121 protein-coding genes, 2 pseudogenes and 3 other annotated features (1 of these 126 running past the window's edge) are annotated in these 115,343 nt (G+C 41.2%); of the genes and pseudogenes, 69 read left to right on the top strand and 54 right to left on the bottom strand.

Going from position 1 to position 115,343, the window contains the following annotated elements:
* Both panF and OMHG_RS15890 read left to right on the top strand, forming a co-directional pair.
* A protein-coding gene (panF, locus tag OMHG_RS15895) for a sodium/pantothenate symporter (RefSeq protein WP_010651885.1) crosses the window boundary here: on the top strand, positions 1-1,076 show its 3' portion. 364 nt of this gene lie to the left of the window's left edge; only the last 1,076 of its 1,440 coding nucleotides appear in the window; the start codon falls outside the window, past its left edge; the stop codon is at positions 1,074-1,076.
* 157 nt (positions 1,077-1,233) lie between these two features.
* Positions 1,234-2,106: a DUF4097 family beta strand repeat-containing protein gene (locus tag OMHG_RS15890; protein ID WP_010651884.1), complete on the top strand. Its 873-nt coding sequence runs from the start codon at positions 1,234-1,236 to the stop codon at positions 2,104-2,106.
* A gap of 62 nt (positions 2,107-2,168) precedes the next feature.
* Here the strand turns inward: OMHG_RS15890 and OMHG_RS15885 are convergent, their stop codons facing one another.
* From OMHG_RS15885 to OMHG_RS15850, 9 genes are all read right to left on the bottom strand, one after another.
* Entirely contained in the window at positions 2,169-4,151 is a 1,983-nt protein-coding gene (locus OMHG_RS15885; protein ID WP_010651883.1) for an acetoacetate--CoA ligase, read from the bottom strand.
* A 240-nt stretch (positions 4,152-4,391) separates the two neighbouring features.
* Positions 4,392-5,522: a conserved virulence factor C family protein gene (locus OMHG_RS15880; RefSeq protein WP_010651882.1), complete on the bottom strand. Its 1,131-nt coding sequence runs from the start codon at positions 5,520-5,522 to the stop codon at positions 4,392-4,394.
* 14 nt (positions 5,523-5,536) lie between these two features.
* A complete protein-coding gene (locus tag OMHG_RS15875) occupies positions 5,537-6,070 on the bottom strand; it encodes a type 1 glutamine amidotransferase domain-containing protein (RefSeq protein ID WP_010651881.1) in 534 nt (177 codons plus the stop codon).
* A gap of 113 nt (positions 6,071-6,183) precedes the next feature.
* Positions 6,184-6,429, bottom strand: a complete 246-nt coding sequence (locus tag OMHG_RS15870) for a hypothetical protein (RefSeq protein ID WP_010651880.1) — start codon at positions 6,427-6,429, stop codon at positions 6,184-6,186.
* Between the two features lie 102 nt (positions 6,430-6,531).
* Complete coding sequence (locus OMHG_RS15865; RefSeq protein ID WP_010651879.1) at positions 6,532-7,071, bottom strand: phosphoribosyltransferase family protein; 540 nt, start codon at positions 7,069-7,071, stop codon at positions 6,532-6,534.
* A 61-nt stretch (positions 7,072-7,132) separates the two neighbouring features.
* Positions 7,133-7,576 (bottom strand): YueI family protein, encoded by a 444-nt coding sequence (locus OMHG_RS15860; protein ID WP_010651878.1) that lies wholly within the window; start codon positions 7,574-7,576, stop codon positions 7,133-7,135.
* 160 nt (positions 7,577-7,736) lie between these two features.
* Positions 7,737-7,907: a YfhD family protein gene (locus OMHG_RS18075; RefSeq protein WP_010651877.1), complete on the bottom strand. Its 171-nt coding sequence runs from the start codon at positions 7,905-7,907 to the stop codon at positions 7,737-7,739.
* 72 nt (positions 7,908-7,979) lie between these two features.
* The gene (locus tag OMHG_RS15855) at positions 7,980-8,774 is read right to left on the bottom strand and encodes a TIGR00266 family protein (protein ID WP_010651876.1); all 795 of its coding nucleotides are present in this window, start codon (positions 8,772-8,774) and stop codon (positions 7,980-7,982) included.
* 149 nt (positions 8,775-8,923) lie between these two features.
* Positions 8,924-9,538, bottom strand: a complete 615-nt coding sequence (locus OMHG_RS15850) for a spore coat protein (RefSeq protein ID WP_010651875.1) — start codon at positions 9,536-9,538, stop codon at positions 8,924-8,926.
* Between the two features lie 159 nt (positions 9,539-9,697).
* On the opposite strand from OMHG_RS15850, the gene OMHG_RS15845 reads away from it, so the two are divergent.
* The 6 genes from OMHG_RS15845 to OMHG_RS15820 all read left to right on the top strand — a co-directional run bounded on the left by OMHG_RS15845 (position 9,698) and on the right by OMHG_RS15820 (position 15,831).
* Positions 9,698-9,958: a hypothetical protein gene (locus OMHG_RS15845; protein ID WP_010651874.1), complete on the top strand. Its 261-nt coding sequence runs from the start codon at positions 9,698-9,700 to the stop codon at positions 9,956-9,958.
* 1 nt (position 9,959) lies between these two features.
* A complete protein-coding gene (locus tag OMHG_RS15840) occupies positions 9,960-11,315 on the top strand; it encodes a tripartite tricarboxylate transporter permease (protein WP_010651873.1) in 1,356 nt (451 codons plus the stop codon).
* 74 nt (positions 11,316-11,389) lie between these two features.
* On the top strand, positions 11,390-12,337 hold the full coding sequence (locus OMHG_RS15835) for an MBL fold metallo-hydrolase (RefSeq protein ID WP_010651872.1): 948 nt from the start codon (positions 11,390-11,392) through the stop codon (positions 12,335-12,337).
* A gap of 278 nt (positions 12,338-12,615) precedes the next feature.
* Positions 12,616-13,899, top strand: coding sequence for an ABC transporter substrate-binding protein (locus OMHG_RS15830; RefSeq protein WP_010651871.1), 1,284 nt, complete (start codon positions 12,616-12,618; stop codon positions 13,897-13,899).
* A 79-nt stretch (positions 13,900-13,978) separates the two neighbouring features.
* A complete protein-coding gene (locus OMHG_RS15825; RefSeq protein WP_010651870.1) occupies positions 13,979-14,980 on the top strand; it encodes a carbohydrate ABC transporter permease in 1,002 nt (333 codons plus the stop codon).
* Positions 14,980-15,831: a carbohydrate ABC transporter permease gene (locus OMHG_RS15820; protein WP_010651869.1), complete on the top strand. Its 852-nt coding sequence runs from the start codon at positions 14,980-14,982 to the stop codon at positions 15,829-15,831. Before OMHG_RS15825 ends, OMHG_RS15820 begins: the two co-directional genes overlap by 1 nt.
* A gap of 40 nt (positions 15,832-15,871) precedes the next feature.
* Here OMHG_RS15820 and OMHG_RS15815 read toward each other — a convergent pair whose 3' ends face one another.
* Positions 15,872-16,270: a VOC family protein gene (locus OMHG_RS15815; protein WP_044477062.1), complete on the bottom strand. Its 399-nt coding sequence runs from the start codon at positions 16,268-16,270 to the stop codon at positions 15,872-15,874.
* A gap of 29 nt (positions 16,271-16,299) precedes the next feature.
* Positions 16,300-17,061 carry an exodeoxyribonuclease III gene (locus tag OMHG_RS15810; protein ID WP_010651867.1) on the bottom strand — a complete coding sequence of 254 codons (762 nt, stop codon included), beginning with the start codon at positions 17,059-17,061 and terminating at the stop codon, positions 16,300-16,302.
* Between the two features lie 310 nt (positions 17,062-17,371).
* On the opposite strand from OMHG_RS15810, the gene OMHG_RS15805 reads away from it, so the two are divergent.
* The 4 genes from OMHG_RS15805 to OMHG_RS15790 are packed head-to-tail and all read left to right on the top strand — an operon-like array spanning position 17,372 to position 20,518.
* The gene (locus OMHG_RS15805; protein ID WP_010651866.1) at positions 17,372-17,743 is read left to right on the top strand and encodes a GntR family transcriptional regulator; all 372 of its coding nucleotides are present in this window, start codon (positions 17,372-17,374) and stop codon (positions 17,741-17,743) included.
* 11 nt (positions 17,744-17,754) lie between these two features.
* The gene (locus OMHG_RS15800) at positions 17,755-18,444 is read left to right on the top strand and encodes an ATP-binding cassette domain-containing protein (RefSeq protein ID WP_010651865.1); all 690 of its coding nucleotides are present in this window, start codon (positions 17,755-17,757) and stop codon (positions 18,442-18,444) included.
* Entirely contained in the window at positions 18,441-19,274 is an 834-nt protein-coding gene (locus OMHG_RS15795) for a hypothetical protein (RefSeq protein WP_010651864.1), read from the top strand. The genes OMHG_RS15800 and OMHG_RS15795 overlap by 4 nt, the downstream gene beginning before the upstream one ends.
* 14 nt (positions 19,275-19,288) lie before the next feature.
* Positions 19,289-20,518, top strand: a complete 1,230-nt coding sequence (locus OMHG_RS15790) for a hypothetical protein (RefSeq protein WP_010651863.1) — start codon at positions 19,289-19,291, stop codon at positions 20,516-20,518.
* A 41-nt stretch (positions 20,519-20,559) separates the two neighbouring features.
* Here OMHG_RS15790 and OMHG_RS15785 read toward each other — a convergent pair whose 3' ends face one another.
* Complete coding sequence (locus tag OMHG_RS15785; RefSeq protein ID WP_010651862.1) at positions 20,560-20,895, bottom strand: thioredoxin family protein; 336 nt, start codon at positions 20,893-20,895, stop codon at positions 20,560-20,562.
* Between the two features lie 120 nt (positions 20,896-21,015).
* Here OMHG_RS15785 and OMHG_RS15780 point away from each other — a divergent pair, with 120 nt between their 5' ends.
* Entirely contained in the window at positions 21,016-21,225 is a 210-nt protein-coding gene (locus tag OMHG_RS15780) for a hypothetical protein (RefSeq protein WP_010651861.1), read from the top strand.
* Positions 21,226-21,948: 723 nt separating this feature from the next.
* Here OMHG_RS15780 and trpA read toward each other — a convergent pair.
* From trpA to trpE, 7 genes are read right to left on the bottom strand one after another with little or no spacing between them, the layout of a single operon-like run.
* Positions 21,949-22,779 carry a tryptophan synthase subunit alpha gene (gene trpA / locus OMHG_RS15775; protein WP_081498550.1) on the bottom strand — a complete coding sequence of 277 codons (831 nt, stop codon included), beginning with the start codon at positions 22,777-22,779 and terminating at the stop codon, positions 21,949-21,951.
* Positions 22,739-23,938, bottom strand: coding sequence for a tryptophan synthase subunit beta (gene trpB, locus OMHG_RS15770; RefSeq protein ID WP_010651859.1), 1,200 nt, complete (start codon positions 23,936-23,938; stop codon positions 22,739-22,741). The genes trpA and trpB overlap by 41 nt, the downstream gene beginning before the upstream one ends.
* Positions 23,935-24,555, bottom strand: coding sequence for a phosphoribosylanthranilate isomerase (locus tag OMHG_RS15765; RefSeq protein WP_010651858.1), 621 nt, complete (start codon positions 24,553-24,555; stop codon positions 23,935-23,937). Before OMHG_RS15765 ends, trpB begins: the two co-directional genes overlap by 4 nt.
* 2 nt (positions 24,556-24,557) lie before the next feature.
* Entirely contained in the window at positions 24,558-25,343 is a 786-nt protein-coding gene (gene trpC / locus OMHG_RS15760) for an indole-3-glycerol phosphate synthase TrpC (protein ID WP_010651857.1), read from the bottom strand.
* Position 25,344: 1 nt separating this feature from the next.
* Positions 25,345-26,370, bottom strand: a complete 1,026-nt coding sequence (gene trpD / locus OMHG_RS15755; RefSeq protein ID WP_010651856.1) for an anthranilate phosphoribosyltransferase — start codon at positions 26,368-26,370, stop codon at positions 25,345-25,347.
* Positions 26,354-26,965: an anthranilate synthase component II gene (locus OMHG_RS15750; RefSeq protein WP_010651855.1), complete on the bottom strand. Its 612-nt coding sequence runs from the start codon at positions 26,963-26,965 to the stop codon at positions 26,354-26,356. The genes trpD and OMHG_RS15750 overlap by 17 nt, the downstream gene beginning before the upstream one ends.
* Entirely contained in the window at positions 26,949-28,358 is a 1,410-nt protein-coding gene (gene trpE / locus OMHG_RS15745) for an anthranilate synthase component I (RefSeq protein WP_010651854.1), read from the bottom strand. Before trpE ends, OMHG_RS15750 begins: the two co-directional genes overlap by 17 nt.
* 69 nt (positions 28,359-28,427) lie before the next feature.
* Positions 28,428-28,735: a binding site (T-box leader), on the bottom strand.
* A gap of 64 nt (positions 28,736-28,799) precedes the next feature.
* Positions 28,800-29,047: a binding site (T-box leader), on the bottom strand.
* Positions 29,048-29,214: 167 nt separating this feature from the next.
* On the opposite strand from trpE, the gene OMHG_RS15740 reads away from it, so the two are divergent.
* Complete coding sequence (locus OMHG_RS15740) at positions 29,215-29,412, top strand: SHOCT domain-containing protein (protein WP_010651853.1); 198 nt, start codon at positions 29,215-29,217, stop codon at positions 29,410-29,412.
* 48 nt (positions 29,413-29,460) lie between these two features.
* Here OMHG_RS15740 and OMHG_RS15735 read toward each other — a convergent pair whose 3' ends face one another.
* On the bottom strand, positions 29,461-30,009 hold the full coding sequence (locus tag OMHG_RS15735) for a nitroreductase family protein (RefSeq protein ID WP_010651852.1): 549 nt from the start codon (positions 30,007-30,009) through the stop codon (positions 29,461-29,463).
* A 214-nt stretch (positions 30,010-30,223) separates the two neighbouring features.
* On the opposite strand from OMHG_RS15735, the gene OMHG_RS15730 reads away from it, so the two are divergent.
* Both OMHG_RS15730 and OMHG_RS15725 read left to right on the top strand, forming a co-directional pair.
* Positions 30,224-30,928, top strand: a complete 705-nt coding sequence (locus OMHG_RS15730) for a metallophosphoesterase (protein ID WP_010651851.1) — start codon at positions 30,224-30,226, stop codon at positions 30,926-30,928.
* A 228-nt stretch (positions 30,929-31,156) separates the two neighbouring features.
* Positions 31,157-31,696: an HD domain-containing protein gene (locus OMHG_RS15725; protein ID WP_010651850.1), complete on the top strand. Its 540-nt coding sequence runs from the start codon at positions 31,157-31,159 to the stop codon at positions 31,694-31,696.
* 71 nt (positions 31,697-31,767) lie between these two features.
* On the opposite strand, the gene OMHG_RS15720 is transcribed toward OMHG_RS15725, so the two are convergent.
* From OMHG_RS15720 to pepT, 3 genes are all read right to left on the bottom strand, one after another.
* The gene (locus OMHG_RS15720; RefSeq protein WP_010651849.1) at positions 31,768-32,427 is read right to left on the bottom strand and encodes a hypothetical protein; all 660 of its coding nucleotides are present in this window, start codon (positions 32,425-32,427) and stop codon (positions 31,768-31,770) included.
* A gap of 221 nt (positions 32,428-32,648) precedes the next feature.
* Positions 32,649-33,689 carry a D-alanyl-D-alanine carboxypeptidase family protein gene (locus OMHG_RS15715; protein WP_010651848.1) on the bottom strand — a complete coding sequence of 347 codons (1,041 nt, stop codon included), beginning with the start codon at positions 33,687-33,689 and terminating at the stop codon, positions 32,649-32,651.
* Between the two features lie 294 nt (positions 33,690-33,983).
* Positions 33,984-35,213 (bottom strand): peptidase T, encoded by a 1,230-nt coding sequence (gene pepT, locus OMHG_RS15710; RefSeq protein WP_010651847.1) that lies wholly within the window; start codon positions 35,211-35,213, stop codon positions 33,984-33,986.
* Positions 35,214-35,347: 134 nt separating this feature from the next.
* Between pepT and OMHG_RS15705 the strand changes: the two genes are divergently transcribed.
* The gene (locus OMHG_RS15705) at positions 35,348-35,848 is read left to right on the top strand and encodes a GNAT family N-acetyltransferase (RefSeq protein ID WP_010651846.1); all 501 of its coding nucleotides are present in this window, start codon (positions 35,348-35,350) and stop codon (positions 35,846-35,848) included.
* Between the two features lies 1 nt (position 35,849).
* Positions 35,850-36,692, top strand: coding sequence for a sulfurtransferase (locus tag OMHG_RS15700; RefSeq protein WP_010651845.1), 843 nt, complete (start codon positions 35,850-35,852; stop codon positions 36,690-36,692).
* On the opposite strand, the gene OMHG_RS18475 is transcribed toward OMHG_RS15700, so the two are convergent.
* A complete protein-coding gene (locus OMHG_RS18475) occupies positions 36,689-37,315 on the bottom strand; it encodes a hypothetical protein (protein ID WP_147629100.1) in 627 nt (208 codons plus the stop codon). The two genes, OMHG_RS15700 and OMHG_RS18475, sit on opposite strands and share 4 nt — an antisense overlap.
* A gap of 109 nt (positions 37,316-37,424) precedes the next feature.
* A complete protein-coding gene (locus OMHG_RS15695; RefSeq protein WP_010651844.1) occupies positions 37,425-39,236 on the bottom strand; it encodes a methyl-accepting chemotaxis protein in 1,812 nt (603 codons plus the stop codon).
* Between the two features lie 197 nt (positions 39,237-39,433).
* Between OMHG_RS15695 and OMHG_RS15690 the strand changes: the two genes are divergently transcribed.
* The 3 genes and pseudogenes from OMHG_RS15690 (at position 39,434) to rsgA (ending at position 41,854) form a co-directional block, all read left to right on the top strand.
* Positions 39,434-40,258, top strand: coding sequence for an aldo/keto reductase (locus tag OMHG_RS15690; protein ID WP_010651843.1), 825 nt, complete (start codon positions 39,434-39,436; stop codon positions 40,256-40,258).
* A 121-nt stretch (positions 40,259-40,379) separates the two neighbouring features.
* Positions 40,380-40,460 (top strand): annotated as a pseudogene (locus OMHG_RS18815) (cytidine deaminase); the annotation flags it as partial.
* Positions 40,461-40,795: 335 nt separating this feature from the next.
* Positions 40,796-41,854, top strand: coding sequence for a ribosome small subunit-dependent GTPase A (gene rsgA / locus OMHG_RS15685; RefSeq protein WP_010651842.1), 1,059 nt, complete (start codon positions 40,796-40,798; stop codon positions 41,852-41,854).
* 50 nt (positions 41,855-41,904) lie between these two features.
* Here rsgA and OMHG_RS15680 read toward each other — a convergent pair whose 3' ends face one another.
* A complete protein-coding gene (locus tag OMHG_RS15680) occupies positions 41,905-42,444 on the bottom strand; it encodes an HD domain-containing protein (RefSeq protein ID WP_010651841.1) in 540 nt (179 codons plus the stop codon).
* Between the two features lie 301 nt (positions 42,445-42,745).
* Here OMHG_RS15680 and fni point away from each other — a divergent pair, with 301 nt between their 5' ends.
* Entirely contained in the window at positions 42,746-43,795 is a 1,050-nt protein-coding gene (gene fni, locus OMHG_RS15675) for a type 2 isopentenyl-diphosphate Delta-isomerase (RefSeq protein WP_010651840.1), read from the top strand.
* Positions 43,796-43,911: 116 nt separating this feature from the next.
* Here the strand turns inward: fni and OMHG_RS15670 are convergent, their stop codons facing one another.
* On the bottom strand, positions 43,912-44,190 hold the full coding sequence (locus tag OMHG_RS15670) for a hypothetical protein (RefSeq protein WP_010651839.1): 279 nt from the start codon (positions 44,188-44,190) through the stop codon (positions 43,912-43,914).
* Between the two features lie 312 nt (positions 44,191-44,502).
* Here OMHG_RS15670 and OMHG_RS15665 point away from each other — a divergent pair, with 312 nt between their 5' ends.
* The 7 genes and pseudogenes from OMHG_RS15665 to OMHG_RS15635 all read left to right on the top strand — a co-directional run bounded on the left by OMHG_RS15665 (position 44,503) and on the right by OMHG_RS15635 (position 51,136).
* Complete coding sequence (locus tag OMHG_RS15665; protein ID WP_010651838.1) at positions 44,503-44,958, top strand: DUF2188 domain-containing protein; 456 nt, start codon at positions 44,503-44,505, stop codon at positions 44,956-44,958.
* A gap of 293 nt (positions 44,959-45,251) precedes the next feature.
* Positions 45,252-45,968, top strand: a complete 717-nt coding sequence (locus OMHG_RS15660) for a DsbA family oxidoreductase (protein ID WP_010651837.1) — start codon at positions 45,252-45,254, stop codon at positions 45,966-45,968.
* 286 nt (positions 45,969-46,254) lie between these two features.
* Positions 46,255-47,208 carry an ABC transporter permease gene (locus tag OMHG_RS15655; RefSeq protein WP_010651836.1) on the top strand — a complete coding sequence of 318 codons (954 nt, stop codon included), beginning with the start codon at positions 46,255-46,257 and terminating at the stop codon, positions 47,206-47,208.
* Positions 47,198-48,139, top strand: a pseudogene (locus tag OMHG_RS15650) (iron chelate uptake ABC transporter family permease subunit); the annotation flags it as partial. The gene OMHG_RS15655 and the pseudogene OMHG_RS15650, both read left to right, overlap by 11 nt.
* Positions 48,140-48,142: 3 nt before the next feature.
* Positions 48,143-48,898, top strand: a complete 756-nt coding sequence (locus OMHG_RS15645) for an iron ABC transporter ATP-binding protein (RefSeq protein WP_010651835.1) — start codon at positions 48,143-48,145, stop codon at positions 48,896-48,898.
* Positions 48,899-49,246: 348 nt separating this feature from the next.
* Complete coding sequence (locus tag OMHG_RS15640) at positions 49,247-50,212, top strand: siderophore ABC transporter substrate-binding protein (protein ID WP_010651834.1); 966 nt, start codon at positions 49,247-49,249, stop codon at positions 50,210-50,212.
* 213 nt (positions 50,213-50,425) lie between these two features.
* Complete coding sequence (locus OMHG_RS15635) at positions 50,426-51,136, top strand: SurA N-terminal domain-containing protein (RefSeq protein WP_010651833.1); 711 nt, start codon at positions 50,426-50,428, stop codon at positions 51,134-51,136.
* Positions 51,137-51,700: 564 nt separating this feature from the next.
* Here the strand turns inward: OMHG_RS15635 and hisC are convergent.
* The 9 genes from hisC to hisZ all read right to left on the bottom strand — a co-directional run bounded on the left by hisC (position 51,701) and on the right by hisZ (position 59,310).
* Positions 51,701-52,765: a histidinol-phosphate transaminase gene (gene hisC, locus OMHG_RS15630; protein ID WP_010651832.1), complete on the bottom strand. Its 1,065-nt coding sequence runs from the start codon at positions 52,763-52,765 to the stop codon at positions 51,701-51,703.
* Positions 52,758-53,399 (bottom strand): bifunctional phosphoribosyl-AMP cyclohydrolase/phosphoribosyl-ATP diphosphatase HisIE, encoded by a 642-nt coding sequence (gene hisIE, locus OMHG_RS15625; RefSeq protein ID WP_010651831.1) that lies wholly within the window; start codon positions 53,397-53,399, stop codon positions 52,758-52,760. Before hisIE ends, hisC begins: the two co-directional genes overlap by 8 nt.
* Positions 53,399-54,160 carry an imidazole glycerol phosphate synthase subunit HisF gene (gene hisF / locus OMHG_RS15620; RefSeq protein WP_010651830.1) on the bottom strand — a complete coding sequence of 254 codons (762 nt, stop codon included), beginning with the start codon at positions 54,158-54,160 and terminating at the stop codon, positions 53,399-53,401. Before hisF ends, hisIE begins: the two co-directional genes overlap by 1 nt.
* Positions 54,150-54,872, bottom strand: coding sequence for a 1-(5-phosphoribosyl)-5-[(5-phosphoribosylamino)methylideneamino]imidazole-4-carboxamide isomerase (gene hisA, locus OMHG_RS15615; RefSeq protein WP_010651829.1), 723 nt, complete (start codon positions 54,870-54,872; stop codon positions 54,150-54,152). Before hisA ends, hisF begins: the two co-directional genes overlap by 11 nt.
* Positions 54,869-55,474, bottom strand: coding sequence for an imidazole glycerol phosphate synthase subunit HisH (gene hisH, locus OMHG_RS15610; protein ID WP_010651828.1), 606 nt, complete (start codon positions 55,472-55,474; stop codon positions 54,869-54,871). The genes hisA and hisH overlap by 4 nt, the downstream gene beginning before the upstream one ends.
* An 82-nt stretch (positions 55,475-55,556) precedes the next feature.
* On the bottom strand, positions 55,557-56,141 hold the full coding sequence (gene hisB, locus OMHG_RS15605; RefSeq protein WP_010651827.1) for an imidazoleglycerol-phosphate dehydratase HisB: 585 nt from the start codon (positions 56,139-56,141) through the stop codon (positions 55,557-55,559).
* Positions 56,134-57,423 (bottom strand): histidinol dehydrogenase, encoded by a 1,290-nt coding sequence (gene hisD, locus OMHG_RS15600; protein ID WP_010651826.1) that lies wholly within the window; start codon positions 57,421-57,423, stop codon positions 56,134-56,136. The genes hisB and hisD overlap by 8 nt, the downstream gene beginning before the upstream one ends.
* A 6-nt stretch (positions 57,424-57,429) precedes the next feature.
* The gene (gene hisG, locus OMHG_RS15595) at positions 57,430-58,056 is read right to left on the bottom strand and encodes an ATP phosphoribosyltransferase (RefSeq protein ID WP_010651825.1); all 627 of its coding nucleotides are present in this window, start codon (positions 58,054-58,056) and stop codon (positions 57,430-57,432) included.
* Positions 58,057-59,310 (bottom strand): ATP phosphoribosyltransferase regulatory subunit, encoded by a 1,254-nt coding sequence (hisZ, locus tag OMHG_RS15590; RefSeq protein WP_010651824.1) that lies wholly within the window; start codon positions 59,308-59,310, stop codon positions 58,057-58,059. It lies immediately after the preceding gene.
* Between the two features lie 113 nt (positions 59,311-59,423).
* On the opposite strand from hisZ, the gene OMHG_RS15585 reads away from it, so the two are divergent.
* The 4 genes from OMHG_RS15585 to murB all read left to right on the top strand — a co-directional run bounded on the left by OMHG_RS15585 (position 59,424) and on the right by murB (position 62,559).
* Positions 59,424-60,230: a histidinol-phosphatase HisJ family protein gene (locus OMHG_RS15585; RefSeq protein WP_010651823.1), complete on the top strand. Its 807-nt coding sequence runs from the start codon at positions 59,424-59,426 to the stop codon at positions 60,228-60,230.
* Between the two features lie 197 nt (positions 60,231-60,427).
* On the top strand, positions 60,428-60,634 hold the full coding sequence (locus tag OMHG_RS18620; protein ID WP_010651822.1) for a hypothetical protein: 207 nt from the start codon (positions 60,428-60,430) through the stop codon (positions 60,632-60,634).
* Between the two features lie 149 nt (positions 60,635-60,783).
* Positions 60,784-61,596: an alpha/beta fold hydrolase gene (locus OMHG_RS15575; RefSeq protein ID WP_010651821.1), complete on the top strand. Its 813-nt coding sequence runs from the start codon at positions 60,784-60,786 to the stop codon at positions 61,594-61,596.
* A gap of 39 nt (positions 61,597-61,635) precedes the next feature.
* A complete protein-coding gene (gene murB, locus OMHG_RS15570; protein ID WP_010651820.1) occupies positions 61,636-62,559 on the top strand; it encodes a UDP-N-acetylmuramate dehydrogenase in 924 nt (307 codons plus the stop codon).
* A 136-nt stretch (positions 62,560-62,695) separates the two neighbouring features.
* Here murB and ehuA read toward each other — a convergent pair whose 3' ends face one another.
* The 4 genes from ehuA to ehuB form a co-directional block, all read right to left on the bottom strand.
* The gene (gene ehuA, locus OMHG_RS15565) at positions 62,696-63,466 is read right to left on the bottom strand and encodes an ectoine/hydroxyectoine ABC transporter ATP-binding protein EhuA (RefSeq protein ID WP_010651819.1); all 771 of its coding nucleotides are present in this window, start codon (positions 63,464-63,466) and stop codon (positions 62,696-62,698) included.
* Positions 63,466-64,185: an ectoine/hydroxyectoine ABC transporter permease subunit EhuD gene (ehuD, locus tag OMHG_RS15560; RefSeq protein WP_010651818.1), complete on the bottom strand. Its 720-nt coding sequence runs from the start codon at positions 64,183-64,185 to the stop codon at positions 63,466-63,468. Before ehuD ends, ehuA begins: the two co-directional genes overlap by 1 nt.
* Positions 64,185-64,844 (bottom strand): amino acid ABC transporter permease, encoded by a 660-nt coding sequence (locus tag OMHG_RS15555; protein ID WP_010651817.1) that lies wholly within the window; start codon positions 64,842-64,844, stop codon positions 64,185-64,187. The genes ehuD and OMHG_RS15555 overlap by 1 nt, the downstream gene beginning before the upstream one ends.
* A 283-nt stretch (positions 64,845-65,127) precedes the next feature.
* A complete protein-coding gene (ehuB, locus tag OMHG_RS15550; RefSeq protein ID WP_010651816.1) occupies positions 65,128-66,024 on the bottom strand; it encodes an ectoine/hydroxyectoine ABC transporter substrate-binding protein EhuB in 897 nt (298 codons plus the stop codon).
* A 396-nt stretch (positions 66,025-66,420) separates the two neighbouring features.
* On the opposite strand from ehuB, the gene ytzI reads away from it, so the two are divergent.
* Positions 66,421-66,588 carry a YtzI protein gene (gene ytzI / locus OMHG_RS18065; RefSeq protein WP_010651815.1) on the top strand — a complete coding sequence of 56 codons (168 nt, stop codon included), beginning with the start codon at positions 66,421-66,423 and terminating at the stop codon, positions 66,586-66,588.
* A gap of 135 nt (positions 66,589-66,723) precedes the next feature.
* Here ytzI and OMHG_RS15545 read toward each other — a convergent pair whose 3' ends face one another.
* On the bottom strand, positions 66,724-67,701 hold the full coding sequence (locus tag OMHG_RS15545; RefSeq protein ID WP_010651814.1) for a ring-cleaving dioxygenase: 978 nt from the start codon (positions 67,699-67,701) through the stop codon (positions 66,724-66,726).
* A gap of 72 nt (positions 67,702-67,773) precedes the next feature.
* Positions 67,774-68,343 carry a M15 family metallopeptidase gene (locus OMHG_RS15540; protein ID WP_010651813.1) on the bottom strand — a complete coding sequence of 190 codons (570 nt, stop codon included), beginning with the start codon at positions 68,341-68,343 and terminating at the stop codon, positions 67,774-67,776.
* 347 nt (positions 68,344-68,690) lie between these two features.
* On the opposite strand from OMHG_RS15540, the gene OMHG_RS15535 reads away from it, so the two are divergent.
* From OMHG_RS15535 to OMHG_RS15500, 8 genes are all read left to right on the top strand, one after another.
* Positions 68,691-69,314 (top strand): glycerol-3-phosphate acyltransferase, encoded by a 624-nt coding sequence (locus OMHG_RS15535; RefSeq protein ID WP_010651812.1) that lies wholly within the window; start codon positions 68,691-68,693, stop codon positions 69,312-69,314.
* 189 nt (positions 69,315-69,503) lie between these two features.
* Positions 69,504-69,989, top strand: a complete 486-nt coding sequence (locus tag OMHG_RS15530; RefSeq protein WP_010651811.1) for a DUF456 domain-containing protein — start codon at positions 69,504-69,506, stop codon at positions 69,987-69,989.
* A 156-nt stretch (positions 69,990-70,145) separates the two neighbouring features.
* Positions 70,146-70,697, top strand: coding sequence for a cysteine hydrolase family protein (locus tag OMHG_RS15525; RefSeq protein WP_010651810.1), 552 nt, complete (start codon positions 70,146-70,148; stop codon positions 70,695-70,697).
* Positions 70,698-70,854: 157 nt separating this feature from the next.
* Positions 70,855-71,076: a binding site (T-box leader), on the top strand.
* Positions 71,077-71,140: 64 nt separating this feature from the next.
* Positions 71,141-72,580, top strand: a complete 1,440-nt coding sequence (gene proS, locus OMHG_RS15520) for a proline--tRNA ligase (protein ID WP_010651809.1) — start codon at positions 71,141-71,143, stop codon at positions 72,578-72,580.
* A gap of 192 nt (positions 72,581-72,772) precedes the next feature.
* On the top strand, positions 72,773-73,939 hold the full coding sequence (locus OMHG_RS15515) for a M20 family metallopeptidase (protein ID WP_010651808.1): 1,167 nt from the start codon (positions 72,773-72,775) through the stop codon (positions 73,937-73,939).
* Positions 73,940-74,027: 88 nt separating this feature from the next.
* The gene (locus OMHG_RS15510) at positions 74,028-74,810 is read left to right on the top strand and encodes a transporter substrate-binding domain-containing protein (RefSeq protein ID WP_010651807.1); all 783 of its coding nucleotides are present in this window, start codon (positions 74,028-74,030) and stop codon (positions 74,808-74,810) included.
* Positions 74,811-74,844: 34 nt separating this feature from the next.
* Positions 74,845-75,504: an amino acid ABC transporter permease gene (locus OMHG_RS15505; RefSeq protein ID WP_010651806.1), complete on the top strand. Its 660-nt coding sequence runs from the start codon at positions 74,845-74,847 to the stop codon at positions 75,502-75,504.
* A complete protein-coding gene (locus OMHG_RS15500) occupies positions 75,497-76,219 on the top strand; it encodes an amino acid ABC transporter ATP-binding protein (RefSeq protein ID WP_010651805.1) in 723 nt (240 codons plus the stop codon). The genes OMHG_RS15505 and OMHG_RS15500 overlap by 8 nt, the downstream gene beginning before the upstream one ends.
* A 230-nt stretch (positions 76,220-76,449) precedes the next feature.
* Here the strand turns inward: OMHG_RS15500 and trhO are convergent, their stop codons facing one another.
* A complete protein-coding gene (gene trhO, locus OMHG_RS15495; RefSeq protein ID WP_010651804.1) occupies positions 76,450-77,421 on the bottom strand; it encodes an oxygen-dependent tRNA uridine(34) hydroxylase TrhO in 972 nt (323 codons plus the stop codon).
* 220 nt (positions 77,422-77,641) lie between these two features.
* Between trhO and OMHG_RS15490 the strand changes: the two genes are divergently transcribed.
* The 5 genes from OMHG_RS15490 (at position 77,642) to OMHG_RS15470 (ending at position 79,815) form a co-directional block, all read left to right on the top strand.
* The gene (locus OMHG_RS15490) at positions 77,642-77,842 is read left to right on the top strand and encodes a Rossmann-fold NAD(P)-binding domain-containing protein (protein ID WP_010651803.1); all 201 of its coding nucleotides are present in this window, start codon (positions 77,642-77,644) and stop codon (positions 77,840-77,842) included.
* A 122-nt stretch (positions 77,843-77,964) separates the two neighbouring features.
* Entirely contained in the window at positions 77,965-78,573 is a 609-nt protein-coding gene (locus OMHG_RS15485) for a spore coat protein (RefSeq protein ID WP_010651802.1), read from the top strand.
* 26 nt (positions 78,574-78,599) lie between these two features.
* Positions 78,600-79,034, top strand: coding sequence for a spore coat protein (locus OMHG_RS15480; protein ID WP_010651801.1), 435 nt, complete (start codon positions 78,600-78,602; stop codon positions 79,032-79,034).
* A gap of 180 nt (positions 79,035-79,214) precedes the next feature.
* A complete protein-coding gene (locus OMHG_RS15475) occupies positions 79,215-79,586 on the top strand; it encodes a DUF2642 domain-containing protein (protein ID WP_010651800.1) in 372 nt (123 codons plus the stop codon).
* A gap of 13 nt (positions 79,587-79,599) precedes the next feature.
* Positions 79,600-79,815, top strand: coding sequence for a hypothetical protein (locus OMHG_RS15470; RefSeq protein ID WP_010651799.1), 216 nt, complete (start codon positions 79,600-79,602; stop codon positions 79,813-79,815).
* Positions 79,816-80,114: 299 nt separating this feature from the next.
* On the opposite strand, the gene OMHG_RS15465 is transcribed toward OMHG_RS15470, so the two are convergent.
* Positions 80,115-81,074 (bottom strand): Gfo/Idh/MocA family protein, encoded by a 960-nt coding sequence (locus OMHG_RS15465; RefSeq protein WP_010651798.1) that lies wholly within the window; start codon positions 81,072-81,074, stop codon positions 80,115-80,117.
* A gap of 132 nt (positions 81,075-81,206) precedes the next feature.
* On the opposite strand from OMHG_RS15465, the gene OMHG_RS15460 reads away from it, so the two are divergent.
* From OMHG_RS15460 to OMHG_RS15450, 3 genes are all read left to right on the top strand, one after another.
* Positions 81,207-82,130, top strand: coding sequence for a glycosyltransferase (locus tag OMHG_RS15460; RefSeq protein ID WP_010651797.1), 924 nt, complete (start codon positions 81,207-81,209; stop codon positions 82,128-82,130).
* Between the two features lie 13 nt (positions 82,131-82,143).
* On the top strand, positions 82,144-82,821 hold the full coding sequence (locus OMHG_RS15455; protein ID WP_147629098.1) for an N-acetyltransferase: 678 nt from the start codon (positions 82,144-82,146) through the stop codon (positions 82,819-82,821).
* A gap of 107 nt (positions 82,822-82,928) precedes the next feature.
* Positions 82,929-84,140, top strand: a complete 1,212-nt coding sequence (locus OMHG_RS15450) for a glycosyltransferase family 4 protein (protein WP_010651795.1) — start codon at positions 82,929-82,931, stop codon at positions 84,138-84,140.
* A gap of 75 nt (positions 84,141-84,215) precedes the next feature.
* Here OMHG_RS15450 and OMHG_RS15445 read toward each other — a convergent pair whose 3' ends face one another.
* Positions 84,216-85,202: a dTDP-glucose 4,6-dehydratase gene (locus tag OMHG_RS15445; RefSeq protein ID WP_390621690.1), complete on the bottom strand. Its 987-nt coding sequence runs from the start codon at positions 85,200-85,202 to the stop codon at positions 84,216-84,218.
* A gap of 19 nt (positions 85,203-85,221) precedes the next feature.
* On the bottom strand, positions 85,222-85,977 hold the full coding sequence (locus tag OMHG_RS15440) for an SDR family NAD(P)-dependent oxidoreductase (RefSeq protein WP_010651793.1): 756 nt from the start codon (positions 85,975-85,977) through the stop codon (positions 85,222-85,224).
* Positions 85,978-86,244: 267 nt separating this feature from the next.
* Here OMHG_RS15440 and OMHG_RS15435 point away from each other — a divergent pair, with 267 nt between their 5' ends.
* The gene (locus OMHG_RS15435) at positions 86,245-87,246 is read left to right on the top strand and encodes a glycosyltransferase family 4 protein (RefSeq protein ID WP_010651792.1); all 1,002 of its coding nucleotides are present in this window, start codon (positions 86,245-86,247) and stop codon (positions 87,244-87,246) included.
* Positions 87,247-87,316: 70 nt separating this feature from the next.
* On the opposite strand, the gene wecB is transcribed toward OMHG_RS15435, so the two are convergent.
* Positions 87,317-88,408, bottom strand: a complete 1,092-nt coding sequence (wecB, locus tag OMHG_RS15430; RefSeq protein WP_010651791.1) for a non-hydrolyzing UDP-N-acetylglucosamine 2-epimerase — start codon at positions 88,406-88,408, stop codon at positions 87,317-87,319.
* A 156-nt stretch (positions 88,409-88,564) separates the two neighbouring features.
* On the opposite strand from wecB, the gene OMHG_RS15425 reads away from it, so the two are divergent.
* The 3 genes from OMHG_RS15425 to OMHG_RS15415 all read left to right on the top strand — a co-directional run bounded on the left by OMHG_RS15425 (position 88,565) and on the right by OMHG_RS15415 (position 92,332).
* The gene (locus OMHG_RS15425) at positions 88,565-89,782 is read left to right on the top strand and encodes a glycosyltransferase (RefSeq protein WP_010651790.1); all 1,218 of its coding nucleotides are present in this window, start codon (positions 88,565-88,567) and stop codon (positions 89,780-89,782) included.
* Positions 89,783-89,883: 101 nt separating this feature from the next.
* Positions 89,884-91,206: a nucleotide sugar dehydrogenase gene (locus OMHG_RS15420; RefSeq protein ID WP_010651789.1), complete on the top strand. Its 1,323-nt coding sequence runs from the start codon at positions 89,884-89,886 to the stop codon at positions 91,204-91,206.
* Positions 91,199-92,332, top strand: coding sequence for a DegT/DnrJ/EryC1/StrS family aminotransferase (locus tag OMHG_RS15415; protein WP_010651788.1), 1,134 nt, complete (start codon positions 91,199-91,201; stop codon positions 92,330-92,332). Before OMHG_RS15420 ends, OMHG_RS15415 begins: the two co-directional genes overlap by 8 nt.
* Positions 92,333-92,351: 19 nt before the next feature.
* On the opposite strand, the gene OMHG_RS15410 is transcribed toward OMHG_RS15415, so the two are convergent.
* Positions 92,352-93,662: a glycosyltransferase family 2 protein gene (locus OMHG_RS15410; protein ID WP_010651787.1), complete on the bottom strand. Its 1,311-nt coding sequence runs from the start codon at positions 93,660-93,662 to the stop codon at positions 92,352-92,354.
* A gap of 501 nt (positions 93,663-94,163) precedes the next feature.
* On the opposite strand from OMHG_RS15410, the gene cspD reads away from it, so the two are divergent.
* Both cspD and OMHG_RS15400 read left to right on the top strand, forming a co-directional pair.
* Positions 94,164-94,361 (top strand): cold-shock protein CspD, encoded by a 198-nt coding sequence (gene cspD / locus OMHG_RS15405; RefSeq protein WP_010651786.1) that lies wholly within the window; start codon positions 94,164-94,166, stop codon positions 94,359-94,361.
* A gap of 153 nt (positions 94,362-94,514) precedes the next feature.
* Positions 94,515-94,814: a hypothetical protein gene (locus OMHG_RS15400; RefSeq protein ID WP_010651785.1), complete on the top strand. Its 300-nt coding sequence runs from the start codon at positions 94,515-94,517 to the stop codon at positions 94,812-94,814.
* A 16-nt stretch (positions 94,815-94,830) separates the two neighbouring features.
* Here OMHG_RS15400 and OMHG_RS15395 read toward each other — a convergent pair whose 3' ends face one another.
* Positions 94,831-95,709 (bottom strand): NAD(P)-dependent oxidoreductase, encoded by an 879-nt coding sequence (locus tag OMHG_RS15395; protein ID WP_010651784.1) that lies wholly within the window; start codon positions 95,707-95,709, stop codon positions 94,831-94,833.
* A gap of 239 nt (positions 95,710-95,948) precedes the next feature.
* On the opposite strand from OMHG_RS15395, the gene OMHG_RS15390 reads away from it, so the two are divergent.
* A complete protein-coding gene (locus OMHG_RS15390; protein WP_010651783.1) occupies positions 95,949-96,392 on the top strand; it encodes a GNAT family N-acetyltransferase in 444 nt (147 codons plus the stop codon).
* A 95-nt stretch (positions 96,393-96,487) separates the two neighbouring features.
* Complete coding sequence (locus OMHG_RS15385) at positions 96,488-97,165, top strand: TraR/DksA C4-type zinc finger protein (RefSeq protein ID WP_010651782.1); 678 nt, start codon at positions 96,488-96,490, stop codon at positions 97,163-97,165.
* Positions 97,166-97,678: 513 nt separating this feature from the next.
* Here the strand turns inward: OMHG_RS15385 and OMHG_RS15380 are convergent.
* Complete coding sequence (locus OMHG_RS15380) at positions 97,679-99,004, bottom strand: S1C family serine protease (RefSeq protein ID WP_010651781.1); 1,326 nt, start codon at positions 99,002-99,004, stop codon at positions 97,679-97,681.
* A gap of 224 nt (positions 99,005-99,228) precedes the next feature.
* Between OMHG_RS15380 and OMHG_RS15375 the strand changes: the two genes are divergently transcribed.
* The 7 genes from OMHG_RS15375 to treR all read left to right on the top strand — a co-directional run bounded on the left by OMHG_RS15375 (position 99,229) and on the right by treR (position 108,879).
* Positions 99,229-99,915 carry a response regulator transcription factor gene (locus OMHG_RS15375; RefSeq protein WP_010651780.1) on the top strand — a complete coding sequence of 229 codons (687 nt, stop codon included), beginning with the start codon at positions 99,229-99,231 and terminating at the stop codon, positions 99,913-99,915.
* Between the two features lie 2 nt (positions 99,916-99,917).
* Positions 99,918-101,285 (top strand): sensor histidine kinase, encoded by a 1,368-nt coding sequence (locus OMHG_RS15370; RefSeq protein WP_010651779.1) that lies wholly within the window; start codon positions 99,918-99,920, stop codon positions 101,283-101,285.
* A gap of 114 nt (positions 101,286-101,399) precedes the next feature.
* Positions 101,400-103,223 carry a translational GTPase TypA gene (gene typA / locus OMHG_RS15365; protein WP_010651778.1) on the top strand — a complete coding sequence of 608 codons (1,824 nt, stop codon included), beginning with the start codon at positions 101,400-101,402 and terminating at the stop codon, positions 103,221-103,223.
* 81 nt (positions 103,224-103,304) lie between these two features.
* Positions 103,305-104,249, top strand: coding sequence for a PQQ-dependent sugar dehydrogenase (locus OMHG_RS15360; RefSeq protein WP_010651777.1), 945 nt, complete (start codon positions 103,305-103,307; stop codon positions 104,247-104,249).
* Positions 104,250-104,525: 276 nt separating this feature from the next.
* Entirely contained in the window at positions 104,526-106,469 is a 1,944-nt protein-coding gene (gene treP, locus OMHG_RS15355) for a PTS system trehalose-specific EIIBC component (protein ID WP_010651776.1), read from the top strand.
* Between the two features lie 19 nt (positions 106,470-106,488).
* The gene (gene treC / locus OMHG_RS15350; protein ID WP_010651775.1) at positions 106,489-108,150 is read left to right on the top strand and encodes an alpha,alpha-phosphotrehalase; all 1,662 of its coding nucleotides are present in this window, start codon (positions 106,489-106,491) and stop codon (positions 108,148-108,150) included.
* Between the two features lie 12 nt (positions 108,151-108,162).
* Complete coding sequence (treR, locus tag OMHG_RS15345; protein WP_010651774.1) at positions 108,163-108,879, top strand: trehalose operon repressor; 717 nt, start codon at positions 108,163-108,165, stop codon at positions 108,877-108,879.
* Positions 108,880-109,036: 157 nt separating this feature from the next.
* Here treR and OMHG_RS15340 read toward each other — a convergent pair whose 3' ends face one another.
* Positions 109,037-109,897, bottom strand: coding sequence for a dimethylarginine dimethylaminohydrolase family protein (locus tag OMHG_RS15340; RefSeq protein ID WP_010651773.1), 861 nt, complete (start codon positions 109,895-109,897; stop codon positions 109,037-109,039).
* Between the two features lie 135 nt (positions 109,898-110,032).
* Between OMHG_RS15340 and OMHG_RS15335 the strand changes: the two genes are divergently transcribed.
* Positions 110,033-110,767: a YqcI/YcgG family protein gene (locus OMHG_RS15335; protein ID WP_010651772.1), complete on the top strand. Its 735-nt coding sequence runs from the start codon at positions 110,033-110,035 to the stop codon at positions 110,765-110,767.
* Positions 110,768-110,800: 33 nt separating this feature from the next.
* On the opposite strand, the gene OMHG_RS15330 is transcribed toward OMHG_RS15335, so the two are convergent.
* Positions 110,801-110,983 carry a hypothetical protein gene (locus OMHG_RS15330; RefSeq protein ID WP_010651771.1) on the bottom strand — a complete coding sequence of 61 codons (183 nt, stop codon included), beginning with the start codon at positions 110,981-110,983 and terminating at the stop codon, positions 110,801-110,803.
* Positions 110,984-111,228: 245 nt separating this feature from the next.
* On the opposite strand from OMHG_RS15330, the gene OMHG_RS15325 reads away from it, so the two are divergent.
* A complete protein-coding gene (locus OMHG_RS15325) occupies positions 111,229-112,395 on the top strand; it encodes a CapA family protein (protein WP_010651770.1) in 1,167 nt (388 codons plus the stop codon).
* Between the two features lie 110 nt (positions 112,396-112,505).
* Here OMHG_RS15325 and OMHG_RS15320 read toward each other — a convergent pair whose 3' ends face one another.
* A complete protein-coding gene (locus tag OMHG_RS15320) occupies positions 112,506-113,204 on the bottom strand; it encodes a DUF1129 family protein (RefSeq protein WP_010651769.1) in 699 nt (232 codons plus the stop codon).
* Position 113,205: 1 nt separating this feature from the next.
* Entirely contained in the window at positions 113,206-113,535 is a 330-nt protein-coding gene (locus tag OMHG_RS15315; RefSeq protein ID WP_010651768.1) for a PadR family transcriptional regulator, read from the bottom strand.
* Between the two features lie 164 nt (positions 113,536-113,699).
* Here OMHG_RS15315 and OMHG_RS15310 point away from each other — a divergent pair, with 164 nt between their 5' ends.
* Complete coding sequence (locus tag OMHG_RS15310; protein WP_010651767.1) at positions 113,700-114,512, top strand: DUF368 domain-containing protein; 813 nt, start codon at positions 113,700-113,702, stop codon at positions 114,510-114,512.
* Between the two features lie 60 nt (positions 114,513-114,572).
* Positions 114,573-114,893, top strand: coding sequence for a thioredoxin family protein (locus tag OMHG_RS15305; RefSeq protein WP_010651766.1), 321 nt, complete (start codon positions 114,573-114,575; stop codon positions 114,891-114,893).
* The last annotated feature ends 450 nt before the right edge of the window (positions 114,894-115,343 follow it).

The raw sequence follows: 115,343 nt of genomic DNA, 5'->3' as shown, positions 1-115,343 counted from the left end.
AATGGGTTGTACTCTTATCAGCTATCAGTATATTAATCTTTCTCTTTTCAGCAATGTCGGCACAATGGATCGGTGGAGGCCGTTTGGTTCAATCACTGACAGGGATATCCTATATAGCTTCTTTATTTATTTTTTCTATTTCGGTTCTTGTATATGTCGTAATTGGCGGATTCAGGGCTGTTGCCTTAACGGACACACTTCAAGGTATCGTAATGGTATTAGGTACGCTAATATTATTGATTGCAGTGATTATTGCCGGCGGTGGGATTCCGGCGATTATGACGGATCTTGCAGCGGAGAATCCCAATCTGATTACCCCCTTTGGGGCAGCCGGAGATTTGTCCATATCGTATGTATCATCATCTTGGGTATTGGTTGGTGTTGGAGCAGTTGCACTGCCGCAAATCGCTGTACGGGCCATGTCCTATAAAAACTCCAAATCGATGCATCGAGGAATCATTGTAAGTACGGTTGTGGTCGGTTTTATTATGCTGAATATGCATTTAATCGGAGTCTTGGGCCGTCCGGTCCTGCCAGGTGTAGAAGTTGGAGATACTGTGATGCCGCTTCTTGCCCAGCATGTGCTGCCAAGCTGGCTTGCGGGGATCATACTGGCTGCACCAATGGCCGCTATCATGACAACGGTGAATTCTCTGCTATTGCTGGTGAGTTCAACAATTGTAAAGGATATTTATTTGAATTATATAGAGCCCCATGCTGCAGATGCAAAGGTAAAGGGGTTGAGTATGGGAATTACAGGAGTGCTGGGTGTTATTGTCATTGTCATGAGCCTAAATCCACCAGACTTGATTATCTGGCTGAACTTATTTTCCATGGGAGGACTTGAGGCAGCATTTATCTGGCCAATCGTTATGGGTCTCTATTGGAAACGGGGAAACAAGTATGGAGCAATTGCTTCCATGATTACAGGCGTGGTAAGCTATATCGTGTTTGAATCATTCTATCCGCAGCCGTTCGGATTCCATTCCGTTGTGACAGCAATTGTCTTGGCATTCATTGCCTATATATTCTTTAGTCTAATGAATCAAAAGAATAGCCTTGCTGAAGAGGTATAGTTATGTGAAGGAATCATTTCATTCGAGGTGATTCCTTTTTATTTATCCCTTATCCGACTTAAGGCCGATAGGAATTCATTCTGCAGGCAGTTCTCTCAATTTTGTCAATCGCGTAAAATTAAGATATAAAGAATTCAAAGAAATGGGGCATGTTACATTGAAAATTCTTAATCTCCAGCTTGGTCGGAAAAGGCAGAAACTTCTTCAAACAGAAAGCTTTCCTATTGAAGAAGTGGAAAACATTGATATCTTTTCCTCCAGTACAGATATTGAAATCCAAATTCATGATAAGCCAATGGTAAGTGTCGTTTTATACACCTATCAGGGTGGCCCTATATTAAAAACGGAATCTGGAAATGGTGTCCTTCAGCTGAAGGCAAAGCAACTGGAAACATCCGAACGCTCTATATTCTCCTATTCATCAGGTACAAAATTAGTTGTGACGGCTCCTGAAGCGGCTGTCAGGAACTGGGATATACGCACTGGGTCGGGTGATATCGATACAGCTGGTCTTCAGTTTGCATGTATCGCGATTAGAGTGCGGTCGGGGGATGTAACAGGAAGGGATTTGAAGGGTGAAACAATGAAGATCTTAACCGGTTCAGGAGATATTGAAATGAAACATGTTAACGCAGGTACTCTATCCTTTCATGCCTCATCAGGAGATATCGATCTTAATTATATCAAGGCTCTGTCGATCGAGGCCAAGACCTCATCGGGAGATATTGATCTGGATGAGTATACAGGAGATTTTAGTGCAATTTCTGGATCTGGCTCCATGAAAATTTCCAAAGCAATGAATGGATCAGTCGATCTAAAGACCGGAAGCGGCGATATGAAAATCGCAGTAGATCAACAATGGGGAAGCGCAGCAGTAATGATGAATACAAGGTCAGGGAAAATTGCAGCCAATTTGCCAATCGAGATAACACAGCAGGTCAAAAATAAAACGATAGGTACAATTGGTGCAGGAGAGGGGACCATTCATGCCCAATCCGGCTCTGGGGATATTATGCTATATAGTAAGTGAAACAAAAACTAGCTCCTTCTTTCTTGAGAAGAGAGGTAGTTTTTGTTTTACTATATGGAAAATTATCCATTCTGATTAGCCTTTGAGAATGCTACAAAGTAATCCAAGGCTCTTTTATTGCTGAGAGATCCTATGTTTACGACTTTTTCTGCGTCCATTCCCATCAGTATCTTTTTAATCGGTACTTCCAGCTTTTTCCCATTCAGTGTTTTTGGCAGTTCCTTAACCTCGTGAATGGCAGTCGGTACGTGACGGGGAGAACACTGGGTACGGATTTGTTTCTTGATGGACCCGGCAATTTCTTCTGTTAACGTCACGCCCTCTTTCATGACAACAAATAAAGGTGTGCGGGATTGGCCGCCTTCATCAGGGATATCAACAATCAAGCTGTCTTCCACTTCATTCACCCGATCGACTGCGCGATAGATTTCGCTTGTGCCGATGCGGATTCCGCCACGATTTATTGTTGCATCTGAACGTCCATAGATAACAGCTGTATTCCGTTCCGTTATTTTTAAGTAATCCCCGTGGCACCAAATACCAGGAAAAGTATCGAAATAGCTTTCCTGCAGGCGGGTGCCATCTTTATCATTCCAAAAAAAGATGGGCATTGTTGGGAAGGGTTCTGTCAGGACAAGCTCCCCAATCTCTCCTATTTCCGGCAGACCTTGATTATTAAAGCTCTCTATCTTTGCCCCAAGTCCCATGCATTGTAATTCACCTGCATAGACTGGCAATATTGGCGATCCAAGGATAAAGGCCGTACAGACATCCGTTCCGCCACTTGCAGATGCAATCCAGATATCTGTTTTTACATGGTTACAGCACCATTGGAATGCCTCTGGAGGAAGTGGCGATCCGGTAGAGCTAATGTTGGTTAAATGTTCCAGGTTGAACTCTCTCCCAGGCTCTATTTGATCCTTCATGCATGCAGTCAAGTAGCTTGCGCTTGTTCCAAAGGAAGTCATCTTCGTCTGTTCTGCAAATTGCCAAAGGAAATTTTTGTCTGGATAAGCAGGGTTTCCGTCATATAAAATAATCGTGCTTCCTGTCAATAAACCGCCTATGAGGAAATTCCACATCATCCATCCGGTCGTTGTATACCAGAAGAATCGGGTATTCTCTCCTAGATCCATATGGAAAGTCAGTGCCTTTAAATGCTCCAGTAAAATCCCGCCTTGGCTTTGGACGATTGGTTTCGGTTTGCCGGTTGTGCCTGATGAGTAAAGTACCCAAATTGGATCATTAAAAGGTACGTGTACATAGGTTAACGGTTTCGTATCATCCATTGTTAAGGCATCTGACCAGGATATTGCGTTTTTCAGCCTGCTAAAATCTGCGTGCTGGTTTAAATAAGGGATTGCAATCGTGGCTTTCAGTGTAGGCAGTGCCGATTGAATATCAGAGACAACCTCCAATCGGTCAAAGTTTCTGCCGCCGTAACGATAGCCATCGATCGTAATCATGACCTTTGGCTGAATCTGCTTGAATCGATCAATCACACTTTGTGTGCCGAAGTCCGGAGATGCACTGGACCAGATTGCCCCAAGACTTGCCGTTGCCAGAAAAGCAATGGTTGTTTCGTAGATATTTGGTAGATAGGCAACCACCCTGTCTCCTTTTTCTACCCCCATTTTCAGGAGCGTCTGCTGCATGGCGGATGTGTCTCTATACAATTGACCCCATGTTACCTCGGCTTTGCCCCGGATCTCAGACGCATGAATAATGGCTAATTTCCGCTTATCTCTATTTTTGAATATATGCTCCGTGTAATTGACCGTTGCCTCTGAAAACCATTGTGCTCCTGGCATTTCATGGGAGCTTAAGATAGTTTGATAGGGTTTAGCTGATTTGATTCCAAAGTATTCCCACTGTGATTCCCAGAAGGCTTCTATGTGATCGACAGACCACTGCCATAATGAATGATAGTCTTCAAAGTGAAGGCCTTTTGTATCCCTTAGCCAATCCATAAAAGCGAATATGTTGGTTTGCTTTTTTTGTATCTCATCAGGTTGCCATAATAACGTACCTTCTTTGACCTGCATGACAGTATCCTCCTAAACATATTTGAACTATTGCTACTATTATATGAAAACGGTTTCTTTGTGTAAAGAAAGGATTTTGCAAATACGTTAAAAGAACAGGGTTCGTTTGCTGCTGAAATGCCGACACTTTCTTCTTAAATAAGGATTAAAACAAGAAAGCTGATGGGAGCGACTACTCCAATCAGCTTATGTTCTGAAGCAAGAAAGTATTATAAAAAGCTGGACGGATTCCATTCCGGCTTAGTTCGTTGCCTGGGTCATCTGATGCCAAACGGAGCCTTTGGCTTCTTCGCCGCCTTTAATGCGTTCAAGAGCCAGTTTAATTTGCATGCGAACCTCAAATTCAGGATCATCGGCTGCCGCTTCCAATGCAGGAATGGCAGATTCATCTCCAAGTTCGTATAAAAACATGGCAGCACGCCAACGTACAATCCGGCTGGAATCAGTGAGCGATTTAATCATTTCAGGCATCGCCTCTTTAAAGCCAAGATCGGAAATGCAATCTCCTGCAGTTCTTCTGACATTGACGGCCTTGTCACCTAATGCCTTATAGAGAAGAGGGAGCACTTCAGGTTCTTCAATCATCCCTAGGTAAGCTGTTGCCAGTCTTCTGATGGATGCCTTATCATCATCTAAAGCCTTATCCAGTAATGGCAGGTCTTCGAAAGATGGATCTAATTGATCGAGCGCTGCGTAGCGTGTCTTCCAATCAGGTTGATCCAGTGTTGAAAGAGACATGCTTTTCTTTTCAGCTGGAGCAGACTCTGTCTGATTTTCTGTAAAGGCTTGCTTTACTAATTTACTCAGCCGATCTGAATCATAGCTTGCTGTCAGTTCCTCCACCACTTCAGAACCGATTTCTTCCATGGAACCATAGCGGGGGTGCTGCTCAACCCATTTCCTGTCCATAATGACATTAGGAGAGGAGGGGGAAGCTTCCACTACTGCTTGTGTAAACATTTCCGGGAGGCCGAAACGCTTTTCTTCGGTCCCATCTTCCAATTTGACCTGCATTGGTATTCCTTTAAACATCTGGATCAGTACGTTTACCTCGCCAAAATGTTCTTCCGGTTTCTGGTTAAGTTCAGCCGTGTGGTCTTCCGTTTCCTCTTCCGTTCCCAAAACGGCCCGTACCTTAGGCAAGAGTTCTTCCCAGGGAATCTTTGGGTTGCGTGCCAAGGCAATAAAATCGACGACCCTGTAAAGGTTTTTAACTCCTTCGATTGCAAACAGCCGTTTTACATACTCTGGTGCACTCTCGAGATTATCTTTCTCATTGTAATTATAATTCTCACCGGAAGGCAAAACCTCATTTACGTTGATTTTCATAGAATGGGGACTTGGCGTTGGTTCTATCGATACAATTTTCATCCTCTTAACCTCCCTTATTTGCTTTCCTGATTGGCTAGCCTGTCAGTGAAAGCCTTCATATAAGGAGGGAGGTCAGGTGGGCGACGGCTGGAGATGATATGGCCATCCGTTACAACAGCCTCATTCAGCCATTCTGCACCGGCATTTGCCATATCGTCTTTTATTCCAGGTGTGCTTGTCACCTTTTTCCCTTGCAGGATATCTGCAGATATTAGCACCCAGCCTGCATGGCAGATTTGTCCGATCGGTTTCTTAGCTTCATCCATTTCACGGACAAATTGCAATACTTCCGGGTATCTTCTTAATTTATCGGGTGCCCATCCGCCAGGGACAAGAATGGCATCATAATCTTTTGAGTTAATTTCAGAAAATGCATATGCCGATTCGGCAGGCACCCCGTATTTACCGATATAAGTCTTGTTTGCCTCATGGCCAACTAAATCAACTTGTGCGCCTTCTTCCTGAAGACGTAAGATTGGATACCATAGCTCCAGATCTTCGAAGTCATTTTCTACAAGTGCCATAACCTTTTTATCATTCAGTCTCATGAAGATCCCTCCATCATTTGTATTATCTACAGTGTAACAGAGGGACACAAGGAATTCGATTAAGACGAATGCCTGGTAAAAAGTTCCGGTCTTGTGTTGCTTGGTGGAGTCTTTTAACCATTGTATTCGGCGAATTTGATAAAGGTATTCTCATCTTCTACAAGACCACAGGAAGCACATTGAATCTTATATGACGGGCCTTTATAAGTTTGATGGAAGACTTCAACGTTCTCGCTAGTGTATTCGTTGATTACCTCGCCTGTCCGGGAATCCATCTTTACTGGTTTTGCAACTTGCTCAATGATATTGAATCTGGAACAGTTTGTCTTGCAATTGGGACAACAATAGGGTTGACTCATAGAAACACCTCCAAGCTTAGTATTCCATTAATATAGCCGATTATTAACGTTTTTATAGCCAAAAAAACCCTGCAGGCGCAGGAGCCATACAGGGTGAAATGATTAATATGTAAAAAGGGGAAGTTTCTCTAAAAAAATAATGTCTTCCCGGCTGGCAGCATTGCCTTCAGCAAGGATGGCTGCTTTGGCAACAACCTGACCGCCAGCTTTTTCCACTAACTCTTCCAATGCGTTTAAGGACTCTCCTGTACTGATTACATCATCAATCAATGCAACCCGCTTATCCTTAATAAAGTTTATATCTTTCCTATCTAAGCAAAGTGTCTGTTTCTGTTGGGTAGTAATGGATTGCACTTCATGAACGAGTGGATCCATCATATACGGCTTGATGCTCTTTCTTGCTACAATATAATTTTTCATATCCAATTGCCTGGAAACTTCATGAGCAAGGGGGATGCCTTTTGCTTCTGCTGTTACAATAATATCTACTGCAGGTAATTTGGCAGCAATTAATGGAGAGGCTGCGGTCACTAATTCTGTATCCCCTAAGACAACAAAGCTCGCTATTTTAAGGTTGTCGGCAATGGAGATAAGCGGCAGTTCCCGTGTTATGCCAGCCACATTCAGTTGATAGGTTTTCAAACGATACACACTCCCATTGATTAGAATAATGTTCCATTTCTGTATTTTTTAAGGAAGAAAGTTATGACCCGAACCATTTTTTAACCTTATCTATAAATGTTTTTTTCTCTATCGTTTCGTTTTCCTCGTTTAATTGTTCTTCATCGATATATATATTTTCTTTATCAATCGCATAGTCATAGGTGAGGACAGCACCAATGTCAGTATCTTTTTCGTTGTTGGTGATGGCTGTATACGGGATGTTATATTTTGCTGCTAACGATTTTTCCTCTTTAAGAAAACGATAGGGCACATGTCCGTTAATAAGCAGCTTCGCTTCAGGATTTTCTTTAATTGCTTGTTCCAGCTTTTTGATGCCGGAATCGGACATGACTTGCCCAACAGTAAGTGCAAGAACAATCCTCTCTCTTAGTGTGCCAAGAAATTGGATACGTTCGTTCTCCTTTGGCAGCCGTGTACCGTATAATCCCTCCGTTAGAAAATCATCAACATTTTTCTTGGTCATCTAGGATTCACCTCGCTTTAGGTTATCTTCAATGTACAACAATCTAAATGAATATACCAATAAAAATATGCCTGTAGCATCAAAGGTGCGTTCCGATAAAATGAGTTAACAAACAATAAAAACGATTCATCCGTATGAATGAATCGCTTTAATAATAGTGTTATTTTTCATGTGCCCGCTTATCTGCGGCCCTGCTTCTGGCCTGTGCCTCTTTGTCTTCAGCATCCGCAAATTCCTCTGAAAACTCGATATCAATTCCATCGCTCTTTTGGTTTTTTGGCGTTTGTGCCAGAAAATTGTTCTTCTTATGATGATGCTCATCTCTGCCCATGTTTTTCACCTCGTTTAAAAGTGTTACAAGGATTAGTATGTACAGATCGTAAGCATTATTGCATGTAAATTATTATTTCCGGTCTCCGCCCAGTAAATCGAATAATCCTCCAGCTACACTTCCTTCACCTTTGGAACCACCTCGCTCCGGCGCAGCAGCAAATATCCGGCTTGCCAGTCTGCTGAATGGGAGAGATTGGATCCATACTGTACCTGGTCCGCGCAAGGTTGCGAAGAAAAGCCCTTCTCCGCCAAATAGAGCCGTTTTGACTCCTCCAATATATTCGATATTGTAATCGACAGAAGCTGTCATTGCGACCAAACAACCCGTATCCACTTTTAGCACTTCACCTGGTTCCAAAACTTTTTTTTGCATGGTCCCACCTGCATGAATAAAGGCCATTCCATCTCCTTCCAGCTTTTGCATGATGAACCCTTCGCCGCCAAAAAATCCGGTTCCGATTTTTTTCTGGAATTCGATTCCGACAGCTACTCCTTTTGCAGCAGCAAGGAAAGCATCTTTCTGACAAATCAGCTTCCCGTTAATTTCGCTTAAATCCATCGGAATTATTTTGCCTGGATAGGGAGAGGCAAAAGAAACATGTTTTTTGCCTGATCCCTCATTCGTGAAGGTAGTCATAAACAGACTTTCCCCTGTTATGACTCGTTTTCCGGCGCCGATTAATTTCCCCATCAATCCGCTTTGATTGTCTGTGCCGTCCCCGAAGATTGTTTGCATACGAATTTGATCGTCCATCATCATCAGGCTTCCCGCTTCGGCAATAACGGTTTCCTGGGGATCGAGTTCTACCTCTACAAATTGCATGTCATCCCCATACAGTTTGAAATCAATTTCATGATTATTCATTCAACAACATCCCTTCCTGTTTCATAATCTTAATACGTTGGATATTTCCATAAGGTTTCATATACTGAGCTAGTCCAGCATGAAAAAGGACGCTTGAGTGACTTAAGCGAATATGAAAAAAGGGCTCTCATATGAGAGCCCTTCATTGACTAGTGGGGCATGGTATTTTGAACATGCGAAAAGCTGTTCATATAAATTTGCATATCCTCTTCCTTTAATTGTGGAACCTGATAATACTGGTGTTTATTTTGATATAGAAATACTTCATAGGCCATTTCAATGATGTTCGGGACACTATCTGCAAACACTCTTCTCATAACTGGGTTGGTCATTTCCAATGCAGACATCGTAAATATGGAGGCAGATGATTTTAAATTGCCCATCATAAACTTGGAAATACATTGATCATTCAGTTCAGAAGAAGATTGGACCGGTACCTTTGGCTGAGTTGGCTTCATGCCGTAAAGTACGTTATTGCTTTCCGGCATATTGTAGGTTTGTGTTTTAATGTTAGGCTCTTGACCTGTTTGTAACACCGAAACAATGGTGTTATAGGTTTGGGTCAGATATGTCTTCTGTTTCTGGAGTATTGCTTTTAATTCAGGATCCTGAATATGCTGCTCATAAAGTAATGACTGTTCCAGACAGCCTGCAAGACCTGAAATCGCTTCGTGAGCATCAAACATCTCATGACCGCCGTGACTTACGGAAGCGGGTATTTGTGAAGAACCTTGCAGATTATGGTTTTGCTGTTGGTTATGCAATGGGATAGCCTCCTTATAATGGGTCAACGATATTTTTTGCAAAAACCAATAAGTTATTCGTTAGAAAAGGACAACTTTGTTTCCGTTTTGCTCTTCATATTAAAAAACGTTATAATTTTACCGTTGTTTATTTGATGAATTATAGCGAGGAGTCATGTCATGACAGATAAAAAAACAGAGAAGAGACTTGTGAAACAAGCTAATAATATTGAAGTATGGGAAGACGTTATCAATATTAAGGATTTACTGCTTAGTTTGTTCATTTGCACAGCAACAACAATGGGAGGATATTTGATTGCTCCAGATGAACCGCAAAAACCGCTTTTATATGGCCTGGTTGGGGTTATCGTCGGTTTTATAATCAGCAGTATTATTATAAAACCGAAACGTACGCTTAGATTTGAGGATGAGGAGAAATAAGATGGATATTTCATTGATTTTGGAATTGATAACAGTTTCTGTATTTGGAGCGGTATTATATACCATTATTGGTATTGCACCCGGGACGGATGAAACAGCAGTATTAATGCCGGTCACACTGATTTTGGTATTATCCGGTATGCAGCCCATATCGGTACTGGCATTTTTTATATCGGCCATTGTTGCCAAAAAACTGACGGATTCGATACCGGTTGCAATAGCTGGTATACCGGGTGGTGTGCTATCTGCGCCGATGGTTGAACATGCCATGGTACTTAAGAATAAGGGCCTGCCTGATGTAAGTATTCGGAAAATGGCATCAGGGTCTGTAATAGGGACGATTGTTGCAGTGCCATTTAGTTTAATTCTTGCTAACTTACTTGCCCCTTTTGGAGATACCATAGCCCAATATTCCAGTCAGATATTTTTTGGCGGTGCCATTTTCCTGGCCCTGATGACAAAAAATAAGTGGCTTTCATTAATCTCAATTGTGCCGTTTGCCCTGCTTATTCAGGGATTGCGCCATTTATATTGGGGAATCGGGGCTGTTCCGGAAGATATTACTGTGTTTACGTCCTTTTTCCTTGGGATTACGATAGGGCCAATTATTTTGAAACTGCTCGAATTGCTGAATGGTGAAATCCGCAGCAATCTTCCGTCAAAAACAACCAATGATATTGTGTTGAAGCGGCAAAAACCAGTGAAAGGATTTCCAAATCCCTTTAAGATTCTGGATAAAAAGGAGGTTGGCTCATCTGCATTCGCATCTGGACTTGGAGTAATCACTTTCTTTATGAGTCCTGCCGGTATGACGATATTTCTCGGTGAAGTTCTATCCAGCAGAATAAAAGATCCTATTAAAAAGGCAACAAGGGCGATTTCCAGTATGGATGGTGTTACCAATGCCACCTATATTGCCGGCACGTTAATTCCTTTAATCGCTATCGGTGCACCATTGTCCCCAACAGCTTTAGGACCTGCAATGGCGTTATTCAATGCCCCGCCAGTATTCACAAAGGATCATAACCTGCATCATATTCTTTCGATGAGTGATTTTGTGATTGCAACTGTCATTGGAGCAATCATCGCGATTACGCTGACATTTTTTGTGACTGTCAAATACTCTCAGCAGATTTGTTCCTTTGTATTTAGGTATATCCCGCACGAAGCGTTGCTTGGAGTATTTCTGGCGCTAGTGATAATGCTTGCCTATATGGATGCTGGTTTAATTAATATTGGCGGCGTGCTGCTGATTGGCTTGGTTGCTGGTGTTTTACATAGATGGGGAGTCAATTATGGCGTGCAATTTATGGTTTTATATGCAGCGCCATGGATTATAAGTAAGCTTGTTATGTAGGTGGAACCATAATCAGAAATTTTAAAATATGATATAATTGAAAATAAGTGAAGTGATAATAAGGGGGTTAAGCAATGCGTGAGAAAGATCCTATTCGATTGGATAACCGTATTCATTTGATTGATGGGTTTGATCTTGATGTGTCTCATCGTACGGGAACATATGTGATTAATGAAGAGCAATTGACGCTTGTAGAGACGGGACCGAGTCCATCTGTGAAATATATTAAAAGTGGACTGGCTGCTCTGGGACATTCCTTGGATGAAGTAAGGTACATTATTGTAACGCATATTCATCTGGACCACAGTGGTGGAGCGGGATTATTACTGAAGGATTGTCCAAATGCGACAATTGTTGTTCATTCAAGAGGGAAAAGACATTTGGCTGACCCAAAAAAGCTTGCCTCTGGTGCGAGAGCCATTTATGGTGAAAGCTTCTCTGAGCTGTTTGACCCAATCATTCCGGTCCCGGAAGATCGGATTGTGGTTAAAGGGGAAGGGGATACACTGCAAATCGGCCCAGAATGCACGCTGGAATTCTGGGATACCCCGGGACATGCAAAGCATCATTTAAGTATCTTTGATCCGATTAGTAATGGATTGTTTACAGGAGATACGGTTGGTGTCCGTTATCAGCAGCTGCAGCAGAATGGTATCGATTTCTTTTTACCTTCTACATCACCGAATCACTTCAATCCGAACGAAATGGAAGCTTCTATCAAACGAATACGGGAAAAGGACCTTGATCGGATCTATTATGGACATTTTGGGATGACAGAGAACACGGAAGAAGCTTTGAATCAAGTGTCCAAGTGGCTTGATGTATATATGGATGTTGGGGAACAGGCTGTTCTTGAAGGACGCGGATATGACACAATTTCCCAGCGTTTGCTGGAAAGGATCAGACAGCACCTCCGCGAGAAGGGAATAGAAGATGAACATGAAGTATATATTCTCATCAACCTTGATTTGCAAGTAGGCTCACTAGGGATTATTGACTATTTTAAAAAATTAAAGCAGTAAGTTTGGTTATCTTCTTAAACAGAAGTCTTGAACATATGAGAGATTTGCCCGGTATATTTCTGGCAAATCTCTTTTTCTATGCCATTTTGCAAAGCTAGTCGTTTGGAAAGCTTACAGAAAAAAGCATGAACCATAAAAAATAATTATATTGCCCGAAGGAAAAATATCGGGTTTTTTTTACCATCTTCTCCTCTTTCGCGTTTTAAAAAAGAAGGAAGGGGTACTTATTCATTAGATAATGGAAAATTCTAATAAGGAATTAAGAAGGAGTGTGTAAAATGTACAAAAAGTGGACCCTTTATCTGTGTGCTCTTTTACTGATAGTGATGAGTGCCTGTTCCAACGAAAAACAGGCTAGCGAGGCAAATGGCAAAATTGAATTGGATTTTTGGACTTTTTGGGGATCTGAAACAAGAAGACCGATTGTTGAAAAGATGATTGATGATTTTAATAACTCCCAGGATGAAATCGTCGTGAAGCATACATATGTACCATGGGGAGATATTTGGACGAAGAATCTGGCAGCAGTCGCTGCAGGCAACCCGCCAGATGTTATCGTTAATGATATTCGTTCTGTCGCTCTCCGTGCAGATAATAATCAGGTGGAAGACTTGAGTGGACTGATGAGTAAAGGACTGGAAGATAAATTCGTTCCTAAGCTATGGGATACGGTAGAGCATGAGGACAAGCCCTATGCCGTACCATTCAATACAGATACCAGGCTGCTATTCTATAACAAGGATGCATTCCGAGAGGCCGGGCTTGATCCTGAACAGCCGCCAGCAACATGGGCTGAGCTTAAAGAATATGCAGAGAAGCTTAATGTAAAAAATGGAGATAACTATGAGCAAGTAGGATTTTATCCTGGCTGGGGGAATTATGGACCACCATCCTGGATGATTAATGCAGATGATAACGTCGATTTTATAGAAGATGGCGAAGTAAAAATAAATACCCCGGCCAAACAGGAAGCATTAGAGTGGATCACTGATTTCAAAAAGGAATTGGGTGAAGAAACCGTACAGAATATGTCAGCTGAATTCGGAAGTGAGCAGCAAAATCCGTTTATTAATGGCAAGGTTGCAATGTGGATAGAACCAGGCACTTTTTTCACCCAGTTAGATCAATTCGCAGGTGATATGGACTATGGAGCAGCATTGATTCCTTCGTATACAGAGGAAACTGGTAACTGGAGTTCAGGAGGAGGCTTTGTCCTGGAGATTCCTAAAGGTGCAAAGAATCCGGAAGCTTCGATGGAATTTATAGAATATATGACAGATGTAGAAGCCCAGACCTATTGGGCAGAGAATAACTTTGATAATGTAGCGAATATCGAAGCAAGTGAAAAGGCATTGGAAAATCTAGATGGAAAAGCGAAAGAAGTATATCAGAAAACCTTGGAAAGTATGGAGCAGACATCGTTCAGCACGGTTTCTCTATCCTATCCGGACTACGAAAGCCTTCTGAATCCATATATAGATGAGGTTATGGAAGGTAACATGACTGCAAAAGAAGCCTTGGAAAAAGCGCAGAAAGACGTAGAAGCTTCAAAACGAAAATAATGATTATCATGGGTTGAGCCCCCATTCGTTAGTTTGCAATGGGGGATCCTACATTTTAAGAGGTTGGGAGGGTGATAAAATGGAAAATTTACGGAAGGAAGAGAAGCTGAATCATCATCCTGCCCCATTGAGGAAAATCGAGACACCGAAAGTTCAGCAAGAACCTGTCAAAAAAAGGAAAATAAGCAGATTGGCAGTCAGGGAAAATATCTGGGGTTATATTTTCATTGCGCCCTGGATTATTGGATTGCTTGGACTCACCTTAGGTCCGTTATTGTTTTCTTTGATTACAAGCTTTACCGATTATAACATTACATCTCAAATGAATTTTATTGGACTGGATAACTACATAAAAATGTTTACAGCAGATCCGCTTTTTTGGACATCCCTGTATAATACTGCCTACTTTGTTCTATTTTCCGTTCCTCTAACGACTGTTGGCGGCATCCTTGTAGCTTTATTATTAAGCCAGAAGATCAGAGGCATCAAATATTTCAGAACGATTATTTACTTGCCGGCCATTTTATCAGGGGTGGCTATTTACTTTCTGTGGATGCAATTGCTGAGCCCATCCACTGGACTGGTGAATACGGCCCTGGCTATGTTCGGTGTGGATGGTCCTGCCTGGCTATTTGACCCGGAATGGACAAAACCTGCCTTGATCATGATGAAACTTTGGGGTCTTGGTGGAGGAATGCTTCTGTACTTAGCCATCATGCAAAATGTACCGGGAGAACTGTATGAGGCGGCAGAACTCGATGGTGCTGGTGGATTCCGGAAATTTATCCATATCACACTGCCAATGATCACGCCAATCATCTTTTTTGATGTGGTTACCTCTACAATAGGTGCATTCCAAATTTTCCAAGAGGCATATGTCATGACAGAAAATGGAGATGGTGGACCGTCGAGCTCGTTATTATTCTATAATCTGCATATGTGGAATAATGCCTTTGAGGTTTTTGATATGGGTTATGCATCAGCAATGGCATGGACTCTGTTTATAATTGTTATGGTGTTTACATTTATTCATTTCAGAATGAGTAAGCGATGGGTATATTACGAAAGTGGTGATGAGTAATGCAAACCTATGTTGGAAATAAAAAGAAATTGCGAATTAAAAATTTCTTTATTTATATGCTTTTGATTGGGGTAAGCATCGTCATATTGCTGCCAGTTTGGTGGATGATTTCAACCTCATTAAAAAGCCCAGAAGAAATTGCCCAATACCCACCGTCTTTTCTTCCGGAATCATTCCAGTTCAGCAACTATATCGCAGCATGGCAGACCGCTCCCTTTACGAGATGGACTATCAATACGCTATTTATAGCGGGAGTCGTGACGATTGGAAGCGTTCTGGCAAACTCCTTTATTGCCTATGGTTTCGCCATTATCCGTTTTAAGGGGAAGAAACTATTATTCAGTCTGGTGATGGCCACCATGCTGATTCCGGGCTTTGTCACATTGGTGCCCCAGTATATTATTTTTTCTAAAATTGGCTGGGTAAACACCTATTTGCCACTGATTGTCCCTGCATTTTTAGGAAGTGCGTTCTATATCTTTTTGCTGCGCCAGTTTATCCGCACCATACCGCGGGCAATGGTGGATGCCGCGAAAATGGATGGGGCCAACCATTTTCAGATTTGGTGGAAAATCATTCTCCCGCTTGTAAAACCAGCCTTGATTACTGTAGCAATCTTTTCGTTTAATGGATCCTGGAACGACCTATTAGGACCATTGCTGTATCTGACAGATGAAAATCTATATACATTGCAGATAGGATTGCAAACATTTAAAGGACAGGTTTCCACACAATGGCATTACTTAATGGCAATGTCAACAACGGTCTTATTGCCGATGATATTACTGTTCTTCTTCTTCCAGAAATACTTTATTGAAGGGAATAATCTATCAGGCGGACAGAAATTTTAATAGCAAAGAATAACAAGAGCCAGGAATATCCTGGCTCTTGTTATTTCTTTGTGTAATTAAGTTCCCATAAGATCCCGTTTTTATCCTTCACAACTGCATGCTTGGCACCCCAGAATGTGTCCTGCAACGTCATTTCTACTTTGCCATCTGCCGATAAGGACGAATAGATTCTATTTATTTCTGCTTCACTTTCAAGTTCTTGAAGCAATAGAATGTTATTCCCTATTATATGGTTCCCTCGAAATACATCAGAGAAATGCAGCACTGAATTTTCACTGATATGCAATTCTGCATGAATATATTTTCCTTCATGCCCTTTAAACATCTCTATTCCATCTGCGAGCTGTACATTTTTGATCTCTCCACCAAAGAGCTTTCGATAGTATTCCACTGCTTCTTTGCAATTTTCAATTGCAATATAGGGGAAAATTTTTTTCAACGAATATACCTCCATCCTTTTATAATCCATTAATCAAGGTCATCCATATCAAGGGCAACCGGACAATGATCGCTTCCCATGACAAGGGAATGGACATCAGAATTCTTTAAGTATGGCACCAATCTCTTGGACACGATAAAATAATCAATCCGCCAGCCGATATTTCTTTCACGAATGGTTTTCATGTAAGACCACCAGGAATAGATACCTTCCTTATCAGGATGAAAATGCCGGAGAGTATCGACAAATCCGGAATCCAATAGACGTGTCATCTTCCCGCGTTCTTGGGCGGTAAATCCGGAATTTCCATGATTTGTTTTATGGTTCTTTAAATCAATCTCCTGATGGGCGACATTTAAATCCCCGCAATAGATGACCGGTTTTTCCTCATCTAATTCTCTTAAGTAGCTGTATAATTCATCTTCCCATTCCAGGCGGTAATCAAGACGCGTTAAATCTCTTTTGGAGTTTGGTGTATAGACATTTACCAAAAAGAATTCATTAAATTCAAGGGTAATAATCCGACCTTCCTCCTGATTATCTTCCTTTCCCAGTCCATATCGAACATGGAGCGGTTTCTTTTTGGTAAAAACGGCAGTTCCGGAATATCCTTTCCTGATAGCATAATTCCAATATTGATGGTATCCGTCCAGTTCCAGGTTGATTTGTCCTTCCTGCAATTTTGACTCTTGAATACAGAAGATATCTGCATCAATCTCATTAAAATAATCCAGAAATCCTTTTTTGACACAAGCACGAATTCCGTTAACATTCCACGATACGAGTTTCATAGATAGTTTATTTCTCCTTCTTTATCTTTCTATTTCCCATTTTATCATAGGAATAACTCAAGGTCTTTGGTGAAATATGGAGTTTGTCGGAGTGTGTTATCTCAGATTTTGTTGAAAATTAATTTCCTGGGAAATATCTTGTCGAATTATATGTTAAAAATAAATATTGACTTTTCAAGTGTATTAACACTATAATACACATAGACCGTATTAAACGTTTAATACACCGGTTTTTGAGGTCGGTGTATTAACCTGTTGATACAGCATAAAAGATGAAGATGCATCTCAGAAAAATATAGGAGCGTGGGCCATGAATGTGAGTTTTAATAAGCGGGAGCCGGTTTATGTGCAGGTAGTTCGGCATTTTAAAGAACAGATTGCTACAGGCAATTTTGAGCCGGGACAGGAAATTCCATCACGCCGGGAACTAGCGAATCAGTTAAAGATAAATCCGAATACGGCACAGCGTGCGTACAAGGAAATGGAGGTAGAGGGCTTGATCTATACCGAAGGAAATAACCCGAGCAGAATTACAAAGGATGAAAAAATTATCGGAACGGTTAGGGAAGAACTTATTATTCAAGCCGTCGATTCTTTTATCGCATCCATTCGTCCAATTGATGTCCCAGTCGAAGAATTAGTAAGTCTAATCAAACGGAAGTATACAGAGAGTGGAAATTAGGGGGGATATATATGATAGAAGTTAAAGACCTAAGCAAAAAGTATGGCAGGAAAAAAGTATTAAACGAGGTCTCCTTCACGGCGGAAAAGGGACAGATAACATGCCTTATCGGTATTAATGGGGTAGGAAAAACCACTATCCTGAATGCAATAATGGCACTTACACCAATTAATGGGGGACAAATTTTAATAGACGGGAAAAAAATCCATAAAGAAACCTATGAAAATATCACTTATATTCCTGATGCCATAACGATGCTTCCGCAAATGAAAATCTCAGATGCAATGCAATTTATGAATGATTTTTATGAACACTGGAACCAGGAACGCGCCGAAGAGATCCTTGAATTCTTTAAATTGAAGGAAACAGAGCGTATATCGGAACTGTCGAAAGGAAATACAGCAAAAGTAAACCTCCTTCTCGGATTGGCGATGGATGCAGATTATATTTTAATGGATGAACCATTTTCCGGAATTGATATATTCAGCCGGGAGCAGATTGCAGATGTGTTTACGAGTCATTTAGTTGAAGACCGCGGAGTTATCATCACAACCCATGAAATTAATGATATCGAGTATCTGATTGATAAAGTCATCCTGCTGGACAATGGTGTGGTATTAAAAGAATTCCTGACAGAGGAAATTCGTGAAAATGAAGGGAAATCTGTAGTGGACGTGATGAGAGAGGTGTATCAAGGATGAGCAGATATCTAAAACTGGTTAATTTTGAGCTGAATCGTTTTATAAAAATCTACATGGTATTGATCGGGATAACCATTGTTTCGCAAATAACTGGAGTTTTCATTAGTGCGAGGAGATACTTGAGCATTGCAAGTGAGAAAACGCAGGGCGGCTCCATGTCCATCGATGAGTTTTTAAATCAGTACGGTTTCATGTCCTTTGCCGATGTCGCAAGATCTTTATGGTTTGAAGGGCCGATTTTTCTTTGTGTCATATCGTTGCTTATATATATGTTTTTTATTTGGTATCGGGACTGGTTCGGCAAGAACACGTTTATCTATCGTCTCTTAATGCTGCCGACCGCCCGAATCAATGTATTCCTAGCGAAAGCAACGACGATTTTCATGCTGGTGCTAGGATTGATCGCCTTGCAGCTGGTGTTGATTCCTATAGAAAACTATCTATACCAATGGATGGTACCTGTTGATTTCAGAACAGACATGCCAGTCCAAGACATTACATCATCACTTCGGAATTTTTATTTTATGTTTCCGCAAAGTTTTACTGAATTCATGATTATCTACGGTATTGGACTGATGGCTGTATGTGTTGTTTTTACCGCTATTTTAATTGAACGCAGCTACCGCTGGAAAGGGATTATAGTTGGAATATTGTATGGTGCTGCAGCACTGCTCCTATTTTTCTTGCCAGTCATTTTACAAGAGACAATACTTTATCAATTTTTCTATCCTATGGAATTGTTTGTATTGCAGCTGGTTACAGGAATCATTGTGTTGACGCTATCGATAGTGGTCAGCCATTTCCTTCTGACCAAGAAAATCAGGATTTGATGAGGAGGACAAGTATGAAGCGTTATTGGAAACTCGTTACAATTGCAGTCGTCATCGTTCTGGTAATCGGAACGTTTTATATTCAATCGAGTATGGCAGCAAGTGATGACCCGGAATTTATGTTTAAGACCGTTGATGGAAATGAAGAAGAGCTGGATTCGATAGCATTATTTGGCAATTATCAGATTGGCACCAGGTTCAGTGATTTAAAAATTACCAAGGAAGGAACAGAATATAAGAAGATAAATTCCTTTTTAGGACAATTTAATAGCCTGTATACAGATGAAGAAATAGAACGGCTAAAAACCGACTATCGGAATTTTATGCGCGGCAAAACGGAAAGCGAGAATTTATTTTTTGAGGATACGTCATTGATAGCATATGTGAATATGGACATGAAGACATCATTAAACAGCTATGAATCAACTGACTTTTCCCTCGATATTAGTGTCTTGGATAAAGATACAGAGAAGCATTATTCCTTTAATATAAAGCTGCCAGAGAGTGAAAGGTACCACAGCGTTTCGGTAGAAAAGGTCTATATTGACGATGGAGATATGAAGATATTAACAAACAACTTCTACTATGATGATCAAACAGATTATGCTGAACAAGTGGAATATCATGTCTATCAGGTAAATCTCGCAGATCAGAAGATAGTCAATGATGAGGTCATCGCAAAAACAGATGGTGAATCATCAGATCAGCAAATGGAATTAAGCCTCGTAGAACAGTCTGAGAATGCAGATCGAAATACAAAGATTGGAATAGTTAAGAAGACGCTGCAGGAAAAAGTTATTGACGAATGGCAATCTACTTATGAAACGATAGAAAGTGAACTAATTGTTTATGACATCGTAACGAGCAAGCAAGAGACCCTCGAGATACAGGAAGAGCTACTGGAGAATTTACTAGTTTACAATAGTGGAGATACTTTCTATCTCACACACGAAACAGACGAGGGTTTGGAAGTCGCTGCCTATAATCATGAAACGAAAGAGCTGGAGACGAAACAAACAATTCCGTTATCCGATAGCCTTCCTGATTATCAATCCCTGTATAAAATAGAGAATGACAAACTCTATATAATCAGTCCCTTTGCGGCAATGGGAACTGACGCAGTGATTTCCATTGCGGACTTGAAAACAGGAGAATCCTTATTTGAAGGTACGATTGAAATGAAAAATCCAGTACAGGAGAATATGGATTATGGATTATATTTTCATGATCTGGAGATTAATTGAGTTTCATAATTGAATGGAAGATTAAAAATGTGATTGGACTTTTATCCAATCACATTTTTATATATCTTGTTCAGTTTCTCTTTGAACAAATCCATATGAACAATACGGACCTCTCGTACGTACTCTTTTCCATTCACAAAGAGAAGAAGAACAGGAACAGTGAAAATGGAGAAGCGGCCAGCCACTTGCTCGACTGCCTCTGCATTAATATGCCCCAGTGCTATTTCCGGATATTCTCCCATCAATTGGCGTACTTGTGGAAGCAATCCATGGCACACACTGCAGTTTGGACGAGAAATATACAAGAAGGATAGCTGGTGGCTGCCTATAAAATCTTCTATATGATTTATGGTTGTTAATTCTTCAAATTCCCTCATTGCAATCCCTCCAAATTATTATTTAGTATATCATTGCTCCGTTATTCCACCATGAAATATGTTTACAATCTTATCAGAAAGGATATTAGAATAAAAATGATAAAATTGAGGTGAGAACAAATGCGCAATGACGATAAAAAATCACCGAAAAAAGAGAATACCAAATGGAATGAAGAAGAAAGAACGAAGCTGGACAGTTTCGATAATCAAAAATTTGCAGATGATATTCCTATGGAAGACTTGAAAATAGAAATGAAAGATGAAAAGAAAAAAACGAAAACGAAAGATGAATCGCAAAGCGAGCGGAAATATAAAGCGGACCCAGATTGAGATGAAAAGGAATAAAGCATCCTTAAGCAGATCTTGTCTAAAGGTTTTTACTGAAAATGTACGTATACATTGGTGTGTATGACGTGCCTTATGGAATCAAGCAGTCATATACATATAGTAAATCTAGACAAAACTTGTAATAGATTTTATCCACCCACCCATGATTTTAGAGAGGTCAGCAGTCACTGGCTTCTTTTTTTTCGCAGTTGAAGGTGGTCCACCACGCGGAAGCGCGGAAAAAACAGCGAACCCGCGTAATAATCAGCAGAAGCGCGGAAAAAGTGGCGGAAGCGCGGAATAATCGTCAGAAGCGCGGAAAAAGTGGCGGAAGCGCGGAATAATCGTCAGAAGCGCGGAAAAAACGTAGGAAGCGCGGAATAAACAGTAGAATCGCGGAATAAACAGCAGAAGCGCGGAAAAATCAGCGAAAGCGCGGAATAAACAGCAGAATCGCGGAAAGAGAGCTCCCCCTCGGTAATCGGCAGAATCGCAGAAGAGAGTTAATGGTATGGAAAAGCCGCTTTGCCTTCAACGGGCATGGGAATCGCTTACAGGCTAGCGCTGGGTCAAAAATAGCTATCATTTTCTTTCCGGGTAAGTAAAATGAGCCCCGATCCAATAAGGAGAATGGGGCTCACAACTATAATCAGCTCGGGATCTCAAGCTTTATGGACTCCTTGCCACTGCAGCAGGCGGAGCACTTGGCTTGGCTCACAACTATAATCAGCTCGGAATTTCAAGCTTTATGGACTCTTGAATAAATGCTTTTACTTCTTCATCTTTTCCTTCGTGCAGGAGTTCGACAATTTTACTCCCAACAATTACCCCATCGCAATGATTGCTCAATGCATGTGCCTGCCCGGAATTAGAGACACCAAACCCTGCCAATACCGGAACGTGACTATGTTCCTTTAAATTGCTTAGATATGCTTTTACCCTTTCATCATGTGATGTGCGTACACCGGTTGTACCATTTACCGCGACTGCATAAAGAAAGCCTTCCGATCGCTGGGCGAGCGCTGTTAAGCGATTAAGGGGACTTGTCATTGCTGCAAGCCGGATAAATGCGATTCCATGCTCACTCAGTGACTCTGCCAAAATGTTTTCTTCCTCCATTGGCATATCCGGGATGATGATGCCATCTACATCTGCTGCCGCACAGTCACTTATGAACCTATCTAGCCCGTATGCATAGACAGGATTAAGATAAGTCATCATGATAATCGGAATGCTGCGGCTATCCTTAAAGGATTGTAATGTTTCTATAACCCCTGACAATGTCGTGTCATTTTTTAATGCGCGAATGCCAGCATCCTGAATTACTGGACCATCCGCAACCGGGTCAGAAAAGGGGATACCGACTTCAATGGCTGATGCGCCGCACTCCTCTAAAAAGCTAATCCGTTCCTCCAGTATGCCGAGACCGCCGTCACCGGCCATGATATAAGGTATGAAAATATTTTCCTTTGATTCCATTCTGTCTTTTAAATTTTTTCTAACCTTGCTTTCCCCATTATACTTTTCCTCCAATCCGGTCCTTAACCTGTTCGACATCCTTATCACCACGACCTGAGAGGCAGATTACAATCTTCTCATTTGGTGACATTTCTGGTGCAAGCTTCATTGCATATGCAACTGCATGTGCACTTTCCAAAGCTGGAATGATACCTTCTGTTTTGGAAAGGTATTGAAAAGCATCCAGTGCTTCTTCATCGGTGATGGATGTATAGGTGACTCGTTTTGTTTCATGCAAGTGGCTGTGCTCTGGTCCGATCCCAGGATAGTCAAGACCAGCTGAGATAGAGAATGCTTCTTCAATCTGGCCGTGCTGATCCTGAAGCAGATATGTCAGGGTTCCGTGCAGTACTCCAATATTGCCGCCGGTTAGAGTTGCCGCATGTTTATTGGTGTCGATACCCGCACCACCTGCTTCAACGCCATATAATTTTACTTCTTTGTTTTCGATGAAAGGATAAAACATTCCCATTGCATTGCTGCCGCCGCCGACACAGGCAATGACTGCTTCCGGGAGACTGCCGGTCTGTTCGACAATTTGTTCCTTTGTTTCGTTGCCAATGACCGATTGGAAATCACGGACAATTTTAGGGAATGGATGTGGGCCAACAACGGATCCGATAATATAATGGGTATCTTCCACATGATTGACCCAATAGCGCAATGCCTCATTGACAGCATCCTTCAGAGTGCCGCTACCCTGGGAAACACTCTGGATTTTTGCGCCCAAGAGTTCCATGCGAAATACATTGAGTTTCTGCCGGCGGATATCTTCTTCACCCATAAAGACAATACACTCCAGACCGAGCAGTGCACAGACTGTAGCAGTAGCGACACCATGCTGGCCGGCTCCGGTCTCGGCAACCACCTTTTTCTTTCCCATCCGGACCGTTAAGAGAGCTTGCCCGATTGTATTGTTGATCTTATGGGCGCCGGTATGGTTTAGGTCCTCTCTTTTGAGGAATACTTGTGCGCCTCCTAATTTTTTGGTCAATTGTTCGGCGAAATACAAGGGTGTTTCCCTGCCGACATATTGCTTTAGATAATCATTTAGTTCATTGATGAATTCCGGATCTTTGATGGCCGTTTCATATGCTTCTTCCAGTTCAAGAACTGCGGGCATCAATAATTCTGGAATGAACCTTCCGCCAAAATCTCCATATTTTCCTGTCGTATCTGGCATAGTATATGCTGTCATTGCAACTCATCCTTTCGTGTCTGTTTAGCTCTGGTAATAAATTGCCTGATTTTCAGTGGATCTTTTTTACCATTTGTTTCAACTCCGCTTGAAACATCAACTGCTGCAGGTTTTACTGTATGAATGGCAATTCCGATATTTTCCGGGGTGAGTCCTCCTGCGAGAATGAATTTGCTTTGATCCAAACGAAGGTTTTCCAATATACTCCAATCAAATGGAACACCACTTCCTCCGCGGCTGGATGCACGTGGGGTATCCAATAGAAAGTAATCGCATGGATACTGATTGATTTCTTGCAATGTATCTATATTTGCAGGAAATGCTTTGATAATCGGATATGTCAGCTGTTCAGCCGTTTCTGCTGGTTCCTCGCCATGGAGCTGAATCATGTCCAGGCCCACCGTCTTAGCTGTTTCGTTCATATAGGCAGCTGTTTCGTTTACGAAAACGCCAATCTTCTGAACGGAAGCAGGGAGGGAATGGGCAATGGAGGCAGCCTTTTCAGGTGATATTTTCCGCTTGCTATTCGCGAATACAAAGCCAATGAAATCGGCTCCTGCATCTGCCGCTGTTGTGGCGGATTCCAGGGAAGTAATTCCGCATATTTTAACCAGCACGATTATCGGACTCCTTTCACCGGTAATGGGACTTGGAATTGCAAGAAGGCATCTTTCAAATTGTCTGCCTTCATCAGTGTTTCACCGACAAGAACGGCTTCCGCTCCTGCAGCTGCAGCCCGCTGCACGTCTTGTTTTGTCTTCATACCGCTCTCGCTAATAAGGGTTATATTATAATCCTGTACCAGAGAGGAAAGCTGCTCTGTGGTTCGGAGGTCAACATCAAATGTTTTTAAATTTCGGTTGTTGATTCCGATGATTTCTGGTTTTACATCAAGTGCCCGCGTCATTTCTTCCTTATTGTGCACTTCGCAAAGTACTTCCAAATCTAACTTCTTGGCATATTCATAAAGTCTTTTGAATTCCTCATCGGACAAGGCGGCCACGATAAGCAGAATGATGTTTGCCCCGGAAGCATGGGCATGATCAATTTGTATCGGATCAATGATAAAGTCTTTACAGAGAATCGGAATATCCACTACATCTCTGACTGCCCGAAGATCATCTAGAGAACCATTGAAAAACGGCCTATCGGTCAATACTGAGATAGCTGCAGCACCAGCCTGCTGGTATTGCCTTGCCTGTTCAATGGGGTCTACATCCATTTGAATAGCACCTTTGGAAGGGGATGAACGCTTGATTTCTGCAATAATGTTCATGGTGGAAGATGCTGCAATCCGTTCCTTAAAGGTAGGGACATTCTTATTGGGACGTTCATGTACCGGTTCTTGTTTTAAACTGGAAACTTCCTTTGCCTTTTCTGCTAAAATCTTTTCTAAAAATGTCATGTTAATGCACCCCGCTTGGAATTTTTTTGCTGAATTCTACCAGGCGCTGCAATCTATCTAAGGCAGCTCCTGTTTCAATGCTTTCCCTTGCTAGGCTGATGCCATCTTTGATGGTAGTAGCCTTGCCGTTTGTAAACAGGCCAATACCGGCATTCAATAAAACCGTATCGAGATAGGCTCCTTGCTTTCCTTTTAGAACAGAGAGGAGGATTTCGGCATTTTCCCTTGCATTTCCGCCATGTATCTTATCATTTGCATATACTGGAAGCCCAACTTCTTCTGGATGTAGCGTTGTCTGCGTTAACCCGCCTTTTTCCAAGATAATTAATTGGTTCTCCCCGGCAAGCGATGCCTCATCCATGGCACCGGCACCCATTAGGACAACAGCACGGCGCCTGCCTAGGTTATTCAATGACTCTGCTATTATCGGGAGCAGTTCACGGCGGTATACTCCGATTAATTGTGTATCGAGGTGAATTGGATTTGTCAGTGGACCGATAGCATTGAAAATCGTAGGCAAACCAAGGTTTTTGCGAACAATGGAAAATGGTTTTAGTGCCTTATGGACATGTGGTGCGAAGAGAAAAGCGATTTTATTTTCGAGCAGCATCTCCTCTATGTGATCCTTTGTAAAGGACAGGGAAACACCTAGGTGCTCCAGAACGTCGGCGCTTCCTGTTTTGCTCGAAATGCTGCGATTTCCGTGCTTTGCAACCGTTAAACCTGCACCAGCCATCACAAATGCAGATGTTGTACTGACATTGAAGCTGTTGGACTGATCGCCACCCGTCCCACAGTTATCGATGGCATCTGGAATGGGAGCTGTTTGGAAAGCTGATTTCTCCCGGATAACCTCGACAAGCCCTGTAATCTCATCTGCCGTTTCGCCCTTCGCCTGGAGAGCAGTTAACAGGCTGGCGATTTCTGCCTCGGTTACTTCATCGTTAAAACAGTAATTTGCCGCTTCCTTCATCTCTTCTACGGTGAGGCTTTCGCCGCCGATTACCTTTTTAAGATACTGTTTCATTTGTAGAACGCTCCCTTCGAATCTGTTTTACATCCTCTAAAAAGTTCTGAATCATTTGCTTTCCGTCCAATGTGCCGATGGATTCAGGATGGAACTGCAACCCGTAAAGCGGATAGGACTTATGTTTAACTGCCATTATTTCATGATCATCCAGGGCCTGTGCAATAACTTCTAACCCATCCGGCAATATGTCCTGATTAACAACATAAGAGTGATAACGCATGACCTCCACAGGATTCGGCAAATCGTTAAAAGCACCAGTTCCATTATGGGAGACAAGGGACGTCTTTCCATGCTTGATTTGCTTGGCTGGTCGTACCTTTCCGCCCAATGCTTCCCCGATTACCTGATGTCCAAGACAAATTCCAAGTATTGGGACGGTCTGATAAAATCGCTGAACGACCGCAATGCAAATTCCTGCCGATTCCGGTACACCAGGTCCAGGTGAGATAACAATCGCTTCGGGCTTGAGGTTCTCCATTTCAGCAAGCGATATCTTATCATTGCGGACAACTCTTACCTCCATATTTAATTCTGAAAAATATTGATAGAGATTAAATGTGAATGAATCATAGTTATCAATTAATAGAATCAAATTCCTGCACCTCCATAAGTGATCTTGCCTTGTTTAATGTTTCTTGGTATTCATTTTCAGGAATGGAATCAAACACAATTCCAGCACCGGCTTGTATATGTGCGCGCTGATTTTTGATGATAAGGGAGCGGATGGTTAACGCGATGTTCAAATCATGGTTGAAATTGATATAGCCAATTCCGCCGCCATAAGCACCTCGTTTCACTTCTTCCAGCGTATTGATTATTTGCATGGCGCTGATCTTTGGAGCACCCGAAACAGTTCCGGCGGGCAGGCATGAGATTAAAGCATCGAGACCTGATAAATGCTGCCTTAGTTTCCCTTTTACCTCTGATACAATGTGCATGACATGCTGGTATTTTTCTATTTTCATATAGGTGGGAATTGTAATGCTGCCGCTCTCACAGACTCGACCAAGGTCATTGCGGCTCAGATCAACCAGCATACGATGCTCAGCTACTTCCTTTTCATCATCGAGCAGTTCCTGCATAAGTGCTTCATCCTCTTCTGCCGTTCTACCGCGCGGGCGGGTACCTGCAATCGGATTGGTGACAATTTCTTTTCCTGTTGTCTGGACCAAACTCTCGGGTGAAGCGCCAAGTATCAAGTAATCCCCGAAGTCAATGTAAAACATATAAGGAGACGGATTTGCTTTGCGCAATTTCCGGTAAAATGAGAATGGAAATTCTGGGTGTCCTTCTATTGCTGCCGACATGCGTTGTGAAAGGACTACTTGAAAAATATCACCCTTCCGTATATGCTCTCTGGCGATCTCGACCTTCTCCTTGAAGATCTCCTCAGTCGTTTCAGGTTCAAAACGGATTCTCTCAAAATCGGTATCAAACGAATCTTCATTCTTGGCCAAAAAAGGCTGCATGGCTTTTACTCTTGCATCCAGTTGTTCTAATGACTGTTCATCAGTGTTTATGGCAATCAGATAAATGTCATCACTGGAATGATCGAAGACAATAATATCCTTATAGAGCATGAAATGAATATCAGGCATCTCCAGATTGTCTGGTAACGGATTCCCTATATCCTCAAATTGCCGGATAGAATCGTAGCCGATATATCCGATTGCCCCACCGTAAAAGGGAAGAGGAAGCATCGCATCGATCTTTGGGAGATGCTGTTGAAGATAATGAAGTGCATTTTTGTCTATTATGTCAATTCGTCCATCTATGGAATCGATTATTTCAGTTTTGTTATCATATCCGATGACCTCTTCATAAGGGTTCATACCCAAAAATGAGTATTTTCCCTTTTGGTCATGCTGAAAGGTGCTTTCCAGCAGAAACTTTTTGCTGCCTGGTAAATTCCTGAATACTTGAATGGGGGTTAAGCCATTGGCATTTACTTTCGAATAGTTAAATGATGGTTTGGCCTTGTGCATTTCTCTCACTCCGTTCAGCTTTTTTGGAAAATAAAAAAAGTCCTCAACAAACACAAATCATTTGTGTTTGTTGAGGACGTATGTGACCGCGGTGCCACCTCACTTGAAAAGAAACCTTTTCATCTTCTTCAGATACGGGATCTCACAGGTTTTGCTGCAAGCCTATGGGCGATGCGGTGCATTATCTGTAATATCCGATATCCTATCCATATAACGTTGGAGATCCGTGTTTTCCTACTCAAATCAGGTAGGTGCCCGATTCTTTGTGAAAACCTCTCGTAAGTCCATTCAATAACGACCCGCGTACTGGAATTCCACCATAACCAGCTCTCTATAACGCGCTGTCACTATCTACTACTCTTACTCGACGATTTGATTATTTTATTTTTTACAAGCGGATATTCAAGTTGCCCATAAAACAGACAAAAAGGTCCCTCATCCGAAAAGGACGAGGGACCGTGGTACCACCTTTATTAGCTGCAAACAGCTCACTTTAGCAATATCAAGCAATGCTTAATATTCGTCTCGTATAACGATGAGACATGTTCGCCAAAGCCTACTGCATAAATTTATTGGTTCGGTTTGGAAGCTCAGAAGTCCATTCATCTATTGGAATCACGCTGGTTCTCACCAACCACCAGCTCTCTAGAGTGTTCCGATAAATTACTACTCTTCATCATAGCTCAATTGATTAAGTTATTGAAATCAATACTAAAAGATTAAGAAATGAATGTCAAGGGTTTTAAATAAATAATTCCGATAATTAAGCAAAAATTGCTCAGGTATCGGAAAATTACAGCTTTCTGTGGATTAGTCTTCTGGAAAAAGGGGAAAATAATCAATGAGGTGATAAGGAATGCCTGTCGAATTAATCGTTAGAATTGTACTGTCCATTCTTCTGCTGATAGTACTCATTATCATATTAAGCAAGTTTCGCGCGACAAAATCTCATGCCAGGAATAAGGATTCCCTGACAATACTTGATGAAAGATTGAAACGCGGGGAGATAACAGAAGCGGATTATAAAGAGGCCAAAAAAAGGCAGGGAAAATAGTGAAAAGGCTGAAGGTGCTGCTTAGCGTCTTCAGCCAATTATATAAAATTAACCTTTAAATCGAGTGAATTTGTCTTTGATGGAAATTCTATCTTTCCTGACCGGTATCTCATCAAAATATCCAAGGTGGAGGAAGCCGATTATCTTCTCATTCTCACCAACATTAAGTATTTCTTTCACTTTCGGGTCATAAATATGGGGGTTGGTTTTCCAAACAACTCCAAGTCCTGCTTCCCACGCCAGTAACCAGAAGTTCTGTATCATGGATGCGGTTGCCCCATAGTTTTCTTCCCATTGTTTTGGAATATCCGATTCTTCCATAATAACAACAAGAATAGCGTTTGGTACATTCAGATAATCTTCCCTGTTCTTTTGTCTTTCTTCAGGATAGGTGGAGGCTACCTTTGCAGCAAAGCTGTTTCTTTGCCCATTTCCAACAAAAATAAATCTCCAGGGCTGTCTCATTCCATGATTCGGGGCCCAGATGGCGTCTTCCAAAAGTCTAACCACCATATCCTCAGTGACTTCTTTATCATTATAGCCGCTTTTGATGGCGCGTCTTTCCCGAATAATTCTTGCAAGTTCAGAATTTTGCATATAAAATACCCCTATATATAAATTTAATTGATAACTATTATCATTTAAATTGTATCGAATTGGGGGCTGAAAAGCAATCGGTTATTTTCGGGTTTCTGAATTTTCGAGTTTTCCTTTAACAACGAAAACATTTTCTCTCAAGAAAAATGAATCATTGGTTAAAGCGAAAAATTGGAATAAAGCGATTTGAATAGCAGAAAAAAGGAGCGACTATATGAGAACGTTCTATACTAGCGATATTCATGGGGATTTTAAATCATTTATGGAATTACTTCAATATGTTGAATATAACCCTGCTGGGGATAAATTAATTATTGGAGGAGATATGATCAACCGCGGTTCGCAAAGTGCACAGGTACTGCAATGGGCGAAACAGCATCATGAATCGTTTCCGGATATGGTTCATGTTTTAATTGGAAATCATGAAGAAATGATGATTTGGTTTATGAATGAATTATCACCAATGTGGATGGAATTTGGCGGCGATCAAACGATTTCCAGTTTTAAGAAGGTTTTTGGTTCCGATAGGGGATGGGATACTGCTGAAGAATATGCCATATGGCTTGAGACATTACCGCTTATCTATGAAGATGAGTATGGGATTTATACACATGCTGGTATCAATATTGGGGAATCTAAAGAGAACCAGCCAAGGGATATTGTTTGGATAAATCAAAAGGAACTGCTGGAATTGAATGAAGATATCCTTCAGAAATGGACTGAAGGTAAATATATATACCGGGGACATAATCCGGTTAGCACCGTCCATAAAAAAGGTCAGTTCGTCCAATGTGATCTTGGCAACGGAACGTTTCAAGCTGGCCAGGCGGCACTTGCACTGGTGGATGTGAAAAAGGGGTGCTATTACCGTTGTGAAAAGGATGGTCAGATAACTGAACGTGTAATAGAAGATTTTTAGAAGAATTTTGATGATAAGTGCAGATTTATGAATCTTGTGCTTTTTTAGTAATCGAGTACAATCAAATTTCAGAGAAATGTGTATGAATATATATAGTGTTGCAATACTGATACAAAGAAATCGATTGCTTACTGCTAAGTATCAGGTTTCAACAATTCAGGAAACAGGAAAGTAGATTATAGAAGGATTCTGGCTTTGTGATTCAATTTAGTGAAAGGAGTAAGTCTTATGAGAAAGGTTACACTTGAGCAGGTTTTCATTCATCCAATAACACAAAAATATTTAAAAAGATCTGGAATTGCCCATGCTGTTGCAGTGGCGGAATATGCCTTTATCTTTTCCAAGGAATTTAATGTAAACCCTGACCATGCAACCAAAGCTGCACTGCTGCATGACATTGGACATTATACATGGTATCGAGATGGAGAATGGGACTATGAGCTATACAAGGAAAATGACATCCATGCGATTAAGGGATCGAGCCGGGCACACAAACTGCTCATCCGTATTGGGGAGGAGCGTCATGCCGCCAAGGAAATAGCAGTCGCCATTTTACTCCATACCGATTCATACCTCCCAAAGGGGGAATTGAAATTAAACCCGTTGCAGCAGGTAGTGGCTATGGCTGATGAAGCCGATGAAGAATACGGAGGGAATCATCATTATAAAACGATTGATGACCAGGAGGCACTTGGACGTATCCGCGAACTGGATCGCCAAATTGAGCTGTCATTATCAGAGAAAACGGAGTCCCAGAACAAACTGTAAGGGAATCCGCCCCCCTCTGCCGTTTTCAGCCTTTTTCAATGGGCAGATTTCATTTGACACATTTATTCGGCCTATTTTTCATTCTCGTCATCGTCCACTTTTTCATCATCTTCTTTTATGGCATCCATTTGATAACCATTTCGTTTGAAATCACTTTTCTTCCCGTAACGAATCAAGTCATAGACAACTCTTCCGTTACTTGGCTGTCCATCCGGATAATACATTGGAATGGCATCAAAAAGCAAAAAGTAAAAGGCATAAAAAACATACTGATTCCAAAATGTTTCATTCTCCAATACCCCATCAGCCAACAATGAATTGATTACCAAAGCGACAATAAGATTGGAAATGATTGGAGATGAATAAATGATGATGTGAGCGAATCTGGAATCTCTTTTCAAAGATTCATAATGACACCAGCTATACATGAAATAAAATCTTCTAACTTCAAAAATCCAAAATTTGAAGAAATATGGCCCCGATCCAACGGTGATAGAGGGTTCCTTGGCTCCAAATATCTTTCCTGTTATGAAATATCCCATTTCTCTTATAAGCGATACAACAGGCAAAATGATAAATACGGAAATTGCTAATTTTAAAAAGTCTGTCACGCCAAACATGCCTAACACCAGCCTTTTCAGGAAGTCTATGTTTATTAATAAAAGGGGAACATTCCCTGAAATATTTTTTTCACATAGTGTTGAATTCCCCCATTTTAAAAATTTACTCATAAAAAAATCCTGCTCATCATGAACAGGATTGTTAAATCAACTGGCTATTTTTTGAAGGATTGCTGTTTTCCATTTGATGGCTAAATATAAAGTGTTACGTAGATATCAGCCTATTTTAGTGATATATCAGTGTTTTTTGGATAATATAAGCATTTCCCGGCCGTTTATCAGCATTTAATTTATTTTAACATCAGCTTTTATCCATGGTTTGGAGCAAGGTCTTAATTTAAATATTCTTCTAACGTAATTCCTTGTGACATTATTTCTTTTGCAGCCTTTTTGCCAACAAAGCGAAGATGCCATGGTTCGTATTGATACTTTGTAATTTCTTCTTTTCCTTCTGGGAATCGGATAATAAAGCCGAATTCTGCAGCATTTTCCTGAATCCATTTACCTTCTTCTGTCTCCCCGAATTCCGTGATTAAGTCAAAATTGACATTCGGACTGGTTATATCCATTGTCAGACCAGATTGGTGCTCGCTTTCACCCGGACGTGCACTGAAAGTATTGGCTTCTTCTTCCCCGTGCTTAAGTACATTGGAAGCAAAAATGGCATCCTGTCTCTCATAGGAGCGATAACCGGATTGCGCATATAATTCCAATCCTGCCTCATCAGCCTTATTGAAAAGCTGTTCCAGCGACTTAGCTGCCGCCTCACGCATCTGTTTTTTTGGAAGGTCTTCAGCAAATGGGAATGGGACATCTGGTATAACTAAATCTTCCGGGATATAATCTGCTGGAAGGGCATGTTCTTTATTGATCAAGGCAATCTGGTCATACGGATTTGCTATAACTTCAGTCCCTGCATCTGTAACAGCGGGTTCTGCTTGCTGCGGCAGTCCGGCGCCAGCAGTAATCGTTTCATTTGCCTCTATCGTTTTCTTCAGTGCCTTTTTTGTAGGTTCATCATATATGCCGGAAACTAACAGTGAATCCTGCTGTAATTGAAAATCCGTGATGGCCCAAGTAGTCGTTTCGTCAAATAGTCCATTTTCATGGACGCTATATCCGATTGTGTTTAATGCTGATTGCAGAAGTTTTACTTGATCTCCTTCATCTTTCTTTTGCAATGCTCCCTCTGGAACAGTTAGGTCCTTTTCGTCCGGATCGAGTTCCTTTTCTCCAGGTTGTTCCGTACTGGAAGGCGTACCCTCGGGCTTTTGGTCAGATTGATCAAACGTTTGATCAATACCTGAACAGGCAGCCAGAATGCCTGATATCGTCAGAATCAGTAAGGTAATCGTTAAAGTCTTTTTGTTCATTCTCTTTCTCTCCTTATAATCTGCTACATTCATGATGTTAGTTGGAGTGAATAGCAGAAGTGAAAAGCTTTATTTATTTTCTCACATTTAACAGAACAATGACAGTAAAAAATAATATACGATTCATTCAGAAAGGTTCAAAAAAACGGTTCAAAATACCGATTCAAAATGCAATTTATATACAGAAGGGCGGGAAGCTGAAAAAAGTGAACCTAAGGTGATACATCCAGTCCTTAACCATAAAAAAATAAAGCCAGTTCCTATAATTTATAGGTGCCGGCTTTATTTTGATCATCATTCAGCTGCGGATAATTTACAAATTTCTACGATTACATTTGTAGCCTTTTCCATATTATCCACGGAAATATATTCGAACTTGCCATGGAAATTCTCGCCACCAGTAAAAACATTTGGAGTCGGCAATCCCATGAAGGACAGTTGCGACCCATCTGTTCCACCGCGAATAGGTTCAATGATTGGTTCAATGTCCAAATTCCTCATTGCCTGGCTTGCAATATCGACTATTTCCTTAACGGGTTCGATTTTCTCACCCATATTATAATATTGATCAGCCATCTCCAGATCAACAGATGAATCACCATAGGCTTCTTTCATCTCTTGGACAAATCGTTCCAGTGTATTTTTCCTGTCCTCAAATTTCTGTCTATCATGATCGCGGATTATATAGTAAAGCTTTGTTTTTTCCACATCACCATTAATCGAAATTAGATGATAGAATCCTTCATAACCCTCTGTTTGCTCAGGTGTTTCATTCTCTGGGAATTTACGAATGAACTCCGCCGCTACGGTGCCTGAATTGACCATTTTGTTTTTGGCCGTACCGGGATGCACACTATTTCCTTTAAACGTCACCTTTGCTGCAGCGGCATTAAAACTTTCATATTGCAATTCACCGAGTGGTCCGCCATCAATTGTATAGGCATATGCAGCGTTAAATCTCTCCACATCAAATTTATGCGGTCCGCGGCCAATTTCTTCATCAGGGGTAAAGGCTACCCGTATTTTTCCATGTTTTATTTCAGGATGCTGTATTAAATAATTCATAGCAGTCATAATCTCTGCAATGCCTGCTTTGTTATCGGCACCCAGTAACGTTGTTCCATCTGTGGTAATTAGTGTATGTCCTTTATAGCCGGAAAGTTCAGGAAACTCTTTAGAAGAAAGGACAACATTAAGTTTCTCGTTTAGAATTAAATCATTGCCATCAAAGTTATCCACTATTTGTGGCTGAACGTTTTTCCCGGTAAAGTCGGTTGCAGTATCAACGTGCGCCAGGAATCCGATTGTTGGGATTTCTTTAGTGGTATTCGATGGAAGAGTGGCCATTAAATAGCCATTTTTATCGGTTTCCACTTCTTCCATACCAATTTTTGTCAATTCGTCTGCCAGGAGATTAATAAGATCCCACTGGCCGGGAGTGGAAGGAGTAGCATTAGAATCATCATTTGACTGGGTATCAATTTTTACATATGTAGTAAAGCGCTCCATAATTTCTTCTTTCATTATCTAATCGCCTCTTTTCATTTTAATACTATTTTACCATATTAGATTCGGAACTCGAAATATCAGCAAAGAGGATTCTGATTTTTTTCGTCGAACTTATTTATAGTAGATAGCGCGAGATGGGAGTGATAATGATGATTAGACAGGCAGTAACAGATGATGCGGAGGAACTTGCTTTGCTGATCAAGCAGGTTGAAATGGAGAGCCCGTATATGCTTTACGGGGCAGGGGAAAGAGAAATCTCGGCGCAAAAGCAATCTGACATAATTCAAGCTCTTTCCGAATCGGATAATTCAGCAATTTTTCTCGCAGTAAAGGATGGTCAACTCGCTGGTTATCTTTTTGCAATCGGAGGGAATACAAAGAAAAATGAGCATAGCGCCTACATAGTCATAGGACTGCGAAAGGAAAATCAGGGGAGAGGTATCGGAACAGCGCTGTTTGGGGAATTGGATAGCTGGGCTTTTAAACACAAGCTCCATCGATTAGAATTAACGGTAATAAAAGAAAACCTCTCTGCTGTAAAGCTTTATGAAAAGACAGGATTTTCATTGGAAGGGATTAAAAAAGATTCCCTGTATATGGATGGTAGATTTGTAGATGAATATTATATGAGTAAAATACTGGAGGGTTAGCATGACAAATTTAATCAGTGTAAGCCGCTTGAAGAGAAGACTGGAAAATAACCTGAATAATACAGTGCTGGTTGATGTTCGATTTAAACTGGATGATCCCGATGCAGGAAGAAAAATGTATTTGAGCAGCCATTTGCCGGGGGCGGTTTACATGGATCTGAATAAAGATTTATCTGGAAGAGCAGAGAAACACGGGGGAAGCCATCCTCTGCCGGATATGGATCTTTTCGCCTCGAAAATTGGCAATATAGGAATTGACAATGATACAACGGTCGTCATTTATGATCAGGGGGATGACATGTTTGCAGCCCGACTCTGGTGGCTCCTTGAAGCAATCGGCCATGATAAAGTCTATATACTCGAAGGTGGATACAAAGGCTGGGTGGAAGAAGGCAATCAAGTGACTGACGAACTTCCTACCCTGGAACCAAAAGAATTCCGCGCCGACATTCATACCGGCAATATTGCTGATATGCAAGAAGTAAAAGAAAAAATAAAAACAAATTCAGCTCTACTAATTGATTCACGCTCAAGAGAGCGATACCTAGGAGAAACTGAACCACTCTACAGCATGGCAGGACACATCCCGGGCGCTAAAAACTATTTCTGGAAAGATGTCTTTTCAAGCGATGGAACATGGAAAAAAGCAGATGCCCTTGAGGAGCATTTCTCTCAGCTGCCTAAGGATGGAGAAATCATTGTATCCTGCGGTTCCGGCGTCTCTGCATGCCCCAACATACTAGCACTTAAAGCAGCTGGATTCAGCAATGTAAAATTATACCCAGGCAGCTTTAGTGACTGGATCTCCTATGATGAAAATGAAGTGGAACTGGAAGAGAATTAAACTAGACGCGAGCGCAAGTCGTGCGGTGTATCGTGGGTAGCTGGATGGATAATGGGAAGCGCGGAATAAACGTGGAAAGCGCGGAAAAATCGAGAGAAGCGCTGAATAATCGCAAGGAGCGCGGAATAAACGTGGGAAGCGCGGAAAAACTGCCGGGAGCGCGGAATAAACGTTGAAAGCGCGGAAAAATCGTGAGAAGCGCGGAAATATCGCTGGGAGCGCGGAAAAAACGTGGAAAGCGCGGAAAAATCGCAAGGAGCGCGGAATAAACGTGAGAAGCGCGGAAAAATCGCAAGGAGCGCGGAATAAACGTGAGAAGCGCGGAAAAAACGTGGGAAGCGCGGAATAATCGCTGGAAGCGCGGAAAAAACGTGGGAATCGCGGAAAAAACGTGGGAAGCGCGGAAAAATCGCAAGAAGCGCGGAAAAAACGTGGGAAGCGCGGAAAAATCGTAAGAAGCGCGGAAAAATCGTAAGAACCGCGGAATAATCGCAAGGAGCGCGGAAAAATCGCAAGGAGCGCGGAATAATCGCGAGAACAGCGGAAAAATCCCAGGTAACCGCCTTGCGCACCACGCCGCCCGCTTTGCTCCCCGCACTTAACGTGTTGTAACACTCTACCAAACCGCCCGCTCTGCTCCTGCTTCGCGTCCCCGAGCCGCTCCGCACACCGAATAACAGTAAGCACAAAGAAAGGGCTCCCTGCACGAGGGAGCCCTTTCTTGTGAGAATTTTAAAGTTTGAATATTTTCAGCTGGGCGTTTAGGTCTTCTGCAAGTCCAGCGAGTTCGTCTGCGTTGTTTGAGACTTCTTCCATTGAACTTGCTGTTTGCTGGGCGGAGGCTGCTGCTTGTTCGACTCCTGCAGCAGATTCCTCTGATACCGATGCGATTTCTTCGATAAGAGTGTTCATCGAATTACTGCTTTCTGCAATCTCTTTCAGATTGGTTGATATCGTTGTGATTTTATCCGTCATTACAGTGACAGCATTATTAATGGTTTCGAAGCTTTGTCCGGTTTGTTGTATTTGGGTGGAACCTTCCTGAACCTCATTGTAGCCGGAGGTCAATGATCCAACAACATGTCCGGTTTCTGTTTGGATGTTGTTCACGATGGATGTAATCTCACCCACGGAGGAAGCAACCTGGTCAGAAAGCTTTCGAACTTCATCTGCTACAACCGCAAATCCTTTACCATGTTCACCAGCCCTTGCTGCCTCGATAGCAGCGTTTAATGATAAGAGATTCGTTTGGTCGGCAATATCTTTAATGACAGAGACTAGATTTGATATCTCACGGGATTGTTTGTCCAGACTTTTGACTTTATCAACAGAGTCGGAGACGATATTGTCAATTCGCTTCATCTGGTGAACGGATTTTTCCATCAAAGCCGTACCATCTGTTGTAAGCTTGAGAACGTCATTTGATGTAACGGCAATTTCCTGGCCGCTTTTCTCAGACTGCAAAACAATTTTTACGAATTCATTCATATTCTCTGCCAAGTCAGAAGCACCATTTGCCTGTGTTTCGGCACCAGAGGATAACTCCTCCATTGTAGAAGCAATCTGGGTATTTCCTTCCTTAACTTCATTAGCTGATTGTGTCAGATGTTCGCTCCTGCTTGTTACGGCATTGCTGGCGCTAGCCACATTTTTAATAACCCTTTGCATATTATCTTTCATTTGCGTGACGGAAGAAGATAATTGTCCGATTTCATCCTTTCCGTCATAATCCATTGACTGGACATTAAGGTTTCCATCTGCAACTTCAGTTGTTATATTAACTAAGCTTGTGAGTCCCGCTTTAATTCTGCGGCTAACCAATACGGTCAACAGGATGCCGATGATGACGGCCAATACATTGGATACAATCAATATGATTCTGCTTGTATCTAGGCTGTTTGTGGCTGATTCAATCATTTCCGCCTGCTTTGCTTTTGTAATTTCTATCAGCTGATTTACCAGGTCAATATTTTCATTCCGCAGATCAGAGGAAAAATTTCGTTGTGAAGCGGCATAGGTAACCAAGCCCTCTTCAACGGAAGGTATCATCTTATTGACAAAGGCCTCGTTGATACTTTCATCATTTGCCTGGATATTGCTGAATATCTCTTTTTGCTCCTCAGTCGCCATAGTTGGAGCCAGCTCTGCAGCAAGAGAATTCAGACTTTCTGTATATGTATTGAATGACTCAATATACTTCGGATTTTGTGACAATAAATAATCGGCTATTTGAACGTCCTTTTGTTGTATGGTCGATGTCAATTGCATCATGTCATTAGTCCAAGCGCTTTGCTCATCCAGAGCCTTTATATCATTGTCCGTTCGAAATAATTGCAGGAAGATAATACTGCTTCCAACAAGAAATAACGCCGCAATAACTGAAATGACCGTTAAATATTTATTGCTGATGCTCACGTTCTTCCAATTCAGTCTCATAACTTTGCTTTTTTTCTTATCCTTTTTAAAAAGAACCCTATCTTTTTTTACTTTATTCTTGTCTTTTTTTATATGAATCTTTTCTTTTCTAAATCTTTTCTTTATCATTATTTTCCCCCCAAAAAGTTAAAAAACAGAAAACACTATCTTTTATATCGGCACATTTGCTTGAGGATAAAGTACTATTTTAAATTTTATAATATTTATGTTTATTGGAAATTAAATGTTAGCAATGAGCATCTTATTTTTCTTCTTATTATACCTTGTGCTAAACTATTATCATTATTTGGAAAGGGAGTGCTGACATGCAATATGTAACATTAAATAATGGTATTAGCATGCCTCAATTGGGATATGGTGTATGGAAAGTTCCAAATGAGGAAGTAATTAGTCCTTTAAAAACGGCTATTGAAGTTGGCTATCGTTCAATCGATACTGCAAAGATCTATGGCAATGAAGTTGGTGTAGGGACCGCAATATCAGAAAGCAACGTCCCTCGCGAAGACCTCTTTATCACGACGAAGGTTTGGAATAGTGATCAGGGGTATGAGAATACGTTAAAAGCCTTCGATGAAAGCTTAGAGAAATTAGGACTGGATTATGTAGACCTATACTTAATACATTGGCCAACACCACAGTTTGACCAATATGTAGAGACATATAAGGCGCTTGAGAATCTGTATAATGACGGAAGGGTAAAGGCAATCGGTGTCTGCAACTTTGATATTGAACATCTGGAACGTATCCTTGATGAATGCGATGTTGTACCGGCGATCAATCAGGTTGAGTGCCATCCGTACTTGCAGCAAGTAGAGTTGAGAGAGTTCTGCAAAAAGCATAATATTCTAGTGGAGGCATACAGTCCATTAATGAATGGAACCGACGTTTTGGAAAATGAAGTCATTAAAGAACTCGCTGAGCAAAAGGGTAGAACACCTGCACAGGTCATCCTGCGCTGGCACTTAGAGTCTGACATGGTTGTGATTCCAAAATCGGTGACACCATCCAGAATTGAGTCAAACTTTAATTTGTTTGATTTTGAATTAAGTAAAGAAGACATGGACAAGATCGCGAAGCTTGACCGAAATATCCGTAATGGCAGTGTGCCAAGCGAAATGAATGTCCGATAGAGTGAACCGGGAGATAACCATATCTCCTGGTTTTTATTTCCTTTATTTTTCCCCCTTCCTCATTTGGTATAGTCCAGGATTTTTCGGAGAATAATATTTTAGGGTATTATTTCCTGTTTACATTGCTGCTTATAATAATCAATTAGTAAAGTGTAATGTAATGGAACTATTACCAGAAAAATATACGAGTAATATTGAATAATTTCTTCTGCGAACAACAGATTTAATAGTGGAAACCACCTTGATAAAAAACAATCCCGGTCCTTTATCTGTAGCTCGTATATTAATAACTCAACTGCTTATTCAACTTATTATGAATCACCATACATACAAAAGAATTTGGAAAAAATGTAGCAACTTATATAGAAAGTGTAGTAAAATAATTCAGAGTAATTCCACCATTTTGAAAGGAGTGATGCAGTATGACTGTATATAATCCGATTTTAAAAGACGCAAATAAAAAAATAGCCATCAAAATGGAGGAACAGTCGGTATGAATGTGACGTTTCCTTCATTAAATTAGGAGGAAATTATCTATTGAATAAGCTTAATAACCTTGGTTGGAAGAATTCCGACGAGGATGTAAACACAGAAACGATCGCCCGTGTGATTGCGGTGCAGAAAAACAGCTATCGCATATCGGATGGCAGTATGGAATTTATTGCACATGTAAGTGGAAAGTTTTTAAATGAAGCAGAAACAACAATCGATTTTCCCGCTGTCGGTGATTGGGTTGAAGCCGATAAACTCAATGATGAGCAGAAGGCGGTTATAAAGAGGGTCCTGCCTCGTAAAAGCCAGTTTGTCCGGCAGGCAGCGGGTCTGAAGACAGAGGCACAGCTCGTGGCAGCCAATATCGATAGCATTTTTATCGTGAATTCACTTAATCATGATCTGAATCTGCGGCGAATAGAGCGTTATATCTTATCTGCATATGAAAGTGGTGCATCCCCGGTTGTTGTATTGACTAAAAGAGATGAATGTACAGAAGAGCAAGTTACAGACGTCATCGCACAAGTGGAAGAGGTTGCAATTGGCGTACCTATTGTGGCAATCAGCAGTGTGACGAAAGAGGGTATTGAAGGATTATTCGATTATCTGGCTCCAGGTAGGACGGGTGCTTTGCTTGGCTCCTCCGGGGTGGGAAAGTCTACGCTCGTTAACACGCTGCTAGGTGAAGAGATCCAGGACACGAAAGGGGTCCGTGAATCTGACAGTAAAGGTCGACATACGACAACACATCGGGAAATGTTTATCCTGCCTAATAAAGCTTTGCTGATTGACACGCCGGGAATGCGGGAGCTGCAGCTGTGGGATGGCGAGTCGGCGATGAATGAAGCCTTCCAGGAAGTGGAAGCATTGGCTGCGGATTGCCGCTTTACCGATTGCAGGCATCAGACAGAACCAGGCTGCAAAGTTAAAGAAGCCTTAGAAAATGGGGAAATAACCGAGGACCGTTTCCAGAGCTATTTGAAACTGCAGCGCGAGCTCGCCTTTGAAAAGCGTAAGCAAGATCAGAAGGCACAACTTGAGGAAAAGAATAAATGGAAGCAGATTTCAAAACAACAGAAAAACAAATTTAAATATAGATCGTAATCGAGGGGCCCTTTTAGAGGGCTCCTTTACATTTTCCCACTATCCTCTGGTTACCCAAAGACCCGTTTGACAGCTTCTTCGTATGTTTTGAAAAAGTCTGGGATTTCATCCACAGCGAACCCCTCGTACATATGGTTAACGATCGATCTGTTATACCATGCTTGTTCGGCGGCTCCTGCATTGAAATTTTTCCATATAGCTTGTCCCAGCTGGGTAAGATCCTCTTCAAGTCCTAGCAGATTGTCCAGCTTATCAGCTATAATTAAGCATTTGATTTCTTTATCTGCATATTTAACAGTATCTATCGTATGTTGTTTACGTTCCTGCCAGGATTTTGATTTATCCTCTGTGTGGGCTGCAACGATTCGAGCGGTTTCCGGACCGAATTCTCTTTCAATCTCTTCAATCTCAATCGGCGTATCTTCAACCACATCGTGTAAATACCCGGCACAGACCAATGTTTCGCTGAAACCAGCCTGTTCGAGTCTCTCGGCAACACGGATTGGATGGGTGATATAGGCGCTGTCAGAATTTTTTCTTGTTTGTCCTTTATGAGCGAGTTCGGCAAACTCTCTGGCCTTTTCCTTCATTTTTCATATCCTCCTTTGCGGGATTACGAAGTTAATTTTCACTATACCATATCCTCTTATGTGGTAGCCTGCGAAATTCTATTCGCTTAATTACATTCCCGGAAGCATCTAATCATATCGATAAGAGCACAGCCTTAAATAGGCCAGGACTAATGACTTTGCTTTAGAAATTCGAATAGCTTCATCTGCACCGTTTTTCCGCAAAAACTCCTCCCATATCTTAAGTGCTCTTTCTTTCTTTTCTGGCTCTAAACAAGTAGACTGTAAGGTAACGATATTATATATAGCGGAGGTACCACGTATGGAAAAAGGAATCAATCAACGGAAGACAGAGCATATACGTCTTTGTCTAACTGGAAATGTGGAAGGTGTAAATAAATCAACCGGTCTTGAAGGAATTAATTTCTTACATAATGCCCTGCCTGAAATAAATTTTGCGGATATAACGCTGGAAACTAGCTTCCTGAATAAGAAACTGAAAGCGCCATTTTTGGTCAGTTCCATGACTGGCGGTACGGAACTTGCAACAAAAATCAATCAGAATCTGGCACTGGCAGCAGAAGAAAAGGGTTGGGCACTGGGAATTGGCTCAACACGTGCCTTTTTGGAAAGTGATCAGCATAAAGAATCCTTTCTAATTCGGAAACAGGCTCCTACCGCTCCTTTAATTGCAAATATTGGTGCAGTACAGTTCAATTATGGCTATGGGGCAGAAGATTGCCAAAGGATTATAGAAAAAACGGGAGCAGATTCAATCGTTCTGCATTTGAACAGCTTACAGGAAGCGGTGCAGGATGGGGGAGACTTAAACTTCGAAAACCTTCTTCCAAAAATAGAACAGGTCTGCAAAACGCTGGGCGCTCCAGTCGGTGTCAAAGAGGTTGGTTTTGGGATTGATGGAGAAGCGGCTGAGAGACTCTACAATGCAGGAATTTCCTATATCGATGTGGCAGGCGCTGGTGGAACATCATGGAGCCAAGTGGAAAAACTGCGGTCTCGTGATCCTCTTAAAAAGGCAGCTGCTGAGGCATTTAATAATTGGGGGAATCCCACGAAAGACTGTATTGTATCTGTTCGCAGCAAGCTCCCGGAAGCACCAATCGTTGCAAGTGGCGGAATGAAAACGGGTGTAGATGCAGCAAAAGCAATCACAATCGGTGCAGATATCATCGGTTTTGCCCGTCAGCTTTTAAAGGCAGCTACTGAATCAGCAGAAGATGTTATCCAAACAATGGAACAAATTGAACTGGAACTTAAAATGACAATGTTTGGCATTGGTGTTAAAAATCTGGACGAATTGAAAAACACAAAACGCGTTAGTATACTTGGACAATCATTATTAGACAGCTAAAGCCACAGAGGGCTTTAGCTGTTTTTTGCATTACTTAACACCGCAATTGATAGAACCCGCGGTATAGCAGCAACGGCCGATTTCCGCTCCGGACAGTCGCTTTCCGCGGCGGGCTCTCAGCTTCTTCGGAAGAAACCCACTTCCTGCGGCTGTTGCTTTTCCCGCTGTACCTCTTGGGATTTGACCAACCATCTCAAATTGTTTAAGGATTTATTATAATACAATCGAATAAGAATAAAACTCAAAAATACGATAACTGCTTCGGCCGATTTCCGCTCCGGACAGTCGCTTTCCGCGGGCAACGCTTCAGCTTCCTCAGAAGCAAAACCGGCTTCTTGCGGGATCTTCAGCTGTTGCTTTTCCCGCTGGAGTCGACTGCCCTGCGCTACAATCAATCAATTTAATAATTGAATAACATTAATTTGATTCAGAAAGCCAAATCATAGCGGAGGAAATACACGGAGACTCCAGCGGGAAAGCGAAGACGATGAGACCCCGCAGAGAGCGTTCTTTGCGAGTGAGGAGGCTCATCGCGAGCCCGCGGAAAGCGCAGTGTATTTCCAGAGCGGGGATAAAGCTCATCATCAAGTTACTTCACAGTTTATAGATTATGTGCAAAGATTATAATCCTTTTTAGTGGCAGCCATAAGTTTTACGATCTTAAGCAAGGGTAAACAGTATAGTAAATAAGGGAGGAGTGTTGTCAGATGCCATGGGATATGAATGATTATCCGGCCTCAATGAAAAATTTAAATGAAGTTACTAAAAAGAAAGCAATAGATATTGCCAACGCAATGCTGGACGAAGGCTATGAAGAAGGACGCGCCATTCCGATCGCAATTGACCAGGCGAAGGAATGGAAGGAAAATGCATCCAGTGATGAAATTGAGGATTATAGAAAACACGGGAAGCCAACACAGCGTTCAAAAGAAGGAAAAAAGTATAAAAGCAATCCGGAACGATTAGAAGAAGGGGAAGAAGTTGTCGGACATGAGGACGGATGGGCGGTAAAATCAAGTGGTTCTGACCGGGCCAGCGAGGTGTTCGATAATAAGCAAGACGCAATCAGCCGAGCCAAAGAGATTGCCAAAAATAAAGGCACTTCATTAACCATCTATAAAAAGGATGGTTCTGTACAGGATAAACAATCATTTGATGAATAGACTATTCCTAAAGAGGTTTAGTCTTTTTTTATGGCCTCATTCTTTTGATTCATCCCTGTTTTCCCTATAGCAGTTTCGTCAAGGCTGACAAAAACCATTTTTGTCCCAGTGCGGCCAGCGTCAGCTCGGGGCCGAAATGCCAGCTGCCGTTAGCAAAGAAGAGATTTCTCTGTATTACGATAGGATTTATCAAAACCAACATTCTTTGATATGGCAGTGTTTGCAATAAGCAATTCATTTTCCGTCGGGTTTTCACTGTGCTACAATATTGAAAGAAAAGCGAGGTGTTTTTGATGAAGATTGAAGTATGGTCTGATTTTGTATGTCCTTTCTGTTATATTGGAAAGCGAAGGCTAGAAAAGGCTATGGAGCAGTTTTCACACCGTGACCAGGTCACAGTGCAATTTAAAAGTTATCAGCTTGATCCAACAGCGAAACATATACCGGGAAAAGACTTTTACGAAACGTTTTCTGAATTGAAGGGAATGCCACTTGATCAGGTTAAAGCAATGAATCGCCAAGTCGCCCAACAAGCGGCAGGTGTTGGACTGAAATACAATTTTGATGATATGAAATATGCAAATACATTTGATGCCCACCGTGTTGCGAAATACGCTGATGAGCAGGGCAAAGGGAAAGAAGTAACGGAAAGATTCCTTCATGCCCACTTCACAGAGTCACAACTGCTCAGTGATCGCGAAACCTTGGTAAAGCTTGCTGAGGAAGTAGGCTTAAATCCAGCAGAGGTCGATAACGTCGTCAATTCAGATAAATACAGAAACAGAGTAAATGAAGATATCGATGTTGCCCATCAAATCGGAGTTCAAGGAGTACCATTCTTTGTATTTAATGAAAAATATGCTGTATCAGGTGCCCAGCCTGTTGAAGTATTTTCAGAAGTATTGGAGAAAGTTTGGGAAGAAGAGAAAGAAAAACCAGTGTTAAAGTCTCTCAATCCGAAGAAGTCAGAAACATCCTACTGTACGGATGAAGGCTGTGACGTCAATTAAGCTTAAGGCATACCATGGGGAACCTATTCATGGTATGCCTTTTTTATGCATGAAATAATATTAAAAATATTCGCCTTTATATTGACGCTATCTGTAATTCTGTTATACTAATAATAACCTAATTGATAATGAATATCATTCTTATTTAGATTTGTTTGAATGTAATAATTATTATTAATAACACGGTGTTGGACAGTATTCAACATCTGTGAAAACAGAGGGAATGCTGGTTCGTCCTATTTTTCAGGAAAGAGAATTGGCACTTATTTAAAGAGAAGGGCAGTCTATGAAGATAAGGTATTTAATTTTAGCATTGGTAGTTCTTTCAGGTTCATCGGTTTTCATAGGTGTTTCTGATCTTTCACCATTAGACATATTCAATTTGACCGAAGCTCAGCAGCAAGTATTGCTTGTCAGCAGAATTCCGCGTCTGTTTAGTATCATCATTGCCGGAATGAGTATGAGTATTGTTGGATTGATCATGCAGCAATTAAGCAGGAATAAATTTGTATCTCCTACAACAGCGGGTACGCTGGATTCTGCAAGACTTGGAATCTTGGTTTCCATGATGATCTTTACTGCAGCCAGTCCATTGCAAAAAATGTTTGTATCTTTTATTTTTGCCCTTTTAGGTACCTTCATTTTTATGAAGATACTTGAAAAGATTAAGTTTAAAGATGCGATATTTATCCCGTTAATTGGATTGATGTTCGGGAACATCATCAGTTCCATTTCCACCTTCTTCGCTTATCAGAATGATCTGATCCAGAATATGTCTTCCTGGATGCAAGGTGACTTCTCGATGATAATGAGCGGGAATTATGAATTGATGTTTGTAAGCGTGCCACTTCTATTCCTGGCGTATTTTTATGCAAATAAGTTCACGATTGCAGGCATGGGAGAGGACTTCTCGAAGAATCTCGGACTCAATTACCGTCAAGTAGTCAATCTCGGATTGGTAATCAGTGCGCTTGTTACAGCTTCCGTTGTACTATCGGTCGGTGTCATTCCATTTCTGGGTCTGATCATCCCGAATATTGTTACGATCTATCAAGGTGATCATTTGAAAAAGACACTATTACATACAGCATTGCTAGGTGCAGTATTCGTTATGTTTTGCGATGTTATCGGCAGAGTCATCATTTATCCTTATGAAATTCCAATCAGTTTGACCGTTGGGGTTATAGGTAGTGGAATATTCATCTATCTATTGCTGAGGAGAAAAAAATATGGGTTATAAGAAAAAGACTATTATACTTGCCGTTATCGCATTATTGCTAGCATTGCTTTATATCTTTTACGATTTAAGCGGAAACATCGGTTATATTTTGCCTAGAAGATCCATTAAAGTCCTGGCCATCATATTGACAGGTGGGGCTATCGCATTTGCTACAGTCGTCTTTATGACAATTACAAATAACAGAATCCTGACACCGAGTGTTCTTGGACTTGATTCCTTATATATGCTGATTCAAACATTTATCATCTTTATTTTCGGTGCTAACTCACTGGTAATGATGGATAGCAATCTGAATTATCTTGTATCCATTGGCATTATGGTCGTGTTTTCGTTACTGCTTTATCGCTTCCTCTTCAAAGGGGAAAAGAACAATATTTACTTCCTGCTGCTGATTGGAATGATCCTTGGAACCTTCTTTGGGAGCTTTACCGATTTCATGCAGGTACTAATCGATCCGAATGAATTTATGGTAGCGCAGGATCGCATGTTTGCAAGTATTAACAATGTGAACACGGATCTTGTATATCTGTCGGTAATTATTATTGCGATTGTCATGATTTACTTTGTTCGCTTCTATAAATACTTGGATGTCTTAGCACTTGGAAAAGACGAGGCAATTAACCTGGGAGTTCCATACGATTACGTTGTGAAACGACTGCTCGTTATAGTAGCCATCCTGATTTCTGTATCAACAGCGTTAATAGGACCAATTACATTTCTGGGTCTGCTTGTTGTAAACGTGGCTTATGAGCTCATGAAAACGTATCGGCATTTCTACATCATACTTAGCTCTGTTTTTATCAGTATGATTGCACTGCTTGGAGGGCAATTTATTGTAGAGAAGGTATTTACTTTCAATACTACAATCAGTGTCATTATTAACTTTATCGGTGGCGTCTATTTTATATATCTTTTGTTAAAGGAGAATAAAAAAATGGTAGATTTGAAAAATGTCTTTAAGTCGTATAATAAGAAGAATGTTATCGATGATGTTTCCCTTAAAATCGAGAAGGGAACGATCACTTCTTTTATTGGCCCCAATGGTGCCGGGAAGAGTACGTTAATCTCAATGATCAGCCGTTTGATTGCAAAAGATAATGGTGCCATCACAATTGATGGCAAGGACATACTGCAAACCAAGAATAATGAATTGGCCAAGAAGATTTCCATTCTAAAGCAATCGAATGCCATTAATTTGAAATTAACTGTTCGTGAACTGGTTTCATTCGGCCGGTTTCCATATTCCCAAGGAAAATTGAAAAAAGAAGACCATGAAAAAATTGATGAGGCAATTGATTATATGGAACTTAGAGACATTCAGGATAAATATCTGGATGAGCTAAGCGGCGGACAGCGCCAGCGTGCACATATTGCGATGGTTATTGCACAGGATACCGAGTATATTCTGCTGGATGAGCCACTGAATAATCTGGATATGCGCCATTCTGTACAAATCATGAAAACTTTGCGCAAGCTTGTAAATGAAATGGGTAAAACGATTTTACTAGTTATCCATGATATTAATTTTGCTTCCTGCTATTCCGACCATATCGTAGCCCTAAAAGATGGAAAAATTGTGAAACAGGGCCGTACATGTGATGTGATTGATAAATGTGTACTGAAAGATATCTATGATATGGATATCGACATCAAGGAAATTGATGAAAGACGTATTTGTGTTTATTTCTAATAACAATTTCGTATGACATGGCTGGAAGATAGCTCGCTATGAAATCAACAAATGAGGGCAAAAAAAAGCCCCTTATCATAATCGGATCTGACCAATCATGATAAAGGAGCAACACCTAACTTAAGTTTACCTTATCTGAAACGTTTGGTAAATAACTTTGATTTCAAAATATAAAATTCTGCATGCTTAGAGCGCTCGGCATGACAGGATATAAAGTAATTCGGCTCATTCGCTGAAAATATCGCCTTCTATTTGTTGAGGAAATAGTGAAATTGAAATTCATACATATGCATACTTTGGTTGTTATTTTTAATAATATATTTTTTAACAAAAAAGGAGTAAAATCAGATGAAAAAATTATGGTTAATGCTCATCATGAGTTTATTGGTTCTATTTATTGCTGCTTGCGGCTCAGACGATAATACGGATGAAGCAGCTAATGCAGGCGAAGATACAGAGGAAACAAAATCGGATGAAACGGTTACTGTATCCCATGAACTTGGCGAGACAGAGGTTCCGAAAAATCCAGAAAAGGTAGTTGTATTTGATTTTGGTATTTTAGATACATTGGATAAACTCGGTGTTGAAGTTGCAGGGGTTGCCCAAGCTGGTACAATTCCAGCATACTTGGAAAAATATGCCGGTGATGAATATGAGAATATCGGAAGTCTAAAAGAGCCTGACTTTGAAAAAATTGCAGAGATTGATCCGGATGTCATTATTATTTCCGGTCGTCAGGCGAGTGTATACGATCAACTGACAGAGATTGCCCCTACCATCCATCTTGGTGTGGATACAACAAGATATATGGATTCATTTAAAGAAAATATGGCAGTGGTTGGAGAAATTTTTGATGCACAAGACGAGATTGATGCAGAAATTGCAAAAATTGAAGAATCTATTACTGCCTTAAATGAAAAGGCAACAGCCTCAGAACTGAATTCACTTATTATTCTAGCGAATGATGATAAAATCAGTGCATATGGCCCGAATTCACGCTTTGGAATGATTCACGATGTGTTCGGTGTCCAGCCTGTTGATGACTCAATTGAAGCATCGACACATGGCATGAATGTTACATTTGAATATGTAATGGAACAGGATCCGGATCTATTATACGTAGTCGATAGAGGGGCGGTTGTAGGTGGCGAGTCTTCTGCACCTCAACTGGTTGAAAATGAATTGGTAAAAAACACAAAAGCATATCAAAATAAAAATATTGTTTATTTGGATCCTGATTTCTGGTATCTTTCCGGCGGTGGATTGACTTCCGTTTCAGAAATGATTAACGAGATCGATGCAAGTATAGAATAATTTGAAAAAGCAGTCTGCTATGCAGGCTGCTTTTGTATTAATAGGCAAAAGTAAGTAATTATTTTTCGAATTTGTTGTTTAACTGTAAATTAGTCCCGAGACAGTTGATATGACGGCATTCAATCAGAATTTCCCCTGTTTTTAATACTTGATATCGAATCTATATTTATGGTTGAATGGAGGAAGGTTAAAAGAAACGAGGGGGACAAACACATGAAAAGAATATTGATACTGTTAACAGCACTTACGATAGCGATCATACTTTCGGCCTGCAACAATGATAAGTCAGCAGAGGAAAGTAAAAATAAAGAAGCAAATACATCTGAGCAGAAACAGGAAGAACTGGAATTTACTGAAGAAGAAAAGGTAGAGGATGATACATCAGTTGCGGTTGTCAATGGGGAAGAGATAAAGGGTGAAGATTACAATCCGATATACACCCAGGTAAAAACAACGATGTATCAATATGGACAAGATGTGAGTGACCTGCCTTCCATCCAGAATCAAACGGTAGACATTCTTATTGAGCAGGCATTGATTAAGCAGGACGCTGAAAAAGCAGGCATCAAGGTTACAGAAGAAGATGCACAGAAGGAACTGGCCAAGATAAAAGAAGAAAGCAATGAAGAAGAATTTGCAGCACTGCTTGAGCAATATCAAATGACAGAAGAAGAATTTGAAAAACAGCTCATGGATGATCTTACTACAATCAAATATGTAGACGAACAATTTAAGGCAGAAGTTACTGACAAAGAAGTAAAAGAGTACTATGATCAGTTGAAGGAACAGAACCAGGAAGTCGGTAAATTGGAAGAAGTAGAGGATAAAATAAAAGAAGTACTCGTTAATGAAAAACAGAGTCAGCAGCTGCGGGCAAAGGTAGACGAACTGAAAGAGAATGCAGAAGTGGAAAAAACGTTATAAATAAAGACTCTTTTCGTAAGTATTGTTGTTATTTCTAACTCTGTATTTGATAAAAATTGCGACATAACAGCAACGGCCGATTTCCGCTTCGGGCAGTCGCTTTCCGCGGCGGGCGCTCTCAGCTTCCTCGGAAGAAACCCACTTCCTGCGGGATCTTCAGCTGTTGCTTTTCCCGCTGGAGTCGACTGCCCTGCGCTCCAATCAATCAGCTTAATAATTGAATAACAGTAATTCGATTCAGAAAGCCAAATCACAACGGAGGAAATACACGGAGACTCCTTGAAATTGCATTCGCAATTTCTGCGTGCGATGCCTTGCTGCCGCAGCCTTCCTTGTCCTGCGGGAAAGCGAAGACGCTAAGACCCCACAGAGAGCGAACTTTGCGAGCGAGGAGGCTTAGCGCGAGCCCGCGGAAAGCGCAGTGTATTTCCGGAGTGGAGATAAGCTCATCATCAAGGTACGTTGCATTTTATATATTTTATGTAAAAACAACAAACTTTGAGAAAACAGCCTAAATAGAAAAACATCGCTCCTTTTCATCTGGAGCGATGTTTTTTACTGGAATCATGATGATGCTGTAAGACTATCCAATGTACGTAAAAGCTTCTGCATTTGCTCATCTGTACCAATCGTGATGCGGATATAATTCTCAATCGGTTTAGATTTAAAATGCCTGACAAGGATGCCATTTTCCTTTAAATTAGCATATAAACGATCAGCACGCTGGTCAGGATGTGTGGCAAAGATGAAATTCGTTTGGGATGGCAGTACGGAATACCCGCGTTTTTTCATTTCAGAGACAGTCCATTCCCTTGTCATGATAATTTTATTTGTTGTATCTTTAAAATAATCTACATCTCTAATAGCGGCTTCGGCACCAGCTATAGCGAGCCTATCGAGTGTATAGGAGTTAAAGGAGTCTTTTATCCGAACCAGCCCCTCAATCAATTCTGGCTGTCCCATCGCAAATCCAACCCGCAAGCCGGCGAGAGAGCGCGACTTGGACATCGTCTGAATGACAAGCAAATTCTCATAGGTATTGATTAAAGAGGTCGCTGAAGCCTCAGCAAAGTCAATATAGGCCTCATCGACAATCACAATCTGATCTGGATTGCTCTCCAGGATTTCTTTTACTGAATCAAGACCCAAGTAAACACTTGTCGGCGCATTGGGATTTGGAAAGATGACACCGCCCTCTGCTTGGAAAAAATCTTTTACGGGAAGCGTGAAATCTTCATGCAGCGGAACCTCTTCTGCCGGAATGCCGAACAGATCGGCATATACCGGATAAAAGCTGTAGGAAATGGCCGGATAACGAATTTTCTTGTCTGTATCAAAAAATGCCACGAATGAAAAAGCTAGGATTTCATCAGACCCGTTTCCAACAAAAATATTTTCTTTGGATAATTGATAAAAGGATGCAATATCCTCTCTCAGCTTGTCTGCAGTAGGGGAGGGATAAAGGTTTAGCTTCCTGTCCGTTTCCCTTTGGATTTCCTGTATCACTTTAGGTGATGGGGGATACGGATTTTCATTCGTATTCAGTTTAATGATATCAGTCCGATTAATCTGTTCTCCAGGAACATACGGCTTACAGCGCCTTGCAGCCTCACTCCAAAATTTACTCACGATTTTGACCTTCCTTTTTGATATGTCTCTTCAGTAATTCAGCTTTTACATCTGTTATCGATATACCCATCAGCTCCATTAAAACCAATGTATGATACGTAAGATCAGAAATTTCGCTGGTTGTTTCTTTTCGATCATTATTTTTAGCGCCAATGACTACCTCTGTCGTCTCTTCTCCAACCTTTTTAAGGATTTTATCGATCCCTTTCTCAAACAGGTAAGATGTATATGCACCATCGATTGGATTCTCGCGGCGGTTTTTGATTTTTTCAATGACCTGGTAAACGATATCATGGGATGGAATTTCATTGGTGAACAGTTCATTATGGAAACAAGTTTCTTCTCCAGTGTGACATGCCGGTCCAATCGGGGTGACCTGGACTAATAGAGCGTCTGCATCACAATCAAAGGCTATTTTCTTAACCTGCTGTTTATTTCCGGATGTCTCACCCTTATTCCATAGTTCCTGGCGCTTTCTTGAAAAGAACCAAGTTTCCTTTGTTTCAATCGTTTTCAGCAAGGAGTCTCTGTTCATATAGGCTAGTGTCAATACGCCTCCTGTATTTGCATCCTGTACAATGGCAGGGATGAGCCCATTTTCATTAAATGAGAGTTGTTCGATGTTTATCTCCATTAGTTGTCCCTCCTGACAATGATGTCACTTTCTTGAAGAAAGTTTTTTAAATCGGGTATATTTATTTCTTCGTAGTGAAAGACAGAAGCTGCCAATGCTGCGTCAGCCCCTTCTTTTAATACGGTGCTGAAATGCTCTTTATTACCTGCTCCGCCACTTGCAACTACTGGGATATTGACGGTTTGTGCAATCTTTTTGGTGAGTGATAGATTATAGCCATCTTTTTCGCCATCTGAATCCATGGCATTGATCACAAGCTCACCCGCACCTAGCTGTTCGCCGCGTTTGGCCCACTCGATTGCATCGATGCCGGTGTCATGGCGTCCGCCTTTAGTAAAGACATTCCATCTATTTGGGGCTACTTCTTTTGCGTCAATCGATAAGACGATACACTGACTGCCGAATTTAAGTGCAGCGTCCGTAATCAATTGCGGATTATCGACAGCTGCGCTATTGATAGAGACTTTATCTGCTCCGGAACGCAAAACCTTATGAATATCTTCGACCGTTCGTATCCCTCCGCCGACAGTGAAAGGGATAGCAATCTCTTTTGCGACATTCTCAACTACATCAAGGAATATATTCCGTTCTTCATTTGAGGCGGTAATGTCATAGAATACGAGTTCATCAGCACCTGCTTTGTTGTATCTCTTGGCTAATTCGACTGGATCAGCCACATCACGGATATTTTGAAATCTTTTTCCTTTCACTACACGGCCTTTGTCTACATCGAGGCAGGGGACGATTCTTTTAGCCAGCATGTTGATCACCCTCTGTTAATTTTTCAAATTTCAATGAACCATCGTATAATGCTTTGCCGATAATAGCTCCGTACATGTTCAGCGATCTTAATCTTGAGATGTCTTCTTCCGTTGAAACTCCGCCGGAAGCAATTACATTGATGCTGGTTTCCTCATTAATTGCCTGCAGTTCTTCGAAATTAGGTCCCTGCAGCATACCATCCTTTAGAATGTCTGTATAGACGATTGTTTCTACGCCGATAGCTTCTAACTCCTTAACAAGGTCGGTTGCTCTGACCGTACTTGTCTCCGTCCATCCATCTGTAGCGACATAGCCATTGCGGGCATCAATGGAAACTGCGATTTTGGATCCGTACTTGTGTACGGCCTGTTTGAGGATTTCCTGATTGTTGATGGCGGCAGTACCCAGGATGACACGGGCAATTCCGGCAGCCAGGTAATCGTCGATCAAATCGATTGATCGGATTCCGCCGCCAACTTGAACAGGAATGCTTGTGCTTCTGGCAATTTCTTTAATGGATTCCCGGTTGGGCGAGTCCCCGGTCTTGGCCCCGTCAAGGTCCACGGTATGTAAATATACTGCACCTTTTTTCTCCCATTCGGAAGCCATGGCGGCAGGTGAGTCGCCATAGATAACTTCTTTATTATAGTCGCCCTGGGTTAGGCGTACACATTTTCCGCCACGGATATCAATTGCTGGAAAAAGAATCATGAAATCATCTCCTCATAATTTTGTAACAGCTTGATGCCAACATCCCCACTTTTTTCTGGGTGGAATTGCATGCCGGTTACATTCCCTTGCTGAACGATGGCTGGAACGACACCACCATACTGTGTGCTGCCGAATAAGGACGTTTCCTCAAGCGTATCCACTGCATAGGAATGGACGAAGTAAACATAAAAGTCTTCTGGCAAGTCTTTCAATAACCGGCTTTCCTGGTGTTTGGCGATAGTGTTCCATCCCATATGGGGGACTTTTACCGTATCCCTGATTTTACTTACATTTCCTTTTAGTAAACCAAGACCTTCCCAGTCGCCGTCTTCATAACTTCTTTCATAAAATAATTGCATTCCGAGACAGATGCCAAGAATCGGTTTGCCTGATGCAGCTTCCTTCTTGATGACTTCAGCTAATCCCATTTCATTGATAGCATCCATAGCATCTTTAAAGGCTCCTACACCAGGAAGGATGATAGATGCTGCATCCCTGATAACCTGAGGGTCTGTAGTTAGTACAGATTCTTTATTTAATTTATCCAGTGCAAATTGCAGGCTCTTGATATTCCCAGCACCATAATCAATGATTGCAATCATCAAAATCTCCCTTTCCGGTTTCCGGTATTTATTATTCGATATTGTGATAGAGCAGCATTTCGTTTCGATGTCCCACCGTTTTTTATAAACTTCCTTTAGTGGAAGGAATGCCTTTTATCCTTGGGTTCTTTTGTGTTGCCTGATCCAAGGCGCGGCCAAATCCTTTAAATATGGATTCAATCATGTGGTGGGTGTTACTTCCATATGCAAGATTGATATGAAGGGTCACCTTGGCATTGCTTGCAAAAGCCTGGAAAAATTCTTCTACCAGTTCTGTATCGAAGCTGCCAACCTTATCCTTTAATCCCTCTACATTATATACAAAGTATGGCCGGCCGCTTATATCGAGCGAAACGGTCGATAGTGCCTCATCCATTGGTGTTGTCACGGTTGAATATCGGCTAATCCCTTCTTTATTGCCTAAAGCTTCAAGAAAAGTTTGGCCTAGTGCAATTCCTATATCTTCTACGGTATGATGCTGATCGACCTCCAAATCTCCATCACATGTTACCGTTAAATCAAAGAGGCCGTGTTTAGTCATCAGTGTTAACATATGGTCGAGGAAGCCTACACCTGTATGGATAGAAGAAGTACCTGTTCCATCTATATTAAAGTCCAAAGCTATCGAAGTTTCATTCGTCTTTCTTTTGACGCTTGCATTACGCATTTGGCTCACCCTTTCTGATGCGAATGGAATTCGCGTGTGCGCTTAATCCTTCCACGTTTGCGATGGTAATAATAGAGTCAGCTGCCTGTTGAATTGCTTCTTTGGAATAGCTGATAATACTCGATTTTTTCATGAAATCATAGACACCAAGCGGTGAAGCAAATTTGGCGGTACCGTTTGTTGGTAAAGTATGGTTCGGACCCGCATAGTAATCTCCCAAAGGCTCAGGTGAATAATTCCCGAGGAAGATGGCACCGGCATTTTTGATATACTGCAGCTTCTCAGAGGCATTTTCAATCATCAGTTGTAAGTGCTCTGGTGCAATTTCATTAACGAGTGCAAAGGCTTCTGTTAAATCTGCAGCAACGATGATAGTGCCATTTTGTGTGATGGACCGTTCGATAATTTCTTTTCGTTCCAGACGTGCTGTTTGCTTTTCGATTTCTTTCTTAATCTGTTCTGCAGCATTCTTGCTGATCGTTATGCAGATCGCACTTGCAGATTCATCATGCTCTGCCTGAGAAAGTAAATCTGCTGCCACATAACTTGCTGGTGCTGTTTCATCTGCAACGACGCAGATTTCGCTTGGGCCTGCAATCATATCGATTGCTACATCGCCATAAACCCATTTTTTTGCACGGGCTACGAAGGCATTTCCAGGTCCGACGATTTTGGCAACTTTCTCAATTGTTTCTGTTCCGTATGCCAATGCAGCGATTGCCTGTGCCCCACCCACCTTATAAATGGTAGAGATTTCAGCAACCTGGGCAGCAGCCAGTACATATGGATTGATCTTGCCGTTTGGCTGTGGGGGTGTGGTCAAAACGATTCTATCGACACCGGCCAGCTTAGCGGGAATCACGTCCATCAGCACGGTTGAAGGATAGGCAGCCTTTCCGCCTGGGATATAAACGCCAACCTTCTCCAACGGGGTGACCTTTTGGCCAAGCATAATCCCCGGCTCCTTATTCATAAACCATGAATATTCCTTCTGTGCCATGTGGAAAGCTTCGATGTTTTCCTTTGCCTGCCTTAAGGCAGTAAGGAATTCTGGTTCAACGAGCTGCTGTGCCTCCGCAAATTCTTCTTCTGTAACAATAAGAGAATCCAATTTTGCCTGATCGAATTTTTCAGTATAACTGAATAATGCTTTATCGCCAATGTTCCGTACCTGTCTAATAATTTCCAGTACCGTTTGATCAAGCTCCTGTTCATTACTGGATATGGAATCTTGGCTAGCCTCCAAATCCTTCACAAATTGTTCTGCTGTTAATAGTTTCATTATGAATCACTCCAAAGTGGATTTTAATAGATTGATAAATTGCTGCACTTCTGCTGATTTTGTGGCAAAGCTTGCCTTATTTACGATTAATCTGGTACTGATCGTTTCAATGTCTTCGATAACGACCAGGCCGTTTTCTTTTAAAGTGCTGCCGGTTTCTACGATATCCACAATATAATCTGCCAGTCCGATAAGTGGGGCAAGTTCGACGGATCCATTCAGTTTTACCGTTTCAATCGATTGTCCCTTTTTTGCAAAATGGTTTTTGGCGATGTTAGGATATTTTGTTGCTATCGTCAGTTGCTGTCCTTGATCGGAAATATGGTCTTTTTTTCCTGCAACAGCGAATTTGCATTTCCCAATTTTTAAGTCTAGTAATTCATATACATCTGCCTGAGACTCCAGAATATTGTCTTTACCGACAATGCCAATGTCTGCGGCGCCTTTTTCTACGTAGGTTGGGACATCGAGAGCCTTTACGAAAATTAGTTTAATGGATTGATCATCATTATAGAAAACGAGCTTCCTGCTTTTTTCATGGAAATCATTAAACTGGATGCCTGCTTTCTTTAAAAGGTCGATTGTGCTTTTGGCTGGACGTCCTTTTGCCAGTGCGAGTGTTATGCTTTGCAATTAAAAATCCTCCCTATTGGCCAGAATTAGTGATGTGAGTTCCTTTGTATCAGAAAACATTCGTGCTGTATTATTCCTGCCGGCAAATAAATTCTGCTCTTTTTCAAACCTGGCGATACATGCGGCAGGAATAGGTTTCGGACTAATGGACGCTTCGGCAAAGGTGAGAACCTGATAATCATTATTTCGAAGTTTGTATGCCGCAATTAAGGCTTCTCTTTGTTTTTCCTTTGTATAATAAATGATAATGTCTACGGATTGGCTGGAAGGTTCAGAAAGACCTTGCTGGCGTATAGCCTGAAGCAGATAGTCCACTTCAAAGGCAAAGCCGATGGCCGGCATTGCATGATTGAACTGCTCTCCTAAATGGTCATAGCGGCCACCCATAAGTACAGGCTGGCCGACTTTGCCAACGAATCCTTGGAAGATAACCCCTGTGTAATAATCCATATTGTTTATTAAACCAAGATTAAAGATGACATCATCATTTACGCCGTAATCTTTTAATACCTCATATACGTCAATTAAATTATGGAGAACGTGCTGCATTTTACTGCTGCGGATTATTTTCTCTGCCTGCTGGATCACTGTTGCAGGCTCTCCATATAACATTGGTATTGTTTCGATTGCTGACTTCCATTCACTATCAATGGACAGGCCATCAAGGAAAATCTCAATTTCAGCCATATTTTTTGATTGAATGAGATTTTGCAGGAGCTCCAATTCCTGTTCCGTCAAGGAGGCTTGCTGAATCAAATCCTTAAAAAACCCGGCATGGCCAATCTCTATTTTGAAATTTTTAAATCCTAAGTCTTTTAATGTATGGATTGCCAGCATAATTACTTCAGAATCGATTTCAGGCGTATTTTCCCCGAAGAACTCGACCCCCGCCTGTGTGCTTTCTTTTTGATTAGGAGTCCCTCCTGTTTGGCGGAAGACATCAAGCACATAGAATAGGCGCTGGTTTAAGGCGTTGGAATTCTGATTGGCAGCTGTTATCCTAGTAATAGGAATTGTTACATCAGGACGTAAAACAAGGACTTTGCCGGATGTATCAATTACCTTAACCATTTCATCTTTATTTATAGTTCCGGTAATATCGGAATACATATCATAAAATTCAAGCGTGGAAGTGCGTACTTGTTTATATCCATAGGTGGTAAAGCGTTTTTTTAAAGTGGTGATTAAATCATCTCTCATTTGAAAGTCTTCTACATTTTTGTTCCTGCTCAATTCAGTCCTATTTCTTTTCAATTGAAAAACTCCCTTTTAAAGCTCTTTATCACTTTATCACTTTAACTAATTAAAGTTATATAGTATTATAATAATGATATAGAATAAAGTCAACCAATAGGGGAGCGGATAGTATGTTTGATTATCATATTCACAGTGATTTTTCTGCCGATTGCAACACTACCATGGAGACGACAATTGAAAAGGCAATAGCGATGGGGCTAGAGGAAATCTGTTTTACCGAACATATTGACTACGATTATCCGGATAAGAACTGGATCTTTGAATTTGATTTAAGTCAATATGATAAAAAGATAAAAGAAATGCAGCATACCTATATGAATCAAATCCGGATTAAAAAAGGTGTGGAAATTGGGCTGCAGCCGCATCTGCTGTCAAGATACGAATCATTGATGAAAACAGAAGACTTTGACTTCGTTATTTGTTCCATGCATTCAACAGACGGAAAGGACCTGCATTCAGGGGAATTTTTTGAGGGGCGGACTGTAGAAGAAGCGTATGGCACCTATTATCAGGAACTGTATGAATGCATAAAGGAATACAAAGGATTTAGTATCCTGGGGCATATTGATCTTGTTAAGCGATACTCAAAGGAAAAGAGCAAGGAGAGCTTCCATGGTATTATTGGGGATATATTTAAGGAAATCATACCAGCCGGAAAGGGTATTGAACTGAATACATCGGGCTTCAGATATGGCCTGGATAATGGTATGCCCAGCAAAGACATTCTGGAGCTTTATAAAAATTGCGGTGGAGAAATCATTACCCTTGGTTCGGATTCCCATGTGGAGACAACCCTTGGCTATCGGTTCAAAGATTCGCTGGATCTGTTACAGTCGGCTGGATTCCGTTATATTGCAACATATGAAAATGGAGAGCCGGCATTCCATAAAATAGACAGCCTTTTGCAGGGAAAATAACAGGCAGAGAAAATAATAGGCTGTTTTCTCAAAGTTTGTTGTTTTTACATAAAATATATAAAATGCGACGTAACTTGATGATGAGCTTATCTCCACTCCGGAAATACACTTCGCTTTCCCGCTGGAGTCTCCGTGTATTTCCTCCGTTGTGATTTGGCTTTCTGAATCAAATTACTGATATTCGATTATTAGGCTGATTGATTGGAGCGCAGGGCAGTCGACTCCAGCGGGAAAAGCAACAGCTGAAGATCCCGCAAGAAGCCGTTTTTGCTTCTGAGGAAGCTGAAGCGTTGCCCGCGGAAAGCGACTGTCCGGAGCGCAAATCGGCCGTTGCTGTTACGTCGCTGTTTTTATCAAATACAGAGTTAGAAATAACAACAATACTTACGAAAAGAGCCAAATAATAATAAGAAATTTATATGAATTTTTTTGTTATTCACCTTTAAGAAGAATCTTCCGATGGTATAATAGAGACATATCAAATAATTATTTTCACATCGTTTATCTATTATAGAAAACACCGCGGAAATATAACATAAATGAGGGAAGATTTTTGACGAATAAGCTGATGATAAAGATTTCTGCTGCTCTGCTGCTGGCTTTAGGAATTATTACGATACTCTCTGTTCCAAATAAGGCGAAATCAGAACACTATACCGCTGAACCGACTGTATTTATCCATGGATATAAGGGAACAGCGAATTCATTTCGCCATATGCTCGACAGGTTTGAAAATGAATATAAATGGGGAAAAAAAGGATTTGTTTACTTTGTTTCCAAAGAGGGACAAATTCGCGATTATAACTTGAGTAAAGGGAAGTACGCTCCTACGTTCATCCAAATTGTTCTGGAAGACAATCGTGCAAGCTTTGCAGATAGTTCCGAATGGATTTCATCTGTACTTCTTCATATGAAGGAAAAATACCATATTGATTCCGTCAACCTTGTGGGACATTCCATGGGGGGAATAATGGCGGTCAAATATGCTATGGAGAGTGAGAAAAACGGCTATCCAAAAGTAAATAAACTCATAACGATTGGAAGCCCATTTGATGGGATCTACAGTGAAGAATACTTTCAGATCCATAAAGATCCAGCTGCAGCGGACCTAAAACCCGATTCATTGGCGCTTCAGCTGCTCAGAAAAAGTCCGTTCCCCGATGACATTGAAGTGTTAAGCATCGGAAGTACAGGAGATATTGTTGCACTCCCAGAAAGCGTCCAGTCTTTACGAAACATTATACCGAATGATAACTATCATGAGATCATGATTGAGGATGACTCGCTTGGACATAGCGGTCTCCACGAAAATAAAGAAGTAGACAAAATGATACATTCTTTTTTGTGGCAAGATACTGGGCAATAACTTACAATGAATAGAGATAATTTTAAAGGAATGATATGCGTGACAGAAAATCATCATATGTACGAAAAATTAATTAAACTAACATCTGAGCGTAATGTGATGGTAAATGAACTCCTAAGGAATCATACGTATACCCGTTTAGGAGGGAAGGCGGATTTCTATGTGGTGCCAGAAACTTATGAACAGGTACAGGAAATCATAAAGCTTGCCAATCAGGAAGCAATTGCCTTTACGATGCTTGGCAACGGATCTAACTTAATCGTAAAAGATGGCGGCATCCGCGGCATTGTTTTGAATTTGCAAAAGCTCTCAGACATAAGTACAGACGGCAATAGGCTTATTGCTCAAAGCGGAGCGCGGATTATTGATGTTTCAAGAGAAGCTTTAAGCCAAGGTCTGACTGGACTGGAGTTTGCATGCGGAATCCCGGGGTCTGTCGGTGGAGCGCTATTTATGAATGCAGGTGCCTATGGCGGCGAGATTAAAGATGTCCTGACAAGTGCAGTAGTGGCAAACAGAGAAGGGGAGATACTGACACTTACTGCTGAACAGCTGGATTTGGATTATCGAACCAGCAATATTCCAGATAATGGCTATATTGTGCTTGAGGCAACATTTACCCTAAGGCAGGGAGAACATGAGGCCATTAAGGAAATCATGGATGATTTGACTAATCGCCGGGAAACAAAACAGCCACTGGAATATCCTTCATGTGGGAGTGTCTTCAAGCGACCACCAGGCTATTTTGCCGGTAAGCTGATTCAGGACAGCGACCTGCAGGGTAAACAGATAGGTGGAGCCCAGGTTTCTCTAAAACATGCAGGCTTTATCGTCAATAAGGATAACGCGACAGCGAAGGAATATATTGACCTGATTCATTTTGTACAGTCTACAGTAAAGCAGAAATTCGATGTGAAATTGGAACGGGAAGTTAAAATAATTGGTGAGGATTTAGTGAAATAGCTGATTAGCTGTGAACATCATATGTGTTCGCAGCTTTTTTATTGCCCTATTGGATACAGTGGAATTGTCGGGGAACTTGAATGAGCGCTTGAGAAGAGAAACAGGACTCCCACTCGGTGGGAGTCCTGCAATAAAGCTATCTTCTGAATCTGTGCAGGAATTCCTGCAGGCGTTCATCTGTCGAATGCTCGATAACCTGACTGGCTGTTCCCTGTTCTGCGATAACACCTTCATCAAGGAATAGAACTTTATCCGCTATATCCAGTGCAAAGTCCATTTCATGGGTAACAAGCACCATTGCCATGTCATCGTGTTTGGCAATATCGCGGATTACCTCAAGGACTTCTCCAACAAGCTCTGGGTCCAGTGCGGAGGTTACTTCATCAAACAGCATAATCTTTGGACGCATGACCAAGGCACGGGCCATCGCCACACGCTGCTTCTGTCCGCCCGAAAGCTGGCTTGGATAATTATCTAACTTATCACCAAGCCCGACTCGCTCAAGCATTTGAATGGAACGATCGCGGACATCAGCTTTGTTTTCCTTTTTAACATGGATAGGTGCAGTCATGCAGTTTTCCAGGATAGACATATGCGGAAAGAGATTGAAGTGCTGGAACACCATCCCGATATCTCCGCGGACCTGTCTTAAATGCTTCTCATTCGCCTTCACCATTTGGCCATTCTTATCCATCTTCCACAAGTTTGTCCCATCGACGATAATATCTCCGGAAGTCGGTTCCTCCAGCGTCATCAGCATCCTTATAATCGTTGTCTTCCCGGAACCACTCGGACCGATGACTGCTACTTTTTCGGCCGGATGAATATCTAAATCGATTCCTTTTAAAACATTCACATCTCCAAACGATTTATGTACATTCTGGAATTTTACAATTGGTTCAGACATTACATGATTGCTCCTTTTTTATCGCTTTTTACAATCGCATTTTTGTCAAAGCGAGTATTCATTTTTACTTCAAGCTTTTTAATCAGGATTGCGGATGGGTAGCTTAATAATAAGAAAATAATTCCGACAATGGTTAATGGCTCCAAATATGACCAATTTTGAGCGCCATAGCTGTTTGCCATAAACATTATACCAGCGACACTTATGGTAGAGGCAAGCGGAACTTCTTTAAACATAATAATAAAGTAGTTTCCCAGCATTGGAATGGTTGGGGGCACAGCCTGCGGTAAAATAATCTTCTTCCATTTGTCGACCGTCGTAAAGTTTAATGCCCTCGAGGCCTCCCATTGCCCTTTATCGACGCTTTCGATGCCTGATCGATAGATTTCTCCAATATATGTACTGAAATGCACACCAAGTCCAATCACCGCACTTGTGAATGGGCTTAAAGTAAGTCCAATGCCAGGTATCATTGGAAATGCATAGTAGATAAAGAATAATTGGACGAGTGGGGGAGTCGATCGGATAAATTCCATAACCCATGTAATGATCCAGTTAAAAGCTTTATTAGGCACTCTCCGTAGAAATGTCCAGACAAAGCCAAATAGAAGAGCAAACAAATAACAAGTTATAGTCAGGCCAACAGTAATGCCCAAGCCTTGAAGAACGATAGGGAGTGCTTCAAAAAACGTATCCCAGCTCCAGTAAGTAGTATTCATTAACTAGCCACTCCTTTCTTAGAAATGCTTTCACCTTTTCTTGTCAGCCAGATTAATGGAAGGGCAAGAATAAAGTAGAAAACAAGTACTAATAGGTATACGACAGGTGCTTGAGAAAGACTGGAACTCCTAATAATATCTCCATAATATAAAATATCGTTCAATCCAATCAGCGATACCAACGATGTCCCTTTTAACATTTGGATGGTATAATTTCCGAACTCAGGCAGCATCATGCGAATAGCCTGCGGGAAAATGATCAGCCGCATTCTTTGAAAACGGGACATATTTAGGGCTGTTGCGGCTTCGGTTTGACCTTTCGCAACAGAAAGGATTGATCCACGGACCACCTCTGACAGGTATGCTCCATAGTTCAGGCCAATTGCAATGACTCCAATCCACCAATTGGAGCCGAGGCGAATATCGAAAAGCATCGGGATTGCATAATAGAGCCAGAACAACTGAACAATTAGAGAGGTCCCGCGAAAAATTTCAACATAAAGACCTGTGAATTTACGTAAGAAAATATTTGAAGAAAGTCGGCTTAAACCTGCAATGAATGCCATCAGGTAAGCAAAGGCTGCTGATGCGAGCAGGACAGAAACAGTGATTACAAGCCCTCTGGCAAGTTGTGGGAAAATCTCCATTATCGCATTCATCGTAACCACTCCTTTATCGTTTTATTGCTTTCCATGCGTTGTTTACGGAAACATAGTGTTTTAGTATTGTGGATTAAACTCAGGATGCTTGCTGGCAGTAACCATTTTTTAGGGAGCAATCTTCCAGTAAAGCGGTTCGCATATAAGCAAACCAATTAAATTAAACTATAATAATATGTAAACAAGGTCTTCCCAGGAAAAAACATAGGGTCAGTCCCCTGGGTGAGGGAACCGACCCTATGGAGTTATTGCTTCCTATGATCCTGAGGCTGCAAATTTTCGGTTATAAAGCTTCCCCGCTGCAAAGTGCTTCAGTTGTTACTGCATCAACGGGAACAAAATTCGTTTCACCGTTAAAGCCATTTTCTTCTAGTAATTCGGATATTGTTCCATCTTCTTTTAACTCCGCTAATTTTTCATTATAAGCATCGCGTAATTCGGTATTTTCCAAGCTGAACGCTGCACCACCATAGCTTGGTACGCCTTCTATGTCAGGCTGCTCGAATGATTCAACAAATTCTAATGCATCTGTATCAGCTGACTCCAGTGCCATTTTAACGGTCATTTCAGTACCAGTTGTAACATTGGCACGTCCGGATTGTACAGCTGAGAATGTTGCAGGAATATCGGGTGCAGTCTGGATCTGATCTTCACTCACACCTTCTGATTTTAAAAATTCAATTTCGGTCGCACCTTCCATTACGACAACAGTAACGTCCGGATTATTGGCAATATCTTCATAGCTTTCAATCCCGAGTGGATTTCCGGCCTCGACTATCAGCCCTTCACCGTACTGCATCGTAGGTTCACTGAAGGCTGCATTTTCACAGCGATCCGGGTTTATTGCCATACCAGCAGTTATAACGTCAAACTGCCCTGCTTGGACACCGGGAATCAGTTGCCCCCATTCGGATAATTGTGAATCCATCTCATCAATTCCAAGTTCAGCAAACACGGCTTTGGCGATATCTACGGATGCTCCTTTCAGCTCCCCGTCTTCTTCATAAGCGTATGGTGCTTCATTGGCAAATCCAATTGTAACCGATCCATCTTCCTGTAATTGCTCCAATGTGCTTCCGCTGCCTTCATCTTCACCACTTGCAGTATCGTCTGATCCACCACAAGCTGTTAGCAACATCAAGAATGAAGCCAATAATAGTACGTACAATAATTTCTTCAAGTCTAAAAGACCTCCCTGTTTTTAGATAAGTAGTCGTGATTATTTTTTCTGTTTAGTGACTTTTTACTGGGTATATATCACTGTGTGCTGGCGAAAAAAAGAGAATGGCAGAAATGGGGGCAGCATTCATATTTATAATGGTATAGATATATAACCCCACATTCAAACATTGTATATTTTGATAATTTGTAATTTGCCTGCAAATCAAGCGTTTAGGAAGGAGGAGCTTGTGGATACTGAAACATCCTCTAGAATAATACTGAATACGCTATATTAATCAGATTTCAATGAAAAATATTGGGATTGAATCAGTATTATTAAACTATTGAAATGGATGCAGTTGTAGTTTAATCTGTAACTATCAGATTTGCTGCAGAACGAGGTGAAGTATAAAGAATGGCAACATATATAACTGTAGGTATTGCATCCATTATAGTCGTCGGGCTAGTTGTGCTGCTATCGCTTACCACATTATCAAAGGGATATAGTTATAAACATTCGGTTGATCCTTTGCCAGAGGATGATAAGGAAGATGATAAGGAAGAGGACAGGAAGAATCAATAGAATAATGTGTACGGCGTACAATCACAAATCCAGCTTTGCGTTTCCTGTGGCGTGAATCAGCTATTGAGCTAGTCAAGCAGTTTGCCAGCAACAATCATTCAGAAAATAGGATACAAAAAAGATCGCACATTAAAATTAGTGCGAACTTTTTGTATCCAGTGGCCTGAGTTTAGATTCAATCTTTGTTCGTTGACTTTCAATATATGGAGGCAATGCGAGTGATTCTCCCAGATGATCAAAATCTTCGTCTGTGGCAAATCCCGGTCCGTCAGTTGCAAGTTCAAATAAAATCCCATTCGGGTCTCTGAAATAGAGCGATTTAAAATAATACCGTTCAACCATACCTGAATTAGGCAGTTGAATATCTTCCAGTCTATTTTTCCACTTCGTCAATTCCTCTTTGTCTTCAACCCGAAATGCAACATGATGTACACTTCCCCGTCCTGGTCTTTCCTGAGGGAGATCCTTCCTTGCTTCCAGATGGATCTCTGCACCAGTTCCTCCTGCGCCTGTTGAAAATACAATTATATCCGGCTGGCCATCGATGTTGGAAGGATAACTGCCAACTTGTTTGAGTGTCAGAAGCTTCGTTAAAATTTCTACAGTGGGGTCTGGATTCCGTACCGTTAATCTAGAGGGACCAAGTCCAATAATACCTTTATCCGCGGGCACTGGGCTCTGGTCCCAGACTTTTCCGCCGGGTACACCGGTATTATTCTCATCAGAGATAAGGAGCAATCGCTGTTTTTCATGATCACGAAAATGAATCACTTTGCGTTCTCCCTGGATGGAAATTCCATCATGATCTACTTCATATTCTGTCAGCCGGGAATTCCAATATTCAAGCGCTGCATCATTTGGAACACGAAGTGAAGTAGCGGAAATACTGCCGGTCCCAGGATATGTATTCCCCGCATTTGGTATCTCGAAGAAAGTCAAGTCTGTTCCGGGATTCCCCTTTTCATCTGCATAGAATAGATGATAGACGGAAGTGTCATCCTGATTAACTGTTTTTTTGACGAGACGCATACCGAGAACTTCTGTATAAAACTGATAATTCTTTTTAGCATCTGCGGTAATGGCAGATACATGGTGAATTCCTTTAATCTCCACGAGCATTCCTCCTATAGGATCGAAATATCTTTTATTAAATATAGACTTATTTATCATACAAGTCCAAAATGGTTATTCCTTGGAAGCTTTATCTGCAGGCCGGTAGCCATGTTGAAGCTGATCGATGTGAAGACCGAAAGTCATCTGCAGATGAGGGTAATCTTTGAAACTGTTCCAGTCTCCCCCCCATTCAAAACCTAATTCCTTTCCTATTTCAGCAACTTCAAACCAGTCCGATTCGCCATTTTCATTCCCATCATAATGGATATCCCAGGTGATTTCTCCTGAACTCTTTTCGATAGCATAGTCAATTGCCAGTCCATAATTATGATAAGACTCTCCGGCTTCTGCATTTGTTACAATGTTTCCTTCAGTGGATCTTCCCTGTTTGTATAATTGATTCTGCCTTTCGAAGGACCGGGTCTCTGCCGTAATAATAACCGCAATATCCTTTTCGGCAGCTCTTTCCACTAATGCATGCTTACTCTCTTCCACCAATGGATGAACTTCTGTTGGTATTGGAGCATCTTCGCCTAAATATAAATAGCGCTCATCCTGCTGCCGGTTATAAACGAAAAATAGAATGGCCAGAAATAATATAATCACTATCCAAGTTGTTAAAATGCCAGTAAAACCTTTCATGGAAGCTTTTCTCCTAAAAATAGATATATTATTATAATAACAGATATGATTGCAGGATGTGCTTTAGGTATTTACAATGAAAAGTGACTTGCATGGCTTGAGAGGGATTTTAAGATGAAGCAGCAAAGAAAAAACAAACATATAGTAATTTTATATTACGTTACGCATTAATATTATTTTGACAAACTGTGCGAAAAGACCTGAGGATGCAGAAGGGATGCAATGGTACTGGCAATATGTCATAAACAGCAGCTTTTGAAAATGGATAAGCTGCCGGGCGGGTTAATCGAACAGTAATCATTGTTAACAGTTGTATAATATACTTTTATTAGGGAGGAGGGGGAGGCGTGTATTACCTTGTTTCAATTTTGATCGGGTATCTATTCGGTTGTATGCACGGATCACATCTGGTGGGGAAACTAAAGAACATAGACATTAAAAATTCCGGCGTTAAAAATGCAGGTGCTTCCAATGCGACCATTCTGCTTGGCTGGAAATATGGAATTTTGGTCGCGTTAATCGATATTTTTAAGGCAACATTAGCAATTTTACTGGTGTTATTCATAATTAGTGAAGCCGGTTTTAGCAGCAGTCAACAGAAGTTAATGGTATATATTACTGCATTATTTGTTATTATAGGTCATAACTATCCAGTAACGATGAAGTTCAGCGGCGGCAAAGGTACGGCATCACTTGTTGGCGTACTGCTTGCAATTGACTGGAAGGTTGCCGTCATAGGAATTGGAATCCTGCTGGTATTTTCCCTTGCAACGGATTATCTCGTTGTAGGTGTTTTATGCATGTATCTTTCGTTTCTGGTGACGACCTATATGTTTTTCGGAGTCGGCCCAGCATCAATTGTTGTTGTGCTGTCGCTACTAAGCATCATGAAGCATCTGGAAAACTATAAACGAATATGGAAGAAAGAGGAGACGAAGCTATCCAGCATGTTTTTCAATAAATCTGCTTAAACTTGGGCTGTTTCAACGATTGCCGTTTTGGAAACGATAAAGGAAGAGCGATGGCGATGCAGGCTGTATGTGCAGCAAGGCTCTGTGGCAGCTGCTTTCAAGAGTCAACGGGAAGTGTCGTATATTTCCATATTGGGTTTCTGCAAATAAAAAATACCGATATATTTAATGGATTGATTGGAGGACATTATGTTAGACGTTATTATTTGGATTGTGATTGTGGCCATGTTTATTTTGAGTTTCATAGGAATACTGTTCCCGATTGTTCCATCCGTTCTCGTATTGTGGGTAGGATTTTTGCTCTATCAATTTGTGCTGGATGGAAATGAACTCAATACATTATTCTGGATCATTATGGTTTTATTCACCATCCTTCTCATTGCGGCAGACCTTATCGCGAACAGTTATTTTGTTAAAAAATACGGCGGAAGCAAATGGGGCGAACGGGGAGCTGCAATAGCCGTTATCCTCGGCTCGTTTATTACACCGCCATTTGGAATTATCTACGTTCCTTTTATCGTAGTCTTTATTATAGAAATGATACAGAAAAGGACTGCCGGAGAAGCTCTGCGTGCATCATTCGGTTCACTGCTGGGATTTCTTGGGGGCACATTCGCAAAGATAGCTATTCAGGCCGTTATGATTATTTGGTTTTTTGTACTGATGTTATTTTAGGCACATTCATCCAGACAGTGAAAACGCTTTTGCCGTATTCATATCTCTTGTGGTGGACAGGGATATGCAATTGTTTCGGTATAGCAGCAGTAAGCTAAGAATGTTTATTCCGCGAATTGCGAACTGAACTATCACTATAAAAAGGGGGAACTGTATATGACAAATCGGGCATTGATCAATGTGGATTATACGTATGATTTTGTAGCAGATGAAGGGAAACTGACCACTGGAAAACCTGGACAGGCAATTGAAAAAAGGATTGTTGAGCTTACGAAGGAATTTTCAGCCGGCGGAGATTATGTGGTCTTTGCAATTGATGCGCATAACGAAGGGGATAAGCATCACCCGGAATCAAGGCTGTTCCCGCCCCATAATATTGTTGGAACTGCTGGACGCCAGCTGTACGGGGAATTAGCCGAATTGTATGCAACGATTAGCCAAAGTGAAAATGTCTATTATTTCGATAAAACAAGATATAGTGCCTTCGCTGGAACCGATTTGGAAATCAAGCTGCGTGAACGGGGAATAGGGGAAGTGCATCTAATTGGAGTGTGCACTGATATTTGTATCCTTCATACCGCAGTAGATGCCTATAATAAAGGATTTAAAATCGTGGTTCACCAAGATGCGGTTGCGAGCTTTAATCAGGCTGGCCATGAATGGGCATTAGGGCACTTTAAGAATTCTCTTGGAGCAAAAGTGGTTTGATGATAAAATCCAGGAGCGCAGGACCAAGGACAATGACTATGGGGGTCCAACTTCACCGATTATCCGATTTTCAAATGAAGATCTAAGCCGAGTGCCTAAAGAGATATAGGGGGAACTTGACTTTATAAATTAGAGCCTATATATTTAATATGAAATACACGAAACGTTGAAGAGGATTAGTACATTTAATTGTCTTTTTAAGAGAGGAAATGGCTGCTGAAAATTTCCAAAGACATGGATTGGAACCTGCCTCCTGAGTTCGCCGCTGGAAGGCTATGCGCTTTTAAGGTGTGCGCGGTTAATAACCGTTATCAAGCTAAGTGTGCAATGCCTTTCTTATTGCAAACAAGGGTGGTACCACCAGACCTCGGTCCCTTTTTCGGATGGAGGATTTTTTGTGTCTTTTAAGGCTTTCCTAATATAAATTGAATGAGGTGTTCATTTTGGGTAAGAAAAACAAACAATTTGTTGAAAAAATAACGGCTATGGAAGAGGACTTTGCACAATGGTATACAGACGTTGTAAAGCAGGCAGAGCTGGTTGATTATGGACAGGTCCGCGGAACGATGATTATCAAGCCTTATGGCTACGCAATTTGGGAAAATATCAAAGATCAGCTGGACCGTAAGATTAAGGAAACGGGACATTCCAATGTGGCATTTCCAATGTTTATTCCTGAAAGCCTTCTGCAAAAGGAGAAGGACCATGTCGTAGGCTTTGCGCCAGAAGTTGCATGGGTAACCCATGGCGGTGATGATGAGCTGACAGAGCGAATCGCTGTCCGCCCAACCTCTGAAGTGCTTTTCTGTGATTACTATTCTAAAAATATTCATTCGTACCGCGATTTGCCTAAGCTTTATAATCAATGGGCAAATGTTGTCCGCTGGGAAAAGACGACTCGTCCATTTTTACGTTCATCTGAATTCCACTGGCAGGAAGGCCATACAGCGCATGCGACAGATGAGGATGCATCACAGGAAACGGATAGAATGCTCGGTGTCTATGCAGACTTAGTGGAAAACTACCTTGCTGTACCGGTGCTGAAAGGCCGTAAGACAGACAAAGAAAAATTCGCAGGCGCAAAATATACACTGACGATTGAGAGCCTGATGCATGACGGAAAAGCATTGCAATCTGGTACGTCCCATCATTTTGGTTCAGGATTTGCAGAAGCATTTGATATTACGTATTTGGATGAAAATAGCGAGAGCCAATTTGTCCATCAAACATCATGGGGACTATCTACACGTATTATGGGTGCATTAATCATGGTACACGGGGATAACCGCGGCTTGGTCGTTCCACCGCGCATCGCGCCTACACAAGCAATGATTGTTCCGATTGCACAGCATAAAGAGGGCGTATTGGATAAAGCCTATGCATTGCGAGATCAGTTGAAGGACATAGTGCGGGTTGATATTGATGGCAGTGATAAGATGCCTGGCTGGAAATTCAATGAGTATGAAATGAAAGGGATCCCTGTACGAATTGAAATGGGACCAAAGGATATTGAAAAGGAACAGGTTGTCCTGGTTCGCCGTGATACAGGCGATAAAGAATTTGTTGCATTAAGCGAATTGAATGATCGCCTGCCCGTCTTATTGGAAGAAATTCAATCCAATTTATATGCAAAGGCATTGGAGCACCGGAATGAAATGACAACCGTGGCAACCAATATGGAAGAATTCAAACAAACGCTTGATCAAAAAGGCGGATTTATTAAAGCGATGTGGTGTGGAGACGCTGCTTGCGAAGAAAAGATTAAAGAAGAAACGACAGCAACCTCCCGCTGTATTCCATTTGAACAGGAAAAAGTTGCTGATAAATGTGTATGCTGCGGAAAAGAAGCAAAAGAAATGGTTTATTGGGCAAAAGCCTATTGATAATCTAGAATGATGAGCACTTGCGCTTTGCGGTGCTCTTTTTCTTTACCTTTTTTAATTTAGGTACTGTAATCCTTTTCCGATAATTAGTCAGAAAATACTATCTTATTTTTAGGTATTGCCTAAATTAGTAAATTCGTGCTATAAATATACATACAAACTAATAAATATACATAAATGATGGAGGAAATGATGAAAAATCTATTGGATAAAGAGATAGAAAAGATTATTCAAAGTCTCTGGGATATGAGTGATCATTTATATGAGAATCCTGAACTTGGGAATCAGGAATATCAGTCCATGCAGTTACTCGCTGATTTTCTTAAAGAGCATGATTTCGTGGTAGAGACGGGGACGGTTGATCTTCCGACAGCTTTTAAAGCTGAGTATAACAGCGGGAAGCCCGGTCCGAGAATTGCTTATTTAGCAGAATATGATGCATTGCCAGGAGTTGGTCATGGCTGTGGTCATAATTTAATAGGAACAATGAGTACAGGCGCTGGCGTGGCACTTAGTAAACTAGTAAATGAGACTGGAGGGAGTATCGTGGTACTCGGGACTCCTGCAGAAGAGACCAATGGTGCTAAGGTGGCAATGAGTGAACAGGGAACATTCTCTGACATTGATGCAGCCATGATTGTTCATCCAGGAGATGTTTCCTATGAAAGTGGTGAGTCCCTCGCGATGGATGCCATTCAGTTCAGCTACTCGGGAAAATCTGCACATGCTGCTGCGTCTCCGGAAAAAGGCATTAATGCACTGGATAGTGTTATTCAACTATTTAATGGCATTAATGCACTTAGACAGCATGTAACATCTGACGTTAGAATTCATGGAGTTATTCCAGAGGGCGGACAAGCCGCTAATGTAGTCCCCGACAAAGCTATTGCACAATTTTACGTTAGGGCAAAAAACCGGAGTTATCTGGATGAAGTGGTTCGTAAGGTGAAGCAAATTGCTGAAGGAGCGGCATTGATGACGGGTGCTTCACTGGAAATCTCCAATTATGAATTAAGCTATGACAATATGATTACCAACGAGGCATTATCGAAGAAATTTACCGAGAATCTAAAGAAAACGAGCTCTTATCCTGTGCTGCCTGCAAAGGATTCATACGGCTCGATTGATATGGGCAATGTTAGTCAGGTCGTTCCTGCCATTCACCCATACATCGGAATGAATAAGCCAGGTCTAATCCCTCATACAAAGGAATTTGCCGATCAGACCATTACCGGAGATGGCCACCAGGCACTTCGGGACGGAGCATTATCATTAGCCATGACAGGCTATGACATTTTAACAGACGCTGATTTATTGAGAACAATTCAAGAAGAATTCGAGATAAATAGAATGAAATAAAAAAATTATATATTAAACCGTCAAATAATGATAAAATAAACCATAATTAAAACAAATATTCTGATTAATGACAAAAGGGGAGAGAAAGATGAAAAATTTATTTGGTAAGCTAGCAGTAGGAATATTACTGATCACTTTTTTGGTGGCATGCGGGGAAAGCGGAACAGAAACAGACACGAATTCAGAAGGATCAGGAGAAAAAGAAGTATTAACTATGGGAACATCAGCAGATTTTCCACCGTTTGAATCACGTGATACGGAAGGTAATTTTGAAGGGTTTGACATTGAACTCGCTCAACTGATTGCTGATGAATTGGGTTATGAACTGCAAATTGAAGATATGAGTTTTGATGGGCTGATTGCAGCGCTGCAGGCTGAGCGTGTTGATATGGTAATGTCCGGGATGAGTGCTACGGAAGACCGCAAGAAAAACGTCGATTTCTCCACAGAATATAATCGCTCGGGAGAAATGTTTGTAACAAGGGCAGAAGAACCGATTGAAGCACTTGAAGATCTTGAAGGAAAGATTGTAGGTGTCCAGCTTGGAACAATCCAGGAAGAAGGGGCAGATACCTTAAGTGAAGAATATGGTTTCGAAGTGAAGAAAGTGGATGATGCAGGAATATTGGTACAGGAAATGAAATCCAACCGTATCGATGTCATGTATATGGATAAAGAAGTGGCCGCTGGATATATAGAATCCCAAGGTTTTGTAGGGTTTGATGATCCGACAACTGTATCGCCGGGAATGGCTGCTGCATTTCCTAAGGGAAGCGAAATGGTGGAAGATGTGAATGCGGCGCTTGAGGAGCTTGAATCAAACGGTAAATTAGACGAACTGAAAGAAAAATGGTTAACCGAGTCAGAATAAAAAAATTGCATCAGGAGAAACGGGGTGAAAGGGCATGAATTTGGATTTTAGCCAAATCGTGCCTTATATTCCTTTTATATTGGAAGGAATAGGGTCAACATTAAAATTTGTAATTGTATCGATTGTGATAGGTTTCATTCTAGGGACATTATTGGCATTGTGCAAAATTACCAAGGCGCCACTATTGAAGTGGCTAGCCGACGCATATACATCGATTTTCAGAGGTACACCGCTAATCCTGCAATTAATGATCATTTATTTTGCGGTACCACAGCTGACTGGATATGATATATCGCCATTCCTGTCTGCTGTGCTGGCATTTGGATTAAATTCTGCTGCCTATGTGTCTGAAATTATCCGTGCGGGTATTATGGCGGTGGACAGTGGGCAAACGGAAGCTGCAGAAGCGCTGGGAGTTCCATATCGTTCCATGATGCTGAATATCATCCTTCCGCAGGCATTTAAAAACATACTTCCTGCATTGATGAATGAGTTTATAACATTGACAAAGGAATCGGCAATCGTATCGACAATCGGTTATCTGGATCTGATGCGCCGTGCGCAGATTACGGGCGCTAATTTATACAGCAATTTCGAACCACTCCTATTTGCAGCACTGATTTATTGGGTGATGGTGTTCATACTCACTAAAATTGGTGCACTTGTCGAAAGGAGGATGAGACAGAGTGATTAAGGCATCGAATATAACCAAGGTGTTTGGAAAGAATGAGGTTCTTAAAAATATCTCCACAACCATCAATAAGGGAGAGGTTGTAACCGTGATTGGGCCATCCGGGTCCGGGAAATCCACTTTCCTGCGCTGCTTGAATCTTCTGGAGCAGCCAACCACAGGAGATATCTATATAGAAGATGTGAAAATTACGGACGGCAAAGTGAATAAATTGGAAATCAGGAAGAATATTGGGATGGTTTTTCAGCATTTCCACCTTTTTCCCCATATGACTGTATTGGAAAATGTTATATATGCTCCCCAAAAAGTAAAAAAGGAAGCAAAAGAGACAGCAGTGGAAAATGGCAAGCGGCTCCTTGCTAAGGTTGGATTGACTGATAAGGAAAATGCTTATCCAAATCGGTTGTCCGGTGGCCAAAAGCAGCGAGTTGCCATCGCCAGAGCGCTTGCAATGGAACCGGATATCATGCTCTTTGATGAGCCTACATCGGCCCTGGATCCTGAGATGGTAAAAGAAGTACTGGATGTGATGAAGGACCTGGTCGATACCGGAATGACAATGATCATTGTTACGCATGAAATGAACTTTGCCAAAGAGGTTGCCGATAAGGTGCTATTCTTAGATGATGGTGTTTTGCTGGAGGAAGGCAATCCTAAGGAATTCTTCACAGAACCGAAGACGGAAAGGGCAAAGGATTTCTTGAATAAAGTATTATAGATGAAAGCTGTTGTTTATATAAACTGCAAAAAATATATCAGGAAATTTAAGGATATATCAGTAATCAACCATTATTTTCTAAATATCCCGCCTTCTGTACGTGCAAAATTAATTTTTCTCTTACAGAAGGGGAAATTTCTCCATAAAAAAAAGCCCTAAATGATTAGGGCTTTTCATCTATTATGCATTTCGCCTAGGAATCGGCCTAATGCCTTGCCGTATGCCTGTCTTTATGCTTCCTGCTTCGCGCTTTCTCCAAGCACTTGCAATCTTGCTTCAACTTCTTCAGTGGTTAGATTATGCTCTTTTACATACAGATTACGTGGGCTGACACGGCATTTATGTGTACATCCGCGCATATATTTATGCTCATTTTCTTCAGAACAGAGAATTTGTTTATTGCATTCTGGGTTTGCGCAATTTACATATCGTTCACAAGGCTGTCCATCAAAATAGTCAACGCCGACTACAACGTGTTCTTTTTGATTGACCGGCACAGCGATGCGCTCGTCAAATACATATAATTGACCATCCCATAAATCACCTTGGACCTGTGGATCTTTTCCGTAGGTTACAATTCCGCCATGTAATTGCCCCACATCTTCAAATCCCTCTTTTAACAGCCATCCCGAAAATTTCTCACAGCGAATGCCGCCAGTACAATAGGTCAATACCTTTTTGCCTTCGAGGATATCTTTATTTTCACGGACCCATTCAGGCAGATCGCGGAATGTCTTAACATCAGGGCGAACAGCGCCTCGGAAATGTCCCAGATCATATTCATAATCATTACGGGCATCCAATACAATCGTGTTCTCATCCTGCATTGCTTTATAAAAGTCTTCTGGTTCCAAATATTTTCCTGTTGTTTCATGCGGATTAATATCATCTTCCAGGCGAAGTGTTACCAATTCATTGCGGGGACGCACGTGCATTTTCTTGAATGCGTGGCCATCATGAGCGTCTACCTTAAATACCATGTCCGCAAATAGTGGATCTTCATGCATTGCTTCCATATATTTATTCGTTTGTTCAATCGTTCCAGAAACAGTTCCATTGATTCCCTCATGTGCTACTAAAATCCGACCCTTTAACTCAAGATCTTTACAAAATTGGAGATGCTCCATTGCAAAGCTCTCCGGATCCTCGATATGCACATAATTGTAATACAGTAAAACCTGATAATTTTGCTTGCTTTCCATGTTAATACCACCTGTTCATTCATATTTGCAAGATATAAATGGTTGGTAGTCGTTATTCTTATTTTTTATCTTGCAAGAAATAATTCTATCATGCCATGAAATTTATTTCAATATCCTGTTAAGATGTGATAAATGCTCAGAATTATAGACAGCCGCATAGTCAATCCATGATGTCAAACCATAGTATAAATTATATTTAAAGGAAGAGGGTGAGAGGATAATGAGCGATTCATCTAATCAATTGCCCGGTAAGGTAGTTGAAGTTATGGTCGATAGTATATTTAGAAAGAATGGAATCAAAAAAGAAGAATTAAAAAAGAACTTATCCGAGGAACAGAAACAAATGCTGAAAGAAATGGTCGAGGATCTGAAAAAGCAGGTCGATCAATTTAACAATAAAAAAACAGAAGAAGAGGGTTAATTTTGATTAAAACACCTATTAATAGGTGTTTTCTTTATTTTTTATAATACTAGTGAAATTGTACAATCTTCTAGTTGAAAAATCCATAAATTATTTTATAACCACTAGAAAGGAGTGTTAGCATGTCAGTTTATAGAAGTTCCAAATCTGGAAATTCTCAAAGAAACAAGTACTTCTACTATGATAATGAACAGGATTGTCTGGAGCCTGTAGATAAGGGAATGAAACGATGCAGCTGCGGCAATGAATGTGCAGATGAATGCAGCTGTGATTGTCATCACAGCCACAGCCACAGCCACAGCCACAGCCACAATCACAGTCAGGAAGCAAACTACGATCATAATGACGACCCAAGCAATGCGACAGTTGTACAGGATGCAGACCAATACTCATTTATGGAACAAGAATCCGCTGAAATGATTTGGGTCAAAGAGTCTTGTAATATCCGTGTCAATACAACAGACACACAAGTAGGAATTTCTTTGCAAGCCGCTCTGCAATTAGCAATTGCCTTAGTAATACGCATAACAATTGGCGATTCAGATCGTGGTGAAGAAGTTTCACAAGAACTTGTACAGCATTTCAACCTGGATCAAACAAACAGACAGAAAATATATATCTGCAACACTAAAGATGCTACCGTTACAACAACAGATACCGATTTAGCTATCAATATCCAAATTCTGCTTCAGATCCTTGTTGCGATCATTATTATGATTGATATTCTATAAAACCGATTGAAAAGAGGTGTAAAAAGATGACTTATGCTAAAGAATGGCGAGCTTTGGATCATTGTGACGATAATAATGATGGAAACAATGCAGATGTACAGCAGGAAGCTGATCAGGTAGTAGACAACACGCAGTTTTCAGATGAATGGATTATCATCAAGGATTCGGAAGGTGTAAATGTCACAACGACAGACACACAGGCAGCAATTTCTTTACAGATTGGTATCCAGATCGCAATCGCAATTGTTTTAAGCATCACCATCGGAGATTCAGATCGATCAGATGATGTATTCCAAGACTTCAAACAAGTAATGGGCACAAGACAAAGCAATCGTCAAAAAACAATCATAGAAAAATCGAAAAACGTTGAAGTGACAACAGAAGATACAGATATCGCAATTAATATTCAGCTTCTCATTCAGATCCTGGTTGCAATCGTAATCAACCTGGATATCCTTTAGAGGTAAGAAGCTTTTGGCATAAAATAAACTAAAGAGATAGGGGGGAGATTTACTTGCGGAAAAAAGCAGTTAATTCTTCTCCTCCAAAACGTATGGGGTTTTCTTTGGGATCGTATTAATTATGGGGATATTCTTTTTTAATCTAGGAGTAACTATCAAAAATGAAAGGAATGAAGGCTGTTGCCAGAATTAACTGATCGCCAAAGAAGATTATTAAACTTGTTTAATCAACTGTCCCAAAACACTACAGAAGCTGCGACAAATTCAAATCTAACTATTCAATTTCCAGAAATAGGCGTGGACTTAGGAAGTATAAGTGTTGGAGGAAATCCGCTAGATCCAATTACACCTACACCTACTCCTGCCGGGCCTGCTACAATCCGTCAAGTATTGCAAAGTTTGGTAAATGAACAAGTGGAAGTTACTACTCCTTTTGGCCCTGTAAGCGGAACAATGTTAGCTGTAAGAGACGACTATATCGTGCTGGTGGAATCTACAGGGGCACAGGTACTAGTCCGAATAGAAAATATTGAATTAGTAAATGAATTATAAAGGAGGAATTTAAATGTTCGCTAATACTTTCGCTGCCGAATTGGCTACCCGCATTGGTTCCAGTGTGGAAGTTGTAACCGACAATAATATGATTGAAGGTATTCTTTCAACCGTTACGACAGATCTTGTTTTAGTTATTGAAGTCAATAGTGGTTATGGAGATAATCTAAAGCAATATGTTTCAATGGATGCTATTAACTATGTTCGCTTCCTATTGACTGCAGCATAACAATCAATGGTCTAAGGGAATGTTCACGACGAAATGTTTTGGTTAATACCCTGGTTCGTTATAATGGCCGGGGTATTTTTATTTAGCTTTTTCGGAAAAAGGATATTGTTACAGATTACAGTAATGGGAGATGTGACACAGTCAATATAGTATCTTTTAGAAAACGATCCAAAAGAAAAAATCCTGCCTGAGGATAGGGCAGGAGCTGTATAATCATTTTATTATGAAGGCATTTAGCGGGTAATAGGATTGGAGGAATACGTTCTTGGAATAAACGCAGGTTCATGCACATACGATGTTTAGTGAAGCGTACATATATTTTTATGAGGATTATAAATAGCTTCCTGGATATCGATAGTACTCTTTAATGCTTCCACTCCATCTTCACCAGAAACAGCTGGTTCTGTATCATGTTTAATACAGTCGATAAAGTCCTGCAGCTGCACCGTCAAGGGCTGTACCGAATGATCGAATGGAATGGTTTCCATTTCCGAACCTGGAATTGAATTTTTAGCTTCCGGCGCAGAACGTGTAATTTTAATTTCCTGTTTGAGGATATCAGCTTCTATAAAACGGTCCTCCGTTAAAACCATAATCGTACGTACCTTTTTTGGGGATTTAAAACTTGCTGTCAGCTGTGCAATCACTCCGTTTGATGATTTGGCTATTACTGCAGCATGTTTTGTCGTTTGATCGATTGGTTCTCCAAGTGCATAGAATTCTGCCATATTCTCCTTTAGGATTTCCTTTAAAATATAAAGATCATGAATCATTAAATCGTTGACGACGTCAATTTCCTTCATTCGGTTATCGTAGGGGCTCATTCGATGGATGGAAATGCCAATAGGCTGTTCTTTTTCCAATTCTTTTGCTAGAAACTTTATTAAGGGATTAAACAATTCAATATGCCCAACCTGAAGCTTTATCTCTGCCTCTTTGGCTTTTTGAATCAAATGCATGGCCTGATCAATTGTTTCCGTAATCGGTTTTTCAATCAGCATATGGACTTTATGGCGGATACAAGATAAGGCTATCTTATAATGAAAGGCCGTCGGTACAGCAATACTTACGGCATCGACCGACTGAAGAAGATCGTCAATTGCTGGAAATTGCTTTACCTGATATTTTTCGGCAATTTTCTCTGCTTTGCTGGAATCATTGTCATATATCCCAACAAGCTGGCATTGGTCCTGCAATGATAGATAAGTTCGCACATGGTTTTCTCCCATATTTCCTGTTCCAATCACACCGACTTTCATAAAAAATCTCCTCACTCTTTGTCAAATACTACTAATGTATTCTATGCGCCAGATTTTAAAGGAGATAGACAAACATACCGAATAACATAAAATTGGCATTCGTCTACAGCAACACTGCAAGGAGGCTGGATTTTGCTGAATTTATTATTTATTGCAGAGGATTCATCCTTTTCATTGAATCAAAACTTCTATTATCTGGAGCGGGAGCTGGCAGACAGAACAAATCTGATGATATGGAGAAAGCCTGGTCCAATCCGTTACATCTTGAAGGGGCTGCCCGTCCAGCCCGATTTTATCCTGCTGATGAATGACCTGGAGCAGAAACTGGCACCTGCAATCAAAGGTCTTGAAAATACCGGTATTCCAACAGGACTCTTTGTGAATGATGTTCATCGCTTTAGAAGTCTGCGAAAAAGCTTTATTGAAAGGAATAAAATCCCTTATCTATTTACGGTCATTAGAGATCACTTTTTGAAAACATATCCGGGATTCAAAGATAAAATGATATGGCTGCCTCATTTTGTCAATACAGCGTTATACAAGGATTATGGACTGACCAAGGAAGTCGATTTCCTAATGATGGGGGCGGTCAATAAGACCTACCCGTTAAGAGAAAAAATCCTGAAGACCTATTCCGAAGACAACAGGTTCGTCTATCACAAACATCCAGGCTATGGTAATTCCAAACAGAGAGAGGGAGAGAAACTAATTGCAGGAACTCAATATGCCAGGGAATTGAACAGGTCAAAGATCTTCTTTACGTGCCCTTCCAGAATGAATTATCCTGTTCTTAAGTATTATGAGGCCCTCGCCTGCAAAACACTTCTGCTCGCACCGTCCTTTAAAGAGCTGGAGGACCTTGGCTTTATACCTGGGCACCATTTTATAGCGATAGATGAAAGCAATTTTAAAGAGAAGGCAGAGTATTATTTAACACATAAATCAGAAAGACAACTAATTGCTGAACAGGGATATGATTTCATCCATCAAGAGCATTCTCTTAAAAAGAGGGCTCAGCAGTTAGTCAATATAATAGAGGGTTTAATTGATCAATAAGGGGGAAGCTGATTTGTCTGCAATACCAGCAAGTACAAAGCTTGGGGATCATGTCGTCATTGAGAAGGATGTCACCATTGGGGAAAATGTCGTGATTGGCCATCATACGGTTTTGCTGCAAGGAACACAAATCGGTGATAATGTCGTAATCGGGAATAATTGTGTATTGGGCATCCAAGCATCGGTCAGCCAAAGAATGCGAAAAGTTTCGAAAGGATCCAGCCCATTAATCATTCAGCCCGGAACCAGAATCGGAAATCTGGCTTCTATCTATTCTGGAACCCGGATTGGGAAGGATGTGTTCATCGGGGACCATGCAAGTATACGGAATGAGGTCTCGGTCGGAGATGGTTCTGTTATAGGGAGATCCGCGGTGGTTGAATTGAACACGGTTATTGGGGAAAATTGCACGATCCAAACATTAGCATATGTGACAGGGGATACGACACTTGAAGACAATGTCTTTATTGGTCCGTGCGTGTCCATGTCCAATGATAAGTACATGGGTGCCCAATCCTATTCGCTAAGAGGACCATATATTAAAAAAGGGGCAAAGATTGGAAATAATGCATCCCTGCTTCCTGGTGTTACTATTGGTTCTGAATCAATTGTAGGGGCTGGATCTGTTGTTACAAAGGATATAGGAGACAACACAACCGTCGCAGGTGTTCCTGCAAAGAAGATAAAATAGATGTTTGACGTCTTATAAGAATTCAGATGGGGGACCAGAAGCCATGGGAACGTTATGCTCCCATGGCTTCTTCTGTTTGTCTCCCTGGGAAAGGATGAAAAATTATCTTGAAGAAAGTTTGCATGGTTATTGCTGACCATCCATTTATGGACGCAAGAATTTTTAAGAAAGAGGCTAAATCGCTGCAAAAAAAAGGCTACAGTGTAACGATGATTGTTCCTCGGAGGAATGGGCGTTTATTTGATATTGATGGGACCCCATTCCGTCATAATTTCAGGAGTAAAATCTTCACATATGAAGGGATCAAGATCATCACTTACAATTCCGAAAGCAGTACTTCCTTGAATAAGGTTTTAAGCGATGTAAGTGTTTGGGAAAGCCAGGGATTCAATCATCCCCTCGTACAGCTGGCAATGAAGGAGGATGCAGATATCTATCATACACATGAGTACCTTTCCCTCTTTGCAGGGATCGGAATAAAACGGTTAATGAAGAAACAGAAGGGGAAAGATGTAAAGTTGATTTACGATAGCCATGAATTGACACCAGATCCTTTAAGCCCTCGTTATCCAAAAGAAATCAAGGATAATCTGGAACAGAAGCTTTTCATTATGCTTGATGAAGTCGATTATGTTATTACTGTTTCTGAATCAATTAAATCATGGTATAAATCACATAAACCCAATCTGCCTGTTGAAGTAATCTATAATTCACCACCATTGGCCAAAAATTATTTGTCTAAAGATCCTAAACCGCAAAAAATGATAGTGGGATTTGAAGGTAACATAGATAATAAACAACGAATGAAAGAAAAGATTATCGAAATAACGGACATATGCTCTAAAATGATAGACTTTCAATTTAAGGTAATTGGCGGTAGCCGCTATAATGATGTGCTTATTGTGCCAGATTCTCTTAAAAGTAAAATAATAATGACCGGCTGGGTTGATTATCGTACCATTCCCAGTCACATGAAAGAGATTGACGTTGGCTGGGTGGATTTAGAAGATGTGGAACAATCACTGAGCCACGACTACGCAATGCCGAATAAATTTTTTAGCTATCTCAATAATGGCATTCCGGTAGTAGTCAATAAATGCCATGACATGGAGCAATTCATACGAAGACATCAATGCGGGGTTGTAATCGACAAAACGAAGGCAACAGCCAAGGATTATGCAAATGTGCTGCTATCGCTTCATCAAGATAGAAAGAAATTGAGACTGCTTGGTGATAACGGTAGAAAAGCAATGGAGAATCTTTACTCCTGGGAAAGGATGGAGCAACGCCTCTTTGAAGTTTATCAGCAACTTATCTAAAAGCAGCGAGCTGCAGCAAACAATAAAAAATGAGGTGGGCTGTCCCACCTCATTTCTCGTGTTATCTTGAGTGCTCTACCTATCATGACTGAATGCTGCATCCCTGACCCAATCTACCGTGTGGCCGATTCCATCCTTAAAGGCCGTTTTTGGATAAGAACCAATCAGATCCTGTAATCTTTTATCCGATCCCCGATGGTTTAGAACATCTGCTATGCGTGCGGGCTTTCTTAGAACATTACCTTTATAGTCCATAACCTCTACAATCGTTTTTACGACGTTCGCAATCGATGTTTGCTGATCGGTAGTTATGTTTACACATTCACCAGAAGAAATAATCGGGAAAAGCTTCGTGACAATGTTAACCGTATCCTTCACATAAATGAAATCCCTTGTTTGCTTTCCATCACCATGGATCTCTGGTGGCTCTCCTTGCAGGATTTTTTTGATTGTTAATGGAATGACACCTGCCAAAGCCCCTTCAAAGTTCTGTCTTGGTCCATAATTGTTGAAAGGACGCACAATAAAAGCATCCAGATCGAACATTTTCACATAGGATTGCAGCATTAGATCAGCTGCAGCCTTTCCTGCTGCATACGTAGTTGTGGGCAAAAGCGGATGGCCTTCATCCATTGGTTCGTATTGAGCGGTGCCATATGCTTCGGACGAAGAGAAGTGACACAACGTCTTAAAGGCATCCTTCCTTTGCAATTCCAAAAGGTTTTTCAGTACCTGGACATTCGTCATAAAAGCATTCGATGGATTGATGAACGAATAATTAAGTGGCTTGGTAGCGCAATTGAACACGATATCGATCTTTTGTTTTTCCATAATATAGGCAAGTGCTTCTGGATTTTCTGCATCATCAACAAGAAGGGTTGCGCCATGCGTTAAAGCATGGCTCAAGTTTATTTCTTTGCCGATGAAAAGACTATCCAGTACGAGAACCTGACTTGCACCGATGCTGATTAGTTTATCGACTAGATGGCTTCCGATAAATCCTGCCCCGCCAACAACTAGAATGCTGCTGTCCTTGATTGTTTGTCTCTGCAACCTGAACACATCCTTTCCGGTTCTGTATTTAAAAGTTCGTTCGGGATTGCCCGCCATCTACCGTCACAGTAGCCCCGACAATCCATGAGGCATGGTCAGAAGCCAGAAATGATGCGACACTTCCAATTTCTTCTGCCTTCCCGAGCCTTCCCGCCGGTATTCTGCTGCTGGCATACTTTTCTAAATAATCGGGATCGATTTTTAATCGGCGTTCCCATTCTTCATTGGGATGGTAAATGGCCCCGGGAGCGATGCCGACAACGCGCACATTATCTTTTATTACTTCCGTACTAAATGATTTTGTAAAACTGATAAGGGCTGCCTTTGAAGCGTTATAGGAAGGATTGCCACCGGACTCTTTCCCGTAGATGGAGGAGATATTCAAGATGACGCCCTCCCCGTCATGGATCATTTCTTTACTTGCCAATTGGGCCAGGTGGACAGCGGCGATAAAATTCTGTTCCATCGCCCTGTTAAATAGGCTTGGCGGAGTTTCTAAAACCCTTCCTCCGTGGCTTGCACCCATATTATTGACAAGCACATCAATGCGTTTAAAGTCATCGATATATTCTTTTATTAATTGTTCTCTGTTTACATATTCTGTTAGATCTTTTTGATAGATACGGACTCCCAGTTCCTCTTTGGCTTGCTGGAGTTCGGTATGATTTCTGGCAACAATTCCAACATGTGCTCCTTCCTTCAGAAAAGCTTTTGCAATTGCCTTTCCGATTCCTCGTGAGCCACCTGTAACTAACACGTTCTTATCCTTTAAATGTAAATCCATTTTTGACTCCTTCTGCCTTTCAGCATGGATAGAAAAACATATTTATTTCATTAGTATGAATCGATCTGGAGATTGGTTAATGCGTTCGTACTATGGAAACAAATAAAAAATCTCATAAACGGTAAAACGGGCAAAAAAATGGGACGGGAAGGAGGAAAATAAGTAAATGATCTCATGATGTTTGTTTTATTCGGTCTTGGAATTTACGAATATAATCAACTAATAGAGAGATGTTTCAAAATAATTTTTAGAAGGGATAGATGCTACTTGAGAGTATTGCATATTTCTTATGGTTCACCAATGATTGAACTTTGTAAGGCGCTGCGGTCCAAAGGAATTCAAGCTGTATCGTGTCATTTCGATGAGCATCCATATAAATTCAATCCAGATATATGCCTAAAGCTTAATTCCTTTCCGAAAAAGGAAAGGGAAGCTAAAATACAGCAGTTTTTTCAGGAATCACGAAATAAGTATGATATTTTTCATTTTCATTTTGGAGAAACTTTCTTCCCTGATAAAAGGGATTTGGAAATTCTGAAGCTTGCCGGCAAGAAAATGGTCATGCACCATCATGGATCCGATATAAGGCTTCTCTCAATCGCAAGGAAAAATAATCCTTATGTAATTGTAAAACCGGAGTGGACGGAGTCGAAAATAAACCATAATCTTTCCATTCTTTCTAACTATATCGATCATGCGATTGTTCAGGACCATGAATTAGAAGGCTATATTCGCAATTCGTATAAGCATGTCCATGTTATTCCCCACACCATAAATGTCGACCAGTTTAAACCGGAGTATCCACAGGTGAAAAATTCCCCTCCATTAGTCGTCCATGCCCCATCTTCGAGAAATATCAAAGGAACAGAATTCATATTAAATGCAGTTAGGCAGCTGAAGGATTCGGGGTTATCATTTGAATTTAAATTAATCGAGGGATCATCCAATGAGGAAGCAATGAAGATTTTTGCGAAGGCAGATATTATTATTGATCAGCTGAGAATCGGGGCTTCCGGATACATCAGCTCAGAGGCTATGGCACTAGGCAAACCGGTTATTTGCTTTATAAGGGAGGATCTTGCGGCCAAATACCCAGATTCCCCAATTGTGAATGCCACCCCTGATACGATTGCTTCTGTCTTAGGTAATCTTCTTAAAGTTCCAGAACAATGGAGCGTGTTGGGTAAGAAAGGAAGGGCGTATATCGAGCAGCATCACGGTGTTGATAAAGTGGTTGATCAGTATGTTGATATTTACAACAAATTATAGAATGTGTATGCCAAACAATGGGGAGTTCTATTGTTTCAAGGAGGTGACTTGAATTCACCTCCTGCATTTTTTATATGGTATTACTTTTTTTAAAATGTGCGATCAGTATTTCGGCAATTTTTTGCGAAGTCTTTCCATCACCGAAAAGTGGCGGATGTTCCTTAGGGACTTTAATTGCATTTACTGTATCAAGTATTTGTTTTGTATCTGAACCTGCGATGTGATTCCATCCGGAATGCACAGTATCAGTCCATTCTGATTCTTCTCTAAGGGTAATGCAAGGAACACGGAGCATGTAAGCCTCCTTTTGTATTCCGCCAGAGTCGGTTAGCACGGCATTTGCCTGAGAAAGAATGGTCAGCATGTCGAAATAATTCAATGGTTCAATAACCTGAATGGAAGAATCAATGATCATATCTGTATAACTAAATTGGTTTATCTTACTTTTAGTCCTTGGATGCAGTGGCAGGACTACTTTCATTTCCAATTGTTGAAGCGCTTTAAGGATTGAATGAAATCGTTTAGGATCATCAGTGTTTTCGGCGCGATGAACCGTTGCAAGAATATATTTTTTGTCTGAAAGATTCAAATGCTTGATAATCGAGGATTCTTGTAAAGCGTAGGGTCTAAAGTGAAGGATGGAATCATACATAATATCTCCTGTTTGATACACCCCTTTTTTAATTCCCTCTTGCTTTAAATTCGTAACTGCTTCGAGGGAAGGGCAGAACAGCCAATTCGATAGGTGGTCAGTAATGATTCGATTGATTTCTTCAGGCATCTGTTTATTGAAGCTGCGAAGCCCTGCCTCGACATGAGCAACTGGAATATGGAGCTTTGATGCTCCAAGGGCAGCAGCAAGGGTGGAATTTGTATCGCCATATACCAATACAATATCTGGATTCTCGGATAGCATGATCGTTTCCAGTTCAGTTAACATCCTGGCTGTCTGTGCTCCGTGGGATGCAGAGCCGACACCAAGATTATAGTCGGGCTCTGGTATATTCAATTGCTTAAAAAAAATTGCAGACATATTAGCATCATAGTGCTGGCCCGTGTGTACGATGACTTCTTCGACTTCTGGAAGGGATTTGAGAGCTTTTGATAACATACTGGCCTTTATGAATTGTGGCCTTGCACCTACAACCGTTAATATTTTCATTTTATGCTCCTTTCTGGAATGGCAATTCATTTTTCTTCTATATTCACATTACTATTCATTCAATGAATACTATGTTCTGTACATGATTTCAGCTTTGCCGCCATACCATTATTACAACAGAATTTATCTGATGTTCCCATGACTGGAGGGAAGAAGATGGCTATAAATGTATGTTTTCTTGTTGCGGAGCATCCTTTTTTGGATGCGCGCATTTTTAAGAAAGAGGCCAAAAGCTTATTGAAAAGGGGCTATCAAGTGACGATGATTGTTCCGAGAATAAATGGCTGCTTGTTTGATGTGGACGGCACACTGTTTCGGGACAGCTACCGTGAAGCATCATTCATCTTTGAAGGAATCAGAATCCTTACATATGAACAGAGCCGTTCAGAAAGAAATCATAAAAAGCTTCTCCATAATCTTCGCAGCGACAGTCACACCCGTTTTGACAATCCGCTGACACAATTAGGTATTCAGCAAAAGGCGGATATCTACCATGCACATGAGTTCGATTCACTATATTCTGGTATTGGAATCAAGCGTGCCTTAGCTGCTGCCGGGAAACAAAGCAAATTAATCTATGATAGCCATGAATTGGAAGCAGATCCGCTGGAGAAAGCATCAGTCCGAACCAAGAAAGTAAAACAGCAAATGCTTGAAGCGATGCTGCATGAAACGGACTATATAATCACAGTTTCAGAGTCCATTAAAGAGTGGCTCCATGCCATCGATTCACAGACTCCAATACAAATAATCTGTAATTCCCCTCCATTGGCAAGAGAATATAGATCTGGACAAGGGAATAATCAAGAACTGGTCATTGCCTTTGAGGGGGTCATGAATCACAAACGAGGAAGCTTTCGAAAATTACTGGAAGTGCTGGAGCTGTGCAATCAAGAATTTGAACTTAAGCTGAAAATCATCGGGGGCAGCAAGAAGTCGGAGATAGCTCTCTCTATTCCGGACCATTTAAAGGATAAGGTAATCCATACCGGCTGGGTGGATTATGGATCGATATCAGAGGCAATGAAGGATGCCGATATAGGATGGATTGATTTAGATGCGGAGCACTCTCTGAACAACCGCTTTGCGATGCCAAATAAGTTCTTCAGTTATTTGAACAATGCCGTACCCGTTCTGACGAATCAATGTAAAGATATGGATGATTTTATTCGCACCTATCAATGTGGTTATGTCGTCAGGAAGCTGCAGGCAACTGCAGAGGATTATGTCAAGGCTATCCGGTTTCTTCACTCCAACAGAGGTGAAATCCGTAAGATGAGCCGGCATGCCCGTCAAGTAATGGAGTCCAAATATTGCTGGGAGCATATGGAGACAAGGCTATTTGCCATTTATCAATACCTATTGAATGCTTAACCTAATTTCATATGGTGTCGTGCATTCGTACAATCATATTCATGTACAAAACATAAATTATGAAATAAACAGGTTAATCAACATGAAATGGGGTTGAATATATGGGAACTGATCAAAGTCCTCCAATACCTACTGTAGCTGTTGTGGGGCTGGGTAAAATAGGCCTTACATTAGCTGCTGTCTATGCAAAAAACGGGTTTAAGGTATATGGTGCAGATAAGAAGGAAGATGTCGTGAAATTAATCAATCAAGGAAAGTCCCATGTTAAAAATGAGCCTGGACTGGAGCAATTGATTTTGGATGCCCACCAAAATGCAACATTGACTGCAACAACCGAAACGTCAGAAGCTGTTGGGCAGTCAGCTATTACCATTGTAATTGTTCCTGTACTGGTTGATGAAAGCAATAACGTGGATTATCGACAGATTGACAATGCAGTGGAAGATATCGCAAAGGGTGTAAAAAAGGGATCATTGATCATTTTTGAAACAACACTGCCGCCGGGAGACACGAGAAACAGGTTCGGCAAAAAAATCGAGGAAATCTCCGGCTTACGGATGGGAGATGATTTCCACCTTGCATACAGCCCAGAAAGGGTTTATTCCAATCGCATTATCGACGATTTACGGCGCTACCCAAAAGTTATAGGTGGACTGAACAGTAAAAGTCTTGAGCTGGCTAAAGATTTTTACCAAAAGGCATTAGGCTGTGAATTAATTGAAGTAAGCACACTGGAGACCGCCGAATTTTCAAAGATTGCCGAATGTGTGTATCGTGATGTAAACATCGCATTAGCAAATGAACTCGCCCAGTTTGCCGAAGAAAAAGACGTAAATATCATGGAAGTGATTACCGCTGGAAATAGCCAGCCCTATTCACATATTCATCTGCCAGGTATCGGAGTCGGAGGACATTGTATTCCGATTTATCCATACTTTTTTATGAATAAGGGATTACCTGAGGGTCTGACAACAAAGTCAAGAGCGATTAATGACAGTATGGCGGGGTTTGCAATTTCAAAGATTGAAAAAGAGTTAGGTTCTTTGGAAAACAGAAACGTGCTTATACTAGGATTATCCTATCGAGAAAATGTGAAAGAACCTACAAAATCCTCCTCGCTTTTGCTGATGGACCTGCTTAAAGAAAAAAAGGCTAATGTCTACATGAATGATCCATTATTCAGCGATATTGAAATCCAGAATTATGGAGTTAATCCGTTATCGATGGAAGATTCTCTCGTTACTGAAATGGACATCATTATTCTTCAGGCCTTCCATCAAGCATATGAAAATCTTAACTTCAGCCAGTTCAAAAACTGCAAGCTTGTATTAGATGGAAGGAATAAATTAAATCGCAAGGAGCTAACGGACTTAGGGATAAGGTACGAAGGAATAGGGATAAAAGGGGAGAAAAACGATGGATAAAGAGCATGACAGCATTCCAATGGTTGATTTGCAAGCAGAATTAAACCTGCTGAGAACCCCAATTCTCGAAATGATTACCGAAGTCCTCGATAGCGGAAGTTATATAATGGGAGAAAAGGGAGAAAAGCTGGAGAAATTAGTTGCTCAATACGTAAATGCTTCTTACGGTGTCGGGGTGGCGAACGGGACAGATGCACTCCAATATGCACTCCAATTATCTTTAAGGGCATTGAATATTGGTGATGGAGATGAAGTCATTACCACTCCGTTCACTTTTTTTGCTACTGGAGAGGCGATTGCCCAAGTGGGAGCAAAGCCGGTTTTTGTTGATATAGATGAAGAAACCTATAACCTTGATCCCAATAAAATCGAAGAAGCAATCACAGAGAAGACAAAGGCCATTATTGTGGTCCATTTATACGGGAAAGCTGCCAGAATGGAAGAAATTATGGATATCGCCAAGCTAAACAATTTGAGGGTTATAGAAGATGCATGCCAGGCAATCGGTACAGAATATAATGGTGAACGGGTAGGCTCGATTGGTGACATCGGCTGTTTTTCTTTCTTCCCCTCAAAAAACTTAGGTGCTTTAGGGGACGCCGGGTTCATAACAACGAACCAAAAGGATACCTATCAAAAGCTGTCGATGCTTCGAAATCATGGAAGTGAAGAAAAATACCATCATTCATCAATTGGCATGAACAGCAGACTTGATGAGATTCAGGCAGCAATTCTGCTCGTCAAATTATATTACCTCGACATTTTCCTCCATAAAAGGAAAGAGGTTGCCAAGAAATATACGGAGAACTTGTCTGATCTGCTGAAGAAGCCGTCAATCCCAGCAGGCAGAGAACACACCTTTCATCAATACTGTATTGAATTGGATAAGCGGGATGACCTTTCCGAAGTGTTGAAAAAGAATGGAGTCGCATCAGCTATCTATTATCCAGTGCCATTACATTTACAGAAAGCATTTGCATATCTGAATTACAGGAAGGGTGATTTTCCAATTGCGGAGAATATTGCTGGAAAAATTTTGGCACTCCCCATCTTTCCGATGCTTTCCTATCAGCAGCAGGATCATATTATATCTGTCATCAATACGTTTATGCTAAGCAATGGATGATTATCGATCCATTGCTTATTTATTGAAGAGAATCCAAAAATTTTTTCCAGTTGGGATGATTGTTTTTGGTAATGCTTTCCTTATGCTCCCGTACATTATAAACAGTCATATCCCGATATCGGAATGGGGAATGCTTCAGTAAATGATCTAAGACACTGACATCCTCATATAACCTTCCGTTCTCAAATTCAATTACGGGAAACCCGCCAATCTTTCTTAATGAAGAAGTCCGGTATACCCGCGGTCCAAGGGGGAACGGATAGGATAGAAGACTGGCTCTTCCAGTAACAGGCCTCCCTTTGGCAACCCTTTTAAATAGCACATCTGCTGCTAACTGCTTCCACTTTCGGAGATTTCCATAGATGAGGGAGCTATCATGCGGCAGTTCTGACAGATGCTCTTTGATGACAGCTATAGCATCAGGGTCAAGCCAGTCGTCTGCATCGACTTCCAATATGAACTCGGAAGTTACATAAGGCAATATGTCGTTCAGCGCTCGTGCCTTTCCTTGATTGGCTTTGCTGAATACTATTATCTGTTTCCCATCATTCCATTTTTTAAGCTTTTCAAAGGAATGATCTGTTGAGCCGTCATCCATAATGAGGACCTGGTTTGGCTGTTCATTTTGTAATATACAGGAGACGATGGCAGCTTCCACGTACTGTTCCATATTATAATTGGCGATTAACACAGAAACCCCGGGATGATCTGTTTGAACTTTTGCCAATGAATACTTGCGAATGAACATTTGCTTCTCCTGCGTGTAATTGGAGGTATTCTGCTTTGCCTGTTCTAACAAATTATCTTTGAATGCTTTCCGTGAATCATCGATTTGGAAGAGCCATGCAGGAAGAATTGCCTCCTTGAATGGCAGCTGGAAAGTGGATAAGAAAGCATGCTCTTGCAGATAAGATGTACGTACCAGCAATGGGTGTGGGATGCGTAGCTTCTGATAATGGTAATGGGTACATAGGACAGTTTGGCTGTCTGCAAGATGCAAGGAAGCACTATTTGCGTTGGAAGCAAGATAATCTGACCCGTGCAGAAACAATATATATGTGCTTTCTACTGCAGCAGCGGTCATATTAAGTGTATTCCCGAGATCGTTCGCTTTTATTGAAGTATGTTGGGTTGGAATATAGTGATTGGCCGGAAGATGCTGGCCAGGAGCCAATTCCTCAGTCATGTCAGCTGCTGTTTCAGGTGAGTGGCTTTGCTGAAGAACCATAACGTTTTTTATCCTGGAGCGAATCCCCATTAATGAAGTTAAAGCTTTATGCAAAACAGCCTGACTTGGATAATCAAACAGAATGGCAGTGATGTCCTTCAATGGCAAAACCTCCTATCACTAACTGAAAGTTCACGGCGATCTATACTAATATATATGTTGCAGCCATTATTTATAACACTGGAATAGAGGCATTTGCTCTGTCAAAAGCGGCCTATTTTGATAAGAGGACCGATAAATGTGCGTAACACATAGTGTAGATGCTGATTCAATCGGCAATGTACAAACATAAGATAAAGTAATCGAAACAAGACTTGTTGAGATTCAACCCATGATTAATACTCCTGAAGAGCCGGCTGATCACCGGCTTTTTTTACTTATTCCAAGAGAGGAATAAACCATCTTCCTCTTTAATTAAGAAATGTAAGAGTTTACCAAAAATTAATATCTAAACGCTTGCATTTTTTTTGTAAAAAAGTTAAAGTTAAAATAGCAAAAGGAAATTGAAGTTTGAATAATACTTTACGATCTCTTTTCCAAGATGGTGTAAAAGTATTTATGATTCAATTACTTTGCACGATATTGTATAAGGAGGTCATTTAAATGACTGGAAAAGTAAAATGGTTTAATGCAGAAAAAGGCTTCGGTTTTATCGAACGCGAAGATGGAGACGACGTATTCGTACATTTCTCAGCAATCCAAGCTGACGGATTCAAAACACTTGAAGAAGGTCAAGAAGTTGAATTTGAAATTGTAGAAGGTAACCGCGGACCTCAGGCTGCTAACGTTACTCGTCTGTAATAGATAATAATTATAAAGACTTGTCTCTTATTGAGAGATAAGTCTTTTTTTGGTTATCAAAATTGCCTCCTTGCATGGAGGATAATCGTATCCGGAATTCAGAAGCATGTTAACTTCAAGTGTATATTTCAACGTGGAAAGCAGGAGAGTATGATGGATAAAAAAGAAATGGAAAAGCAAATAATCGAAAATTACCAGAATGACGAGAAAATGATGATCCTAATCTATGCGCAGTGGTGTATCAATAATGGGATTGATCCAGTAGCCCTGTACGGTGAGGCATATCCCGACCAGGTAAAAAATCAGATAATAACAGAGGTAATGGAATTAACGGTTCCCGCAAATGAATCAGAGGCAATCCCAGATCAAACGGTATTGAATGTTCTTGAGATTTTTGGCAATCACGATCTCGCATTTGCAGTTCAGGAGCAGATAGAAAAGCGGGAAAAATAAGTTCCCGCTTTTTACATTATTCTACATCAAATAATTTAATTAAAGCCTGGGTTCCGCTATCTTCTTCTCCTTTTTCCGCAAGTTCCTTATATAAACGGAGTGAAAGCGATAGTCCAGGAGTCAGCAGGCCGAGGTCTTCAGCAGATTCCAATGCTATTGTCATATCCTTAATAAAATGCTTCACATAGAATCCAGGTGCAAAGTCACCTTCGAGCATCCGGGGACCGAGTTTTGATAATGAAAAGCTAGCGGCAGCACCAGTCGTAATGCTTCTTAGCACACGCTCAGGATCCAGACCAGCTTTTCTCGCGTACATAATGGATTCGCAAACCCCAATCATATTGGAGGCAATTGTAATCTGATTTGCCATTTTTGTGTGCTGTCCGGCACCGGCATCTCCCTGATAGATTATATTTTCCCCAATAACTTCAAAGATTGGAAGCAGCTCAGTGAACGCCTCCTCGTCACCGCCAACCATAATGGCGAGTTTTCCCGTTTTTGCACCAATGTCTCCACCTGAAACGGGAGCATCTAAAGCATGGAGATTTTTACCCATTGCTTTCTCATGAATATCCTTTGCCAAGGCTGGTTTAGATGTCGTCATATCTACTGCAAAAGTACCTGTCCTTGCGTTTTCCAGAATTCCTTGTTCCCCGTAGTAAACTTCTTCTACATCGGAAGGATAGCCGACCATTGTAATAATTACATCTGAAGCTGAAGCGAGTTCTGCAACTGTGTCCATCCATTTTGCGCCATTCGTCAACAGATCCTGCGCCTTTTCCCTTGTTCGCGTATAGACATTTACCGAATATCCTTCATTCATTAGATTGGCTGCCATGCTTTTGCCCATTACCCCTGTACCGACAAATCCGATAACTGTTTCTTTTGATAGCATGTCTTCATGTCCCCTTTTTTATTAGACTGTTTTCATAAACATTCTTGTTTTCAATCTCCAAATCGGATGCTTGAAGCGACTCTCCGGGACGGAAACAGGCCGTTCTGTTACTCTTTTATCAACCGCCAGCCCCATTTTTTGGAAAAGCCTTTATTATATTGTAATTCTATAAAAAAATGTCGAAATCCTCTAATTTCATTGTAAAATTTAATTAAGCAAAATGAAAGGGTGGATACGAAATGAAGTGGATGATGAAGGAATTTAATGAATTAACGAATGAGCAATTGTATCAATTGCTAAAGGCAAGAATCGATGTCTTTGTCGTGGAGCAAAAGTGTGCCTATCCTGAATTGGATAACTATGACCAGAATTCCCTGCATTTATTTTTACTGGTCGGGGATGAAATAGCGGCCAATATACGGATACTTCCTAAAAATACAAAATATAAGGAGGTCTCCATTGGAAGGGTACTTGTAGTGGAGAAGTTCCGCGGCAAAGGTTATGCCCGGGCAATATTGGAACGGGGAATTGAGTTCATCCATAAGGACTGGAAGGAGGATAAAATCCATATCCAAGCACAGGTTTATTTAAATGAATTCTACTCCTCCCTTGGATTCAAGCAAATTTCTGATATTTATCTAGAGGATGACATTCCACATATTGACATGATTTGGGAGCGCTAATCACGAATCAATAAAGGGCTTTTACACATAGTATAAATACAAAACCAGAGGCTATTGCAACTGGTTAAGCGAAAGTTATTAGAGGAGGCCATCCAGTGATTACAGATGAGCAGCGATCCAAGTGTAAGGCAGCATTACTGGAACAGCAAAATGAATTAATCAAATACGTCCAGGACCACTTTGGGATGAAATATGAATTTGCCAAAGAAACGATAAGTGAATTGTCCAATTATGATAATCATCCAGCAGACACGGGAACAGAGCTTTTCGAACGGGAAAAGGACCTTGCGCTGAATGAACATACAGAAAACGAACTGGAAGAAATCAATAAAGCCCTTCATGCAATAGAAGAGGGGACATATGGAATCTGCACAACCTGTGGAGCAGATATTTCTTATGAACGATTGGAGGCTATTCCGACTACGGATAAATGTTTGGATCATGCTCGAAATAATACTTTTGAACATCCACGCACAATCGAAGAGGAAGTATTCAGTCCAAATATTAATCCGAATAAGTCCGGAGATGAAGAACAGGTCAACTATGATGCCGAGGACACGTGGCAAGAGGTCAGCAGATATGGAACATCCGAGACGCAATCTGACTTTTACGGAGATAAGGAAAACTACGATGAAATGTTTCCAAACAGTGATGAGCGAATAGGAGCCGTAGAGGATATCGAAAACTTCCTTGCCGCCGATATTCATGGCAAATACACAGGCGTGACCCCAAATCATAATAAATACGAAAACGAACAGGATGATCTCGAATAAACAATCAGCCTGACGCGTGGGAGCGGACGGATGGAGTGTGGATGGAGCGTGGACGGAGCGCGGAATAACCGCCAGAACCGCGGAAAAATCGAGAGGAGCGCGGAATAAATGTGATAACCGCGGAATAAATGTGAGGAGCGCGGAATAACCGAGGGAATCGCGGAATAAATGAGAGAATCGCGGAAAAACCGTGAGGAGCGCGGAATAAATGAGAGAATCGCGGAAAAACCGTGAGGAGCGCGGAAAAAATGGGGGAACCGCGGAAAAACCGCCAGAACCGCGGAATAACCGAGAGAATCGCGGAATAACCGAGAGAATCGCGGAATAATCGCCAGAACCGCGGAAAAAGCGAGAGAATCGCGGAAAAACCGCCAGAATCGCGGAATAAAAGTGAGAATCGCGGAAAAAACGTGAGGACCGCGGAATAAAAGCCAGAACCGCGGAATAACCGCCTCGCGCCCCACACAACATAAAAAAAGAAGGGAAACCAATCCCTTCTTCGATTATGCGTATTTATTGTCCCGCCTGCTGTGTCTGCTGCTCCTGCTGTTCCATTTCTTTTAGCTGTACGCTGGCCGTTTGTCGTTCGCCGTTGCGGATATATTCTATTTCTACATTGTCGCCTATTTTGGTTTCTGAATAGAGATATTTTCTCAATTCCAGGATGGTCGTTATTGGTTCCCCATCTATTTTTGTGATGACATCGAATTGCTGCAGTCCTGCATCTGCTGCAGGGGATCCTTGCTGGACATTCGCGATGACCATACCGCCTTCCACATCTTCTGGAAGGTTGATTTCATTACGGTATTGAGCTGGTACCTGATTCAGGGAAGCGGTACTGATACCTATTAATGGACGGGTAACTTCGCCTTCCTTTTCCAATTGTTCTATGATTGGCAGTGCTGTATCGACAGGAATGGCAAATCCTATTCCCTCAACCGAACTTTGGGCAATTTTCATGGAATTAATGCCGATGACCTCACCTTCTGAATTGACGAGGGCACCACCGCTGTTTCCTGGGTTAATAGCTGCATCTGTCTGCAGGACATCTGTTATCCAATCGGCTTGGCCGTTTGCATCGGTATCGACGCTGACGGAACGGTTCAACCCACTAATGATTCCTTTTGTAACGGAATTTGCAAATTCCATGCCTAATGGGTTCCCGATTGCAAGGACTGTTTCACCGACCTGCAAGTTTTCAGATGTGCCAAGGTTTGCGACAGTATCGATTTTGTCTCCATCAACCTGTAAAACGGCTAAGTCTGTTAGTGAATCTCCGCCTAAAACGGTTGCGGGAACACGTTCTTCATCATTAAGTATGATTTCCACTTCTTGTGCCCCTTCAACAACGTGCTGATTGGTCACTACATATGCACTTCCATCTTCCTTTTTATAGATGATGCCTGATCCGGTTCCTGCCTCCTGGCTTTCTGTCCAGACACTTTGCTGCTGGAGGTTGGAAACACCGACAACAGCCTGTGCAACCTCTTGAATATTCGTGGAGGTTTCCGCTCCTTCTGATGCCAGTGTTTCCACGATTGGCGAAGAATCACTTTCGGCAGATTCGATTTGGCTGTTACCTGTCTCGTTTTCCGGTAATAGGTTATAGGTGAAAAGGCATGTAACCAGGATAGCTGAAATAATCCCTCCGATTAAACCACCGAATATTCCGATTGACCACCCTTTCCGTTCCTTTTTATGCTTTGGAACTGGGCTCTCCTGTTGACTGTATCTTGCCGGTTCGTTCTCATCTGGAGCATATGCCAGTTGCTGCCTTTCTGTATCTTTATCGTTTTCCATAGCTTCGGTTAGTCTGTCTTCCCGTTCATTATTATCCATTGATTCTCACCTCTGTAATGTGTTTATGGTTTTATTATAAGCAGACATGGGGGTATAGATTTGGGATATATGTGGAAAAAATGTGTAATTAATCTTTTTGGTGTAAAGTTTGGATAATATATGTGAAAATGGCTATAGGAAGTTGAACAAGTACGGTAACGTCTTTACTTATAAAGGTATGAGAACAAAAATATTCAATTAAATATGAAAAAGGTGAAGGTACAATGAATTATCACATTGGCTTGGTGGAAGATGATAGCAACATCCAAAATATTGTTTCGGCATATTTACGAAAAGAAGGATATAACGTAACCATCATGGATTCGGCAGAGAAGGGATGGGAGCTTTGGGAGAATGATCGGCCCGATATGTGGATTCTTGATATCATGCTTCCTGGGATGGATGGCTATGAGTTTTGTAAAAAAATCCGCAATGAAAGCGATGTGCCGATTATTATCATCTCTGCTAAGGATGATGAAATCGATAAGATTCTTGGACTGGAATTAGGCGGTGACGACTATCTGACAAAACCATTCAGTCCAAGGGAATTAATTGCAAGGGTTAAACGGCTGTTTAAACGCACGCTGCCAAAGGATAATATTAGTGAAGCAGATCATGACAGACTAAAGGTAGATCATCTTCTGATCTACAAGAACGAACGGCGTATCTTTTTTGAAGGAATCGAATACGAAGCAACCACAAAGGAATATGACATGCTGCAGCTTTTGGCGGAAAACCCAAATCGTGCCTTTTCAAGAGAAGAGTTGCTAATGAAAATCTGGGGGAATGATTATTTTGGCAGTGACCGGGCAGTGGACGATTTGATTAAAAGAATTCGTAAAAAGCTTGACAATATCCCTCTGGAGACGGTTTGGGGATATGGATACCGTCTCCGCAAAGATGAGGAATAACCATGAAACTACAATCTCAATTGAATGCAGCATTTACAACACTGTTAATTGTTATTCTAACTGCTGCCGGTTTCGTGATATATTCTCTGATTATGGACCTGCTGATTAAGGACGAACAGCGCCAATTGGAAGAAACGGGAGAACTGCTTGTCAGCTTTTTAAATGAACAATATGGTACAACCAGTGAAACGAGACAATTTAATGACTTTCTTAAAGAGCAGAACCTGCAGCTGTTCATGTATGACCGAAATCAGGATGCAGTACTGTTCTCGACCATGTCTTTATCTGTAGTCAATGAATTTTTTAATCAAAATGACTTTTCGGCAACGGATGAAGCACTGTGGCAAAACGGGAATGACCGTTTCGTCACATCCAGAATTTTGTTTTTCCCTGAGAATTCAGGACTTGAATTGATTCTGCTAACTCCAATGGATGATCTGCAGGTGGTCCAGCAAAGCTTTTTCATTCGCTTGTTTCTAGTCTTTCTTATCGGTGCGGCTGCAGCAGTCCTGCTCAGTTACATCATGACGAACAAACTGGTTACACCGCTCTCGCAATTGAAGCGACAATTGAAAAAAGTGGAAAATCGCCAATTTGATGAGATGGAACGCGTCAAAGCAACAGGTGAAATCAAAGAGGTTGAACAAAGTGTTTATGACATGGCACAGGAGCTGGAAAGATACATGAATTCTCAGCAAACCTTTTTTCAGAATGCCAGCCATGAATTGAAGACACCACTTATGACGATTCAAGGATATTCAGAAGGAATCAAGGACGGCATATTTGATGAGGCAGAAAGAGAAAAAGGGCTTGAAATAATGGTTACGGAAGTGAAGCGTCTAAAAGATATTATCAATGAAATGATTTTATTGGCGAAGCTTGACAGTGAGCCTGCCGTATATGAATCAGCACCTATTGATGCAAAAGAATTTATTGACAAGGTAGTTGATCGTGCCATTCCTTTAATCAATGAAAGGGGTATTAAATTACGGCACCATGTTGAAGAGAATATTACCATTGTGGCTGACGAGGAAAAATTATTGCGGGCAGTCCTCAACGTGGTATTCAACGGGATTCGGCATACGAATTCGGAAATACACATTAAGGCGGCCAGAAATAAACAGATGATTTCCATCGTCATAGAAGATGATGGTGAAGGTGTCAAGGAAGAAGAAGCTGCACATATATTCCACAGGTTTGTAAAAGGAAAGAATGGGGAAACGGGTTTAGGACTAGCTATTGCACGGGCCATTATTGAGCAATCGAACGGAAAGATTTCTGTTGGCAGATCTGAGTTGGGCGGAGCGAGATTCGAAATTCTCTTTGACATACCAAAGTCCAAGGAGAAGTCCAAAAATCCGACAGGCTAATTCGGTTTTTAAAACTTTTTTGAAAATATTAAGTAAAATATCTTTAAAACGGTAATAATTATGATATAATAGGCAAGTTAATCATCCTGTAAATAATAGAGGGGCGTACTTTTTATGCAATTAAGAGAAGACATTCGCAATATCGCAATAATAGCTCACGTTGACCATGGTAAAACAACTCTTGTGGATCAACTTTTAAAATATTCCGGAACTTTCCGTGAAAATGAACATGTTGACGAACGGGCGATGGACTCCGGAGATATCGAACGTGAACGTGGAATTACAATTTTAGCGAAGAACACTGCCGTTAAATATCATGATACAACAATCAACATCCTGGATACTCCAGGACATGCCGACTTTGGCGGTGAAGTGGAACGTATTATGAAAATGGTTGACGGTGTAGCATTGGTTGTTGATGCATATGAAGGAACAATGCCGCAAACACGTTTCGTACTGAAAAAGGCATTGGAACAAAAATTGACACCAATTGTTGTTCTGAATAAGATTGACCGACCAAATGCGAGACCGACAGAAGTTATTGATGAGGTACTTGATCTGTTTATCGAACTTGGTGCCGATGATGAACAATTGGAATTCCCAGTTGTATATGCTTCTGCATTGAACGGGACTTCAGGACTTGAGCCGGAAGATCAGCAGGAAACAATGGATCCTGTATTCACAACTATCATGGAGCATATTCCAGCACCTGCAGATACAAGTGCAGAGCCGTTGCAATTCCAGGTAACATTGCTGGACTACAATGACTATGTTGGGCGTATTGGTGTAGGACGGGTTGTTCGGGGATCCATTCAAGTGGGTCAACAAGTAGTTGTTATGAAAGAAGACGGAACACAGAAGACATTCCGCGTTACTAAGCTATTTGGTTTTATCGGACTGAAACGTATTGAAATTGAAAAAGCGCAATCCGGAGATATCGTAGCAATTTCCGGTATGGAAGATCTAAACGTGGGAGATACTATCTGTCCAGTGGATCATCCTGAAGCATTGCCGTGGTTAAGAATAGATGAGCCAACACTGCAAATGACATTCCTTGTTAATAACAGTCCATTTGTTGGTCGTGAAGGAAAATATATCACTTCACGTAAGATAGAAGAGCGTTTATTGAAGCAGCTGGAAACAGATGTTAGTTTGCGTGTGGAACCAACTGATTCACCGGACGCTTGGACTGTTTCCGGACGCGGTGAGCTTCATCTGTCCATCTTGATTGAAAACCTGCGTCGTGAAGGTTATGAATTGCAGCTCTCCAAACCACAAGTAATCATTAAAGAAATTGATGGTGTCAAATGTGAGCCGGTTGAGCGTGTACAGGTTGATGTTCCGGAAGAATATACTGGAGCAGTTATGGAATCACTTGGTGAACGTAAAGGTGAAATGCTCGATATGGTTAACCATGGTAATGGGCAAGTTCGCATTGAATTCAAGGTTCCGTCACGCGGACTACTTGGCTATACAACTGAATTCATGTCTCAAACGCGCGGATATGGTATCTTGAACCATACTTTCGATACTTACGAGCCGTTAATTAAAGGACAAGTCGGAGGAAGACGTGCGGGAGTGCTTGTTTCATTGGAAAATGGAAAAGCATCAACGTACGGAATTATGGGACTGGAGGATCGTGGTACCATCTTTGTTAATCCAGGTACCGAAGTTTATGCCGGTATGATTGTCGGTGAGCATAATCGTGATAATGATTTAACCGTAAATATTACGAAAGAAAAACATTTAACAAATGTTCGCTCTGCCAACAAAGACCAGACTTCAACCATCCGTAAAACTCGTGATTTGTCACTGGAAGAAGCGCTTGAGTATTTGAGCGATGATGAGTACTGTGAAGTAACTCCTGAATCGATTCGCCTGCGTAAGAAGATTTTAAACAAAAACGAGCGTGAAAGAGCAGCAAAAAAGAAAATATAACGTGATGATTAAAACAGCAAATGCCTGAAAAGTGCCTTTGCTGTTTTTTTCTTAGCTGCTATAGTCTAAAGATTGCCGCTTTTGACGGATACACAAAACTCTCAGTTGGAGGTGCTTCTTATTCGTTACGGATTCATTCTATTGCCGTTCTTATTCCTATTTATTTCGGGCTGTACAGTAGAAGACCAGTCCGATTCTTCCGATTTTGACCAGAATAGGGATAGTGAAGAAAATGAAGGAAATACCAGTTCAGAAGAAGATTCACAGATGGAGCCTGAAACAGACAGGAAAGTAATTGCTAAAAATTTATCCGCACCATGGGAAATAGCAAAGAAGGAGGATGCTCTCTATATCAGTGAGCGGACTGGTTCTATTGTTGCCATTCAAGGGGAGGAGCAGGTCAGAAAACCAGTCCAATTTGATGAAACCCTTGCAGAACAGCCAGAGGCAGGTCTCCTTGGGATAGCTTTTTCATCCGAAGCAGGAACTGCATATGCCTATTATTCCTATCAGCAGGGAGGAGCAAATTATCAGCGGATTGTCACAATCGAAGAAACAGAGGATAGCTGGAAAGAGACGTCCATTCTGCTTGATAAAATACCAGGTGGTACCTATCATCACGGAGGTAGAATAGAGATTGGTCCAGATAGCAAACTGTATATAACGATTGGGGATGCATCAGAGCCCGAGCAAGCGCAGGAATTGGACAGCTTGTCCGGGAAAATATTGCGGATGAATCCGGACGGTTCTATCCCCGCTGACAACCCTTTTGAAGAATCCTATGTGTACACATATGGCCACCGTAATCCCCAAGGACTTGCATGGGATCAGAATGGTGAATTGTATGTCCGAAAGTTTGATGCTGCAGATAAAACAGTGGATCTGATTGTATCGGATGTTGGCAGGGTTCGAGATGTCCTTGCAGCTGATGGCGGCGTTTATATCATTACGAACAATACGGACGGTCGCGGCAACCCTGGGAAAGAAGATGATCAGCTTTTGTTTATCCCTATCCCTGAAAATTAACTGCACTAACATTCAAAAGCCTTTTCTATCTTGATGATGGAAAGGCTTTTTTTAGATTCCGCTGACAGTGATACTCGGAGGGTTATCAATGAGGATTTAGGGAAACAAAAGGATAAGACGGTTGAAACTTGAATATAATACCATAAAAATCAGAATGTAAGCACTTGCATAACTTGTATATACAGGTTATACTGTCTAATGTAACATGTATATACAAGTCGCATTCATTATAGATTAAAAAATCAGAATTTGCATAAAACTCATGGAGGGATTGAAATGGCGAGTAAAGAGACCGGAATGAACAAAGAGATCATTCTTGCACCAATCAGCGGTAAAGTAACTCCACTGGAAAATGTAGCGGACCCAACGTTTTCAGGGAAGATGATGGGTGATGGTTTGGCTATTGAACCAACAGATGGGGAAGTGATTTCACCTGTAGACGGTGAGGTAACATTAACGTTTCCAACAAAGCATGCAATTGGATTAAAAGCGAAATCTGGCATAGAAGTACTGATCCACATCGGTTTGGAAACCGTTAACATGGACGGAGAAGGCTTTGAGGTACATGTGAAACAGGGGGAACAAGTGAAAGTCGGGGACCCATTAGTAACGTTTGATTTGCAGTTAATCAAGGAGAGGGCTTCGAGTCATATTACACCAATCATCATCACAAATGGAGATATAGTAAACGCTATTACTAAAACGAATGATGGTACTGTCATTGCAGGAGAATCAACGCTGCTGGAGCTCACTATGATAGATACAGGAAAAGAACCTGTAAGCCCCGCAATAGAGGGAAAAGAATCGAGAAAAGGCGGTATGGATTATAGTGAAGAGGCAGAACAAATTGTCGCAGCAGTAGGCGGACTAGATAATATTGAGGCGGCAACACATTGTGTAACAAGGCTGCGCTTTGCATTGACGGATGAAGCAATCGTTGATAAAGAGGCATTAGAAAAACTGGATGTTGTCAAAGGAACGTTCTCTGCTAACGGACAATATCAGGTTGTTATTGGACAGGGGACCGTTGATAAGGTATATAAGGCGATGGTCTATGAAACTGGTATTGAGGAAGCGAGTAAAGATGATGTCAAAGCTGCTGGGGGCAAGAGGCAAAACCCACTGCAGCAGGCAATTAAAACATTGGCAGATATCTTTATCCCGATCCTCCCGGCAATTGTAACAGCCGGTTTACTGCTTGGACTTAATAATATCCTGGTGAATCCTATATTCTCGGATCAGGCCATCATTGAAATGTTCCCTTCATGGGCTGGCGTAGCAGACATCATTAATCTGATAGCCAATACGGCATTCACATTCCTGCCGGTTCTAATTGGCTGGTCGGCAGCTAAGCGGTTTGGCGGAAACCCGTTATTGGGTATCGTGCTAGGACTCATTCTTGTTCATCCGGCCTTAATGCCTGCTAGTGATTATGCGATTGCAGCTGTAGAAGGGGAAGCGCCTACTTGGAACTTATTTGGTTTAAGTGTAAACATGATGGGGTATCAAGGACAGGTATTGCCTGTGCTGGTAGCGGCTTGGGTATTATCCAAGATAGAGATAGCACTCAAGAAGCGTGTGATTGATTCCCTTCAATTATTGGTAGTTGCTCCTATAGCCTTATTGGTAACAGGATTCTTGGCTTTCATTATCATTGGGCCAGTAACATTTACGGTTGGCACTTGGATTACCGATGGATTTATAGGCATCTTTGAAACGCTGCCGCTTCTCGGTGGATTAATCTACGGTGCGCTTTATGCTCCATTGGTTATAACGGGGATGCACCATACATTTCTTGCCGTCGATCTGCAGCTGATTGGCAGTACCGGCACAACATTCCTATGGCCGATCGTTGCCTTATCGAATATTGCACAGGGTTCTGCAGTGTTCGCGATGTTTCTTGCAGCCAAAAATGAAAAATTAAAGGGACTGGCAGGAACTTCCGGGATTTCTGCGTGGCTTGGCGTTACCGAGCCGGCAATGTTTGGGGTAAACCTTCAATATAAATATCCATTCTTTGCGGCAATTGCGGGGACTGCTATTGCAGGTGCTTTTATTACCGTTGCTGATGTGCAGGCATCATCAGTCGGTGTAGGCGGTATCCCGGCATTTCTATCAATAGAAAGCAGCATTGTATCCTTCTTTATCGGTATGTTGATTGTTATTGTTGTACCATTTATCATTACACTTATCATTGCAAAACGTAAACTCAAAAACTAACAGCTAGAGGAGTGAAGACATGAGTGAAGCATGGTGGAAAAAATCGGTAGTATATCAAATATATCCAAAGAGTTTTCAAGATACGACAGGGAATGGAACAGGGGATATTCAAGGGATCATTTCAAGGCTTGATTATTTAAAAAAGCTGGGAGTCGACGTATTATGGCTGACACCAGTTTACAAATCGCCGCAAAAAGATAATGGTTATGATATCAGTGATTACTATTCGATCGATCCTAATTATGGAACGATGGAGGATTTTCAGGAACTGCTGGATGAAACGCATAATCGGGGTATGAAGCTGATTATGGACCTTGTCATTAATCATACATCTACAGAACATGAATGGTTTAAGCAGGCGGCATCCTCAAAAGATAACGAGTTCCGTGACTTCTATATTTGGAAAGATGGCATAGACGGAGAAGAACCTAACAACTGGCAATCAAAATTCGGTGGCAATGCCTGGCAGTTCGACGAAAAGACAGGACAATACTACTTGCATCTATTTGACCGGACACAGGCAGATTTAAATTGGGAAAATGAGAGGCTGCGTGAAAAACTATTTGAAATGATGCGCTTTTGGGCAAAGACGGGTATCGACGGTTTTCGTCTGGATGTCATTAATCTCATCTCCAAAAATCAGGAATTTCCAAGCGATGAAAGTGGAGATGGCCGTAAATTCTATACCGACGGGCCGCGCATACATGAATATTTGCACGAAATGAATCATGAAGTGTTTTCCCAGTACGATATGCTTACTGTCGGTGAAATGTCTTCTACTACATTAGAAAACTGTATTTTGTATACGCAGCCTGTTCGTCAGGAGCTCACGATGACCTTTCAATTCCATCACTTGAAGGTTGATTATCCAAATGGTGAGAAATGGACGAAAGCCCCATTCAACTTTATCGAGTTGAAAAACATCCTGTCTGAATGGCAAGTTGGGATGCACGAAGGGAACGGTTGGAATGCGCTATTCTGGTGTAATCATGATCAGCCCCGCGTCGTTTCACGATTCGGCGATGAAAAGGAGTACCATAAAGAATCAGCAAAAATGCTTGCTACAACCCTTCATATGATGAAAGGTACACCATATATATTCCAGGGTGAAGAAATTGGAATGACCAATCCGAACTTTACTTCTATAGAGCAATATCGGGATGTTGAATCGATCAATGCATATGAAGCATTGCAAAAAGAAGGGAAGACGAATCAGGAAATCATCGAAATCTTACAGCAGAAATCGCGTGATAATTCCAGAACACCGATGCAATGGTCAGATGAACAGCATGCGGGCTTTACGTCCGGGACACCATGGATATCAGCTGCACATAATTATCCGGAAATTAATGCCGAAGAAGCAATGCGGGACCCTGATTCCATTTTCTATCACTACCAGCAGCTGATTGAACTGCGAAAAAAATATGATATTATAACCTACGGGGATTATCAGATACTTTTCGAGGATGATCCTCAAATATTTGCATATACAAGGAATTGGAATAAGGAAAAATTAATTGTCATCAGTAATTTTTATGGTAAAGAGGTGACGGTGGATCTCCAATTGGAGAAAAATATCGCAAGCCCAATGGTATTGCTATCCAACTATCCTGATGCACCTGAGACACTAGAACAGTTGAATTTAAGACCTTATGAATCGATTGTGTATTATGCAACCTGATGAGGTATAAAGATGCAAAAGAAATACTTGATTATTTATGATGAACTAGTAAAGGGAATCCAGGCAGGAGAATGGCCGGCAGGAACAATGCTGCCATCGGAAAATGAGCTTTCCCTGCATTATGAGACGTCGCGGGAAACAATCAGGAAAGCCCTGAATCTGTTATCGCAAAAAGGATATATTCAAAAAATACGCGGCAAGGGTTCGGTCGTAATTGACTTCCATACGTTTTCATTTCCGGTTTCTGGTATTGAAAGCTACACCGAGCTTACAAAGAAACTGCAGCTGGAAAGCAGGACGATTATCCATCAGCTTGGGTTTTTGGAAGCCAATCATGAAATCTCAGAAATGCTGCATCAATCTGTTTCAGATCGTGTGTGGAATGTGGTTCGAATCAGAGAAATATCCGGTGAGAGGATTATCCTGGATAAGGATTATTTCAATGAAAGATATGTTCCGCTTTTATCCAAGGAAATCTGCCGAAATTCCATCTATGATTATATCGAGAATCAACTGGGGCTGGTTATTGGCTTTGCTCAGAAAGAAATTCTTGTGGAAAGTCCTACCGATGAGGACAGGGAATTGCTGGATATTGAAGGATTCTCAAATGTGGTAGTTATCAGAAGTCAAGTATATTTAGATGATGCAAGTTTATTTCAATATACAGAATCGAGACACAGACCGGATAAATTCCGCTTTGTAGATTTTGCCAGAAGAGTGAAGAACTAGACACTGCCTTTCGATAGAAGCAATGTATTTATCCTATATAGGGAAAAGTTTTTTGGGAGGCGTCATGGCTAGACATTTACGGTAGGACCTTTTGGCTTAAAATAAGGAATAATAATAAGCATGGGATGATTATTACCGATCATCCCATGCTTATTCTCTACTTTCTAACCAATGGTAATGTGCAGCATCGGAAGGAACCGCCTGACTTAATGATTTCAGAGAACGGAACTTCAATTACATCAAAACCAGCATGCACAATTTCCTGATTCAATCGTTTGTTCTCGGGTAGACTGATTACTTTGTTATTGCCAATTGCCAGCACATTGGGACCCATTTGGAATTGCTCCTCTTCCGTCACTTCGATTAGATGATAGGCATCCTTCAAGAGCTCGTACGAGGAACTATCCATTGCTGGTGCGTATATCAAAGCAGTATCTTCCCGGATGACATTGAAGACACAATCCAGATGCAGAATGTCTTTCCTTAATAGAATAGGTGTAACGGTATGATCGGGAAGCTGTTCTTCAAGCGTTTCAACAGCTGCGGGGGACGTACGGCCGCTTTGGCCAACCCAAACTTTCTTATTGTCTACGACTACGTCTCCGCCTTCGATTGATTGCGTATCGAATCGATAAAAAGGCAAACCGTATTTTTCTAACCAATCAATCAGAACCCTTTCTTCATGTTTCCGTATGTCTTTTTCCATGGATGCAACAAAGAACTTATCTCCGATGGCAAAGCCAATATCACGGGTAAATACCTGTTCATTCAATTGCTTTTCCGCTTCTAATTGTATAATCGTTGCTCCTTCGCCGCGAAGGGTATGTAGGAAGTGGTCATGCTGTTCAACAGCCTTTTCTATATTGATATTTTCTTTCAAGTAATGACGTTGAGTCTTATTGATTACTTCTTTAATTTTCATATGATGTGGGGAAACAGTGATGACTTGTTTAAGCGGATCATATTCATTATGGCAATTTACTTCTGGAGTCAATGCCATGGGTGTTGAATTGTTCATATATTTATCCTCCAATACAGTATCTAGATACATATTCCCTAATCAAAGCTTTATAAACATTATTGCGTAATAGTTTGAAAAAATCCACTAAGGGAAATTTAAAAATTAGTTAAGTTAAAAATGGGAGGCATTGTTATGGATCGAACGGCAACGTATTTACTTGAAAAAGCGGATATAGAAAATAATCCTGATTCTTTACCAGATTGGTTCAGAAAAGAATATAAAACCTTTGAAAATATAGTCACGAATAAAAATTTTCCATGCTATTTTGGCATGTCAGCGCAAAAGCGAGGGGAATTGCGATATGGCTGGATTTCACATGATGATTGGACGAAGCTGCCGTCCATGCTTGAAGACTTCAATCGGTTATTTGATAATCAGGAAAGGATGATACGTCATGGCTTCTTCCTATTTGTTGAGCCGGAAAGGGAGGAAAAGTCACTCGAATATTATCGGGAATATTTCTGGAATGTACTTCAGTACCTTCATAATAATGATCAGTATGAGTGGCCCTCTGAATATCCAAAAGATCCGGATCACTACCTGTGGAACTTCTGTTTTGCCAAGGAGCCTTATTTCGCATTTGGAAATGCTCCTGCATATAAACAAAGGAAAACAAGAGATTTGGGAAACAGTCTGATTATTGGTTTTCAGCCGCGAAAAATATTTGAAGGACTAAAAGGTACTGAGAAAAGCGGGGTAATGTCACGTGAAAAAGTGAGGGAAAGGGTAGAGCAATGGGATGGGCTGCCGAAGCATCCGAATATTAGCCATTATGGCGATGAGAATCACCGTGAATGGAAGCAATTTTTTATTGGAGATGATATTAAGCCCATCGAAGGAAAATGCCCATTCCATCCTAAAAAATAACGAAGAGAAACTGTCGTGTACAGTTTCTCTTGGCTAATGTTTGCTCTTCGTCTTATTTTCATTCGGAATATATTTCGTGAAATAGGCTGCGAGCAAAAGAAGAATCAGTGCCAGTCCCCATGAAACAATTCCGCTCCAATAGACATCCAGGCTAATGCCTGCAAATATGATAATTCCGCTTAACGCAATAAGAATGGCTGTTAAATAACGTTTCACGTATAACTCCTCCGTTATGATAGGTAAAAGATTTTATGATACAAGTGTTTATGTGAAATAGTATATGCTTTTTTGCACATTTAGTATAACAAACTCTATTCAAAATGACATTTTTAATGTTGGCTCAGGAAATTGTGATAAAAAGGAAATTAATGTCGAAATAAATGAATCTTTCTATCGATTTATAAGGATTATTCCTTTTTTCATGCTATGATGTAATAAAAAAGAGCTAAGGAGAATTGCCTATGAAATCGGCAAACAGATGTAGTTTATTTTTATTGATTGCCATTATTTCACTCCTTCAAGCCTGTGGAGTTGCAGACCGGGGAGTAAATGGAAGTATGGAAAGTCTTCCCCTGAAACAAGTCAGCCTTGAAATGAAAGACCATAAAAGTACCGAACAGGAAATAACATTCTCTGCGATCGGCGATATCCTGATTCATAGTCCTGTATATAAAGACGCAATGATTGACGGTGGATATGATTTTTCACCAATGCTGGAAGAGGTGAAACCTTTCTTAAGCAGCCCCACCCTTACTGTAGCCAATCAGGAAACCATGATTGGCGGAGAGCAATTAGGATTGTCCAGCTATCCATCTTTTAACAGTCCATATGAAGTTGGAGATGCGCTAAAAGCCGCTGGTGTAGATGTGGTGACACTGGCGAACAATCATACATTGGACAGGGGAGAAGAAGCAATACAAAATGCCATCAACCACTGGGAAATGATTGATATGATGTATACTGGTGCATATAAGAATGAGCAGGATCAAGATAATCTGCGAGTCTATGAAACGGAAGAGGGAGTTTCAATAGCCTTCTTATCCTATACCTATGGAACGAATGGAATCCCTGTTCCAGAGGGAAAGGGATATCTGGTCAACATAATTGACAAAGACCTTATTGCAAGCCAGATTGCAGAGGCGAAGGATAAAGCGGATGTGATTGCTTTAAGCCTTCATTTCGGGAACGAATACGAACGTTTGCCGAATGAAACGCAGAAGGAACTTGTTCAATTTGCAGCGGACCAAGGGGTGCATGTTGTGATCGGACATCATCCGCATGTGCTGCAGCCTGTGGAATGGGTGACAGGAGAGAATGGGAATAAAACATTGGTCGCATACTCTTTAGGCAATTTTCTTTCGAATCAGCAGGATTTATACCAGCGTATCGGCGGAGTTCTGACCTTTTCCATTAAGAAGACCGTTGCAGGTAATGATAAGGAAATTGAGGTGCATTCACCACAATTTATGCCGACATATGTGAACTTCAATGCCGATCGTTCAGACTATAAGGTGATACCAATGTATCAACTGACGGACAACGAATTGGCCGACGCCAAAAAGCGGTATAGTGATATGAAGGCACATATGTCGCGGTGGATGCCAGAGCTGGAGTTTATAGAGCAATAGATCTGTAATGCCTGATCATAATAGCAAAACCCACGGAATCCAATACTGATTCCGTGGGTTTTGCTTATCGTTATCATCTTTTTTGTCTGATTGGACAGATATGTAGCCATTTATGCAATAGATGCCATTCTTTGGAATCTTTTAAGTGCCTTTGCCGCAAGAAAGAGGATAAAACCGATACCAGCAACTAGCCAATAGGGAATCTTTATTGCTGCGCCAAATTCAGGCATGATTAGAAAAACAGCCATTGTAGTGCCAATGAAAATCATATAAAGCAACCATATTTGAAAGAAGTCCAGCCACTTATTCGCTTTTTTCGTCTTAAAGGAAGAACCCTTTAGCCATTTAAATACAATTTGAATCAGAATGTATAGTAAAAAGAGGTCAATTAGAATAATTGCCAGGGCAGATCCTAGAGGAAATGTAAGCGAATCTGGACCGATATGGAAAAAGGAAGAAAGAATAAAACCGATAATTCCAATGACCATGGCGAGTGTCCCCAGCAAGTTTAGCGTAACAAAAGTGATAAATAAGACACTCTCTTTCTTTTTTTCAGCCGGTATTTCATCAATCACTTCGTCGCAATACGATTTTAAATCCTCACCAAATATGTCCTTCGCATGTTTTCCTTCCTGTTGAGACAGTATAAGGTGATCAAGCAGTTCCAAAAGTACTTCTTCTGTTTGCTGTTCTGATTTTTTCGCGTTAAGCCGAATATAGGACAGCATCTCTAGATAGTATTTGAGATTTTCTTGGTTGAGCTGGTCCCTTTTTTCGTTATTTAAACGAATGAGATCCTGTGCATGCATATCATTTCTCCCCCTTACCGATAATATTGTCTACTGGTTCTTTCAATGTTTTCCAGTGGTGAATAAACTCTTCCAATGCCTGATAGCCCTTCTCTGTCAGCTGGTAATATTTCCGTTTTGGGCCACTATCCGAATTGATCATCCTGCCTTCGATCAATTCCTCTCTTTGCAAGCGCAACAGAATAGGATAGATGGACCCTTCACTGACATCGGATAGACCAAACCGCTGAAGCTTAACGGAGAGCTCATATCCATATGCAGGGTCCTGTTTAATAATCGATAAAATACAGCCCTCGAGAATACCCTTTAATATTTGACTTCTTTGAGACATTTCCTTACCTACCTTGTATAGCAATATAGTGTGTCAAAGATAAGCTACCTTGCCATGCAAAGTAGCTTATCTAAAGTATATAACTTATTCTATAAATTTCAAGCTATTTTTGATATTATTAGCATTGTAGTTCATTATGCTGATACATAGAGGAGTAATTGCAAATGGAATGGAAGAACTTTTATCGTGGCCTATTGATGGGTGCCAGTGATGTGATACCAGGAGTAAGTGGAGGAACGATCGCTGTACTGCTGGGAATATATGACAGACTGATTGCATCGATTAATGGTTTATTCAGTAAAGAATGGAAAAGGCATTTGGGGTTTTTAATCCCATTAGGGCTTGGAGTCGTAACAGCTATCTTTTTGTTGGCAAATGCAATTGAATGGTTATTTGAACATTACCCAGGGCCAACGCAGTTCTTCTTTCTTGGCTTAATTCTAGGTGTACTGCCATATTTATTTTATAAGGCGGAAGCGAAGACTAATTTCAAGGGGAAACATTATCTTCTGCTGATCCTAGGCGTGGCCGTTGTAGCTTCTATGGCCTTCTTCAATCCAAATGAAGGGGACATTATGGAAAACATTACTGCAACCACCTATCTGCTCCTGTTCTTCTCTGGTTTTGTTGGAAGCAGTGCAATGATTATCCCGGGCATCAGCGGATCATTCATGCTATTGCTTATGGGTGTATACGCAACAATCATTTCGGCAATCAGCAATCTCCAGTTGGATATCATTGCTGTTACCGGGCTTGGTATTGCGATTGGATTTATCGTGATGAGTAAAGTGATTGATTTCTTCCTAAAGAATTACTATAGTGGAACATTTGCCGTAATCATCGGCATGGTAATTGGTTCGATCTTTGTTGTCTACCCAGGGTTCCCTGCGAGTACCACGATGGTATTGCTTTCTGCCGTAGCCTTTGCTGCCGGACTTTTAGTCGCCTATATTCTTGGAAGAGTAGAATACAAATAAGCAAACAAAAGGACATATAACGATAAAATAGTTACAATGAATGAAAAAGGAGTGCTGAAAATGGAATCCATTCAAAGCGTTGAGAAGTTTAATGAAATTATTCAAAGTGAAGAGCCGGTCATTGTGAAATTCTATGCGGATTGGTGCCCGGACTGTAAACGGATGGACATGTTCATCGGTGACGTTTTAGAAGAATTTAAGAACTATAAATGGTATGAAGTAAATAGTGATGAAGTAGCAGGTCTTGCCGAAAAGTATGAAGTAATGGGAATTCCGAGTGTATTAATCTTCCAAAATGGAGAAAAGCTTGCCCATCAGCACAGTGCCTATACAAAATCACCAGAATCTGTAACAGATTTTCTGCATCAGCAGCTAGGCTAAGCGAACACGATCATCCTGAAAATGGATGATCGTGTTTTTTAATGCCGCTTTTCCCGCTATACTTCCTTGGTTTCTATCAGCTATCTCAAATTATTTATGGATTTATTATAATACAATCGAATAAGAATAAAACTCAATAAACCCGATAACTACTCCGGCCGATTTCCGCTCCGGGCAGTCGCTTTCCGCGGGCACCGCTTCAGCTTCCTCAGAAGCAAGCCCGGCTTCCTGCGGGATCTTCAGCCGCTGCTTTTCCCGCAGGAGTCGACTGTCCTATGCTCCAATCCATCAGCTTAATAATTGAATAACAGTAAATCGATTCAGGATTCAGAAGCCAAATCATAGCGGAGGAAATACACGAAGACTCCTGCGGGAAAGCGAAGACGCTAAGACCCCACAGGGAGCGAACTTTGCGAGCGAGGAGGCTTAGCGCGAGCCCGCGGAAAGCGT

Origin of the sequence: Oceanobacillus massiliensis str. N'diop, from assembly GCF_000285495.1 — a bacterium.
Lineage (GTDB): Bacteria > Bacillota > Bacilli > Bacillales > Amphibacillaceae > Oceanobacillus > Oceanobacillus massiliensis.
This window is presented reverse-complemented; position numbering and strand designations above follow the sequence as displayed.

Coding starts and splice junctions, on each gene's coding strand:
- OMHG_RS15715 (WP_010651848.1), bottom strand. CDS start 33,689: ATGAACAAAAAGACTTTAACGATTACCTTACTGATTCTGACGATATCA.
- trhO (WP_010651804.1), bottom strand. CDS start 77,421: ATGGAAAGCAAGCAAAATTATCAGGTTTTACTGTATTACAATTATGTG.
- OMHG_RS15860 (WP_010651878.1), bottom strand. CDS start 7,576: ATGACCAAGAAAAATGTTGATGATTTTCTAACGGAGGGATTATACGGT.
- OMHG_RS15720 (WP_010651849.1), bottom strand. CDS start 32,427: ATGAGTAAATTTTTAAAATGGGGGAATTCAACACTATGTGAAAAAAAT.
- OMHG_RS15845 (WP_010651874.1), top strand. CDS start 9,698: ATGACAGATAAAAAAACAGAGAAGAGACTTGTGAAACAAGCTAATAAT.
- OMHG_RS15880 (WP_010651882.1), bottom strand. CDS start 5,522: ATGAAAATTGTATCGATAGAACCAACGCCAAGTCCCCATTCTATGAAA.
- OMHG_RS15375 (WP_010651780.1), top strand. CDS start 99,229: ATGAATTATCACATTGGCTTGGTGGAAGATGATAGCAACATCCAAAAT.
- OMHG_RS15735 (WP_010651852.1), bottom strand. CDS start 30,009: ATGCAAAATTCTGAACTTGCAAGAATTATTCGGGAAAGACGCGCCATC.
- pepT (WP_010651847.1), bottom strand. CDS start 35,213: ATGAAAGAAGAAATTATGGAGCGCTTTACTACATATGTAAAAATTGAT.
- treP (WP_010651776.1), top strand. CDS start 104,526: ATGGCGAGTAAAGAGACCGGAATGAACAAAGAGATCATTCTTGCACCA.
- OMHG_RS15780 (WP_010651861.1), top strand. CDS start 21,016: ATGCGCAATGACGATAAAAAATCACCGAAAAAAGAGAATACCAAATGG.
- OMHG_RS15840 (WP_010651873.1), top strand. CDS start 9,960: ATGGATATTTCATTGATTTTGGAATTGATAACAGTTTCTGTATTTGGA.
- OMHG_RS15800 (WP_010651865.1), top strand. CDS start 17,755: ATGATAGAAGTTAAAGACCTAAGCAAAAAGTATGGCAGGAAAAAAGTA.
- OMHG_RS15530 (WP_010651811.1), top strand. CDS start 69,504: ATGTTAGACGTTATTATTTGGATTGTGATTGTGGCCATGTTTATTTTG.
- treC (WP_010651775.1), top strand. CDS start 106,489: ATGAGTGAAGCATGGTGGAAAAAATCGGTAGTATATCAAATATATCCA.
- OMHG_RS15700 (WP_010651845.1), top strand. CDS start 35,850: ATGACAAATTTAATCAGTGTAAGCCGCTTGAAGAGAAGACTGGAAAAT.
- OMHG_RS15665 (WP_010651838.1), top strand. CDS start 44,503: ATGCCATGGGATATGAATGATTATCCGGCCTCAATGAAAAATTTAAAT.
- fni (WP_010651840.1), top strand. CDS start 42,746: ATGGAAAAAGGAATCAATCAACGGAAGACAGAGCATATACGTCTTTGT.
- cspD (WP_010651786.1), top strand. CDS start 94,164: ATGACTGGAAAAGTAAAATGGTTTAATGCAGAAAAAGGCTTCGGTTTT.
- OMHG_RS15505 (WP_010651806.1), top strand. CDS start 74,845: ATGAATTTGGATTTTAGCCAAATCGTGCCTTATATTCCTTTTATATTG.
- trpC (WP_010651857.1), bottom strand. CDS start 25,343: ATGACATTTTTAGAAAAGATTTTAGCAGAAAAGGCAAAGGAAGTTTCC.
- OMHG_RS15420 (WP_010651789.1), top strand. CDS start 89,884: ATGGGAACTGATCAAAGTCCTCCAATACCTACTGTAGCTGTTGTGGGG.
- OMHG_RS15395 (WP_010651784.1), bottom strand. CDS start 95,709: ATGCTATCAAAAGAAACAGTTATCGGATTTGTCGGTACAGGGGTAATG.
- OMHG_RS15320 (WP_010651769.1), bottom strand. CDS start 113,204: ATGCATGCACAGGATCTCATTCGTTTAAATAACGAAAAAAGGGACCAG.
- OMHG_RS15645 (WP_010651835.1), top strand. CDS start 48,143: ATGGTAGATTTGAAAAATGTCTTTAAGTCGTATAATAAGAAGAATGTT.
- OMHG_RS15515 (WP_010651808.1), top strand. CDS start 72,773: ATGAAAAATCTATTGGATAAAGAGATAGAAAAGATTATTCAAAGTCTC.
- hisB (WP_010651827.1), bottom strand. CDS start 56,141: ATGCGTAATGCAAGCGTCAAAAGAAAGACGAATGAAACTTCGATAGCT.
- OMHG_RS15415 (WP_010651788.1), top strand. CDS start 91,199: ATGGATAAAGAGCATGACAGCATTCCAATGGTTGATTTGCAAGCAGAA.
- OMHG_RS15660 (WP_010651837.1), top strand. CDS start 45,252: ATGAAGATTGAAGTATGGTCTGATTTTGTATGTCCTTTCTGTTATATT.
- OMHG_RS15725 (WP_010651850.1), top strand. CDS start 31,157: ATGAGAAAGGTTACACTTGAGCAGGTTTTCATTCATCCAATAACACAA.
- OMHG_RS15870 (WP_010651880.1), bottom strand. CDS start 6,429: ATGAGTCAACCCTATTGTTGTCCCAATTGCAAGACAAACTGTTCCAGA.
- OMHG_RS15885 (WP_010651883.1), bottom strand. CDS start 4,151: ATGCAGGTCAAAGAAGGTACGTTATTATGGCAACCTGATGAGATACAA.
- hisD (WP_010651826.1), bottom strand. CDS start 57,423: ATGAAACTATTAACAGCAGAACAATTTGTGAAGGATTTGGAGGCTAGC.
- OMHG_RS15655 (WP_010651836.1), top strand. CDS start 46,255: ATGAAGATAAGGTATTTAATTTTAGCATTGGTAGTTCTTTCAGGTTCA.
- OMHG_RS15830 (WP_010651871.1), top strand. CDS start 12,616: ATGTACAAAAAGTGGACCCTTTATCTGTGTGCTCTTTTACTGATAGTG.
- OMHG_RS15835 (WP_010651872.1), top strand. CDS start 11,390: ATGCGTGAGAAAGATCCTATTCGATTGGATAACCGTATTCATTTGATT.
- OMHG_RS15480 (WP_010651801.1), top strand. CDS start 78,600: ATGACTTATGCTAAAGAATGGCGAGCTTTGGATCATTGTGACGATAAT.
- OMHG_RS15390 (WP_010651783.1), top strand. CDS start 95,949: ATGAAGTGGATGATGAAGGAATTTAATGAATTAACGAATGAGCAATTG.
- hisIE (WP_010651831.1), bottom strand. CDS start 53,399: ATGGAGATAAACATCGAACAACTCTCATTTAATGAAAATGGGCTCATC.
- OMHG_RS15465 (WP_010651798.1), bottom strand. CDS start 81,074: ATGAAAGTCGGTGTGATTGGAACAGGAAATATGGGAGAAAACCATGTG.
- ehuA (WP_010651819.1), bottom strand. CDS start 63,466: ATGTCTGAACCAATTGTAAAATTCCAGAATGTACATAAATCGTTTGGA.
- OMHG_RS15315 (WP_010651768.1), bottom strand. CDS start 113,535: ATGTCTCAAAGAAGTCAAATATTAAAGGGTATTCTCGAGGGCTGTATT.
- trpB (WP_010651859.1), bottom strand. CDS start 23,938: ATGACAGCATATACTATGCCAGATACGACAGGAAAATATGGAGATTTT.
- OMHG_RS15680 (WP_010651841.1), bottom strand. CDS start 42,444: ATGAAGGAAAAGGCCAGAGAGTTTGCCGAACTCGCTCATAAAGGACAA.
- hisA (WP_010651829.1), bottom strand. CDS start 54,872: ATGATTCTTTTTCCAGCAATTGATATCCGTGGCGGAAAATGTGTACGC.
- OMHG_RS15525 (WP_010651810.1), top strand. CDS start 70,146: ATGACAAATCGGGCATTGATCAATGTGGATTATACGTATGATTTTGTA.
- OMHG_RS15555 (WP_010651817.1), bottom strand. CDS start 64,844: ATGAATGCGATAATGGAGATTTTCCCACAACTTGCCAGAGGGCTTGTA.
- OMHG_RS15805 (WP_010651866.1), top strand. CDS start 17,372: ATGAATGTGAGTTTTAATAAGCGGGAGCCGGTTTATGTGCAGGTAGTT.
- OMHG_RS15585 (WP_010651823.1), top strand. CDS start 59,424: ATGTTTGATTATCATATTCACAGTGATTTTTCTGCCGATTGCAACACT.
- ytzI (WP_010651815.1), top strand. CDS start 66,421: ATGGCAACATATATAACTGTAGGTATTGCATCCATTATAGTCGTCGGG.
- OMHG_RS15820 (WP_010651869.1), top strand. CDS start 14,980: ATGCAAACCTATGTTGGAAATAAAAAGAAATTGCGAATTAAAAATTTC.
- OMHG_RS15485 (WP_010651802.1), top strand. CDS start 77,965: ATGTCAGTTTATAGAAGTTCCAAATCTGGAAATTCTCAAAGAAACAAG.
- OMHG_RS15785 (WP_010651862.1), bottom strand. CDS start 20,895: ATGAGGGAATTTGAAGAATTAACAACCATAAATCATATAGAAGATTTT.
- OMHG_RS15810 (WP_010651867.1), bottom strand. CDS start 17,061: ATGAAACTCGTATCGTGGAATGTTAACGGAATTCGTGCTTGTGTCAAA.
- OMHG_RS15740 (WP_010651853.1), top strand. CDS start 29,215: ATGCCTGTCGAATTAATCGTTAGAATTGTACTGTCCATTCTTCTGCTG.
- OMHG_RS15640 (WP_010651834.1), top strand. CDS start 49,247: ATGAAAAAATTATGGTTAATGCTCATCATGAGTTTATTGGTTCTATTT.
- OMHG_RS15440 (WP_010651793.1), bottom strand. CDS start 85,977: ATGGATTTACATTTAAAGGATAAGAACGTGTTAGTTACAGGTGGCTCA.
- hisF (WP_010651830.1), bottom strand. CDS start 54,160: ATGCTGGCTAAAAGAATCGTCCCCTGCCTCGATGTAGACAAAGGCCGT.
- hisH (WP_010651828.1), bottom strand. CDS start 55,474: ATGATTGCAATCATTGATTATGGTGCTGGGAATATCAAGAGCCTGCAA.
- ehuD (WP_010651818.1), bottom strand. CDS start 64,185: ATGAATACTACTTACTGGAGCTGGGATACGTTTTTTGAAGCACTCCCT.
- treR (WP_010651774.1), top strand. CDS start 108,163: ATGCAAAAGAAATACTTGATTATTTATGATGAACTAGTAAAGGGAATC.
- OMHG_RS15690 (WP_010651843.1), top strand. CDS start 39,434: ATGCAATATGTAACATTAAATAATGGTATTAGCATGCCTCAATTGGGA.
- OMHG_RS15380 (WP_010651781.1), bottom strand. CDS start 99,004: ATGGATAATAATGAACGGGAAGACAGACTAACCGAAGCTATGGAAAAC.
- OMHG_RS15470 (WP_010651799.1), top strand. CDS start 79,600: ATGTTCGCTAATACTTTCGCTGCCGAATTGGCTACCCGCATTGGTTCC.
- OMHG_RS15635 (WP_010651833.1), top strand. CDS start 50,426: ATGAAAAGAATATTGATACTGTTAACAGCACTTACGATAGCGATCATA.
- wecB (WP_010651791.1), bottom strand. CDS start 88,408: ATGAAAATATTAACGGTTGTAGGTGCAAGGCCACAATTCATAAAGGCC.
- OMHG_RS15855 (WP_010651876.1), bottom strand. CDS start 8,774: ATGAATAATCATGAAATTGATTTCAAACTGTATGGGGATGACATGCAA.
- OMHG_RS15425 (WP_010651790.1), top strand. CDS start 88,565: ATGGCTATAAATGTATGTTTTCTTGTTGCGGAGCATCCTTTTTTGGAT.
- OMHG_RS15540 (WP_010651813.1), bottom strand. CDS start 68,343: ATGAAAGGTTTTACTGGCATTTTAACAACTTGGATAGTGATTATATTA.
- trpA (WP_081498550.1), bottom strand. CDS start 22,779: ATGTCGAACAGGTTAAGGACCGGATTGGAGGAAAAGTATAATGGGGAA.
- OMHG_RS18075 (WP_010651877.1), bottom strand. CDS start 7,907: ATGGGCAGAGATGAGCATCATCATAAGAAGAACAATTTTCTGGCACAA.
- typA (WP_010651778.1), top strand. CDS start 101,400: ATGCAATTAAGAGAAGACATTCGCAATATCGCAATAATAGCTCACGTT.
- OMHG_RS15795 (WP_010651864.1), top strand. CDS start 18,441: ATGAGCAGATATCTAAAACTGGTTAATTTTGAGCTGAATCGTTTTATA.
- trpE (WP_010651854.1), bottom strand. CDS start 28,358: ATGCACAAGGCCAAACCATCATTTAACTATTCGAAAGTAAATGCCAAT.
- OMHG_RS15790 (WP_010651863.1), top strand. CDS start 19,289: ATGAAGCGTTATTGGAAACTCGTTACAATTGCAGTCGTCATCGTTCTG.
- OMHG_RS15490 (WP_010651803.1), top strand. CDS start 77,642: ATGAGCGATTCATCTAATCAATTGCCCGGTAAGGTAGTTGAAGTTATG.
- OMHG_RS15310 (WP_010651767.1), top strand. CDS start 113,700: ATGGAATGGAAGAACTTTTATCGTGGCCTATTGATGGGTGCCAGTGAT.
- trpD (WP_010651856.1), bottom strand. CDS start 26,370: ATGAAACAGTATCTTAAAAAGGTAATCGGCGGCGAAAGCCTCACCGTA.
- OMHG_RS15370 (WP_010651779.1), top strand. CDS start 99,918: ATGAAACTACAATCTCAATTGAATGCAGCATTTACAACACTGTTAATT.
- OMHG_RS15875 (WP_010651881.1), bottom strand. CDS start 6,070: ATGAGACTGAATGATAAAAAGGTTATGGCACTTGTAGAAAATGACTTC.
- OMHG_RS15335 (WP_010651772.1), top strand. CDS start 110,033: ATGGATCGAACGGCAACGTATTTACTTGAAAAAGCGGATATAGAAAAT.
- OMHG_RS15510 (WP_010651807.1), top strand. CDS start 74,028: ATGAAAAATTTATTTGGTAAGCTAGCAGTAGGAATATTACTGATCACT.
- OMHG_RS15340 (WP_010651773.1), bottom strand. CDS start 109,897: ATGAACAATTCAACACCCATGGCATTGACTCCAGAAGTAAATTGCCAT.
- OMHG_RS15695 (WP_010651844.1), bottom strand. CDS start 39,236: ATGATAAAGAAAAGATTTAGAAAAGAAAAGATTCATATAAAAAAAGAC.
- OMHG_RS15400 (WP_010651785.1), top strand. CDS start 94,515: ATGGATAAAAAAGAAATGGAAAAGCAAATAATCGAAAATTACCAGAAT.
- OMHG_RS15305 (WP_010651766.1), top strand. CDS start 114,573: ATGGAATCCATTCAAAGCGTTGAGAAGTTTAATGAAATTATTCAAAGT.
- OMHG_RS15705 (WP_010651846.1), top strand. CDS start 35,348: ATGATTAGACAGGCAGTAACAGATGATGCGGAGGAACTTGCTTTGCTG.
- OMHG_RS15325 (WP_010651770.1), top strand. CDS start 111,229: ATGAAATCGGCAAACAGATGTAGTTTATTTTTATTGATTGCCATTATT.
- OMHG_RS15730 (WP_010651851.1), top strand. CDS start 30,224: ATGAGAACGTTCTATACTAGCGATATTCATGGGGATTTTAAATCATTT.
- OMHG_RS15825 (WP_010651870.1), top strand. CDS start 13,979: ATGGAAAATTTACGGAAGGAAGAGAAGCTGAATCATCATCCTGCCCCA.